The organism is Pseudoalteromonas sp. R3 (assembly GCF_004014715.1).
Taxonomy (GTDB): Bacteria; Pseudomonadota; Gammaproteobacteria; order Enterobacterales; family Alteromonadaceae; genus Pseudoalteromonas.
In genome coordinates this window covers 3,455,484-3,570,826 of record NZ_CP034835.1, presented here as the reverse complement: position 1 = coordinate 3,570,826, position 115,343 = coordinate 3,455,484, and the positions used below count along the sequence as shown (strand labels likewise).

The following is a 115,343-nucleotide window of genomic DNA, read 5'->3' as shown; positions in this document are numbered from 1 at the left end:
CCGCAGCACAATTCTGGTGTGTGGGATGATTATGGTTACCTGGATACTGACAGCAATGTGGGCCTGAGTTACTACAACGATGAGTATATGAACCGCTTTTCTTTTGCCGGTGAGGGATACTTTAGCAAAGAAGTGTTCGTGGTTGGTCGAATCAGTGACCTGGGTGAAGCTGACGATCATTACACCTATGGGATTGGGTATCTGTACAACGATAAGCTAAAGCTGAGTGTTCGCCGTACTGAATCTGACTTAGGCGCCGACAGCACCTGGCTAAAAGCCGAGTACAATCATCAGATCAATGACACTGATTATCTGGGTGTGACAATCGACACAGATGATGAGACGGATAATTACACCGTATCTGGCCGCTACTTTATGCATCTGGATGCAGAGCGTTATATCAGCGTGGATGTATCTCACCATGAGGTCGATTTAGGTTACACAGATGTCTCGTACAATAATGCCCTGGTAAATTACTATTTTAACCGCAACATTGCGGTAGGCGTTGGCTCCTATGACTCTGATTTGGCGTTGCAGGGTAAGTACTTCTTCAACGACAGCTACTATCTGACAGCCGAATACATTGACCGTGATGCCGGAGATGAAACCAGCTTAAAGTTTGTGGCTCAGTTTTAATTGATTCATGAAGCTGGGGCTGCAGTGCATTCTGCAGCCCTAGGTTATTACTTCCCATCTGGTTTAAATGCCAGTAGATCACCAGGCTGACAGTCTAAATAATGACAGATCTGTGCCAGTGTCTCGAAGCGCACACCTTTGACTTTACCGCGTTTGAGTAAGGATAGATTCGCTTCGGTGATCCCTATGGCTTTAGCCAGCTCCTTTGATGACACTTTGCGCATTGCCATCACCACATCTAAGTTGACAACAATTTCCATGGCTTAAACAAACTCCTTGTTTTCGTCTTCTATTTCTTTTGCCGCTTTAAGCAGGTAAGCCACCACGGCAAATAGTCCGAGCGTCATCAGTTCACCAAAAGGGATTTTTAACACCACCTGATTGGAGTGGTAGAGCGAGTGATACCAGTAATCCAGCGAGAAAGTCAGGCCTGATGAATACAGTTCCAGTGCGATTTTTGTCCAGATAAAGCCCAGGTAGCAAGTGTAACAACTGTTGTGAAAGAACAGCCCCTTGCTAAATAGTTTCATCAGCCGAATGATCCAGTACACACTCAATAGCATACCTGCCAGCAGCGGGACAGAAAGAGCAAATAAAACGCCGTTACCTACTTGCTCACTTTGCCACAGTAAGTCGAATGACTCGCTGTCTAAATAACGCACTTGCCCGTTGACGATAAGCTGATAAGCCAAAAATGAAATTACGATGCCACTGATACCCAGCACAGCAGCGCGAAAGGTACCGCACCAGCGCTGAATTTTGTCTGTTGATTTGACCATAAAGATCCCTTCTTTCTACGTTGCTCTTGATAAGAATCATATCACACAGAAACTAATTTCTGAAAAAAGAAAATAAATTATCGTTTTACAATAATAAAAAATCGTGTAATGATGTTTTTCAACAAGCAGAAGGAGTGACATGATGAAGAACAAAAACAAATTAACCAGGCTGACGCTAAGTGTTGCACTGAGCACCATACTAGGTACAACGGCGGTGTTGTCAGGCTGTACGCTGAGCGACAAGCAGCCGCTTACTCAGTCAGAGTCGGTTCAGCATGTGTCGGCATTTGTGGATGTTGAGAGTTTATTCAGTACTAGTGAGAAAAAGTCGATATCGATGTCAAAGGATGGCAAATGGATCGCATTTCTGAAAATGCACAACGGCGCACATAACCTGTTTGTGGTTGCTGCCGATGAGCCTGATATGGCACCTGTGCCAGTCACCAATCTTACAGACTCAGTTGATAGCTTTATCTGGTCTGCCAATCACAACGAAATTATTTTTTCTAAAGATCACCAGGGCAACGAAAATAGTCAGATTTATAAACTGGCGCTGAACGATAAGACGCTGACGGCCAGTACCATGACCCGGCTCACCCACGATGACAAAGTTGATTACAATCTGCTGGGGCAATCGGAGCAGGATGCAAATGTGCTCGTTATTGCAGCGAATCACCTTACACCGGAGCGGATCGATTATTTTCATCTGAGCGTGGATACAGGCAAGCTGATCCAAACGCAGACTAACAGTGTGAGCCTGTTCGAGGCGCAGTTGAGTAAATCTGGCCAGGTAGCTTTAGGATTGGCGCTTAATGCGGACAATTCCAGAAGTATGTACAGGTACACTGATGGACGCTGGCTTAAGGTGATGACAACTGAGCCGGGCGAGATACTGGAGCTCATCAGTTTTGATGAACAAACCAATACCGCTTTTGTGGCGGGTAGTATCGAAGGTCGTGATAAGCAGGAACTCATTAAAGTGGACCTGGCGAGTAAATCTATTGAAACGGTGCACCTTGATCCAGAAAATAGCTCTGACCTGCATCACGTTGTGTTTGATGAGCAAGGGCAACCACTGATTGTATCTTACTATGGCGGTAAACTGCGTAATTACCCACTGACAGACACAGCGGCTGACGCTCTGAAAAAAATACAAAATCGCTTCTCTCAGGAGATTGAAGTAAAAGTAGATAAAATTAATCACAAGGAAGACCAGTGGCTACTGACGGTGTCATTTGCCGACCAGCCAGATCAAAAATATGCTTATTACCCGGCTCAGGATAAGCTGACAGGTATGTTGAATGAAGCGCCCGGATTTGATCCTGCTCTTCTGGGAGACAGAAAGTCGATTACCTACACGGCATCTGATGGGGTTGAAATCCAAGCCTATCTGACCTTACCTAAGAATTTAGATAAGAATCTGCCAACCATAGTCCTGCCGCATGGCGGACCTTGGGCGAGAGATCAGTGGGGCTACAGTAGCGGCTATTTTGTACCCGTAGCCCATTATTTTGCGAATCGCGGCTATGCCGTACTGCAGCCTAATTTTCGCGGTTCACTCGGGTTTGGTAAGCGTTTTGTTCAGCTTGGTGAGAAAAACTGGGGTACCGGCACCATGCAGCATGACCTGACAGATGGCGTGAATTATCTGATAGAGCAGGGCATCGCAGACAAACAGCGCGTTGGTATTATGGGGGCTTCGTATGGTGGGTATGCTGCGCTGGCTGGTGCGACGTTTACGCCAGATGTATATAAAGCCGTGATTTCTTATGTTGGTCCATCCAGCCTGGTGACTTTGATGGAATCTTTCCCTGCGCATTACCGCCCCTATCTGGGGACCTGGTATGTTTCAGTGGGAGACCCGGAGGTAGCTAAGGACAGAGCCGATATGCAATCGCGCTCGCCGATTAACTTTGTCGACCAAATCAAAGCGCCTCTGATGCTGGTGCAAGGTGCAAATGACCCTCGAGTTACCCAGGTTGAGTCGGATAACATCGCCAGAGCACTGGCTGTTAAAAACCACCCTGTTGAGTATATTCTCGCTAAAGATGAGGGCCATGGGTTTATGAAGCAAAGCAATAAACTGGCGTCGATTGTGGCGATGGAGCGATTTTTTGCCAAACACTTAGGTGGTGGTAGTTCGAACAAGGTAGACCCGGCCATTAGCGCACATTTAGACACACTGCGTGTAGACATCACAAAGCTGTAGTGGCAGTTACACCGCATTAATAAAGATCAAACAGGGCGATTTAATCGCCCTGTTTTTTGTGATCTTGCAAGCAATCGAAATTATACCAATTTACTTAATTAAGTATTCTATTTTGAGGCGAGAAAATATCGTCGATAACCAGGCAAAAATTTCGCTATTTAGTTGCTCTAAATGAGAAATTTTTAACGCCGTTAGCGGCATATTTGCTCCTTCAAATTGAATAGGTATTAAGTGAAATTGGTATTACATCGAGATGGGGCCTTCAGACATAACAGAGAGCAGAAAAGGCGTATAGCCCATGATGCCGATTAGCATAAGCAGGGTAAGCACACATAAGGTTATACTGACTGCCAGTTTTACCCGCGGGTTTCGGCTTGACTGAGCATAAAAGAAAAGCTGTGCCGTCAATAGTGGGATCAAAAAGCAGCCAAAAGTCCACATTGTGAAGAAGGGATCGCCAAATGCGGGGTTAAGACCCAATGTGGTGCCTGTGATCAGGTAACTGAATACACCCACTCTCAGAAACCATTGCGCATTTGAAACAAGAAACAAACAGATAGCCCACTTTCTGTGACTTGCAATGTCTTTTTTTATTGCACTGTGTACCGTTAAGTAGGCGAACCCCAGGATCAATGACCCATTAATGCTGGTACCTATGTCGCCTAATTGGATAGGGTTGGTGTCTCTGAACCACACCAGATAATATCCTGAGAGTGCCAGTAAGATGACGGTGAACAGATAAACGTAGCCATTGATTCTATGGAAACTTGGAAAGCGGCTGCGCATTTTGGGAAGAAGTTGAAACACGCCACCAAACGCCACGATGCCAGCGCCGATTGCGTGGGCGGCAAATGCCAGGTTACCCGCAAAGTCTCCGGCATGATAGGGGGTAGCACCCATCACCTCCCAGCGATTCCAGATCTCCATATTGTCATTGATCACCGAAAATCCATAAAACTTGATAATGTAGTAAAAGAAGAACCACTGCCCGAGTAGTACGGATATAAACCAGAATATAACACTGTAACTGAGTGTTTTGCCTGCGGTCTTTATTGGCAGAGGCTGGCGAGGTTTTGCGCTGACTGTTTCTTTTATCGCTTCTGGTCCTGAAGCATTTTCAAGTGTTTTGTCCATTATAATGTCCCCATAATTGTGAATGTGCTCGCCAGTGTGGCGGCAGGGGGAGGTTCTGTCGTTCGAATGGGCCTTTTAGAACCTAATTTATAAGGCAGGGTACAAGACAGCGGGCGCTTAAAATGATGCTCGGTAGGCGCGAAGCCGTTTGGGAAAACAGCTTTAAAAGAAGGCAGAGCGTATCAAAATAAAAATTATAACTATATTAATCAATTGATTATTGTATGGTTTGGCGTGTTTTTTCTGACAGCAGGTAGCACATCATCTACCTGCTTTTACATCGTTTAAATAAATTGCTTAGTGTACGTCGCCCAGGTGTCAGTTAACCGGGTTTATAGTTATGAAACTGGCGTAGCTTGTTGCTGAGAGCGGGCTGTTTTAACCCTTTTTCCGTTGAGCAAAACACCTATCAAAGTGTGTCTGACCAGTAGCTGGTAGCTCAGCAGACCAAGGGCTATGGTCGCAGACACGGCGACGAGCATTTTAAGCAAGGGCGACAAAGTGGTATTACTCAGTGGGAACTGAATATACATTAGCACAGGTACATGGATCAGGTAGATCCAGTAAGAGGCGTCTGACACATACTTGTTTAACTGGCTGAATTGGTTGAGCCATTTATAGCCTGCCAAAAAGGCAACACCAGTCCAGGTCACAATGGCAATCGACTGAGCGATAACAACCTTGATATCTATATGTTCAGGTGTTGTTACTCCAGTGTTGGCCGCGCGAATAACGGCTTCTAATGAGGGGGAAGGTGGCATGAGATAAAAATAAGGCACTAATGACAGACACGCTATTATCAGCAAGGACTAAAGTATCGGGCATACTGCTGTACCCGAATATGATGGTGGTAAAGTCCGCCACCGACCAAGAAGAGCGCGCCGTAAAAACCATAGGACCAAAGCTCTGGGTAGAGTTTATCGGGAGCCGGGAATGGCACCAGCTGATGATATAGAGCAATCGTAAGTAAAATGGGCAACACTACCAGCAAAAAAACCGGACGTACAATGACAGCTAATATTGATTGGTACAAACTGGTGTGCTTTTGCAACAGCCAAAATAGCATACAGAACTGGGTCAGATTCCATAAAAACCATAAATGCATGGTTGAGATAATCGGCTCTTTCACAGACTGAAAAACCGTAAACAGGGCTGGTTTTTCGTGAGCAATTTCAGCTCCCCAGCCAAGCGCGTGGAACAGTACCAGCATGGTCAGAGGAAAAAACACCACAAATGGCAGCAATACGCGTTTAAGGCGATTAATAATAAAGCCATTGCCACCGCGTTTACTGATAAGCAGGGCTGCACAAAACCCGGCGATGACAAAAAACAGTGGCATTCTGAATAAGTGTGACCAGATAGCAAAGTAGTCAAAAGCAACATGGTTTGTCGGATCGGCGGTAAACCAGATATTTGAAAAGTAAGGGCCATAGGCCAGCGCAGCGTGAAACACGACACCCAGTAACAAAGCCAGACTACGCAGGTTGTCTATATAATGAAAACGAGGAGATGATTGCATAACGTTTATCCTTAAAAACTGCAACTTTGCACAGATTATCACCAAATGTCTTGAGAGAACAACTATATAGGAACAGAGTGTGTTTGAGAGTTTTGCTATGGACTGGAGAAGTAGAAGAGGTTTGTTTTATTTGTGTGAGCTGTGTTGTTTTTTTGTATTTACGGTGTTAGTTTTGTCTGTGTTGATTTCTAACAAGAAATTGACAGGCTTATCCATCAGCGAGTAATTCTTCGGATGGTTAGATATAAACACAAAACAACAATGATCAAGTGTAGAAAGGAATGACCATGAAATTAAAAATCAAAAAAAATAGCATCAAAAACCTGTCTAAAACTAAAGACCAGCTAAATCAAGAGCAAACTGCGCAAATCGCGGGCGGCTATTTAAGTCAGGCCTGGTATGGTAGTTGTGGTCCTTTATCTTGTATCCAAAAATAATACTTAGCTCCGTCTAAGTAAATTGGCTCATTTACCTGCATTAGATGAGCCATCTTGCAGAAAAGTTGCTGCATCTTGTGTTTTCTGTGACTTCCCGACATTTTGATTCTATCACCTTTCACCAATGTAAATCCGTTGCTTTACCAGTCTGCCGGGTATGCGGCGCCTGTAAATATGCACTATCGTGATTAGTTCACAACATTCTTTGTAATATTGCTCGGCCTGCGAGCTGGTGCTTTATCACCGCCGCAATATGCACAGTGACCAAAAACAGCAATAGAACATTGCTGATCACATGTAGCCGGGCGAATAAGGCTAACAGGCTCGTGTTGCTGAGCAAAGGCGGCACAGTAAACAGGCCAAACACGCAGAACGAATGCTGCATCATCAATACTCCAGAGCACATCACAATAGTCGTGAGTAAGTAAATGAACTTATGTGCTGCACAGGCAAGCTTTGCCTGGTGTTGATTGAGCTGTTCGAGCTGGGCTGGTAGCGTGCAGGTAATTCTATGCACCAGGCGCCAGAGGAAGAGCGGAAAATAGACGAAGGTCAAAGAGACGTTGAAAGTACTGAGTGTTTTTTTGGTTGTGCTGTCGACTTCAAATAAAGCCATGTAAAAACCAGAAAGCATCGCCCACAGTATCACGCAGGCTGAGATCCAGTGAAGCGCACGTGCTGTGCGGTCGAATTTATCTATTGAAGCTGTATACGTCATTTTAGCAGTCCTTTTTTTACTCACGCTACGCTGTAGAGAGTTAAAACACGGTTAAATACTGCGGCACTGTCCCTGACAGCTTGGTTGTCTAAACCGGTTGTTTGTCTGTGTGGCAATAACATCATCTAGACACTTGCCTGAGTCGGCATACTTACCCATTTCGTACTAAAGTTTAGAAGGTCACTGCGCGAAATTGAGATGCCTGAATATGAAAAAAAATAAAGTGCTAACTGTTATCGGATCAACGCCTTGTATCATACTCTATGCCTACAAGACTGCTGTAAAATTAGCAGGAGGCCACGCATGACTGGTTATTTTATACAGGCCTTTATTTATCTGGCAGCCGCGGTCATTATGGTGCCGCTGGCAAAAAAACTGGGGCTGGGCTCGGTGCTGGGTTATCTCATTGCGGGTGTGATTATTGGCCCTGTGTCTGGCATGGTGGGCGAAGAAACCATAACAATTCAGCATTTCGCTGAGTTTGGAGTGGTTATGATGTTGTTTCTGGTTGGACTGGAACTGCACCCTCAGATGCTCTGGCAAATGCGGCACCGATTGCTGGGCTTAGGCGGGTTGCAGGTAACCGCCAGCGCTGTACTTTTGGCGGCCATTGCCTTTTTACTGGGCCAGCCTGTGAGCGTTGCCGTGGCAATTGGCCTGGTATTCTCTTTGTCATCTACGGCCATTGTATTGCAAACATTTAATGAAAAGGGTCTGACTAAGACCGAAGGCGGGCACAATGCCTTTTCAGTGTTGTTAATGCAAGACATTGCCGTGATCCCCATACTGGCATTCATTCCGGTTCTGGCACTGCCTGAGTTGGTAAGTGCTGCACAGACGATGCAAACCACAGTTCAGCACCATGAGTCGTTGAGTCTGGTGGCTGGATTACCAACCTGGGCCTATGCCGGTGCTATTTTTGCCAGCATAGCAGGAGTTGTGGTGATTGGGCATTACCTGAGTCGTCCCTTGTTTCATTATGTTGCCAACTCAGGGTTACGGGAAATTTTTGTTGCAACTGCCTTGTTGCTTGTCATTGGTATTGCTGCTTTGATGAGCCTGGTGGGGTTATCTCCGGCATTAGGCACCTTTTTGGCAGGTGTGGTACTGGCCAACAGTGAATTTCGTCATGAGCTGGAATCAAATATTGAGCCCTTCAAAGGCTTACTGCTGGGGCTGTTTTTCATTACAGTTGGGGCGGGTATTAACTTTGCTGTATTGTCTGAGCACCTGCTTCTGATCATCACACTCACGCTTACGGTGATGTTGGTCAAAGCCGGTGTCCTGTGGGCGCTGGCAATGCTGTTTAAAATCCATAACAGTGATCGCTGGTTATTTGCACTGAGTTTGTCTCAGGCTGGCGAGTTTGGTTTTGTACTTTTGAGTTATGCATTGCAAAACCATGTTATTCCGGCCGCGACTGTGAGCTTGCTACAACTCGTTGTGGCCTTATCCATGTTCTTGACTCCCGTACTTTTTATTCTCTACGACAAAGTCATATTACCGCGCTATCAGCAGAGAACAAATCAGCAGGCATATGATGATATCCAGGAGCAGGGTCAGGTGATTATCGCGGGGATTGGCCGGTTTGGTCAGATTGTAAACCGATTACTGATCGCCAACGGCGTACATACAGTGGTCATGGATCTCGATGTGAATCAGGTTGAGTCAATGCGTCGGATACAGGTCAAAGCCTATTTTGGAGATGCGACACGGCCTGAGCTATTGCACACCGCCGGCATTGAGCAGGCTGCGTTACTGGTTGTGGCTATAGATGATCGGGAAAGTGCCAGGGCACTGGTGCATGCAGTTAAGCAAAACCACCCGGGAGTAACCATACTGGCCAGGGCGTTTGACAGGGGTCACCATTATGAATTAAAGCACGCCGGTGCCGATGTGATAGTCAGTGAGACGTACCATTCAGCATTGGACCTGGGGGCGAGGGCATTGACTTGTCTTGGTTTTGAGCCCGCGCTTGCCGAGCAGAAAAAGCAGGCCTTCTGGGAAACCGAAAAAGCAGCTTCAGAGCAACTCTATGATACCTGGCAACATGGCAGTGAAGGGCAGCAGTACGACCACGATTATCGTAAGCTTTTTATCCAGACTGAAGAGGCTATTAAACAAGCCATGAAATCAGACATAGCTGATGAACTGGGGCACGCGGGTAAAAAGCAATGAGCAGGAACATCAGTCCCAATACTGGCGCAGACAGTGGCAGAGCTGATATGCTACGCGCTTTTAGCGACAACTGAGTACAAGACATGATTGACGACAAAGAACTGATCAGCACGCTGGATGAATTGGAAGCCTTTTTGAGGTTGGTGGAAAGTGGTGGTCTGGGCCTGACTAATGCCGCAGGTGTGGCACTGGCGACCAACAATAGCAATGGTCGGCCGTTTGTGGCAGTGCTGGATGACAATCATCAGCTGATCCTCGGCCGCTGGGTCACTCAGGACGTGTTTGACAATGGTAAAGACCTGGTACGTCAGGGGCCGAAAAAAAGCCACTAAAATTCTGTAGGTCAGGTGCATCGTGTTGCTGTGACTTGTTTGCATCTGACAAGCCCTTCTGGCCAGGGGATATCGTCTGCAAAGGCCAGCCACGCTAAGCAGACTCGAAAAAAGGAAAGTCAGATGCAGGTTTCTTCGCAAGAGTTAGCCAAAGTCGAGCAACGGCTAGACAAACAAAACGCACTGGTCGCGGCTGTCGCCGGTGGATTATGGGTGTTCCCCATCTTATGTGCCTGGTTTGGTGCGTTTACGCTGAATGCCGATTTTGGCCCACTAATGCTGGTGGTCAGTGGCATACTCATTGGATTAGTCACCCGATTACACGGTCGTGGTTATCAGAAAGTCTTTGGAGTCATCGCCTTTATACTTCATGCCTGGCTGGCTTTTCTGGCTTTGGCATTGGATTTAATCGTCAGTAACGATACCTGGTTGATGGTGCTTGGGATTTTGTATGTTATTGGTGTTTGGTCAAGTGTGTTTCTGGCGCGTAAAAAGGTGCCATTTTCCGAACACAGAGCATTTTTTGAATTGGCCGAAAAGCAGCAGCATGCCAGCCGAAAAAAGCTGAAAAACCGGTGGTTTATTGCCTTACCCGCTTTACTGGTTTCGTCTTTGGCTGCGAGTTGGTTGGCCATTTACGGTATTGCGATGGCTGAGCAGCTATTGCAGGAAAAGGAAATATTTGAGAAGCAGCAGTTACAAGCTCAGCGTTCTGCGAAAAGTGAAATTGATGTCTCACCTGAGGGCATTAAAGCGCTGTCAACCAGGCAAGCATTACACTATGCGTATGCCTATTTCAGTGGCTACCGAATAGATGAGTTTGGTAGAAATAAAGGCCAATTTGTGCACTCCGAATTTAAGGCAAAAACCATACTGCGCCATCTTACGGAGCAAAGAAATGACCCTCGTGCCTTATTTATCCTTGGTGTTATCAACGGTGGCAGCCAGGGGAGTAAGCAAGTTGAGCAGGCCGCAGAGCGCCAGGATGATTATGCCAAGCTGTTTAAAACGATAGAATTTGGCTGTCGATATGATAAGACTCAGGCACTGATGCTGATCAATGGCTTATCTCAACTGACGGATGAATCCCCCATACTGGCAGAGATAGACAGCATTCGTAGCTACGGCTTTGAGCCTGTTTGTGACGAACTCAATACGGGTAAATTTGAGTATAGTTTTATTCGCGAATACCAACCGAGCAGCCGCTAAGATAAGCGGCTCTCATCCAGATGGAAAAATGCGACCTGATCGGTCAGTACTCGTGCCTGGTTCTCCATGGTTTTACCTGACTTGGAGGTAGTCTCCACCAAAGAGACATTTTGCTGGGTAATGCCATCCATTTGCGCAATGGTTGAACATACTGCGGCGATACCGGATGCTTGCTCTTTACTGGCGTCGTCAATGTTGGCGACCATATCGCTGACCTGCGCAATTGACTCGGTCAATTCATCGAAAGTTGTACCAGACTCGTAAACCAGTTTACTGCCTTCACTCACAGCGTCGACACTGTTTTTGATAAGTGTTTTGATCTCTTTGGCTGCGCTGGCACTGCGTTGTGCCAGGTTACGCACTTCACTGGCCACGACAGCAAACCCTCTGCCTGCTTCACCCGCTCTGGCAGCCTCAACGGATGCATTCAGTGCCAGCAGGTTGGTCTGAAAGGCAATTTCATCAATCACGCCGACGATATCGGAGATTTTTCGGCTGTAGTCTTCGATATTGCCAACAGCACTGATGGCATCCTCAATGGTGTGCTTACCACTAACCGCTTTTTCACGGACAACCGTTGCCCGTTCAGAGGCTGTGGTTGCGCTGATCGCATTGTTTTTTACGGTTGCCGTAAGTTGTTCCATGGTAGCTGCGGTTTCCTCCAGGCTGGCAGCCTGACTTTCAACACGGCTATTGAGCTCTTCATTATTGCTGGCTATTTGTCTGGCGATGTCAAACACTTGCGCTGCACCGTTGTTAATTGTCTGCACCAGATCACTGAGTTTATCAAACAGTCCATTCATCGCTTTGGTAAGGACAGAGAAATCTTCTCCCAGATCTGCTGTGATACGGTGGGTTAAATCGCCTTGCTCAAGGGCAAAAATCGCATTTTTGATATACTCTACAGCTTGCTTTTGAGCCGTGATATCCGTGGCATATTTAACGACTTTTACCGGGCGACCATGCTGATCCAGTATCGGATTATAGGTTGCCTGTATCCAGACCTCTGTACCATCTTTGGCAATTCGCATGTACTGTCCTGAGTCAAACTCACCACGATTGAGCTGCGCCCAGAACCGCTGATATTCGTCACTTTGTGCCTGTTCTGCAGTGGCAAACATGCGGTGGTGTTGGCCTTTTACCTCGTCGAGTGTATACCCCATGGTGGTTAAAAACAGGTCATTGGCCCAGACAATAGTACCGTCCATATCAAATTCAATTACCGCCTGAGATTTATGAATAGCTTGTACTTGCCCCTCCAGATCTGCCGCTATCTGTTTCTGACGTGTGATATCCATGGCGTATTTGACAACTTTTAGTGGATTCCCCTCATCGTCACGGATAAGGTTGTACGTTGCGCTGATCCAGATTGGTTTGGCATGTTTACCAAGTCGAAAAAACTCACCAGACTGAAAATGGCCGTTTTTAAGGTCAGCCCAAAATTGCTGATACTCCTCGCTTTGCGCATATCCGGGTTCAACAAACAGTCGGTGGTGTTGCCCGATGATCTCTTCCTTTTGGTAACCCATCGCTTCTAGAAAGTTGTCATTGGCGTCTATAATAGTGCCATCTAACTCGAATTGGATCACCGCCTGGGAGCGATTTATGGCATCTATCTGGCCCTGTGCCTCAAAGGCCCTGAGCTTGTCTGCGGTGATGTCTGAAGCGAACTTCATGATTTTCCAGAGCCGGCCATTTTCATCGTAGAGTGGGGTATAATGTGCCTGGATCCAGACGGGGTCGCCGTGCTTATTTATCCGTTTAAATTCTCCTGACTGTAGCTCGCCCCGTCCCAACGCCTGCCAAAAGGCTGTGTACTCGTCACTGGCAGCATTTGCCGCTGTGACAAACATACGGTGGTGCTGCCCTTGGATCTCTGCCAACTGATAGCCCATTACATCGAGAAAATTCTGGTTTGCGGTTACTATGGTGCCATCCAGGGTAAATTCAATAACGGCCTGTGCTTGGCGTATCCCGTCAATTTGACTGCTCAAATTGTTCAAGGTTTGGCGCTGTTTTGAAACATCGCTGGCACACAACAGAACTTTCGATATACGTTGCTGGCTGTTTGCCACGGGAATGAGCTTAGCATGTAACCAGGCGAACGTTTGCTCACCAATTTGCCATTTAAGATCACATTCAATAGATTCGCCCGCACAAAGTGCTTCCCAGTGGGTTTCATCAAGCTGTTTGTTGACTACAAACTGTTGATAATGCTCATTAACCAAATGCTGTTTTGGGGTCCTTACCAGGTTTGAAAAACGCTCATTGGCATTGAGAATGGTGCCCCTCAGGTCCAGCTCTGCCAGGGCTTGTGCGTCTGACAGTGCCTGAGTGGTTAAAGTGCTGTCTATCAAAGGCTGATACTGTGTCGTCACATCCTGAAGCACGGCAAAGGACTGTGCGTTGTCTGCCAAGCAAAATTGCACTGAGACGTTGTACAGAGACCCTTCGGTATTATGCATGCTACAAATCAGGGCAGTATGTTGATGAGGGCTTCTTAGTGCATCACAAAGTGCCTGATAGTCGCTTTGATGATTACACAGGGCCGCAAGCGTTTTAGGGACCGCGCTGTTTGCAAAGGCCAGCATCGCTCTGAAAGCCTGGCTGGTGGCGAGTATATTGCCCTGCTCGTCGAGCTTTAGCCAAGCTAATGTTTGCGGTAAGGTGATTTGTGGTTTCGAAGTGTTTGCTTTAGTAAAGCCGAAGAGCGCCATGTTACATCCCAGTATGTTGTCATTTACCTATAAAACTATAGACAAGGAATAACAGGGCAACAAAGTTTGACGGTTAGTTTGCGTTTGCATAGGGCTGCATTAGGCATGCTGCCCATTGCATAAGCCTCAGGCGTTGCTTTCGTTAACCAGAATAACTTTACGGTGTGGGAAGGGGATCTCGATGTTGGCTTCATCGAGTGCTTTTTTCACCTGCTCAGGCACGGAATAAAGCACATCAAAGTAATGTGCTCCTTCGCAAAATGGTCTGACCAAAAAGTCGACAGAGCTATTGTTGAGTGACTCCACTTCAACAAAAGGTGCGGGTTCCGATAAAATATGAGGATGAGCCTGTAACACGGATTGGATCACGGCTCTGGCATCATCAATACTCTCACTGTATGCAATGCCAAACCGCATATCGACACCACGGATAGCGTGATGGGAATGATTAACAATTTTGCTGCCCCAAATATGACTGTTCGGGATCACTATCTGCTGATTGTCAAAGGTCTGCAATATTGTAGTAAACATATCAATTTCAGTCACTTTACCAAACTGACCTGCGGTGTCGATAAAGTCATTGACCTTGTAGGGGCGAAAAATGAGCAGCATGACGCCCGCTGCAAGGTTAGATAAAGTGCCCTGCAGCGCCAGTCCTACCGCAAGCCCGGCGGCACCAAGCAAAGCAATGATCGACGCGGTTTGTACGCCAAACCGGTTAAGCACTGCGATGCCGACAAAGGCCAGCACAGTGTATTTGGCAACACTGCCAAAGAATTTAAATAAAGTATCATCCAGTTTGTCGTAGCGATTCGCAACAGACACCACGGCTTTATAAGCTTTGCCCGCCAGCCAGATGCCAATGATCAGAATGAACAATGCCAGTACTAAATTAGTCGCCCAGTCAACGGCCACAGGTAAATATTGATTGATATCGATGTGTCCAAGAAAGCTGTCCATAGACCAACCTCGGTATTAGAATTTAATGAATCGCCTTTGTGCGCTTAAAAGCTAGTTGCTGACCCGAGATTGTTCAACCTGAATGGGATTGGATTGCAAAGAATTAGAGTACTTTCTGTAGTTGGGTGATTTGGATACCACCCAACTACGCAGTACTAGACCAGCCCCATCGTCACACCAGCCAGTATAAAAGCGAGCACCAGCCAGACAATATGCAGCTTCAGTTGCTTTAACAGGTAAAAACCCACAAGAATCAAGGTTATGTCCTGTGCTGACTGTACTGCGCTGGTAAAGACCGGCTGATAGAGGGCAGCCACCAACAGGCCAACCACGGCGGCATTAACGCCACTCAATGCGCCGGCAATGGCAGGGCGTGAGGACAGTAATTGCCAGTTTTTAAGCACGCCCAGCAATAATAAAAAGCCAGGCAGAAATACGGCCAAAGTTGCCAGCAGCGCACCTGTAACTGGGTTTGCTGGCATGAGTGCATAGCCGAGGTAAGTTGCAAATGTGAACATCGGGCCGGGAACCGCCTGAGCGGCGGCATAGCCTGTTAAAAACGCATCCTGACTGAGGCCGTCACCAAGGATATTTTGCAGCAATGGTAACACCACATGACCGCCACCAAACACCAAGCTACCAGCCTGATAAAAGTCATTGAACAGGGCGACAGACGGGGTCAGGTGAGCAATAAAAGGCAGGCCTGTAAATAAGCCAACGAATATCGCTAAAGGCAGCCAATTTGCCTTAAAACGTGAACCGGGGGGCGTCGTTTGGGGGGTCCCTTTCAGGCAGAGCATACCAACCAGAGCCGCCAGGAGCAGCACGCCCATTTGAGTCATAATTCCCGGCAGCAGTAACAGGGCGATTGCCGTGATCAGACACAGGCTGACTGTGAGCGTACTTTTGCAAAAGTTTTTATACATTCCCCAGGCTGCATCGGCAACGACCACAACAGCCAGCAGTTTCAGACCATGCACCAGGTTCTGAAACACATCCGTGTCAGTGACATGGCTGGCCATCAGGGCAAGGAGCACCATGATAATGACCGAAGGTAAAGTGAAACCCACGAAGGCCGCACAGGCGCCTCCCAGACCACCGCGTTTGTAGCCAAGCGCAAAGCCGACCTGACTTGAGCCCGGGCCGGGTAAGAACTGGCTCAATGCGACCAGCTGAGCATAGTCGGCATCATTCAGCCACTTAAGCTTCTCCACAAAGGTTTGGCGAAAATAGCCAATGTGTGCAGCCGGGCCACCAAAGCTTATCCAGCCGAGTAAAAAGAAGGTTTTAAAAATAGCGAACATAGTAATGTGTGCTTTGTTATCAGGACTGCCGATAGAGTAAAAAATGACGTAGAATGATTCAAATTAATAGTTTTGATTCAGACTATGAACTATATAGGATTGGAAGTATGAGCTTCAATGATGTGCCATGGCGCCAGATAGATCTCAATTTACTGGTCGCATTTGCCTATTTATATCGTTGTCGTAGTGTCAGTCAGGCGGCCGAGCAAAATTGTGTGAGCCAGTCGGCAATGAGCCACAGCCTGGCAAGACTGAGACGCTTGTTTGATGACGAGCTGTTTGAGCGCAAAGGACATGTCATGGAGCCCACCGAATATGCCCACCAGATCGCCCCTGCTCTGGAGCAACTGCTGGATACTCTGTCTGAGACGTTGCTCAATAAAGCTCAGTTTGTGCCGCAAAAGTATGAGGGGGTTTGTCGCATCGGCCTGACTGATTATGCTGAACTAAACTTTGCGCCTGTGATTTACGATCGCATTCGTGCAGAGGCACCTGAAGCGCAGATCAGTTTTGTTAACGTCAATCGCAGCAACTACATTACCCTGACCGAGAAAGAGAAACTGGATCTGGTTATTGGCAGCATTACTGAGCCAGACGAGTCTTTTGACAACCTTATCTTGTACACTGAGCGTCATGTCTGTCTGGTGGACCCCGCACAGTTTGCGACACAAATACCTCTGGATCTGGCGGCCTTCGCTGAGACTGAGCATGCCCTGGTCAGTCCGGATGGGCGTTTAACCACTCAGGTGGACCAGTTGCTGGCCAGAGCGGGATTAACCCGCCGGGTAACTGTGGCGAGTCGTAATTTTCTGACGATACAACGCTTGCTCAGACAGCGCCGCCTGATTGCCATCGTGCCATTAAAAATGGCGCAACTGGCATGTGAAGATGCAGGCCTGAGGTACTTTGATCCACCATTGCCAGTACCGGACTTCGATATTGCTATGTTATGGCTTAAGAAACGTCAGCTGGATGACAAAAGCGTCTGGCTCAGGGGATTAATAGGGAATGTACTGGCAGAGCCGACTGTGGGTGATCGCACTGGAAAGTAAGCGGGCTGTGGCTAGTACATAATAACTAAAGTGGCTATGGCGCGAGTCCATAGCCTGGTCGGCTAGCGGCCGTTGCACTCATTGGTAGGGCAATCTTCCGTATAGGAATCATCACATTCACCCGTTCCACTGGTGTTTAGGCACTGATCTACAATGGAGAAATGCCCCCCTGCAATCTGGCGAGTAGCGGCTTTGTTGAGGTGCGTGCTGTCCAGAGTCAGTGACTTCAGAGGTTTTTTTTGCAATGTGAGTATCATCTTAATTTCCTTGTTTAGTCTATTCGTGTGTGAGGCTAGATGCCACCGCAGTGATTGGGGCAAGCTTGTCCTCCGGACATATTGGAGGGGCCAAAACCACCAAATACTTGTGGTGTGAGTTGCAGTTTCAATGCCTGCTCTTGCACAGATAATGTCTTCAACTTTTTCTTAACTAAACATATTTTCATTTTATTGTCCTTATAATTGTCAGTTGTACCTTAAACAGGTTTAACCCTAACATAGTTGGAATAAATCGGGCAACTGCTGCGTATACTCGCCGATATTCTGGTATCAAAGGTCTATGCTGGTGGAATCCGGCGAGGCTCCATCGGCACGGCAAGCTTCCAGTAAATGTTCACTGAATAACCCTGCTGCAACGACTATCTCTGCTGCATTGCTCTGGATCTCCCGCAGGCGCCCGGCAAAGTGTTGCATACGCTGTACTGAGATTGATGGCTTCACTGTACAACTGCGAACGATCGCCAGGCTTAGTTCATTGATGGAACTGGCTTGCGCCAGGGTTGTCTGGAGTCCATGCAACGTCGGGGTTTTGGCAAGCAGAGGCGCTAATAAGCGGTAATCAGTATGCCAGGCTTTAAGCGTGGCGGTAATGTGCTGCAATGCGTTGCCATCTCCTTGTCTGAACTGTGCCAGTTTTTGATAGAGCATCAGCATGGTTTGATTCTCTACTGGCAGGAAGTCTACCAGCTGATCCAAGGGCGCGTTCTGATGATACAGCCCCTGCTGATACTTTAGGTGATGGCGGGTATAGTAGCTGGCAGGTTCCAGCTGTTCGGCAAAACGTACCAGCAATGCCAGTTCTGCATCGCTGGCTTGCGAGCCGAGCAGCGATTGCAGACCCCGGCGATACTGCTTGTCATGGTGCAAGCCAATGGCATCGGCAAAAGTATATAATGCATGGAGGCGCTGATACATGGCCGCTTCATGATTCACTTTTCGCTCGGACCAGAGACGCTCAGCGATTGTAAACAGGCGCGGCCAGCTGCGTATATCGAGGTTTTGTTCCGTCACCAGCTCACTCCACAGCGTGGCCTCGCCGCCTAAAATATTGCCTTTCGCCTGTGCGTTCATGGCACTCAGGAAGGGCATATTTACAAAGTCAGCATGAGAAAAATGCGCGGCCAACTTACCTGTCACCGGATAGACTGCGTTACCAATGAGGATCCGCCCTGAAATACCCGTTTTCGCATCAAGTGTCAGCTCGGCGCGGGTTGGTCCCATCCAACTGTCAACAGTGGCATTGAGTCGTGTCAGACCTGCATCGGGTGATATCAAGTGGCTATCGAGTCGGGCTTGTTTAAACGGTCTGTCATTAAGTTGTACGTAAACATGGCGGACAGATTGCCGTTGCGTCACCATTACTAGTTTGCCTTTGACGGCACGCCCTTTTCGTCTTGGCATGGTAAAGTCCCATGCCTGGAATGCGTCCTGAGCGCTCAGCGGGTGTGGCTGGTGCAGATCGGTATCGAATGGTTCATTACGATAATGGTAGCTGGCGGGCTGTGGCTGGTCGATATAGAAGCCGGCTGACAACAACACCGGGTATCCTTGAGCCGCAATTTGGCTCAGGCTGGCTTTACCCCGCCAGGATTGAATCATCACATCTTTATCCAGCGCTGGATGAAATATCTCGTCCCAGCCCATCATTTTTTTGTTGTGACGACGCAAGATGGCTTGTACTTTGTGGTTGAAATGAGCCTGAAGATCGGCACTTGTATTGAGTTTATGCTGATGCATGTATGTCTGCACACGGTCGCTGTTTTGCCAATGTGTTGGGTCTACTTCGTCGCCACCAATATGTAAGTAGGGGTCAGGAAAGAGGTCGGCCAGTTCAGTGACGATGGCGTTAATAAAGGTATAGACCTCAGGTTTACTGGGGTCCAGCAGTGGCTCAAATACGCCCCAGCCATCTTCCATCTGATAGGGTTTCACTTCTGTCATCAGTTCGGGGTAGGCAACTGCAATTGCAGAGGCATGCCCGGGTACGTCAAATTCAGGAACCACGCGGATCCCAAGGTTGCTGGCGTATTCAACGACCTGCCGGATTTCGGCCTGGGTATAATACTGACCATCTGACGCAAGCTGATGTAGTTTGGGATATGCTTTTGAAGCGAAACGCCAGCCCTGATCATCCGTCAGGTGCCAGTGGAAGACGTTCAGCTTAGCTGCGGCCATACCACGCAACTGGCGCTTAATTGCCGGAATCGAAATAAAATGGCGGACGCTGTCGAGCAGCAGTCCACGCCAGGGAAATCGGGGACTATCTTTTATGTGTAAAAGCGCCAGTTCGCGACTGTCGCGGGCAAAATAGAGTAGCTGACTGAGAGTGGCCAGCGCATGCAAGGCGCCAAATTCATTCGGCGCGCTAATCGTTATACCAGTTTGGGTGATACTGAGTTGATAGTGTTCATTCTGCCCAAGTTGTGGATGCTGATGAGTGGCGTCTTGTGGTGTCTGTACAGTCACAATTATGGGTAATGAGAGGTCAGAGGTGGCAGTCGATACCTGATAACCGAACTCAAAGAATTGATCACGATAGTAAGCCTGAACAAATGTACTACGCTGAGCTGACAGACCATTGAGCGAAAGTGCCAATGGTTTGTCTAACTTTAGCGTTTGTGTCGACTGCACGAGAGAGGTGGGCGTGGGCATCAAAATTGGTGTTTGGCTTTGCGCCTGAACCTGGCAGGCAGCGAGCACCTGTAAGCTTACAAATATACCATAAAGCCAGGAGCGGAGTTGAGCCATCATAGTGATCATTTCCCTGAAACATCGAACAAAGAGGTCTATAAAATCGTGTTTATGGGAACAGTGCAAATGAGAGATTTTCAATCAGGTGGGTTAAGTCACCAGTCTGTGCTGTAATCCTGCGTAATATTATTCAGCGCAAACCCTTATTAATATCAGTAGGACGATTAACAGAGCCTGCTATCACAAGATAGGCATGGCACACAGTGAGGTGTGAGATGTGTACTCGAGTATTTAATAACCGCCAGCGCGACTATCTGGCGACGGCCCGCAACATGGATTGGATGTATCCACTGCCCACCAGCTTTTTTGCCTTTGATAAGGGGCTCAGCAAAACCGGTTTGTCCGAAGCGGATGGTAGTACTGCTGATGCGCTTAAGTGGTGCTCAGCATACAGCAGCGTAGTCGCTATGGTCGGTGACGATAGCAGTGGCTGGGCTGCATCGGATGGTCTGAACTCTATGGGGTTAGCTGCGAATGTGTTGTATGATTCGGGTGCCAGCTATGGCCAGGTTTCAGTCAGTGAGCGTAAAAAGCAACTCAGTGTACTACGCTGGGTGCAGTATGTGTTGGATAATTTTGTCTTTGTTAAAGATGTTGTAAAAGCATTCAACAAACAGGATATCTTGCTGGTGGGTGCGGCGGTGCCCAATAGCGATGGTAAACCTGCCCAGTTGCATTTATCTGTGTCTGATGTCACAGGAAACTCAGCCATCATAGAAGTGACTGACGGGGTGTTTGTTTGCTATGAAAACACCGCCTACCAGGTGATGACCAATGAACCTAGCTTCGACAAGCAGTTAAAAATCAATGACTACTGGGCTTGGCAATGGTCTAGTGAAAACACCAACCCAAGCCACACAATTCCGGGTGGGGCTTTTTCAACGGATCGCTTCGAGCGAGCTACCTTTTATCTTAACCACATGGATGAGCCAACCAGTGTTCATGACGCACTGGCTCAGGCCAGAACGGTAGCCGCGAACGCATCGGTACCACTGGGTTACAACTTTACTGTAAGTGATAGCCCCAATATTTCTAATACACTCTGGTCTACCTATGCCAGTCACAGTGAGCTTGCTTACTACTTTAGCAATGCCCGAACTTTAAATGTTATTTGGTTTGACCTGGCAAATGCAGATTTCAAAGAACCTGTGCAAAAGCTGGATCTGATAAAAGTATTAAGTAGCGGGATGATTGAAAATCATAATTATGACGGAAAAATCAATGCGCTAATGGAAGCGACTATCGACCCATATCTGATCCTTGAACGGGGTAGCGATGTCGCCCTTAGAATCACCTGTTAAGCTGTTTAATATGGTTTGAGCGCTCAGCCGGATTGATCACCGGCTGAGATCCTGTTTAGAGTTCATTAAAGACCTTTGCTCGCAGTGCTTCACGAAACGCGTTGACCATGTTGTGCTTGTCTTGTTCTGTCTGGCGGTTAAAGACGCGGTTGTAGAATATGCTGATGCTGACATCTTCTTTTGGATAGTAATAGCTCCTGGACATATAGCCATTATTGTAACCGCCATGCATATAGGCTACTTTGCCTGACAACGATGCAAAAGTGCTGTCTTCGGTTTTGCGTACTATCCCGGCGCCGTACTCCCGGGTTGCATCCATGATGTTAAGGTTATCGAGCATTTGGGTCTTAATCTCAGCATTAAATGGAGCTTGGGTCTTTCCAAAGGCGCTGAAAAACAAGCTTAGATCTCTTGGCGTACTCACCATCCCTCCATCAGCAGCCCGATATCCCAGCTTGATGTGGCGGTAGCTTATGAGCCCATCCTCTTCCATTTCATAACCATGTACCAGTTCGCCACCCAAAGTTTCCCGCTGATAATAATAGGTTTCGGTCATCCCCAGTGGTTCCAGTATCTGTTGACGAATCGCAATAGCAAGATCGTAGCCCAGTAAGCCGTCCAGGATTATTCCCAGCAACAGGTAGTTTGTGTTGGAGTAGTCGAAACGACTATCGACTTCAAACTGTGCGGGCTCGTCATAAATATAGTTCAACATTTCAGTGACTTGCCAATCGTAGTTGGGCTCTGCTTTGATTTTATGCCAGAACTGCGGAACACTCAGATAGTCCTTCAGCCCACTGGTGTGGCGCAGCAGGTGACGGACCCTGATGGTACTGGTATTAGGCAAACGATTGCTAATCTCTTCGGGCAGGTAAGTGTTGATGGGGTTGTCCAGGTCGATCTGGCCTTGCTGCGCCATGAGGTGTGCCAGCGTCGAGACAAAACTTTTGGTGTTACTGGCAATGCGGAAAAGATGTCCAGGTTTGAGCGGTTCGTTGGTGTCTTTATTAGCCAGACCACTGGTATACGTCGAAGACCATCCAGGGGTGGCTATATGAACCGATACGCCAGTTAACCCAGCCTCAACGACTTGATCAAGCAAGTTTTGATAATCGGTATGGATATCAAACTGAATAGGTTGATTGGCATCACTGAGCGTAACGGGTATATCTGCCGATTTAGGCTTTGAGGAGTGTGTCACGTTATTGTCACTGCCACAGCCAGTGATCATAAGGCTGGCGGTACAGATCATGATTGAAGGTAATTTCATAGCATTGCCCCTTTGTGCTTTGCCTTTATTGTTTTATCCCGGTTATATCAGCCGCTTTACAGGCGAGTGTCCTGATCGATAAGGAAAAACAGCCAAAACGCGAAAATGAGGCGAAGGTTTTGTGTTAAGCTTTTGAAATATAAATTTATTTATGGCGTGGTCGAAATGGGGTGTGGTGGAGCCAGCGCTTGAATTCGCGTTGGCCCGCGGTAAATAAGACAAAGGAGGGCACAATTACAGGCGCTTTAATTCTATCATACCTATATAGTCACCTGACTGGGCGTGCACCCCTTGTGAAAAATCACTGTCACTGGGGTCGCTGGTGAGTAGCATAATCGACTCTGCGGGACTGGTGGCCTGATTTACTGAACTAAAACGCGTACCGCTGTCACTACCTGCATCATACACCTTAAGCTGAATGATCTGACTGTCAATCCACTGATTGTCTGTAAACAACGGGAAGCTTTCAAGGCCTATAAACCAGTCTGGGCTCGGTGCTACCATGGAAACTACGCTCAACAGAGGGTATTGCTGGCTGGCTTCAAAGGTAAATGTGACGCTTTTGGCACTGCCAGAGACGCCCGATTCATCAATGAGATAATTTGAATTCCCTGCGTTCTGAATAGTACTTATTTCGTTTTTTAGTGAGGACTTAGAGCCTGTTTCAGCCATGCTGACTATGCCGGCAGAGGCTGTGGTATCGGGTTTGAAGATAAACCCATCTTGATTATGTGTGAGTCCCACCAAAGGAGAAAAATGCGAATTCTCTGGGAAGTTGGTCGGGAAGTTGCTGACCTCCCAGCTTCGAGTAAAAGTGAGCTGATAAGTCACGGTTTCTGCAACCTGATCACTTTCATTGGCATCTGTGTTGTTATTGTCGCTGGTGTCTGAATTTGAGTTTGTATCCGTACTGTTTTGTGTGTTTGCGCCGGTGGTCGTATTACTGGCTTCTGTGTTTACCGTGCTACTGGTGCTGGTTGGTTCACCACCACCCCCTCCACCGCAGGCACTCAAAGCAAATAATACAAGAGCGCATAATAGCATACTCGTTATGTTCATATTGACCTCGTGTTGGTGAGTCAGAATGTCAATCAGAAGACCCGACAATGGGCCGGGTTATTTCATGATTTGTACAATAAATGCACTTTATTCTGTTGTGGGTTAGTGAGTACAGTTGTAGTAATTGCATTTAGCATCATTAGTTTGTACCTGCATGAGAGATCCTCAACTGTTTTTCTACAGTGGGTATGTAACACTCCCAAGGACATTTCGTTTTTCAAGGAGCTAGTATGAAATCTCTTTTCTTAACTGCATTACTAAGTGGCACAGCGATGGCTAACCCCTTGCTGGGAAGCTGGGAGTTTGTTGAAGGGCAGTATGCAACGGATTCGGGTATTGTCTCTGCCAAGGCGCCCGAGTTAACTTCAGTTAAACTGATCACACCGACTCACCATAGTTACATCACCCAGAGCCAGGGGAAATTTAAATATGCGGGCGGGGGCACCTACGTGCTTAAAGGTAACCAGTTTATTGAGACCTATGAATATGGCAATGTCAGCTCCCTGTTAGGCAGGAAGATGGCCTTTACCTATAAGGTTGAAGGGGAGTTGTGGCACCATGAACTGTATGAAAACGGCAAGTTTATAGAGCGAGAGATCTGGAAGAAAGTGAAATAGCTTGGCTATTTCGTCAGTATGCGCAGACATTTCACATGGCACATCTAATTCTGTTGGGTTATTTGCAATTATAGGTGTCCCCCTAGACTAACACTAAGGTCAGTGTGGTACCGGGGGCGTAGTGAAACTTTTTGCATGTATTGGGGTAGTGATCTGGCTGTCCCTAATATCACCAGTCAAAGCGGCAACGGTACAGGTCGTCACCGAATATTTATACCCTTACCAAATCAAAAATGAAGATGGCAGTTTAGGTGGGTTTATGACCGAAGTTGTTCACGCGCTGTGTCAGCAAGCCGGTGATATACCCGAAATTAGGGTGATGCCCTGGGCTCGTGCCTACCAAACGGCTGTGACGACAAAAAATATACTTATCTATTCGATAGTACATACCGAAGCGAGAAGCTCATATTTTCATTGGATTGGTGAAGTCAAAACGGATCCAATCTATTTATGGGGCTTGGCTCGGCGCTTTCCCGCTCAATCTGACTCGCTGATGTTACTGAAAAATCATCGGGTGGCGGTTCTGAGAGGTTCTAATGTTGCTCAGTATCTGGCAAAACACCAGTTTGAAAACCTCAAACCACTCAGTTATGAGGAGCAGCTGCTATCGATGTTGGAAAAGGATCGCCTTGATCTGGTAGTAGGGACTGAGCAAACCATCTGGCAACGGGCGAACAAGGCAGGTATGGATTTCAATACTCTTGCCAAAGTTGCTGAGCTGACAGAGCTTAATACAAACCTCAGCATTGCCTTCAATATTACCTCTGACCCTAAGTTGGTTGCCCGCTACCGCGATGCGTTTTCGACTATCAGTAGTAACGGTAAGTTAGCAGGGATCCAGCAAAAGTGGTTTAACTATATCCGAGTTGCAAAACACTAAGCCAGACCCAGTATAGCCCCGGGTCTGGCTGCATTGTTTATTGTAGAATTTCACCTAAAGACACAGGTGCAGAAGTTTGTGCTTTAATGGCATCTAGCACACCGACCAGCGTTGCATGTTGGCTATCCGGGTGCGCTCGAAGACTGATGCTGGTGAGCTCCCCTTGTGCACCAAGACGAGCAATATTAATACTGACAGCATCGATATCGATTTTTCTGTTGTTTAGATAGATCTGGTTTTTTGCGTCAATTGTAAAAACGGGTGTCAGGCTGGGTACAATCGAGGTTACGGCCTGATCGGTTCGATTGATTGGCAGGGCAGTTTCCCGCATAAAACTTGCGGTAACAATAAAAAAGATCAGCAGAATAAAGACAATGTCCAACATAGGGTTCATGTCTACGGTTACGTCAGAAGCGCCTGAATGATGTGCAGATTTAGTCATAATGTTAGGTCCTTTTTTGTTATTTCCTTTTCAGCGTAGACCCTATATGTTAGTTTTGGTTTAATGTACCGTTAATGTTTACAAACTTTTACGTTGGCTTGGGTTTGACGCTATGTACGGGCATATATCAATTAAATGCCACTGACCTGGGAACTGTGGACTCAATTGGATTTATATCATCATTTAGTACTAAAGTTTAACGGTTATAGGTCGATTACGATTATAATGTAAGCCATTGTTGTTAGTTTAAGCGTTTGGCTTAAGCGGCAAATTAAGACATCTATAAGGAAAATAGCATGAAAGTGAACACGCACAGTGGTGGGCCCGCTGCTCAACTTGATCTGCAAAGCAAGTTAGCCTCCTCAGGTAACCTTAAAGACGCAAAACAGCCCGTTTCCAGCTCACCCGACTCAGTACAAAGTACACTTGCCAAAGATGTATATCACGGCGCACAAGCGCCATCACCGGCACTCGTTTATGATCGGCCTCTGGCTATCACCTCATCGGAAAACCAAGAAACACCAGAGCAATACAGTGAGCGAATGGATGCAGCAACTGGACTATTGTTTGCCGTTTCGATCCCTAAAATTGCAGAAGATATGAGTGCTGAATTTGCCAAAGTGAGCAAGGAAATTGAGCAATTATCTCCGGGGCTGAGTGACAAAGACTGGGGCTTTTCCGTTAATGAAGACGGGGCACTGGTGGTTAGTGGTGATGACCTGACAGACAGTGAAAAGCAACTACTCGAAGAGAAGCTGAATGAAAACGAGGAGCTCGTGGCTTTGGCAAAAACCTTTCAGGACACAATGATGGAAGGGATTGATTTGCTTAAAGGCCCCAATGAAAGTGGGGACTACTGGGCCAAATACGATATTAACCGTAGCAACTTTGCCGACATTATCGACTTTAAAGCGCTGATGGAAGAAAGCAGCCAAAGTGATGCGCAAGTTAAGCTGGGTGATGCGCGACTTAATCAGTTTACACTCGTAGATAGTATTGGCGGGCAGTTGCAGCGTAATGCCAGACAGTTATAGCCGCTTTTGCTTTGTAACAGGCCAGCAGGCTGGCCTGTTTTGATGTCGGATTAATTCCGAGTGCTCGATACTAAATCCTGATCACACAAGTGACCAATATAGACATATGGGTGCTGAGTACCACCGATGCCTATGACTTTCTCTTCATAAGAGTCGATTTCAATGCGCCATGCACCGACCAGGAAGTCTGTGCGCCAGGTATTTCTGTAGCCCATGCTGTATGACGTGTGTTCTACGGTGTAATCACTAAAGCAACGGCCTAAGTTAACACCACCAGATGCTTTACCATTTGCATCAGATGTTACGACAAAATCTTCATAGGGGTTTCTGACGTCGTCGATTGAGTCGAAATCTCGGATCAGCTTAAATGTAGCTTCAGCGCCTTCGACGGGGTGGCCTTTAGAGTCATTCAGCGTGACCGTCCAGTTCAGGTCCCGGTACGCCTGAGTCGTCAGGTAGGGGGCTTTAAATGCTGAATATGGGATCCGCTCTACACCGTGTTCGCCACTAACTGAGTCATGGGCAAATGACGCAACCACTGAGCCCAATACGAGAGTATATTGATTGGCCGGGTTATTTTGCAGATTTGGATTGCCACTCACCCGCACTACAACACTTTGGTTTTCCTGCAGCTGAGAAATAGTCTCGGCTTTGTTTACTGCGACGGGCTGCCAGTTACCACCATTGTATATTTCCAGTACAAACTCATCCGTTTTCGCTTCGTCTTCGAGTTTTACAATGAGGTCCTGGCCCCGCACGGCGGTGAAGGCAAAATAGTCGTAGTCGAATACGTTGTCTATGTTTCCTTTTACACGGTTTTGTTTGTCGGGCAACATGGTGACAGTTGCGATTGAGTCATTCGCTTCAAAGTCGTCAAGCTGAGCCTGAGTAGATGATATGGCACCAAATTTGATATCGGAGCTATCCGTTGCTATCACATCCATCAGCCAATAGTAATGACCAGGTTCCGTCAGAGCGGCGGCCAACTCATCGGCATTCGCGGCATTGGCAGAATTGGCCATCAGGGTAAAGGTATTATCCGGGTTGTGGCGCACTATGCTGAGGTTAATATTGGTGTCGGCTGACTGACCGAATAAAAACGCTGTCGTTTTACCTGGCTCTGTGACTTCAAAGTGAAAACAAGGCTTCTGCCCTACCGTCATACCGCCAAAAGGGTAAACGGTGTTGAGTGACAAAGTCTGACACATGGGGGTGATGGTACTGGCTGCAGGGGTATCTGCCTGGGCCGCACGTATAACCGAGTTAAACAAATGTGTTTTGGGTGTCATGTCCAGTGAGGACGACTGAGCTGTGACTTTGTCTCCTGTGCTAAGGTGATACAGTGCATCTGTGGGTAATTGTGATGCAAGAGCTAGGGTAGGCATACATGCTAAAACACTCAATGTTTGCATTAATTTCATAATCAAATATTTCCTTTTTGTTTTTTATGTCGTTCATCGACGGTTCCAAAAGTGGAACCTTTTGCATTATGCATATCCCTATTTCAAATACAATATAATGAGTTTAATTGTTTGATTTAAGACAAAAATAGTAATTGAACAGTCGGTGAAGTGGTCGATAACATGCTCAGAGGATTACAAAGGAGGCAGCCAGTGCAAAGCGCACCGGCTGCATAAAGAGGATAGACTTAGCGTTTTTTCTTTTTGCCCTGCACAGCTTTGAAACGTGGATTGTCTTTGCAGATCACATACACACGGCCGCGGCGTTTGACGACCTGGCAACCTGGGCGGGATTTGGCACTTTTTAATGAGCTGAGTACTTTCATGGTGATTATCCCTTTTTGCCAGCCAGATTTTTAAAGCGGCGATTGAACTGTGCAACCCGACCATCGCTGGCTACCAGCTTCTGCTTACCGGTATAGAAAGGGTGAGATTCGCTGGAAACGTCAATAGGTACATACGGATAAGTCACCCCGTCTACTTCTACTGTGCGATCGGTTTTAATCGTGGAACCAACGATAAAATACTTGTCTACCGAGGTATCGTGAAAGGCAACTAAGTGGTAATCAGGATGGATATCTGGCTTCATTTTCTTCTCCAATAATTTAGTGCGTGTGTTATATCATAACAAAACATAAATGGGAATGGTAAATGAAAGTAATTCGCAATTGTATCTCTAGGTGGGGAAGAATTGGTTTAGGTGTGGCTACTCGAGACTGCATTTGAATATGTCATCTCAAGTAGCTTAGTGTAGATAAGGACCAGACGTTAACGGGTAAGTTTACGGGCTCTGAAATTACGTCCTTTCATTTTTCCGTCGCTGATGACCTTAACAGCCTGATTGGCGTATTTACGCTCCACGGCAACATATGAGGACATAGCTGTGACCTTTATCTTACCTATTTGATCGCCACGCAATGCCTGGTTAGCGGTCAGTGCGCCCAGAATATCACCCGGACGCAGTTTGGCTTTTTTGCCGCCATCAATTTGTATGGTGATCATAGGTGCACGTTTGACTTGATTTGCAAGCACCTGCTCGCCAGGCACAGGAGTTGGTTCAATCTCCAGGCTGAGGTAATCTTCCAGCATATTCACTTTATGGGACTCTTTGTAGCTCATCAGTGAACAGGCGACGCCAGTTTTGCCCGCCCGGCCGGTGCGTCCAATACGGTGGACGTGTACTTCAGGGTCATGGGCAATATGATAATTGATAACCATATCAACATGGTCAACATCTATACCCCGTGCCGCAACATCGGTTGCAACCAGAATGGTTAAACTGCGATTCGCAAAGCGTACCAGCGTTTTATCGCGGTCTTTCTGATCCAGGTCGCCATGCAGAGCCGCGCTGTCAAAGCCATAGCTCTGCAGCATATCACTGACGTCCTGACACTGCGCTTTGGTATTACAAAACACCACCGCAGCCTCGGGCTGAAACTGACACAGTAGCTTATGGAGTGCAGCATCCCTAGCTTCGTTGTCGGCCACTTCATAGAAGTGCTGTTCTATCGTGCTGTGATCATGCTGTGCAACAACTTCCACTTTAACCGGGTCGCGCATAATATGACCCACTAGTTGCTCAATTTTAGCCGGGTAGGTGGCGCTGAATAACAGGTTTTGACGCTGAGTTGGGCAGTGTGACACGATACAGTCCAGCGCTTCTTCAAAGCCCATCTCCAGCATACGATCAGCTTCGTCCAGGACAAAGGTATTGACTTCATCTAGTGACAGACGGCCCTTACGCAGGTGTTCCTCGATGCGACCTGGTGTACCAACCACGATATGGGCACCATGCTCCAGCGAGCCAATTTGTGGTCCCATGGGAGCGCCTCCGCACAAGGTCAGTACTTTGATATTGTGGATAGCACGCGCCAGCTTTCTAATTTCGACGGCAACCTGATCCGCCAGCTCACGGGTAGGGCAAACCACCAGGGCTTGCACCCTAAAACGTTTTACTCTCAGGTTATTGAGTAAGCCTAGAGCAAATGCCGCGGTTTTACCGGAGCCGGTTTTTCCCTGACCAATGACATCTTTGCCGGCCAGGATCTGTGGCAAGGTCTGAGCCTGAATTTCTGTCATGGTGTGATAGCCAAGCGACGTCAGGTTGTCTAACAAAGAAGGTGATAGATTGATATTGGAAAAGGGCGTAGCGGTGCTCATAGCGGGCTTCTTTTTAATTGAAAGAGTGAGTATAACATGACACACAGGCAGAGCGTGCAATACCGTAACTGCCTGGTGACATAGGGTGTCGAGATTTAAAGCGCTCCGAGAGGCTCTTTAGTTTGGCTTTTTCTGTGCCGCAGGTTTATTACCGCCGGGTTTGCCCTGACTATTGGCAGGACGTCTTCTGCGGCGTTTTGGCGCAGCGGTTTTATCATTCCCGGATTGCGGCTCTTGGCCGTTTTTGGGCTTGTCCGCCGGCTTGCGCTGAGCGGATTGCTCCGCTGTGGCTGTTTTTGGTTTCTTAGGTTTTTTCGGTTTCTTTGGCTTAATTGGCCGAGTGTCCAGTTTTGACTCAGGAACCGGGTTTTGAGGCTCGAACCCAGGCTCTACAACGCGCGGGATCAACTGCTGGATTAAGCGCTCAATGCCGAACAGATCGCTGGCAACATCTTCACTGACAAACGAGACTGCCTCACCGGTGGCACCGGCTCGACCCGTGCGACCAATACGGTGCACGTAGTCTTCGTACACATTGGGCAAGTCAAAGTTGACGACGTGTGGTAATTCCTGAATATCCAGGCCTCGCGCCACAATGTCGGTGGCCACTAATACGCGTAACTCACCACTCTTAAAGCCTGCAAGCGCCTTCATTCGCGCACTCTGACTCTTATTGCCGTGGATCGCTGCGGCATTAATTTTACTCTTTTCGAGGTCACGTACCAGGCGATTAGCACCATGTTTGGTGCGGGTAAAGACCAGTACCTGTTGCCAGTCATGCGTGTTTATCAGGTGCTTGAGTAAGGCGGTACGTCGGCTTTTATCTACCGGGTAAGCCCATTGAGTGACGCTTTTGGCGGTGCTGTTGGCTGGTGCCACGGAAATCTCAACAGGATCCTGAATAAGCCCCTTGGCGAGTGAGCGGATCTCATCAGAAAAAGTGGCTGAAAATAATAAGTTCTGACGCTTTGGTGGCAGCAACTTAATGAGGCGTTTAATGTCGTGGATAAACCCCATATCCAGCATTCTGTCTGCTTCGTCGAGCACAAAAATGTCTAACTGATCGAACTTCACCGCATTTTGTTGGTACAAGTCGAGCAACCGGCCCGGTGTCGCAACCAGTACATCAGCTCCTTTGCGCAGCTTCATCATTTGTGGGTTGATTTTCACGCCACCGTAGACAACCTGGCAGGACAAAGTAAGGTGTTTACTATACAGTTCAACACTTTGCCAGACTTGATCCGCCAGTTCACGGGTCGGTGTCAGGATCAGAGCCCTGACCTGATTGGCTTTCACTTTTGGTTTGCTGCTCAATAGCTCCAGCATGGGCAGGGTAAAGCCTGCTGTTTTGCCTGTGCCTGTCTGGGCTGCGGCCATAATGTCCCGGCCTTTTAAGATGGCGGGAATGGCTTGCTCCTGAATAGGGGTTGGCGTTGAGTAACCCTGATCGGCTACGGCTTGATTAATTTCGGGAGATAAGCCAAGACTGCTGAAGCTCATGTTTGTGTACTCTGAAGAATGCGGGCCGGAAGAGTACAAGATTTACCCCAACATAGCAATTTTTGTCATCAGTTTGATGTGCCATATATGAGTGCGATATACGCAGACTATGGGCGATTGAAACGCTGCTAGTCTGCTTTTGTGCCGCTCTTTTATTGATGGTGCTTTACTGCTCAGTCAATAGCTCGGCAACGGGGATCTGGTAAAAGCGTGCCAGATCGCCTGCCGTACGGTAATACACCCGATTGCCACATTCGGCGCGTTTCAGCGTGGCAATTGACACACATAAAGCCTGGTCCTGGCAAGCACATGCCAGTTTTTCCTGACTCAGGCCAAGACTTTTTCTTAGCTCTTTGAGCCGACGAAAATTGAGTTTGACTCTACCGTCCATTGAAGTGCTCCTGACTTGTTTGGATGCTAAGGCTAGCAGTCCTGAGCGCTTTTTGCCAAATTGTTAAAGCCACTTAGAGTGTCCACTTTTTGCTACACACTGTCAGTATTTTTTCACCCTAATGTCTTAGTTTTGGGGGCGGGGAAACTGATACCAAACTGATACCAAACTGATACTAACAAGTGAGTCATTCGCATCTACACTGAGTGCCAGTTGAATAAGCCCCGCATGGTGCGGGATTACTGGAAATAATAAGGAAACAATTATGTCTCAGACAGTTCATAACCTGGGTGCCTATGGTTCAGTTGTACTGGCGAAAGATTTCAGCAAAGACTTTATCAATGCGTTTGAGCACATTAATCAGCGCGATGGTGTAAAAATCACTCCACTGGCAGGCCAGTCTCAAGTAGTTAATGGTATTAACTATGCGTTCTACTGTTTGGTTGAGCCAGTTGTTGCACCGGACGTGGCAAAAGTGAACAAACTTGAGCTTATCGTGATCCATGCGCTGGATAACAAGTACACTGAAACAGCAGAGCGTATATTAAGTCGTCCTGTTCTTGTTCCACCTATCGGCTCGTTCGATGGTGTAGCACTGCGTGATGAGTTCACCGATGCTGAAAAAGCAGCGGCTGAGCAGATTGAATCACTGGTTGGTGTACGTTATGACATTCTGGCGGCTCAGCAACAGGTTGTTGCAGGTCTGAACTTTGTATTCTATACAGTGGCTACACCAGCCACACGTAATGGCCAGGCTTTCTTCGCTGAAATTGAAGCGCATCGCAACCTGGACGGCAGACTTGAAAACTTCAATCTGATCCCGGTTCAGCCATAACCTTTACTTTTGGCAACGTTGATGTTTTGCCGCCCGGTTGACCCCAGGCGGCTTTTTCGTTTCTGTCAGACAGCTGATAGAGGAATGGACTCATAGAGTAGTTGATTGAAAAAGTTAAATTGTGAGCTGTCCGCCAGCAAAGCAAGTTTGAAGGTACTCATGCACGAGCACGCTTGTACCCGGATGTGTTAGTCATTGCTTGCTATACTGAGTGGAAACACTCTGAAGGAACCAACGATGAGAGTCATTCTGCTCGCTATCTTGCTGTTTACTGCACTGGCTGCAGCCGATGAAAAACAAGCCCCGCCACTGAATCCTGCTTACAAAGGGGAGCACGGTATGGCGCTGATGAATCGGGGATCTCGGATTTACGCAACAAATTTTCCGTCTTACGGATTACCTAATGATATCCATGTGGTCTACCGTGTGGAAAATCCCGATGTGGCTTTTTTGAGCCTGGTTCGTGATGCCAAGCTGATCACCATTAAACCGGAGCCATTTAATTTGCAACGGTTGGAACGGGGGGAGGAAGTCATGATCACCGCAGATGTATATGAGGGACATTATGCGCGCGGTGGCAGGCTGGTGTACCCACAAAGACAATTGGTGCTCAGTGACAAACTTTTTGCCCGAAAGCTCAGCAAACTGGAACCTGCATCGCAGTGGCATGAGTATGATGTGATTGAAATCAACAAAACGGAACGTATTTATGTCCACAAAATACAGCAAAGACCCAGCTTTAATCATCTGATTTTTGTCGACTTAACGGGGGCCTGCCTGCAAAAATTTAGGGCCTCTAAACGGGTGCCGAGCGAAGGCGAACTGGCCTATAAGTTTATCAACTGCGGCACGCTGAAACAGCTTTTCTATGATGCTGAGAGTTATATGTAGGCACTATCGGATTGAGAAAGCGTGTGAATAAAAGGGCTGCATAGACAGCCCTTTTTGGTTGGGTCGAGTTAAAGCGGATTGCCGTTTTTGTCTAAGGCATCAAACTGGTGGCCATCAGGCCCACCATCTCGGGGTGGGATGAGCACATCTATAGCGTTGCTGCCAGCCACCGCATTGGGGTCGGTGAGCGAGCGCAAGAAGGTGGCCAGGTAATGTATTTCATCACTGGTGAAGTGTTTGATGATGGCATCATCGCCTCTATCTGAATTTGCTCTGTTCTCGGCGTTAAGTGCCAGAACATACTCTTCGCCTCCACCAACAATCTCGCGGCACTGCTCTGTTGTCAGGTGCTGAAATTGTGGCAACTGGCAGGTTTCAACATTGTGATAAAAGCTTTCCAGGGAACCTGTTACGTCATTGTAGTGTTCGATAACACGCTCTAGTGTCGGGAAAACACCTTTATCGCCGTAAGGTGCAGTGATCCCAACATTGAGCAGGCTCGGCATGCGGAACTGGTTTTTGGCATTACCATCGGCGACGGCGTTAGGCCCAATCTGCGGGTAAAGCGGGCCACGGGTTTTTTCCGGGGTAAACATCACGCCATCGTGGCAGTTAGCGCATCCTGCTGAGGTGTAAAACAGTAATGCTCCGCGTTTTTCTGTGTTGTTCAGGCGGGCCATGTCACCTTCGATGTAGTTGAAAAAAGGATTGTCGATAAACAAGAATGAGGCCTGATACGCCGCAAGTGCTCTGGCGATACGCAAGAAATCAATCTGTTCGTCGCCGTAGGCTGCTGCGAAATGGCTTTTCCATTCATCGGCCAGCCGGCTGGCAATAAATTCACGATAGGCTTGTGGGGATTCAAAGCTGGTTGGATCGCCCATTTCAGCGGCTGCGGTGACAGGGAAATGAGCCTGAGCCATTAACAGACGCAAGGGATCTGTATTGGCAACCTGGCTGTTCATCAGTCGGGTTACGTCATCTTCTGGGGTCATAATCGGGGCCGTGGACACCAGGCCCACTTCACTTTCACGGTTGCTCTGACGCAGTTTTACCCTTTGATCCCAGAACATACTGTTAACCCATAGGGCCGTGTTGCAGATCTGTGGTGAGCTGCGTCCAACAGAAGGGATAGTACTGCCGTCTGTGCGGCCCAGTCCGATGACATCTGGGTTCTCAGCATTGACGCCAATGGATAAAGACAGGCCATCGCCTCCACAACCTTGTGCAGGGTGGTGGCAAGAAGCGCAGGAGGTATCATAGTTTTGACTCAGCGCCTTACTAAAGAACAGTCGTTTACCCAGATCAATCAGTTTCGGGTCTTCCTGTCGACGATAGCGGGCAACATAGGCCTGCATATCTTCCAGCCCCTGCTGCAACTCATAATGTTCAATGACTTTGCCCATGCAGGTATCGAGCTGCTCATCCGTCACGGCATTGAGGTCGTTGGTACCGCACAAATCGACCAAACGCGCAATGCCAATATTTATTACTGAGCCATTGCGCATGCCATCATTGCTATCACTTGCCAGCGTAGTCACCGTTTCGGTGTTTGACGGTTCACTGGTGAGCTTGTTTTTATCTTTACCCTTGGCAAAAGCTTGCACAAAGTAGCTGTATTCAGTACCCGCCATCGCACTGTCATCCTGGTAAAAGGTGAGTGTGGTACGGGCAATGCGTTTGCCATCCCGATAGATGCGATAGCCTTTGATATTGCTGGTATCTTGCGGTGCCTGCCAGCTTAGCGCAACTTGATTGCTGCTGTGCACTTTTGCCGTGAATTGCTGTGGGGTGGGGAGCGTGTCGGTGTTTGCCTGAACTAACCCTGAGTATATGCTCAGAGGCAGTAACCATAGCCCGAATAATCTTGCTTTCATAGGTATGATCCTTAACAACAGTGTGTGGTTGGGTAGCGCTTGCACACTGCTGTCTATAACGTAACTGAGAGTGTGTGTTGCCCCCGCGGCATGTCGCCGGGAAGGTCATTATTGTGTGGAATATAAAATTGCGATTCCAACACTAGTGTAGGAATGAAATAAGGAAGAAATGTGTATATTTTGGCTTTTTAGTCATCCTTTATTCTGTTTTTGTCGCTTTGTATCTAGAGCATTTATTCAAAAGTGGCGTTTTGTCCTTGAGATATAAAACTTATCTAGATCAGCGTGTTACCTTGTTCCTGTACTTGGTATACATAAGCAAAGTGAGTCAGCCCGCACTAGGTGTGGGCTCATCATTTAGAATGAAGCTGAAAAGGGGGGCTAAAGGTTCTAAAGTGGTATCTTTTGTATCACCAAATTGAACAGGTAATGATTTTCACGTTCAGTTCGTTTGACCGTCATAAGTGCCTGCTCCTGTGTACTTTTTCGTTTAAACAGGCCATCTTTGTGATTAAGCGGGTGATCCGGAAAGTACAGTTGAGTCAGTAGCGTGTCATAACCCAGCTTAGACGCTTTAAGGTGAATATGCGGTGTGCGTTGACTACTGGCATTGAGCGGGTAGGCACCCGGGAACACGGTTTTGAAACGAAACCGCCCTTGTTTGCCACTTTGTATAATGGCCCAGGCCTGAAAGTGTTCATCGATAGGTGCCTCGCTGGTGTCGTGAGGGTGATGATACTTACCAAAAGCATTCGCCTGCCACAAGTCTAACGTGACATCTTCAACGGTATGTCCCTCGTGATCAAATACTTGCCCGGCTATTTCTATATGCGTTCCCTGAGCGACACCTGATTTGCCGGCCACCTGGGTCAGATCAGCATCCTGGTCTTTTTGTGGGATAATGGGGTAATAGGGTCCTTCCATTTCTCTGGGAGTCAGCATTGTTTGAGCCTGTGCGGTGGAGGCAAAAGCACCTGCCAGCGTGCCTGCTGCGAGATTTTTAATAAAGTGACGTCTGGAATTGTGCGACATAAAACACCTGAATTTACGTTGTTATCTGCTATTCAGCTTAGGATGCGGTGTATTCAGGTGTCTTATTAAAAAGCTATTTTTTACTCAAATAGATTTATGTTTGGTGCAAAGAAGTCTATAACAAATTGTAATATATGGTTTTATTTTCGAACTGCGTCACTTTTACCAATGAATGAGCCTTTGGGTCAGTTTGGGCTTAGCCTGGGCTAAATGTGCCTCTATATGCTTTTGGGTTCTTGAGTTGATGTACCGTTCACGGTTTTTCTACAATCAGATAAGTGCAAATATCACCTTGCACAAAAGTAATATCTGGGTGCTTACGTTTCGCCAGAGCAAGCATTTTTTCTGAAATATCTATACCAGATGGTTTAAAACCTTCATTGACCAGCAACTCTATAAAACGCCCTGTGCAACCGCAGCTAATATCCAGCGCGTTGCCGCGTTGTTTAACAAAACGAATCGCCTTCTGATGCTGTGCAATGCCATTGGTCATATCAAATTCCTCACGCTCCCAGAGGTGGGTAATTTGATTGTAAGCTTTAGTATCAGCCTTGTAAGTTTTTTAGGGTGTGAAGAAATAGAGCGATTGGGGATGGTACTTTGTTAAGTACCATCTGCCGGTTCTGGCATCAACTTCCCTCCGGGCGTCATTTTGGAAAGATCATTGAGTTGTGTTGTTAGGTACTCGCCTTGAACACTGTGGCTTAATCAGTCACCGCCGCCGCCATCAGAGCTTCCACTGCCGCTAGAGTCGTCGTTACCCAACTCTATACTAAACCCGGTTTTACCCTTTGATGTACTGAAGGAGCTCAGAATGAAAACAACACCCACAGCAACAAGTAACCAGCCTATTTGTTCCGGTGACGCTGAAGTCAGTTTTTCATATCCGATATAAGTAAGCGCACAGCCAGCAATAAATGGTATTAATTTCATCAGATTACTCTTCCAGTTGAAGCCCAGTATTTTTGATAAAACACCCACTCCAAAAATTGAGCGTTATACCAAAGCAGGTGATATTGACATAAGTACTTTCGGGCAACTCCCTCAAGCTGAGTGTCTTTTATTTCAGAATTAACGCCCTGATTTTGGGTTTTGTCGATATAGAGTTGTCATTTTTCCATTGCTACTCTTAAAAGTAAAAACTTTGTCATTTAGCTTAATGATTTCATCGCACCAATGCGTACCAGTAGGTATAAATTCAGGGTGAGATGTTTTGCTGATGGTTAAACAGCTACTAAGTTTAAACTTATGTTTTACTTGATAGGTTCCCTCGAGCTTGTACTTTACTGGTGTCTCGGGAATTTGCCCCCAAGATTTAAGGCTGCCATCAGCGAAGTACTGATCATATCCCCAAAATGTCTTCCCTCCATCTTCTGAGTTTCCCCAAATTCCAATCAAGTCTTTTGGACTTATTTCACTCGCATTCGATGATGATATACCAATAAATAAAGCTGTTAAAAAGATAAGTTTTTTCACCGTTCCTTCCTAAAAATTAGAGTTGTGCACTCACCACAATTAATCTGTTTGTACACCGTCTGACTATATTGAAAGTCAGCCATTTAAGGCTATACGCGATTTTAACTTATCAACAATCATAGGGCTTCTCAAGCGGCTTTACTTTGTGCAAAGCAAGCTCATCGGTAAAGGATGCAAACTAGATCCAGCATGTCAATCGCTACTTTCATGTTTTAGTTAGTGCTTAAAAAAAGAGCTCGCAGCAGTTTGGCCTTATCTTCCATATAGGCCAGGTTGGTGTGTCCATTGTTATCTAGCCACGTTCGGCTATTCCTTGCTCCAGGCACTCAGAATTCAGTTTACCCTGCGGGCTAATCACACTACGCACGGCGATAAACAAGCATACGGTAATAGACACGCTCATCATGACCCAGACGGCAATCATGATCATCACCTGATATTTAATGGCGACCATGGGGCTGGCACCGCCGAGGATCTGGCCGGTCATCATGCCGGGCAGCGACACCAGGCCTGTGGTGGCCATAGTCGCCAGAATAGGTGCCAGTGCCTTTTGCAGCGCGTTTTGTACAAAGGGCAAAGTGGCTTCGCGCACCTGTGCACCCAGTGACAGTGCGGCTTCATATTCCGGCCAGCGGGTTTTAAAAGCATCGAAAAAGTGTTGCAGGCAAACGATGTTGGCATTGAGGCTGTTGCCCAGCAACATGCCGGCCAGCGGGATCAGGTATTGTGCATGGTAATAGGGCGTTGGCTGGATAATCACCAGAGTGACAAAGCTTAACAGGGGTATGAGCCCGACGCACAGTCCGGTAAACACGGCTACAAATAACGCTCGCCTGGGAAGCCGGGCTTTACTGAGAATAGCACTGCTGCCGATGAGCAGCATCACCAATAACCAGGCCAGATTCACCCAGAGATGATTGAGGGTGAACAGATATTCCAGATACAGGCCGACCAGCAATAACTGAACAACCATGCGGATCAGCCCAATCACGGCTTCTTTGCCAATATTGAGCTGATACAGCGCGTTGATAGTAAAGGGCAGCAGCAGGGTCAGGCTGAACAAGCCCAGCTGCCACCACTGGATGTCGATTACCTGTTGCATCTGGGTGTCTGGCTAATATAAGTGTTTTAATTACAGTCGATTATTACACACAATTATTATACAGAAAGCCATTTAAAATCACCCGGTGGCCTTACTTGCGAAATAAGCTGCTATTGCAAATCACTCTGCCAGCAGCTTGTTTACCCGGGCATGTTCGGTTTTTGCTTCAGTTATGATTCGTTCGATCAATACCTCAACAGGCTCGATATCTCGGATCATTCCCTGTGACTGGCCAATAAACTGGACGCCGTGCTCCAGGTCGCCCCTGATGGTGGCGGCTTCCAGCTTTTCGGTGGCGGCGCCAAAGAGGGTAAGCATACGAATTTTGTCGAACTGAGCCAGTAAGCCCAGTAGTAATTTCCACAGTGGCATATCGACCATTTTTGAGGCTTTGAAAGACTTGAAGACAGCAACTATGGGATTCATCGGGCGGCGGGTGGCTTTTTCAGCCATCGGGGTTTTCATCACCCGGGCATAAAGGCCATCGAAGTTCTTAGAGTAAATGGTGTCGGCGACCTTTTTATCGACCACTGCCTGTTTTACATTCTGGTGGACCGGGCTTTGTGTGCTGGTTGCCAGCCGAGAGCCCATGGCAACGGCATCGGCCCCCAAAGCCAGTGCCGCCAGTAAGCCTTTGCCATCGGAAAAACCACCTGCGGCGATAACGGGAATGTCGACCAGCTCAACAATGTTGGGCACCAGGCACAGGGATGTGACCTCACCACCGTGTGCGGCGGCTTCATGGCCGGTTACCAGCAGGGCATCAGCGCCACTTTTTTGCGCGGCCAGGGCATGCTTTTCGGTGACTACGGTGGCAATGGTTTTACCGCCATAACGTTTAACGCCTTCGACTATCCAGTCGCCTTTACCCAGCGAAAAGTTAATCACCGGCACCTGCTCAGCCAGCGCGACTTTGGCGTTTTCTTTTGCGCCGGGCATCAGCAAGGTGATACCAACGCCAAAAGGCTTATCGGTGAGGGTGCGAATTTTAGCAATAGCCTGGCGGGTTTGCTCTTGCGTTAACGGTCCGGTGGCTAAAATCCCCAGGCCGCCGGCATTGGATACCGCTGCAACCAGCTCAGGAACTGAGATCCAGCTCATGCCTGGTAAGATGATGGGCTTTTCTATGCCCAGTAAGTCAGTAATACGTGTTTTCATGTTGATGATTTTAACTGGTCTGATGTGTTGCTAAGCATACCGATAAAATTACTTAGAAGAAAAGTGAATATTGCGCCAAAGCGCATATTTAATGGTTAGGGCGTTTTTTCTTGCACTGATAATTTTATTTCTTTTCGTGTTTCCGACTTTTTCTTTTGCTTCTTTTTTAGCCGCTTTAGTTCGGCTTTTTTAACGTGTTTGGCAATCCACTTTGCCATTTTCCCCATCAGTATGGGCGGAAAGTCATGTCCGAGGCCTTCTACCACTTTGAGCCGTGCCTTACGGATCTCAGCGGCGGTTTGCTGGCCCGCAGTAAGCGGAAAAATCGGGTCGTGAGTGCCATGGATCACTAAGGTGGGGGCTTTGATCCGGGTTAATAAATGACGCCGGTCGCCGCTTGCAGTGATGGCCGCGAGCTGGCGTTTAAAGCCTGCTGGGTTATGGGCCCGGCTGATATGCATAGTGGCCTGCTCACGGAGGGTTTGCTCATCTCTTGGGTAGGCTGGACTGCCAATCAGTTGATTGAGTCTGACATTATACGAAATGGCTGCCTGGGGGCTATTGTTTCGGGGGGTGAGCCGTGCGAGCTTTATAAGCACTCCCAGACTTTTTCCTGAGATCAACTGGTTGTTTGAGTTAGACATGATTGAGGTCAGGCTGAGCACTTTTTTACGCTGCTTGGCCGCCAGAATTTGCGCTATCATGCCTCCCATTGAGGCGCCGACCAGATGGGCTTTTTTAATTTTTAGCGCTTTCATCAGCGCCAGCACATCGTCTGCCATATCCTCTAGCGAGTAGGGGGCCTGTTTGCCAAATGGCACTTTGCGACGCAACCAGGTTTTGAACAGGTTGGGCGTGCCGTGTTCGTCAAGGTGACTCGATAGCCCGGTATCCCGGTTATCAAAGCGGATGACTCTAAACCCCCTGTCGACCAGGCCGAAATACAGCTCGTCAGGCCACACCGTCATTTGTGCGCCCAGCCCCATGATCAGAATAATCGCCGGTGCATGTCGGTTACCACAATCCTGATAGCTCAGGGTAATGCCGTTTGAGGTTTTAATGCTGCGCATAGGGTTTTTTAGTACGACTCTACGGTTAAGAAAAAAGTATAGCGCATAGAGAGTTACAATCTTGAGCTGAAGGCGAAATGAACAAAAAAATTTTACTAAAAAAGTAAAAAATTGACTTGCGTGCGAAGGGGAATACATCAATAATCAGCGCGCCACAGTTGGTGGTTATTTAAACTAAATTCAGGAGCAAAAAGAGAATGGCAAGTAAGCGCAGCCAGTCCCACGAACATTTACGGGGCGACATTAAAGACAACGCTTTAAAAGCATTGGTAACCAGTCCGCTGTTTAGAAGCAAAGTAGAGAAGAGCAAAAAAGGCAAAGGCAGCTACCGCCGTAAGGATAAACATCAGGGCCGAGAGCCTTACCTTATGGCAGCTTAGGCGAGCAATAAGATAAGGCTTTCGACAAACGGGCGTTATATTACTAAGCTTGTGGCTGATTAGTTAAAAGGAGCAACCAGATGGGATTATTAAGTGGATTATTAGGCAATGCCAGCGAAGTAGACAGCGATGAGTTGGATAAGCTACTCAACGACACTCTGATTGAAGGAGAAAGTGTAGCACAGGCGTACAAAGTGATCCGGGATATGTTTGTGTTTACTAACAAACGTTTGATCCTGATAGACAAGCAAGGCGTTACTGGCTCAAAAGTGGAGATGCTGAGCATTCCATACGGTAAAATCACCAAGTTCAGTAAAGAATCGGCGGGTCATTTTGATCTCGACGCGGAGCTGAAAATTTGGATTGGTTCAGAGCCCGAACCGCTGACCAAAGAGTTTAAAGCGGGCGATAATATCAATCAGGTGTATAAAATCATTTCTCAGTATTGCCTGTAAACGCAATACCATAGGTTTTTGCAAAGAGCTCACCACGGGCCTTATCCAGGATAAGTGCCCGGGAGTCCGGTACTCTTTGCAGCCACCCCCGCTCAAGTGCATCACTTAAAATCCAGTGCCCCAGGCTACCCGCCAGGTGGTTGCGACGCTCACTCCAGTCCAGACACGATTTACAGATTGGACGCTTTTTTTTCTTAAGTGTGTGAATGCAGACACCCAGCTGCTCAAAAAAGGCAACTCCCTGCGGAGTCAGCAGGGTTTCAGCTTGTTTGTCTTCTATGTAGTTAGCTTCAGCCAGTGCGTCATATAGCTGTATACCCAACTCACCTGCAATATGGTCATAACAGACTCGTGCGTGTCTTAAATAGGGGTCTGCTGGTCCTGTGTGTGTTTTCAGTGTTATTTCGCTACTGAGTGTCAGTAGTTGCTCAATTAACCCTGCAACTTTTTGACTCTTCAACTGGAAGTATTTATGCCTGCCTTGTTTTCTGACCGACAGTAACGAGCCTTCAACTAATTTCGCCAAATGGCTGCTGGCAGTCTGGGCTGTTATGTCCGCTTCTAATGATAGCTCCGTTGCTGTCAGGGCTTTACCCGACATGAGAGCGATGAGCATACGGGCTCTGGCGGGCTCGCCAATTAAGCTGGCAATCAGGGTGATGTCTGGTTCGTGCATAGGAATAGTTCGATACTGACCGAAGCATAGGTAGTGGGTGGTCTGTATAGTGCCTAAAAACACTAACGGAGACAATGCACTATGATCACTTGTTTTATCGAATATCAGTTAGACCCGAGCAAACTGGCGCTGTTTGAGCAATATGCCCGAAACTGGGGGGAGATCATCCCAAGGTGTGGAGGAGAGCTGATTGGCTACTTTTTGCCACACGAAGGCACCAATTTTGTGGCTTATGGCTTGATCAATTTTGCCAGCCTGGCCGAATACGAGGCGTATCGGGTTCGGCTCAAAGCAGACCAGCAAGGCGGGGATAATTTTAACTTTGCCCTTAAAGAGCGCTTTATTTTGCAGGAAAAGCGCAGCTTTTTATCTTGTGCCCCCACACTTTTTTGCAGGGAGTGAATGTACAGTGATAGCCGTTATTTTTGAAGTGACCCCGCACAGAGAAAAGCGGCAGGTTTATCTGGATGTTGCGGCGGACCTTAAAACCAAACTGCAAGAAATTGACGGGTTTATATCCATAGAAAGGTATCAAAGCCTGGGCGACCCCGAGCGGTTACTGTCACTTTCATTCTGGCGTGACGAGACGGCGGTACAACAATGGCGAACACCGAGCAGCCCAGCAACAGGGACGGGAGCACATCTTTGAGCATTATCGCATTCGCGTAGCATCGGTGCTGCGTGATTATGGCAGCCATGACCGGAAGCAGGTGCCTTAGTTTACCGCCAGAGGTAGTTTTATCACCATTTTCAACCCGCCCAGCTCACTGTGCTGGGCATAAATGGTGCCCTGATGTGCTTCAATCAGGCTTTTACAGATAGCCAGGCCCAAACCTGAGCCGCCTGTACGTCGGCTGCGAGACTTTTCTACCCTGAAAAGCCGTTCGAATATTTCGCTCAGGTGCTCATCTGCAACACCCGGTGCGGTATCTTCCAGAGTAATGTGGATGTGCTTTTGCTGCTGCCAGACTGTCAGCCGCTGTTTACCTGGTTTATCCGTATATAGCGTACTGTTGGCAATCAAATTAGTGAGCACTTGCTTGATGCGATCAACATCCCAGCTGACTGTGACTGCACCGGTGAGCTGAATGCGGGCTTCCCAGTCAAAGCCTTTGCCGTGCGTAAACTGAGCAAACTCCTGCTCCCACAGTACCATCACTTCGGTCAGGTTACATTGCACCAGATTCAGGTGCAAACTTTGTGAGTCGGCCATCGCCAGCTGGTGTATGTCTGAAATAAGACGGTTGATATCCGACAACTTACGGTTGATGGTGTTGTAAGAGGCGTCTACATCCTGAGCGATGTTGAATTGCAACGCCTCAACCTGCAACTGTAAGGCGGTCAGTGGTGTGCGGATCTCATGGGACACATCCGCCAGCATTGCATTCTTTTTATCCACCACTTCTTGTAGTAGGGTTGCCCGCTCCGCGGCCAGTTTGCGCTTTTTAACCTGCCGATAGGCAAGTGCCGAGATCAGAATAAACAAGGCAGCTGACGCCAACCACCAGGCGCGCAGTTGCCACTCTCTCTGGCTGAGTTCAGCCTGATGAAGCGCTCTGTCCAGGTTCAGGCTTTCAATTTCCTGCTGCTTGCGCATAAACTCAACTTTGCTTTGCAGGGCTGCCAGAGTGAGATTATGCTGGTTCTGCCCCAGGGCATCGCTCAATGTGTGGTAAGCCTGAGTTTCAGCCAGTGCCTGTTGATGTAACTTAAGCGCCTCAAAAGAGATTGCGCGCAACGCATGGAGTTCAAGCCGATGTTTTTTGTCCTGCATTGAAGTGGCGGCAGCCAGTGCCGTGTCGCTCAGTGCGATGGCATCTTCATGGCGTTGTTGTGCCTGCGCCAACTTGATAGTACTGATCTGCAACAGGACCACGATTGATTCAAACTGGTGCTGGCTGGCCAGTGCCAGCCCTTGCGCTAGATGTGCTTGTGCTTCACTGAGGTTATTTTGCTTCAGTGCAATTAGGCCTTGCAGGTTGAGCACTCTGGCCTGGCCAGTTTTTGAGTCAACCTCCAGGTAGAGTCTGTATGCTTTGCGTGCATATTGCAGCGCAGTCTCATATTCCTGACGTTCCAGTTCGATATAGCCTATCTTCATGGCACTGTTGCCAATGTGTAATTTATTGCCGCCTTGTTCATCAAGTGTATGAGCCTGTTGAAAGTGCGGCAGGGCTTGCTCGAAGTTATCCATTTTCCGATACACTTCGCCCGTTTCGTATAAGGCATCGGCAATACTCGCTCTATCATCCAGTTTAGTGGCCAGCTCAAATACCTGAGTCAAAGTCGCCAGAGCGGTGGTGTAATCACCTAAAATAGCCTGGATAATCCCCAAATTTTGTAAAGCACTGAGATAGAGTAAGTCTTCACCGAGATCCCGTAACACATTGGTTGAGCGTTGAGCGATTTGCAGTGCCTCGATATATTTATCCTGACGTCTAAGAACAGAAGATATTCGTTCATATGACCTGGCCATTAACTCGTTATGGCCAATAGCCAGGGCATCCTCAAGTGCATCTCGGTAGTGCTGCTCAGCCTGAGGAAAATGGTTTTGCTGGTCTTCTATGTAACCTAGCAAAAGCTTCGAAAATACAGGGTAGTATGCATCTTCAAGTTGTATTGAGCGAGTGGAGAGCTGATTTGCTGTAGCTTTAGCCGCCTCATAATCCCCTTGACGTATGTACAAAAAAAACAAGGATTCAAGGGCCTGAAAGTGTATATCGGGTGCATCGTGTACAGGCATGTCAAGCAATGAGAGATAGGCGTCTATGGCTTCTTGCTGGTTAAGCGTTTGCGCATGTGCCAATTGCTGGCGTGCTGTTTGAACAGCTTCTGATGGTGGGGCTGCTGTGCTGTTTTCAGCGTAAACTATCGGCACGACAGACATGATGAGTAGTATTATCAGCGTGCCTTTTTGAAGCCATGCAAGCGGGTGGGAAAAGCCTAATACGCGGCGGGTAATACAGATATTCAGCATTGTTTCCTCAAAGCAAACGCGCACACAGGGCGGGCAAATTATGCTGATATACTAACCCGATTTATCCCGTGCTCTCAATAGCTATAACTTTTCCAGTCGGGCGACGAGCTCTTTGGCCGGTACGTAGCCAGGTAAAGCTTCCCCATTTGGTAGCAAAATGGTTGGCGTGGACTGAAAGCCAAATTGCCTGGCCAGTGCGACCTGGGTATCCAGTGAGTGTTTGCACGCTGCGTTTTGAGTTGGGGTTGGCGTGCTGCGCATGGCTGCGTCCATTGCCTCGTTAGGCCTTTTAGCACAAAGCGTTGCTGCTGTTTTCTCGTAGGCTGGACTGCCTGCGCGACCTCTGGGGATCATAACGTAATGGACGGTGACGCCCAGCTGATTCAATGCAGGCAACTCTTTATGGAACTTACGACAATAAGGACAGTCGATATCGGTAAACACAGTAATACTGTATTGCTCGTTGTTTGCCGGGTAAGTAAGTAGTTGCTCATAAGGGATGTTAGCCATGTTCTGCTGGTTGGCGATTTGCTGTATTTTGGCAATATGATCCACCCGGTTACGCACATCAATGACACGACCACTGAACAGGTAATTACCATCTTTTGATAGCAGCAAGTGTTCATTGCCCAGGGTGAGGCGATAGAAATCGTCCGAGTAGGGGTGCAGTTTAAAGTCAATGTCTGCCCCCGTCAGCGCCCGCAATTTATTTTTTGCTTTTTCCATTTGGGTCACTGATGCCGCAGAGACTGGGCTTTGGGACTGAGCAGCCAGAGGCGGGGCGCTTAGCAGGGCAGTCCCAAGCAGTAAAGTAGAAAACTTACAAGACAAATTCATAGTGATGATTTCCGGTTGTGATTAGATTACACCGGTTATAACGTGTGCTGCCACACAGGGTTTATAAATTCGTCTTAAGCTACCTAAAATATTCTATCAAACTAATAAAATCAGTGATTTAAGCAAGAAGTTCTCGGCCAGCCTGAACGTCGTAACTTGCTGGACATAACCGCATAGAGGTCGGTCCCGGCTGGGTAAGCTGCTTGCACAGGGTCGCCTGTTGCGAGTGTGTGTCTGGCGTTGTGACCAGCTGTACCGTAGCATTTTGTAATTTTGGGGAGTGCAATGGTGCCGGTTGCGCTAAGATCAAGTCAGCGATCCGTTGTTGCATGACCACGGCACTGCAAATTGCCTGTTCATCTATGGCCTGTTGTCCCTGAATGGCAAAATCCAGTGCTTCAGTAAATCGGGCCTGGCTGGCCGATAGGCGGCTCAGCACGTCGGATGCCTGAGAAAAATAGTAGCTATTGGCCAACGTATGTTTAACAACATTGTTGGCATAATGTTGTGCCTGTGCAGTGTCTTTGAGTTGCAGCAGGGTTTCAGCCATCAGCAACTGAGCTTCAATTGAGTCCGGGTTTTCCTGAAGACTGAATGTCAGCCATTGCTGTGCGTGTGCGTAGTCCTGTTGCTCAAAGGCAATGATGGCCTTGTGATAGGCCGTCAGCGCGGGCAGAAAGGTTGGTGTTGTGGTTGGACTATGCTGATTGTTTAGGTAGGCGGTACTGACGGTACCCAAAGACAATACCACTGAGGCCGCCAGAGCCGCTAGCTGGCGCATTGGACGAGCCGACACTCGTTTGGTCTTTACCTGCCAGCAGTAACCCTGATTTGGGTAGGTGCGGATCAATTCCTGCTCAGGTGCCAGTTTTCTGAGCTCGCTGATCAGCTGAAATAAACGGTGGTCTTGTACATAGGTATGGCCCCAGACCGCTTCAATGATTTGCTGTTTGGTGACAAGAATATTGGCATGTTGTAACAGGTAGCCTAACACCTGGGCGGCTTTTGGGCGCAGTTCTAGCGTCTGTTTTCCTTGCTTAAGCGTATGGGTCTGGCTGTCGAAACGGTATGATAAAAAGCGGTACTCGGCCATGTCAGTCCTTCGGAAATGTCCACAATATAGGCCTAACCTTATCATAAAGATGAGAAAAAACGAGTACAGTGGCAGGATTTGTTTTCGCCAGTGAATAAGGTATAACAAAGGCACTTTTGCTTTCAAACCGAGCGCTTACTATGCTGCGTCTTGTCATTCAACTGTTCCCCGTATGGGCCATTGCACTAAGTGTGTGTGCGTTTTATTCACCGGCGCCATTTGTCTCCTTAAAAGCCGCCATTATTCCTCTGCTGGCGTTCATTATGCTGACCATGGGATTAACCCTGACACCTGGAGACTTTCGCCATGTTCTCAGCCAGCCTAAAGCTGTCCTGACGGGACTTGTATTGCAGTTTAGCGTGATGCCGGTGGTGGCCTTGTTGATTGCTATATTGTTTCAGTTTGATGCCGATCTGACTCTGGGCATGGTGCTGGTTGGGTGCGTCGCCGGAGGCACGGCCAGCAATGTGATGTGTTTTCTGGCCAAAGGCGATGTCGCTTTATCTATTTCCATGACAGCCATGAGCACCTTGGCTGGCGTGATCCTGACTCCCTTGCTGGTTGAGTTACTGGCCGGTCAGGTGGTGGATATTCCGCTGGCCGGAATGATGCTGAACTTACTCAAAATCGTGTTGTTCCCGGTACTGGCAGGCGTGTTGATCAATCATTTTTTCAGCAATGTAGTGAAAAGATTCACTCCTTTATTACCCCTGTTTTCCGTGGCTGCTATCGTGCTGATCATCGCGATTGTGGTGGCGTTAAATGCTGCTACCTTACCAACCATAGGACCAATTGTGGCGTTGGCTGTGGTGCTGCACAATACGACAGGGTTGTTACTTGGGTACCTGGTTGCCAGACAGCTGGGTTTACCTGAAAAAAGCTGCCGAACGATAGCACTGGAAGTGGGGTTACAAAACTCGGGTCTGGCGGTTGCGCTGGCGATGAAGTTTTTTGCCCCGGCCAGCGCGCTGGCCGGGACTTTGTTTTCGATTTGGCACAATGTCAGTGGCTCAGTGCTGGCTGCCTGGTGGCGAAAGCGCAGCCGTGATGCTCAACCTCTGCCAGCCCAGCCGCCACAAGAAGTGCCGGATGCTTAGATAGAAATCATGATCAGGCCCAGAGCACAGAGAATGGTCAGACCGATAAAAAGATTAGCAATGTTACTGGTGTCACCCACCGGCTCAATACGAATTTCTGGTTCTGGCATCTCTTTATGGGTCATGTTGTAAAAATCGGGATGACCCACCTGCTCCTCCAGCTCCTGATCTTCCGCCCAGTCAAAGTGCAGGTTCAAAAATACCAGGACTTCTATATCCAGTGGAGTGACCTCTGCTCGCTCCGACTTTTGATAGTTCAGTATGGCGTAAAATATCCGGTGCGAGGCCGCTCGACGGTTTTGCACATCCACGCAGGCTGGGTGTTCAATCAGTAACTGCCAGGCACCTTGCTGATTGCGGCGATAGGAGTTATCCAGCAGCTCCGCCAGCTCTTTTTTAAACTCCTGCATTTCCTGATTGTTAGCAGGTATGCTCGGTTCAACATGGCTTACGTGTTGTTCCTGGGCGGAAAAATCGGGTTGCTCCGGTGCCTCGGGTAAAGTAGCTGGGGGCGCAGCTTCTGGTTCAGCCTGTGTGTCAGGCTGGCTGTGCAGCGCATCTGTTGAGCCCAGTTTCACGCGTTGCTGTGGTTGCTCTTCCAGATAAGCTAAAGCCGCGTCGTAGGCTGCACGCAGTTGTTGAAACCCCTCAGGGTCTTCATCGGGTTTACATAACTTAAGCTTACTTGTGTAGGCACGTTTTATGGTCTTTTTATCGGCACCGGGGTCAATGCCCAGTACTTCCCAGGGATTGTCTGTCACTTTTACTCACCTAATTCTTCTAAAAACCGGGTAATTTCCTGATATGCCTGATCGATACGCTGGCTGTCCTGACTGCTTAGTGCAGCTTCCCAGTACGTGATTAATTCTGCGATTTGCTCACGGTATTGGGCACGGCTTTGTTCGTAGATGCGCTCCAGTTTCGCCATCAGCAGTCGGTTACGTTGCTGCGCTCTTGGGTGCACTTTGAGCTTTTGCATTTTCTCTTTTAGCTGGCTTTTTTCCTTATCTGTCAGCGTAGACGACGATTGCTCAAAGGTCTGGCTGAAAGTTTGCTGTGTGCGCTCAACGATGATGTCCACGTCCAGCAGGCCACTGATATCGTAAGTAAAACGCATGCGGATCATTTTGTCATCAATGTTGTCTGACTTGGGCAACGGCACATCAATTTCACCCAGTTTGATATTGTTTTTTACGTAGCGGCTCTCACCTTGATACACAGTCATCAACAGGCGCTTCTGGTCTTTATGAACAGGGTAAAATATCTGCTCTTTACTGCTCGGCAAGACCGTATTGCGCTCGATAATAGGGGTAAAATAGTTACCGACCTTGCCATCGGTATCGTGTTCATTGTGAGTGCCTGTGCCCAGGCTGAATGCAGAAACGTCGGTCAGTACCACATCATCCAGGGCTTCATTTTTATCCACCAGGCCTGCCTGTATACCCGCGCCAAGAGCAACCACCAGATCAGGATCAAGCTGGGAAGTTGGAAAGCACTTGAGTGCTTTGATAAGGCATTGCTTATAGATATTCATGCGCGATGCGCCGCCGACCATGACAATGTGGTCTATGTCTGAAGGGCTCAGGCCCGCGTCATTAAATGCCCGCTCAATTGGTGAGAGTAAGCGGTTTAGCAGTGGCTGACAGATGTCGCGCATTTTCTCTTCAGTGAGCTCGTAGCTTAAGGTTTGTCCGTTTAGTTCAATATCAAAGCTTGATTGCTTTTCGCCACTCAAACGACATTTACACTCGTCAATCAGGCGGGTCAGATTTTGTTGCTGATGTTCGTTAAGTTGCTGGGGCTCCAGTTGGTGCTGGCGCAAAAAATCTGAAATCAACAAGCCGGTAAAGTCTTCACCACCCAGGTGATTGTCGCCTGCAGATGCTTTGACTTCCATCACTCGGTCGAAGTATTCCAAAATGGTCACATCAAAGGTGCCGCCGCCCAGATCCAGGATCAGATAATGAGTATCATCCTCTTCAGATTGCAGGCCATAGGCCAGCGCCGCCGCCGTGGGTTCATTGATCAACCGTAACACTTCCAGTCCGGCGAGTTCGGCTGCCAGTTTGGTGGCCTTGCGCTGATAATCGTTAAAGTAGGCTGGTACACTGATCACGGCTTGCGTTACAGGTTGTGACAACTGGGCTTCGGCGTCTGCTTTAAGAGATTTGAGCACCAGGGATGATAACTCAGCGGCACTATAATGTTGCTTGCCAAGAGTTACGGTGCGCTGCGTACCCATATAGCGTTTAAACAGGGCTGTGGTTTGCAATGGGTGTGAGATCAGTCGTTCTTTTGCTGCTTTGCCAACCAACACCTCACCGCTATTGTCGATACCAACTACTGAAGGTGTCAAATAATCGCCCAAAGAGTTGGGAATTAACACACTTTGTTCGCCATCCCAATAACTGACTGCACTATTGGTTGTGCCTAAGTCGATACCTACCGTGATCATCACTACTTTCCTGAGTCTGTAAAACCAGCGCTTAGTGTATTGACTTTGGGTATGGGAGTAAATCACTGCTACCGTTTTTGCATTTATTTTCTTATAGTCGTAAATCGATGAAAAAATATTCCAGGTAGTTGTACGTCTATTCTGTACACCTTGTCAGTGCAATGCGCAGGTTCTTGGAGCTTGTACGCGTGCTTTGCAGCATAAAAGGTAACGAATTTTTTCAGTTTCAGTTAAAAGAGGTATCTCAGTTATGTTTCCACAAGCGCCCAGTGCCGTTGTGATGATCCGGTCACACCATTTTTTGCCCAATGAAGAAACCCGGGCCGACAACAGCTTTCAGTCTCAGGACCAGCAATTTGACGGCGGCATCAGTCAACAGGCTTATGAACAAGTATCGCGTGTGGCAGAGCTGCTGGAAGAGGCGGGTGTAAGGGTGCACTTGTTTGAAGATCTGGGCACGGATACGCCCGACTCAGTATTTCCTAACAACTGGTTTTCGACGCATGCCGGGGGACAAATTGCCATTTACCCTATGTATGCGAAAAATCGTCGCAGGGAGCGTCGCACAGACATTATAGAGCTGCTTAAACGAGAGTATCGGGTACAAGATGTAATCGACTATTCTGGTCTGGAATATGACGATCTGTTCCTGGAAGGCACGGGGGCTATGGTGCTTGACCATATCGAACGCGTTGCTTATACGGCGCGATCCAAACGCACCGATTCACATGTGCTTGAGCGTTTTTGTAGTCACTTTAATTTCGAACCTATGGTATTTGATGCCATCAGTGAGCAGGGCGTGCCTGTCTATCACACCAATGTCCTTTTGTGTGTTGGCAGTGATTACGCATTGGGTGGGTTTGACATGATTGTGGACCCAAAACGGCGCGCAGAAATTAAACAAAGATTGCAGCTCGCGGGTAAAAAGCTGATAGAGTTGAGTGAGGCACAAATCAATGCGTTTTGTGGCAACGCCCTGGAACTTAGCTCAGACAAGGGTCGTATTCTGGCGCTGTCACAAACGGCATATGATGCACTGGCGGCAGAACAAATAGCGGTACTGGAGTCATGTGTCAGCTTATTGCCGCTGGACGTCTCAGCAATAGAGCTCGCAGGCGGCTCGGTACGCTGTATGCTGGCAGGTGTGCATTTATCCCGGCGTTAGACGACGGGAAATATAACAACAATTAAAACAGGCAGGTGAGTATGATGGCATTGATTGTAGACCCGATTAATAAGCTTCTTTGGGGACAGGGCCAGATACTTATTTACCTGCTGCTGATAGCCGGAGTGTGGTTTACCTGGCGACTGAAATGTGTCCAGTTTCGCCATTTTGGCCACATGTTCAGCGTGATGAAAGGCAGCATGAGCGGAGACAGTTCTGGGATCAGTTCTTTTGCTGCGTTGTGTACCGGCCTGTCTGCGCGTGTGGGCACTGGTAATCTCGCCGGTGTGGCAATGGCCATTTCGTTGGGTGGTAGCGGTGCGGTATTCTGGATGTGGGTCATTGCGCTGCTTGGCATGGCGACCGGGTTTGCGGAGAGTGTCTTAGGTCAGTTGTATAAGGTCCGCGATGAGCATCGTGAGTTTCGCGGCGGCCCTGCCTATTACATTCGTGCTGGTTTGGGTAAGCCGAAACTGGCGGTGGTGTTTGCGCTGTGTTTATTCCTGGGATATGGCTTTAGTTTCAGCGCCATGCAGGCTAATACAATTGCTGAGGCACTCAATAATACCTTTGCCATTAATCCGCTTTATACAGGCCTGGTGATTGCCGCGCTGGCTGGCGTGATAGTGTATGGCGGTTTGCGCAGTATCGCCCGTTTTGCCGAGCTGATCGTGCCCTTTATGGGCCTGGCGTTTGTCGCAACGGCCCTGGTGATCTTAATCATCAATATTACTCAAGTACCTGCCATGTTGCTGGATATTATTCAGTCGGCCTTTGGCCTGAGCGAAGCCGGTGCGGGGGCATTGGGCGCAGCCATTAAAAATGGTATTCAGCGAGGTTTGTATTCTAACGAAGCCGGGGCAGGCAGTGTCCCCCATGCTGCTGCGGGCGCGACACCCGTGCCCAATCATCCGGTTGCACAGGGGTATGTGCAAATGCTCGGTGTTTTTATAGATACTCTGGTGTTATGTAGCTGTACCGCCGTGGTGGTGCTATTGTCAGGGCTGCCTGTCAGCGGCGAAATGGCGGGGATCAGCCTTACTCAAAATGCTATGCAGTCGCACTTTGGAGAAGCGGGCGAGTATCTGATAGCGGCGGCAATTACCTTATTTGCTTTTACCTCCGTGGTGGCCAATTACGCTTATGCAGAGAGTAACCTGCACTTATTTAAATTGGATAACAAAGCTGGGCGGCTTGGTTACACCGCGGTTTACCTGGCGATGGTATTGTGGGGCGCAAGCGCTACCTTACAACAAGTCTGGAGCCTGGCAGACATGGCACTGGGTTTAATGACCTTAGTAAATATTTACGCCATCATTCAACTCACCCCGACCATTGTGAATCTGACCAAAGACTATCAGACCCAGAAAAAGTCAGCCCAGACAATCCACTTCGACCCCACCAAAGTAAACTACCAAGGCTCCCTACACGAGGATGTTTGGGTTCAGCAAGACCGAAGCAAAGCTTCGCAGCTTGCTGAACGCTCAGCCATGGATGGGTGAGCCGGAAGCCCTCCACAAGGAGGTGTTTCCACTCGTACCTAAGATTAAGTATCTCTTTTTTTGCGAACGCGAGACATGGATGTTGATGACACGCGTTACGCGCCGGAAGCCCTCCACACGGAGGTGTTTCCACTCGTACTTAAGATTAAGTATCTCTTTTTTTGCGAACGCGAGACATGGATGTTGATGACACGCGTTACGCGCCAGAAGCCCTCCACAAGGATGTGCCCACTCGTACTCGAGGTTAAGTATCTCTTTTTTGCGAACTTTAGTGCAAAGTCAAGCTTCAGCTTGGTCTTTGCGCAAGGTGAAATGAGCCATTTGAAACCAGGTTGCGCTAACCCCAGGTTCTCATCAAAACCCCGGAGGTTAGCGCAAATATCGGTTTCTGGCCTTGTATATCAAAGGCTCATAAGGAGGCTGCTGTGCTCCCCGCGTGAGAGGGTGAACGCCGCCCGGAAAAAGCACCGCTTTTTCAGGCGTGAACGCGAGGCAATGGACGCCGAGCCGGTTAGCGCTTCATGGATGAATCCAAAGCACATTGTTGAATTAAGTTGCTGTGCTCCCCGCGTGAGAGGGTGAACGCCGCCCGGAAAAAGCACCGCTTTTTCAGGCGTGAACGCGAGGCAATGGACGCCGAGCCGGTTAGCGCTTCATGGATGAATCCAAAGCACATTGTTGAACTAAGTTGCTGTGCTCCCCGCGTGAGAGGGTGAACGCCGCCCGGAAAAAGCACCGCTTTTTCAGGCGTGAACGCGAGGCAATGGACGCCGAGCTGGTTAGCGCTTCATGGATGAATCCAAAGCACATTGTTGAATTAAGTTGCTGTGCTCCCCGCGTGAGAGGGTGAACGCCGCCCGGAAAAAGCACCGCTTTTTCAGGCGTGAACGCGAGGCAATGGACGCCGAGCCGGTTAGCGCTTCATGGATGAATCCAAAGCACATTGTTGAATTAAGTTGCTGTACTCACCGTCGTTGCCGCTTCCAAAGAAAAAGCCCGAAACTCCCAGGTTCATCACCAAATACACAGCAACCCACTAAACCGCCCAGCTTTTTGTCTCGTACTGTTACAGGGTAGAAACGCAAGATAGGAGTACATAATGCAGTTAACGAGTGATGAGCAATCAAGAGTCATCGAGATGGCGTGGGAAGACAGAACGCCCTTTGAAGCCATCGAGCAGCAATTCGGGTTAAATGAATCTGCGTTGATCAGGCTGATGCGTCATCACCTTAAACCAGCCAGTTTTCGGTTGTGGCGCAGGCGGGTTAGTGGTCGGACAACCAAGCACAGCAAGTTACGTCCAGCTGAGGTTTCCAGGGGCTATTGCCCGACACAGTACAAGCATCGTTAATCAGCCGCTTTTATCTAAGCAGGGTGATTTGCGTGTGAGGCTGCAGGTTGTTTACGCATCAAGAGTCCACCCAATATAATTAACAGCACCACAGTAGCTAAGCTAAATGCCCAGATCTGATTTCCTGAGGCTGGCTTATCTTGTACCTGATAGCTGGCGTCGAAACTCAAGGCCAGAGGGGCCTTAGGCGTGTACACATATTTTTCGCCTTTGCGGGTGCCAAATTCAGCATTCTGAATTGAGATCTCAGTGTTGATGGCGTTGTCTGGTGCAGTGAAATAAAGCCGAGCGAGGCGTCCACTACCAACCGCGCTTTTAGCCGGAGCGACCTGGCTGACAATATACTGGATCTGACCTTTTTGTGAATCTGCCTGGTTACGCAGGGTATACAGGTGGTCTTCATCGAGAAAGTGGCCCTGTTCAAGCGCAGCGCCTTTAGCTTTAGTGTCCTGATCAATCAAGGTTATGGACTTGGCGTCGTAATTTAGAGTTAACTGTACGCCATACACTTCTGGCAGGTCCTCAACCATCACATCGACATAAAACTCACTGCCGGTTTTAATGTGTGGATCAGAGGTATTAAGGTAAATACGTCCTTGCTCTGCAAATGCGCTCAGACTCACCAGTAACGCGGCAATACACACTATATATTTCATCTTGCTACTCCTTAAAATTGATATAAAGGGGTTAGTGTTAAACCCTAACCCCGTTTATTAGTTACCAGCTTTGTGGTCCTTGTTTACCAAAGTTGGCACCCAGCAGGGTTAAATCCCGCAGGTTGATAGCGCCGTCGCGATTAAAGTCGGCGGCCATCACATAGCCGTTTTGTTCGCCTTCAACAGAGCGATAAGCACCCAGCAGCAGGGTCAGATCGGCAATGTCGATGTGGTTGTCGCCATTGCTGTCACCGCCAACTAAGTTAATCTGACCAAAGTCGATATCAGCCTGACCTGTAGCCAGGTTGACCTGCTTTTCGGCCGTGAGATATCCAGGTGCACTTAACGCCATGGTGACGTCACCCAGGCCAACGCGCACAGAGAAGCTGCCATCCGGGTTAATGGTGACGGGCTGGCCGTTGATTAAGAGCGTCACAAAGGCGTAGTCGCCAGCGGTGCTCAGGCTGGAAATATTACCCGTTAAGGTGACGGACTCTGCGATGGTGAAGGCGTAGTCGGTACTGTTTTGCAGCAGGTAATTGCCTTGCTGGTCGGTCATTTGCGCTTGCAAGGTTAGATTAACGGTGCCGGCTTGTTCGGCAACTAAGGTCACGGATGCAAAGTCACCGTCACCGGATTTAGCCGTGGCCGGGGCCATCAGTGCAAGGGCACCATCCCACTGGTTGTCGTTGACACCCATAGGGACAGACAGGCGTTCATCTGAAGGCAGAAACTCACCATATTCACCACCAGAAATACGGGCTTTGGTGGTATCACTCAGGCTGACGACGGCATCCAGACCATAAATGTCATTACCTGATACGTGTAGAGGCAGTGTGATAACATCGCCTTGCAGCACTGTGGATTGAGGCATGGAGAGTGTCATGGTATCGGCTTGAATGGTTTCAAGCTGGAACCTCTGTGCGTAAATGTTGTAATCACCTGATGCCAGTCTACCGCTCCAGCTGACAACAAAATTATTGTTACTGATTGCACTTATGGCGGGGACAATCTGACGGTTTTCGGTCGTTGAATTGACTAAAAACTCACTACCATTGCGACTGTCATCGCTGTTAAAAGCCTGCGCATAAATGCCTTCCTGGCTACCATCTTGCTCTGAGCTCTGCCAGCTAACAACATAACCACCATTGTCCAGAGGAGTGCTTGTAGGATTAAACTGTCCGTTCTGAGTAACTGTATTTACTCTGAATTCAGCACCTTGGGTTGTCGCATCCGCATTGAATCGTCTTGCATAGACTCCAAAACTGCTGCCATCTTGGTTCAAACTTTCCCAGGCAATGAGCAAATCATTGTTACTCAAGCGGCTGATTGTGGCGCCTGACTGTGAATAGCCACTGTTCTCACTGATGAAAAACTCAGTACCATTGGTTTCTCCACTTACCAGGTAGCGTTGACCAAACAAGCGATTGGATTCATGCGCAATTAGCATAAAACCACCTTGGGTAGCGACAACTTGGGCGTCACGGGAGTCCGATTTGCCTGTGATTTTCGAGCCTGCGGTGGAGCCATCAGCATTATAAACCTGTGCGTAGGTGCGATAGCCAAACTGCATTTGTCCCCAGCCAACAACAAAGCCGCCATTGTCTAGCGGGGCGATTGACACGTTTTCAATATACTCTGCGGGGCTAGATTGCACACGTATTTCACTGCCTAATTTGCTCCCGTTTTCGTCAAAACGTTGTGCAGAAATAGTTTCGCCTCCTGGGCCGCCATCTGAACTGTTTCTCCATACAACCACGAAGCTACCATCATTGAGTGTGGCCAGGCTAGGTGATGTCTGAGAATCGAAGGTGGTTGTATTAACACGGAACTCTGTACCAATAGGGGCCCCTGCTACGTCATAAAGCTGTGCGTAAATTCCAGTGCCACTGCCGTCCTGTCCTGCGCTTTGCCACACTGCAACGAATTTGCCATCAGTGAGCCGGCTTAGTACAGATGAACTTTGGCTTCCTTGTGTATAGGTGTTGACCAAAAACTCATTGTCGGTTTTGAGAGGCGTTTGTGCCTGGCTGAGAAAGGGCAAGCTACATAAAAAAACAGGCAAGGTTGCACGAACAATACGCGCGCCCAGAGAGAGGGGGTGGGCTGAGGTAGCCCGCTTTTCTGTTGCTTTTTTAGATACCATTTTCATTGTCAGTTCCTTGAATACATTGGGTATAAAATATTGAAATTACACTTCATCGAAATGCCTGCACAAATTACAAGTACAGCTTGTAGAGATAAATAGGGTATTTCCCCTATTTTGTTGTGTGCCAGACGTTTATGAATATCGGGGAGATCTAATTCAATCACCCCGTTTATTAGTTACCAGCTTTGTGGTACTTGTTTACCAAAGTTGGCACCCAGCAGGGTTAAATCCCGCAGGTTGATAGCGCCGTCGCGATTAAAGTCGGCGGCCATCACATAGCCGTTTTGTTCGCCTTCAACAGAGCGATAAGCGCCCAGCAGCAGGGTCAGGTCGGCAATGTCGATTTGGTTGTCGCCATTGCTGTCACCGCCAACTAAGTTAATCTGACCAAAGTCGATATCAGCCTGACCTGTAGCCAGGTTGACCTGCTTTTCGGCCGTGAGATATCCAGGTGCACTTAACGCCATGGTGACGTCACCCAGGCCAACGCGCACAGAGAAGCTGCCATCCGGGTTAATGGTGACGGGCTGGCCGTTGATTAAGAGCGTCACAAAGGCGTAGTCGCCAGCGGTGCTCAGGCTGGAAATGTTGCCAGTTAAGGTGACGGACTCTGCGATGGTGAAGGTGTAGTCGGTACTGTTTTGCAGCAGGTAATTGCCTTGCTGGTCGGTCATTTGCGCTTGCAGTGTCAGGTTGACATTACCCGCTTGCTCGGCAATCAGAGTGACAGCGGCAAAGTCGCCTTCGCCCGACTTGGCGGTGGCTGGGGCAATCAGTGCCAGTGCGCCATCCCATTGGTTGTCGCTGATACCCATGGGCACAGAGAGGCGCTCATCTGAAGGCAGAAACTCACCATATTCCCCTCCAGAAATACGGGCTTTGGTGGTATCACTCAGGCTGACGACGGCATCCAGACCATAAATGTCATTACCTGATACGTGTAGAGGCAGTGTGATAACATCGCCTTGCAGCACTGTGGATTGAGGCATGGAGAGTGTCATGGTATCGGCTTGAACGGCTTCAAGCTGGAATCTCTGTGCGTAAACATTGTAATCACCTGATGCCAGTTTACCGCTCCAGCTGACAACAAAATCATTGCTACTGATTGCACTTATTGCAGGGGAAAACTGAGTGTCATCAGTCGTTGTATTGACCTGAAACTCTTCTCCATTACGGCTGCCATCGTTGTTAAAGGCTTGCGCAAAAATACCATAATTGCTGCCGTCTTGTTGCCAACTGTACCAGGTGATCAGGTAGCCACCGTTATCAAGCGCTGTGCCGGAGGGGCTTGTCTGGTCATCTTGTGTATGTGTATTGACCACAAAGTCATCCCCTTTCGCAACGACGTTTGAATCAAAATGTCTTGCATATACCCCCACGGCATCGCCATCACGATCTAAGCTGGTCCAGACAACCACGAATTCACCGTTGTATAAGCTGTAAATCGAGGGAGAACTCTCAGAAAATCCACTGACTGTGCTGACGAAAAACTCAGTGCCGTCAACATCTCCATTGGCATCATATTGTTGACCAATAAGGCGAGAGGCGCGAGTAGACTTTGCGATCATTAAGAATCCATTGTCACTGGTTTGTACAATCTCAGGGAAAGATGCACCTGATTTCTTCATCGGTTGGGATGATTGCATTACACCACTGTTATTAAATACGCTCGCGAATGAGTTTGTATCTGAATCAGCCCTTGAATACTCAGACCAGCCGATGATATACCCTCCGGTTGACAATGGAGAAATTGAAACACCATGAACTGATTGAGCAGCACTATTATGTAGTGTGACTTGTTCCCCGGCACGGGTGCCGTCAACATTAAAATGCTGCGCAGCAATCACAGCTCCATCGGTTTTGTTTGTAGCCCAAACTACAACAAAGCTCCCATCATGAAGGGTCGCAACCTCAGGGTCTACCTGAGAACCGTCGGTGATGCTGTTGACGCGAAACTCGGAGCCGACAGGGCTACCCGATGCATCATAGCGTTGTGCATAAATACCATACACGCTGCCGTCCTGCTCCTTACTTTGCCACACTATCACGAACTGCCCGTCATTAAGACGGCCAACTGAAGAGGAGAGCTGGTTCTCTGGCATATGTGTGTTGACTAAGAATTCGCTTCCGACTTTAAGTGGCGTACCTGCATAGCCCAGTGTTGGTAAACTGAACAGAGCGATAGCCATTGCTACTCGTGACAGGCGCTTGCCAGAGCCGAATTTTTTGGTTCGGGAAAGTCGATTTATACCGATCGCTTTGGAGGTTAATTTCATTGTCTAGTCCTTGAATATATGGGTATTGTTGGGTTCGCATTATTAAATGCCCATACAAGTTACAAACACCACCTGTGAATATAAATAGGGTATTTCCCCTATATCGGCTCAAATGCTCGTGCTGTGGCTGTTAAATTACAGCGATATCCCTTCCTCAATCGCAAAACGCACCAGCTGAGCTGTTTTTTTAAATCCCAGTTTTTTCATAACCCGGGTACGGTGCGCATCTACTGTTTTGGCGGAGATAAACAGGGCCTCTCCAATTTCTTTGTTGGTTTGGCCTAAGGAGATATGGTGAATAATTTCTTTTTCCCGAATGGTTAAATCAAAATCAGCTTTGTTGTTGCGATAGCTCTGCAATTCAGATTGATGACTGGCACTGATATATTGCCTGCCAGTGTGTACAGTATGAATGGCTTTGATCAGTGAATGAAATGTGTCGCTTTTGGGTAGATACCCATGTGCGCCAGCTTCAAGCGCATTGTCGACCACTTTTATGTCGCTATGCATGGTGAGCAATATTACTCGGGTTTTAAGGTCTCGCGCTTTGATGCGCTGACACACACTGAGGCCGCTGACTTCACCCATTGTGATATCTAGAATCGCGATATCCGGTTCATGTTTAAGAATGCACTGCCAGGCCTGTTTTCCGGAGCCAACATCAGCAATAACAGTGCCGACCTTGGCTGCTTGGATCAGTGCTAGCAGTCCCTGCCTGACGATATGGTGGTCATCCGCAACGATGATTTTCATTATTGTTTTTATTGATAGGTAATTTCTTATATTTCAGCATATTACCATTCCACTTTGAAACGTTATCGGTAGTGAGCAAATAATTCGTTTCAATTTTTAACTGTTTTTATATACAGTTGTATATGTGCAGTGTGTTTGTTAACAAAGTAGGAAAAGCAATGAAGTATATGGGAAGTTGTCACTGTAGAGCGGTACAGTTTGAATTTGAAAGTGAGAAGCTCACAGAAGCGCTGCAATGCAATTGCTCTGTTTGCATAAGAAAAAACGCCATAATGTCGAAGCAAAGCTTCGCGGGACATGCCTTCACGCTGTTATCGGGTAAAGATAGTTTAAGTATCTATCACTGGGCGATTGTGATGTTAATCACTATTTTTGTAAGGTGTGTGGTATCTACCCTTTTCATGATACCAGCTATGAGCCGGGCTGTTACCGGGTCAATCTGGGTTGTGTCGATGGACTTGATCCAAGGGCGCTTGTAATTACTGAATTTGATGGTAGAAATCAGTTGTAAAACAAATAGCCGCCTTGCGGCGGCTATTAGGCTTTTTTCGCGGGTAAGTTTGCTCAACAGAGCTTAAAATTCCATCTGAAAAGTCAAAGAGACCTGACGAGACTTACCAATGTATTGCTGCCCATAACTGGTGAACGTCTTGCCCTCGTTGTCGGCTTCTTTGAAGTAACTGCGGATATAATCTTTGTCGAATAAGTTTCTGACATCCAGACGTACGCTGTAGTTATCCCACTTATAACCCACTTGCGAGTTTACGATTAAGCGATCATCATTCACCGGCTCATTATTGAGGGCGTACTTGTCCGCTTCCAATGCTACTTTAGGGTTCATGTAAGCTAAGCTTGATCCTGTGTATTTGGCGTTAACATTGACGTACAGGCCATTGTCAAAGGTGTAGTTGGAAGCCACATTGGCTGTCCAGTCTGGGGCATCGGCGAACGGACGACCGGTCTGTGGGCCAAACTCGGTGAACTTGGTTTTTGCCAGGCCAGCCCCTGCGGTTACCGACCAATTTTTGCTTGGGTAATAGAATACTTCAGCTTCCCAGCCTTTTACCTCAGATTCACCAGCGTTCACGGTTTCTGTGTCGTACAGTGCACCAGAAAGGCGCTGTTTTACCTGCTGATCTTTCCATTCCAGCATAAATGCATTGGCATTGACCACCAGCTTGCCATCGAGCCATACCGAGCGGAACGATAACTCATAGTTGTCGGTGTACTCAGGCTCGTAACTAAAGATACGAGAGCGGGCCATGTTAAAGCCAACCCCACCTGAGCGATAACCTTTTTGGTAAATAAAGCTGGTCGATATATCTTGGTTGAAGTGATACGTCGCGCCCAATTTGGGTAACCAGGCACTAAAGTCTTCGCTCGACTCAGGCTCTACGCCAGAGGCTGAGGCCGCAAAGCCATTCAGATAAGCATTGATCCCAGTTACAAGAGGGCTTAGTTGCGCTGGAACCTGAGTTGGATCAGGTAGGTGATTATCTATAGTGTAAGCATTGTCGGCGCTATTAGTTTGCTCTTCTGTGTCGTATCGCAGGCCAGCCAGTAGATCGATTTGCTCTGTGACAGACCAGGTTACATCGCCGTATATCGCTGCCGTCTTAATTTTTTGTGCTAAACCGTAGTTCATATTAAGGACAACAGGGTCGATATTAGGATACAAAGGGGCAGCCATAGCTGCTGTCTGCGCTGCAACTTCGACAGGAAGCCCTTGTTGCATGAGTAATCCGGTAACCGCTGTTGTAAAGTCCGATACACCAACCGCTTGTTGCAGGGTCAGGATACGTTGTCCCTCTGCCCGGTCATCAACATCAACCTGTGATGCATACAAGCCAAATGCGGCCTGAAGATCGTCAGATTCATAAGTTAATCTGAGTTCCTGGCTAAAGGTTTCATCCGTACGGCGATTGGCATTGTCTTTGACAATCTGGGTAGGTTGCATATCACCATCCCAGTTATAGCCATAGTCAGATTCGTTGTACGTGGTAATAGAGTGGAATGACGTTGTCTCATTCACATCCCAGGTGACTTCCAGGTTATAGATATCCGTTTTGGTTTCTTCCCAAATTGGAGAGTTGAAATCTACGGTACGGTCGAACGGAGACTCACCAAAGTCGTACAGGCTCCAGAAAACACCAAAGCGATTTTCATTGTTGGTGTAAGTCAATAGCACATCGATGTCGTCGTTTGGTTCAAACAATACTTTGGTGCGCAGGGTCTGACTCTCTTCGAAATTAGACGTATCTCCACGCGTTGTGTTGTCAATGTCACCGTCGGTTTCTTTGTCTTCGTAGCTGACTCTGAATGCCAGCATATCTTCTATCAGGCCCATACCACCGGCGAACGCAAATTCCTGCTGACCGTGTTGGCCAACGGTGGCTTTAAATTTAGCAGATGGCTCATAGGTTGGATCTTGCGAGCGGATCATAATGGCACCCGCCAGCGCGTTGCGCCCTTGCAGAGTTGACTGAGGACCACGGAACACTTCAACCTGTGCCAGATCCCAAACAGACAATCCGCCACTTTTGACCATGCGAAATGGCAGAGGCGCACCATCAAGGTACATACTGGTTAAGAAGCTATTACCGCCGCCTGATACGGAGAACGAGTCGACGCCACGTATTCTGAAGCCATCGTTAAAGTCTCCAGATACGTTTGGCATCATCGAAAAGGCGTCATTGATATTCTGTAGGTTGTTTTGTTCCATGTCCTTGCTGGTAACGACTGCAACACTGCTTGGTGTGTCTTGCAAAGTCCGGTCTATCTTTTGACCTTGTACAACAATTACATCCAGTTCTTTTGTTTCATCTGCAATAGCGGTTGATGCAGTAGCGACAGAAACAAGTGCTAAACCAACAGATTTAGCCAGAATATTCAATTTCATACGTTAAGCTTCCAGAGAGTTTAGAGAGAGTTAAATTAATTTTTTCGGGAATAATACGTGATTATTCTAAAAATACAAATGATATCCACTATCATTTGCAAGTGCGGACCTAAATAATCTCTTTTGTATACCTCACAGTGCTGTAGTCGATTGATGTGGCACTTCGATGGATCACCCGTGCTGGCATGTTGCAGATACCAGGTGAGGGCTTCTGGTTGTGCAGCAGACTAGGTGTGAGCACAACGTGTTGATGGGGAAATTCATCTGTACTGCGGGAATGGGCAGTGGTTAACAGTTATTCACGAAAAGGCGTGTACCTGATGGATTAGTGCCCGCTGAGGTTTTGTTGAATGTTGCGAAACAAACTCTGAGTCTGGCAGCGAACGGCATCAGAATCAGAACTGCTTAAAAAGAGGCTTTTTCAAATAAATCATGCCTCTAAATGTTTTTGTCTTGTATTTTTGTGGCGTCATAGTCACTTGCTTCGGCTTTTTGTCGCGTTTTATTTGAGCGCCAACGCACACTTATTGCACTGCCTCTGTAAGTAACATACGGTTAATAAGTTTTTTAAAGTGTTATGTTGTAACGCTTTGGGTAATCGACACAATAATAATAGGGAAAATGTATGCAACAACTAAAACTTGGCCGCGCGATGCGCATTGCCTTGCTGGGGGCAGCCGCGACACTGTGCAGCCTGCCTGGCCTGGCCGCCAAAAGTGATGAAGGGGTATTATCAGCTGCCACATTCAAGGGGCTGGAACTGAGAAATATCGGACCGGGCTTTATGTCGGGTCGTATTGCGGATATTGCCATCGACCCCAAAGATACCAGTGTCTGGTATGTGGGCGTGGGCTCCGGCGGAGTATGGAAAACCAAGAATGCCGGTGTGACCTGGCAGCCTGTTTTTGACGACCAGCCGGTATATTCGATTGGTGCCGTGGTGCTGGATCCAAATAACAGCAATACCGTTTGGGTTGGCACGGGAGAGAACGTTGGTGGTCGCCATGTCAGCTTTGGTGACGGCATCTATGTGAGTCATGACGGCGGTGCAAGCTGGACCAATATGGGCCTGAAAACTCTGGCCATATTTCAGAAATTATCGTGCATCCAACGGATTCAAATACCGTCTGGGTTGCCGCTCAGGGGCCGCTATGGAGCAAAGGCGGTCAGCGTGGTTTGTATAAAACCACCGATGGCGGTAAAACCTGGGACAAAGTACTGGGTGACAATGACTGGACCGGTGTAACCGATGTCGCTATCGATCCGCGCGATCCGAATGTACTGTATGCCGCCACCTGGCAGCGCCACCGCACTGTGGCTGCGTATTATGGCGGTGGCCCGGGTTCTGGCCTGCATAAATCAACCGACGGTGGTAAAACCTGGCAAAAACTATCTCAGGGATTGCCTAAAGGGGAAATGGGTAAAATTGGCCTGGAAGTCTCACCCATCAACCCGGATGTGGTGTATGCTGCCATTGAATTAGACCGCCGTACCGGGGCGGTATATCGCTCTGCTGATCGTGGTGCGTCCTGGGTTAAAGGTGCCGACGCCGTAGCAGGCGGTACCGGACCGCACTACTATCAGGAGCTCTACGCCAGCCCCCATTACTTCGACCATATCTATCTTGCTGGTGTGCGTTTACACGAGTCTAAAGATGGTGGTCAATCTTTCAAAAGAATGGAAGAAAAAGACAAGCATGGCGATAACCATGCAATGGAGTTTATCGCAGGTGACAAAAACTACATGATGGTGGGGTCAGATGGTGGTTTATATGAAAGCTTTGACAGCGGCATCCATTGGCGTTACCACGAAAACCTGCCTGTGACTCAGTACTACAAACTGGCACTGGATGACGACAAGCCGTTTTATAATATCTATGGCGGCACACAGGATAACAATACTCAGGGTGGCCCGTCTCGTACACTTAACAGCCATGGTATTTTGAACACTGACTGGAAAGTGGTGTTATTCGGTGATGGCCACCAGCCTGCAACCGAACCGGGTAATCCGGATATTGTGTATGCTCAGTGGCAGCAGGGTAACCTGACCCGCTATGACCGCACTACCGGAGAGATGGTGTATATCAAGCCGCAGCCTGGCAAAGGTGAAAAGCCCGAGCGCTTTAACTGGGATGCCCCTATTCTGGTCAGCCCGCACAAGCCATCGCGCTTGTATTTTGCCTCACACCGGGTGTGGCAATCTGAAGACCGCGGCGACAGCTGGACACCAATCTCCGGCGATCTGACCAAAAATCGTGAGCGTATTCATCAGCCTATTATGGGCGGTAAGCAAGGCTGGGACGGCGCCTGGGACATGTTTGCGATGTCGCAGTACAGCACCATTACCTCTTTGTCGGAGTCGCCATTGGTTGAAGGCCTGTTGTATGCCGGCACCGATGATGGTCATATTCAGATCACCGAAAATGGCGGCAAATCCTGGCGTAAGGTGGATGTAAAACGCCTGCCTAAGGTGCCAGATACGGCATTTATCAACGACATTAAAGCCGATCTGTTCGACCCGGATACGGTCTATATTGCGCTGGATAACCACAAGTTTGGCGACTATAAGCCTTACTTGCTGAAAAGCACCAACCGCGGTAAATCCTGGAAGTCGATTGCCAGCAATCTGCCTGATAAGCACTTAGTGTGGCGTGTGGTACAGGATCACGTTGATCCGAACCTGTTGTTTGCCGGTACTGAATTCGGCCTGTTTTTCACCATTGATGGTGGTAAGCGCTGGGTAGAGCTGACGGGCAACGTACCGACCATTTCGTTCCGCGACCTGGCCATTCAGCGTCGTGAAAACGACTTAGTGGGTGCCAGCTTTGGCCGCGGTTTCTTTGTACTGGATGACTATCGGGCACTGCGTAATCTGTCGGAAGATAAGCTGGCGCAGGAGTCTCTGTTGTTCCCAACCCGAGATGCACTGTGGTATATCCAGCGCAACCCGCTGGGCGGTGGCGAAGTGGGCACTCAGGGCGGTAACAAATACCGTGCACCTAACCCGGACTTTGGTGCCACCTTCACCTACTACCTCAAAGACGACATTAAGAGTCTGAAGGCACAGCGTCAGGCAAAAGAAAAAGCGCTGAAAGAAGATAAAAAGTCATTTGGTGTCCCTTCGTGGGAATCGCTCGAAGCCGAAAAACGTCAGCAGCAGCCAGCTGTGTGGTTTACTATACGTGATGCGCAGGGCAATGTGATCCGCAAGTTGCAGGGCAAGGCCAAAAAAGGTCTGCACCGTATCAGCTGGGATCTGCGCTGGCCGGCGCATCAGGCCATTGGCATGCAGGGCAATTACTTCTCGCCTAACCCTCAGGGCCCACTGGTCACGCCGGGCACCTACAGTGTCAGCATGAGCAAAGAAGTGGACGGTCAGGTAACTCAGTTGCAGGCGCCGCAAACTTTTGAGGTGGTACAGCTGAATCAGCGTAACGCGCTGAAGGAAATTGATGGCGAAAAAGTAGCTGCCTTCTGGAAAGAAGTGGCAGACGTACAGCGTGTGGCCAGTGCCACAGGTCAGGCACTGGGTAAAGCGGTGAAACGTCTGGATATGCTGGAGCAGTCGCTGGATCGCACCTCAGTGGCACCTGGTGAGTTTGACGGTCAGTTTGCAAACATCCGTAACCAGCTGTTGGCACTGGACAGCCGCCTGAATGGTAATCCGGCGAAAAACCAGGTGGGTGCCTGGAATGATACGCCCACTGTCGGTGACCGTCTGTTCCATGTGCTACTGGGAACCGGCCTGTCCACCTACGGACCAACGCCTTCTATTCGCACCAGCTTAGACCTGGCAACGGAAGAACTCAGAGCGATCCGCAACGAGTTGCAGATCATGTTGAGCGACACCATTCCGGCATTTGAGCAACAGTTGCAGGCCAAAGGTGCTCCCTGGGTACCAGGCCAGTCACTGCCGCAGATCTAAGCGGCCACAGATGATAGTGAACTGAAAAAGGGCTCAGCTGAGCCCTTTTTTTGTTGCTGTTGTTTACCCCTGGCGGTGGAGAAAAATGCTCATAGCGATAGCCGTGTCTAAGCTTGGCGCTTGGTTAAAAAACCGTTAAAGTAGCTGACAGATCAGTGAATTAGCATGCCCCTGTAGCAGGAGACTTACCCCGGATGGCCCAGTTTCAACACCCCGGCGCTTTGCGCGAAGCCCAACACCGTATTCAACAGGCACTCGAACACGGTGCCAGCAGCCTGGATTTAAGTGGTTTACGGCTACGCCGCTTACCCGAGGACATTGCCAAACTGGCCCCCCAGCTGACGGCATTGGATTTAAGTAATTGCAGGGAGTTGCGTAGTCTGGATGGTATTGAGACGTTAACCGGGTTGACTGAGTTAAAGCTCCGTTTCTGTCGGAGGCTTGAAACTTTAGAGCCGCTCAGTCCGTTGGTTGAAATAAAATGGTTAAATATAGAGCTTTGTGATCAGCTAACGTCGTTAAAAGGATTGGAGCGGCTAAATCAGCTGGAAGTGTTAGGTGCTGATCATTGCACCTGCCTGAGTAATATTACTGCACTAAAAGGCAAACCCGCTCTTAAAAACATTAGTCTGGAACGTACAAGAGTATCTGATATATCACCTGTATCTGAATCAGTAAATTTATGCTCGTTAAACCTTTCTGGTTGCTTAAAAGTAAAGTCTTTAGAGCCGCTCAATGGTTTAGCAAATTTGTCTAACTTAAATGTTAGGGATATAAAGCAAAGCATTGACGGTATTACTGCTCTGCCTTCTTTAAAGTCATTGCAAGTTTCTGGTTTAGTTGAAAATATTGATGTTATTGTCCAAATGCAACAGCTGGAAACGTTGAGGCTGAGCGGTGCAAACGATGTGTTTATTAGCACTGCTCTGGCAAAATTGCGCCGTTTAAAGTCGCTTACTCTCTTTCAATTTAACACCGCCGATTTGAATTTTTTGCAGGGCTCACCTCAGCTTGAAGAGCTTCGCCTTTTAGGCTGTACCGAACTATCTGACTTATCAGGGTTGCGCAGGGTTGAACAGCTAAAGTCTCTGGTCTTAAGTTTTAGAGAGAATGTTGTGTCTTTGCAGAGTTTGGCCAGTTTACAACAGCTTGAATCACTCTCCGTGCACGCATGGGAGCCGATGAGGGATGTGTCTGTTGTCTCAAAGTTGTCAAAACTAAAAACGCTGAGTTTGAATAATTTTGGTATGGAGTTAACTCTGAACCCTGCTGACCTACCTGCCAGTTTAGAGGCTTTACATGGGTTTAGTTTTGAGACTCAAAAACCCTCCCTTGATAATATTGCGCATTTGACGTCGCTGCAAGAAGTTAGTACTCACTTTAGGCTAACAGAGTGTCAAATGGATGCGTTAAAAAGCCTGCCTCAAATGATGTCCATCCGATCAGATTGCACCTGGACAAAAGATACCGGCGTATGGAAGCTCACTGGGTTGCAGTGCCAGGAGAACTTATCTGTGAGTGAACTGGATGATCTATATGTGTTTGATAGATTAACGGTACAGGCGCTAAGTTTCTCTGAAAACTCAAAGTTGCAGGACTTAACAACGTTAGGAAACTATAAAAACTTAAACTCGCTAAGTATTAGCGGCTGTCATGGGCTAAAGGACTATTCGCCCTTAATGCATGTCAGTACGTTGGAAACACTTCAAATAGGTATACCGCCCTATTCAAATTCCACTTTGCAGATACACCAGATCCCGAAACTGGACTGGGGTACAGCAGAGTATTTGCTTAACGAGTTACCTAAGCTTGATCTAGCAGGGCAGATCTTAATTGAACATATTCCTCCTGAATTGACCTGCCCGATTAAGCAAAGCGCCATTGAAGACTGGTATTGGGATATCCAGCGCCATGGGCACGCCACGCCGACGGCGTTAAAGGTGATGATCTTGGGCAATGGTCAGATAGGTAAGACGCAGCTGGCCCGGCGTCTGCGGGGCGAGGCATTTGATGAAAGTGTGAAGAGTACCCATGGTATTCAGCTGCACCGCTTTGATTATAACGAGATAGAGATCCAGTGCTGGGACTTTGGTGGTCAGGATGTGTATCTGGGGACCCACAGTTTGTTTATCGACAGTCGGGCATTGTATTTGCTGCTGTGGCATCCGCTCACGGAAAATAACGACCTGGTGCCGTGCGAGCAGATTGAGATCCGTAACCGGCCGCTGAGCTACTGGCTGGCCTATTTAAAGTCGCTGGCGGGGTCGGAAGCTCAGGTAATGGTCTGCCAGAGCCAGTGTGACGACCCAGAGCAGGATCTGCGTGCCCCGGTGCCTCACCCGGTGCCGTTTACCAAGCTACGTGAAGTGCCCATCAGTGCCAAAGTGCCCGGCGGGCTGGACGAGTTTACACCCTTTTTTGAGCGGGCAGTTCAGTTACAGCTTAAACGCAATGGCGATATCTGGCTGCCCAAAAACTGGCTGGCGGTGGAGCAGGAGATTGCCTTGTTGCAGACGCAATTATTACCGTACGACGCCTATCAGACACTGTGTGTGCGCTATGATGTGGCAGCGCCCGAAACCTTAGTGCAGTACCTGCATCAGACAGGCCGGGTGTTTTATCGTAAAGGCTGTTTTGACGACCAGCTGATTCTGGATCAGGCCTGGGCGCTGCAGGGCGTTTACCTGCTGCTGGAGCGCGAGCATGTGATGCCGGCACTCAAAGGTGCTAATGGCTGTTTTGCCAAGGCGGATCTGGAGCCGCTACTGTGGCAGGGGAAGGAGTTTACTGCCAGCGAAAAAGCTTTGTTTGTGGAGATGATGTTGCAGTGTGGGGTGTGCTTTAAACTAACGGATGACAGTTATATCGCTCCCGATGCTTTGCCGGAAAAAGCGGAACGGCAGGGGCATTTTACCAGTATCTGGCAGCAGGGCGAATGTGACTATCATATTCGCCTGGAGTATGCGTTTTTACACGATGCCACCATGCGTTATTTGCTTAGTAAAATTGGGCAGCAGGCGGGGCCTCAGGCCTGTTACTGGCGCTATGGCTGCTGTTATTACGATGCCAAAGCCAATGCCCGGGTATGGTTCGAATGTACGCCGCTCTCGGATGAACAAAAAGGTGAGCGGGATGATTTTAGTAACTATGGTCAGCCCGGGGTGATTGATATTCGTGTTGCCGGTAAACAGGGGCTGGAGCTGGCAAAGCATTTGCTCAAATCGATCACTAGAGAGCAGCACCTAGAACAAAGCGCCCGGGTTGAATGGCGGGTGGGAGAACCAACGGAAGAAGCGCGTGAGATTCAAGACGAGGACACCCCGCTTGCGCCATTTGCGGGCATTAATCCTGCGGCCAAGGCATCAACCGGACTGTACTTTTCTTATGCCAGGGGGAAGGCTCCAGATCCACATCAGCAGATATGCGATGAGATATACACTCAGCTGGCAAAGTATGAGCTTGAGGTGATCCGCGACAGAGAAGCCACAGGATATGGCGACAGCATAGCCGAATTTGAGCGCGAAATTGGCCGCGCCGATGCCGTATTACTGGTGATCAGCCGCAAGTCTTTGTATGAGTCAACGCACTGTATGAATGAGCTTAAGCTGATTTATGAGCATTGCCAGGGACAACAGAGCAAGTTTAATGACAAGGTGTTTCCGGTGATCCTGGCTGATGTACACATTGACTCACTGCAATCACGGCTTGAAATCGTTCAGCACTGGAAACATGAGAAAGAAAAAATAAATGCCCTGATTGATGCCGTTGGCAAAGAAGATGCCGGACCTGAAGCGGTTGCGGAGTTAAAAGCCATGAGTGCCTTTATCGGTTGCATCAATAGCGCGTTAAGCTGGGTAAGCGATAGAGTCACCGAGCGTGAGAGCGAATTACAGGCCGATGCAACGGTGCAATTTGTAGTAGACAAATTAAACCTGAGGTTACGTAACAAAGGACAATACGATGGCAAAGATCCGACTGGCGACACAACAGGATTTACCCGACATAGTTCAGTTGTATAGAGAACTGCGCGGGCATGATCCGCAAATGAGTGAACAGGTGCTTGAATCGGCATGGACCGGGCTGCTGAGCAGTCCGGCGGTCAATATCGTGGTGGCAGAGGTAGACGAGCAGCTTGCGTCGACTTGTCAGCTGGGCATTGTACCCACCCTGACCAATGGCTGTCGGCCGTTTGGGATCATTGAACATGTTATTACCTCTGAGCGCTTTCGTCGTCGTGGTTTAAGTCAGCAGGTTATTGAACAGGCACTGTCACTTGCCTGGGAGCAGCATTGCTATAAGGTGATGTTACTCTCTGGCGCAACACGCACCAGTGCTCACAAGCTATATAAAAAAGTTGGATTTAAATCGGATGTTGAAAATGGGTTTGTTATTAAGAATCCGATGGCAGCAAATTGAAAGGGGCGGGTTGGCCCTTTAATGGGTAAATTTATTCTCATAGCTTTCGTCTTTGTGTTGTTATTTGTCATCATTTTTTATCTATGCATATCGTGAACTTATGGTCCTCTGGACTGACACAGGATAAGCCCCGCGAGCGCGGTGCCCTGCTAGGTGAATATTTTCACCCTTATTTTAATAAACGTTTTTCTCTAAAGCTGATTGGTCGCAATGACTTAGCACGTTTTTGTCGTTGGATGAATGACCCCAGAGTTGCGCAGTTCTGGCAACAGGCCTGGAGTGAAGAAAAACAGTGGCAGTATCTGAGTGATAAACTTGCTGATGCCCATACTTTACCCCTGATTGGTTATCTGGACGACCAGCCCTTTGCTTATCTGGAAGTTTACTGGGCAGCCAGAGACAAGCTGGCAGGTTATTATGATGCGGCGCCCTATGATCGGGGGATACATCTGCTGGTGGAGAACAAAGCTGCCGGGGACCGGATAACTTTCGCTGTTGGATGACCTGCCTCAGCCATCTGATCTATCAAAGCCAGCCCAAGACCCGGCGCATTGTGCTTGAACCCAGAGCCGATAATGTTCGCCTGATGAAGCACATGGCGGGGCTGGGCTATCACAAACAATTTGAGTTTGACTTTCCCCATAAACGTGCCGCACTACTGATGGGGCACAGGGCGCATTTTTATCAACATATTTTTGCTAAATATGACGAGTGTGAGTCAGTCGCTTAGGTCATTGGCATACTCTGAATGAAGGTGTATGGTGCTCAGACAATGTCAGCAAAGGAACATCAATATGGACCATACACAAGCCCATGCTTATCTGCTTAATAAACCCTTTTCTTCCGTTGGACAGCCTTTTGGGCCGGGTGTCGATGTGTTTAAAGTGAAAGACAAGATGTTTGCAACACTGGCTCCGGGCAAATATAACGAAGGAGAGGTCCGTCACTGGTGGTTGAATCTGAAGTGTGACCCGGATGAAGCGCATGCTTTGCGGGACATTTTTGATGCGGTTATTCCCGGTTATCATATGAATAAACGGTTGTGGAATACGGTGATCCTGGATGGCTCTGTGCCTCGTGGAGAAATAGAACGCATGATAGATAACTCGTTCTTGCTGGTGGTGCAAAAAATGACCAAGAAGCAGCGCGAGGCCATCATGGTGCATCTTTAGTTTTTATACGTATTTGGGTTATTCTTGTCGGCGAATAGGATAATAACAATTACATGGCACTATGCGTTACCAGTTTGATGACTTTGAGTTCGACAGCACTGATTTGATTTTGCATCGCGCAGGTGAAGCGCTTGCAATTCGTCACAATGAAGCGAAACTGCTGGCTTTGTTGCTGGAAAATACGCATCGCGTGCTCAGCAAAGAAGAGATCCTGAATGAAGTCTGGCAGGGGAAAGTGGTCTCTGATCAGGCGGTATTCCAAAATATCAGCCATTTACGGGCTTTGTTCGGCAACGATGCTATCAAAACCTATGCAAAGCGAGGTTATCAGTGGCAGCGTCCGGTAAATGAACCGGTAACAGGTCCAAAATCAGAGCTTAGTGATATTCAGGGAAAACCGGTCGCTACATCCGTTGCAGCGGCTACTTGGATGCATCGTTCAGAGATCAAGTGGCTAGGTATATCATTGTGCTGTTTATTGGTCTTAGTTGCTGTGGTTTTTATCAGCCAGAGCGACGAGCCAGAGCAAGCGTCCTTTACACTGACTTACCTGCCTTTTGAAGGTGCTGGACCCGAAAAGTGGCAACTACAAGACACAACCGGGTTAGACTTTACCCCTCTTTCCACGCTTTCTGCTGCGCACTTCAGAACATCACAGGAACTGGTTTATCCCGAGGTTGCGGCGCAGCATCCGTTTATCCTCACTGCCAGCGTGCGCTATGTGGATGCTCTTTGGTACCTGACTTTTTGGCTAAAAGGCCCTGCAGGGCAATGGCAGGGTGTATTACATGGTGAAACACCTGAAGCGGTGCGCCAGCAGCTGTATCACCATCTCACCCAGCCTGTGGTCCGGTCTTTACTGCAAAACCCTCATTCGCCAGACCTGAAGCTGGCTATGCTGACTCAGGCTCATCAGTCTGCACCACAAGATCTGATCCTGTTGGGCGCCTTGGTGAATGCTTATCTCGATGTGCGGGAGCTGGAAAAAGCGATGGCAATGGCTGAGAAACTGGCAGTACTGGCCAAAGCGCAAACTAATTCACAGCAGCTGGGCCGTGCACTGGCCTATCAGGGCGAAATTCTGTCGCGTAAAAACCTGGTCGATCTCAGCCTGGTGAGGTTAGATGCCGCACTGGAGGCACTGGCAATAAGCCAGGACCTGAGGGCGCAGGCAGATGTCTGGCACAGTCGTTCCTGGTTACATCATTTACAACGGGATTACGAGCAGGTCAAAGCCAGTTTGCTGCATTCGGCACAGCTGGCGCAGCAGTCGCAGGACATTGCCAGAGAGCTGGATGCCCTGACTTATTTGTCGATTATGGCGAGTAAAAACCAGCAGGATAATGATAAATATCTTTACCTGCGGCAGGCTGAGGAGAAAATGCGGCACTATGCATTGCCGATTTACCACTTTGCTAAAGTGCCCTTCCACTATGCCATTTTTGCAGAAAAGCCGGCTGACAAAGAGCCTCACTATCGGCAAGTACTGGAATATACTGCGTTAACGCCGAACCATTGGGTGGCTCAGTCCAGTCGTAAATCGCTGGTTCGTTATTATCTGAGTGAAGCACGCTATGACGAGGCCAAGTCTCTGATTGACAGTGTGAGCCAGGACAATGCAGAAAATGCTTATCTGGCGGTGATGTACGCTGCGGCTGCGCAAACTCAGGCCGAGCTTCTGCCCCTTGCGCTGCGTGCCTTTGAGCTGGCGCAGTTATCGGGAGATCGCCGCATTGGTCTCGATGTGGCTTTGTTGTTGTGCCAGATGCCGGTTGAATCAGGTGTTAATAGTGATTTCTATGCGCACTATATCAGCGAGCATGCGACACCAGATTGGCGAACTCAGAACGAAGCACAGTTACTGGCACTCAATCTGACCTCTGTCGGTGTTGAATGAAGTGCCAGACTCTGCGGCTATCGGGACCGCAGAGTCTGACTGATTACGGGGTTAGTATACGAAAGGGATCAGTTTCTTTGTTTTTGCCGCGTACTGATCAAACTTCTCGCCATATCGCTCTGATAGGTAGCTATCAAGTGCCGGGATGTGGAAGCTGATAAAAGAGTAAGCCATAAAGAAAGGCAACAGCAGCGTCCAGTAGTTGTAGCTCAGCAAGCACCAGCCCGTGAACAGCACCACATCACCGAAGTAGTTAATGTGCATTGAATGTTTAAACAGTCCTTCGTGTAGCACTGACCTTTGTTGGCCGGGTCCTGCTTCCACCATTTACGCTGGATCTCAGAGCCACTGTTGAGGTAAGAGCCAACCGCCAGCAAAGCCAGCGCAACGATATCCAGCGTACCGAATGGGATAACCTCATTTCTGAATGCGCCGCCGCCCACAAGTAACAGGCCGATTTCAAACAGGGCCATAAAACACAGCAGGCCCAGCGCTTCACCCCAGTCAATTCTGCGTTGCAACAGATACAACACCGTAATGGCATGGCGGATCCAGTAGACAAATACACAGCCAAGCATGATCAGGGCTCTGTCCTGATCAACCAATACCCACTGTTGAGAGAATAGTTGACCAATGTGAGTCCAGCCATCGGCCATTGCCAGCCAGGCACAGAAAAGGACCAGGCCAAAGTGCAGACCGACAAAAGTCCACCTTTGCGCCAGCGTGCGGCCGTGTTCGCGGTTGACCCCCCCTCCGGCGTTTTGGCTGTCCGGGGTCTGATTTACTGTTTCCATGTTTTTTCCTTCAATCATATTAACTTAGAATTAGGTGTTGGTTGTTACTGGGGCTCAGCAGTCAGTTCAACAGGTTGCACTGGACGGGTGCGGTAGAGCATGTAGTTGCACAAAGAGATCAGTGCCAGTGTGGCGGTGCCCAGGGTTATCCAGTCTGCTTGATTGGTATCGATAGCCCAATACAAAATTAACCCGTACAGCAGCTGAGTGACCGCTTCCATATGCAGGCCCAGCTTGGCACCGTCAAAGACCAGACCGTTGAAATGGCATAGCCAGAAAAACAACAGAGACATACTCACCAAAGGTAAGGTTGGCAGATCTCCAAAGTAACTCATCAGGTAGGTAAACAACACCACTATGCTGCTAAAGCGTACAAATGCAGTCCATTTGGTGCGTTTGCAAATATACGGGTCTTTGGGTTTAAAATCTTTAGAGCGTACTTTGGCACTGAGTGAGTAAAAGTCGGCTTTATTGGCTTTTTTAGGTAACCAGGCAGGTGGTGCAAAAATAGAGCAGAGCACCTCAAAGACTGAGCTGGAACATTTGATCTTTTGCCAGATGGTTTTCAAATAATAGGAGTTTATCACCAGTGGACTAAAGCTGGGGTAGGACTCACGTACACCATACACCACAGGATCGTCGTCCAGCTCACGTTGGTAAGTGCCAAATAAGCGGTCCCAGATTATCAGAATACCCCCATAGTTTTTGTCTATGTAAGCGCGATTTCGGGCATGGTGTACGCGGTGCAGCGACGGCGTATTGAAGATTTTATCGGCGCGAGGCGTCTTTTTCAGATACTTGGTATGGATGCAAAATGCCCAGATGATTTGCGTATAGCTGGCTGCCAGGAATACTTCCAGTGAAATACCCATAAACGCCATTGGAATAAAGGTCATCCACATAGTCAGCTCTGTAAAATAGCTGATCCGAATGGACACACCAAAGTTAAAGTTTTCCGCGGTATGATGTACCAGATGATCGGCCCAAAACAGCCCTATCATGTGGTGAAAGCGATGATTCCAGTAGTATAAAAAGTCATAGACAAAAAATGCCAATACGTAGATCAGGGGGTTGCTCTGATCTAGGTTAAACAGGCGATACTCATTATAAACCAGGGTATAAAGTGCCACGACAGCGAGCAGAAAAATAAATGATAAACCCAGATTGCCAAGCGCAATGGTGGCATTGGTGAGTGTATCGTTAAGGCGGTAGTTTTTTTGCTTACGCAAAAAGTTGATGGTTGCCAGAATAAATAGCGGCCCCAGATAGAAGGGCAGGGTATACATTACTTCTTCGGTAAAGTTGAGATCCATGTTAATCCCTTAGTGTGTCGTCTGAATAAGTGTACGGCTTACCATGCAAAGGCAGATAAGTGCGCATATCTCACCCATATCGCCACAATGGATGTGTTGTAAGCATCTAGTTGTGGTAGAGAGGTAAAATATTTATATCAATGTTAACATTAAATTATCTTTTATTTCACGTTTTTTGTGTTACGCCACATTACATTGGCCTGTGTCTTGTCGCTGAACTTTTGTATCCATCCTATTTTAAAATCGGAATGTTTGGTTAATATTGTGTTTTTTGAATGTGAACAAAAAATGGATTTAGAATAAATTTTTTGGTCTGATTGCTACGTAGGAATAAAAGCTGAGTATTTGCTCAACCTTTGTTTAACCGTGCCGATACAGCCTGTGGGATATAAAAAAGGAAATGAAACCAATGAAAAAGCATATATTGCCAGTACTGAGTTTGATGGCATCTGCCACAGGTGTTCAGGCTTCAGAGTCTGTGAGAACACTTGTCAGTCAGAACTTTGATAACGGCTATGTTGGCATGTTTGTAGCTGATGGTTCTCTAAGCCAGTTTGAGGCCTCGTCAATTAAGCCAATCAGTGGAGCAAAGAGTCTGGCCATGACTAGCGAGGGGCACTATCGGGTTGGTACTGAAGCGCTGATCATGCGAACGCTTCCAGAAATCAGCCACTTAAACGCTTCATTTGATATTGCAATGCCACTTTCTGATATGCATAGCCGCAGGCCCTACACTATTGTGCAGTGCGTTTTTGAGATTGAATATGCTGATGGCAACGTTTACGAGTCTTATGTATCACGTAATGATGAAGTGCCAACTTATCAGGAAAGTGTCTATTCACACGATTGTCAGGTAACTTTGCCCGCGGGCAAAGCTATTCACAAAGTGACCTGGTTTCTTGACAGCTATGCCTTGCCTAATGAAACCGTCTATCTGGACAATCTCGACATAACTTTGCATGAGGAGAGTCATCAGAGTAATGCTCAGGTGGATCTGTTCTGGCAAGGAAGGGACTTCTCCGAGCTGACAGAGGCGCAGGTTGATACCTTTTTCAGCGATGCTCCGACCTTAACTCACTCACATGAAGTGACAAGTTTGCGTTTGGCTCAATCCAGCAATGGCAGCTACAAAACACGCTTTGTGTTGCCAGAACCGGAATTTTCTCACACTTACCCTGAGTATGTTATTTACCAGGCGAGTATTACTAACCCAGGCTCCCTGCCAGTGAGTGCGCAGCTTTATGCCAGTGCCAGCTATCAAAAGCAGTTCCGTAGCGGCGACCACAGCGCCGCGTTTGCGCCTGGCTTTTACATCGCGCCCAATAGCACTGCCTTGGTACCCGTTATCGTTGATTTAGGAAAGGACGGTCTGACAACCGATATTACATCTACCGAACTGCGTATTGAGTCTGATGGAGCGGTATTATTAAATAGTCTCACACTGCATTCTGGGACCAGCTTATCAGATGGCCTGGTGACCATTGCGACGTCTGGTTTCGAAGCCGATGCGGGCGGCTTTGAAACCAGTACACCACAAGACGTCACCTTGGTTAATCAGAGTCAACAGGTGATCAGCGGCGAGCAAAGCCTGGGTTTTGAGATGAGCCCCTGGCGTCAGGCGAGTTATACTCATTACTTTGGTTGGGGCAATCCGTATTATGCAGACAAAGTCTATACTCAGCTTGCCGTGCAGCTGCAAGAAGCTGAGAAAGACACCCCTGTCAGAGTCTGTACAGATGTCTATTACATGGGAGGTAGTAAAGACAGCTACTGTGAAGAGCGTATTCTGGGCGTTGGCAGCTTCGCGCTGCATGATGTATTCCCGGTTGACTCCACAAAAGCATTGTACCGGATTCTGGTTAGAGTGCGTGCTTTTGGTAACGTCAGTATTAAAGGTGAAATGGACAACTTTGTATTGGGTTACTGGCCTGCGATACCTACACAGTAACGGGTAAATGCGAAGCGCACAGACTTGTCGGTGCGCTTCGTACAGAGCGATTAATGAGCACAGGTGTTATGATGAGTTGTTAAGCAGAGTTGATAACGCTTATTGGATCTTATGATAAATACCATAAAACAGGGTTTGCCAGGATTTGCCATTATTACTGGAAGACTGCCAGTGCTGGTGAACCGTATCGTTCTTTTTTGGTTGCCAGGTAATGCGGTGTAAAACTGGCTTTCCTTCACTGTCCTGCCCGGGTCCTTGCAACACCATGCCGTTATTGTCTCTGTTGCCATTGAGCTGCAGCAGCAACCCCGCGTTGTCAGTCCAGCTTTGGTGCCACTGCTGTTGTTGCTTGTCGAAGATATTTAAGCTTTTACCCTGATAGCCGGAAACAGCCTGATATTCTTCTAAAATAACACACCCATTAAGTATTTTAGTGATCTTACTGTTGCCTGCAAATTGCCCCTTGGACATAACCCGCCATTCTCCTACCCAGAAATCAAAGGCATGATACTGAGGGCTGTCACATAACGAACGCGCATGGACAGAGCCGGCGCAGCAGGTTAGTAAAAGCGAACATAGGATCTTTTTGAACATGTGGCGATACATTCCGTATTGTGGACTATCTGAGTGACAGTCAAATCCGCAATTCTTAATAAAAATAGTCAGTTTTACGTGAATTAGGCAAGGTGGGGAAAGCGAGTTTCCCCAAATTCATCGTTATTCTTGATGTAGTGCTAACCAATTGAGCTTCCAGTTGGTGTCGTGGGAGTGGAGTTTTAATGTATGTTTACCCGCAGCCAGATAAATACGTTCTCCTTGTTGTGTTTGCCAGTCATGGTATCCGCCTGTACCACGGACCGTGTGCGCAGAGATTGGTTTATCATCGATTTTAACGGTAAACCCTTTGCCGTCGCGGGGCCCGGCGATACGATAACTAAGACGATAGTAACCACTCTTGCTAACGTTGATCTGGTAATCAAGCTGAGCATCCTCTGCAATGCCATCGCCGCCCGTCAGATTTAAGCGTCCGTCCGTGTCTGAAGTACGGGCGGTATTTGCGCCAGTCACGGCATAAGCATACTCGGCTTCGATTCGACCTGGCACCGACAGCGCTTTACCACTGGTTGTGACCAGATTGCTATAATTACTTTGCAGATTGCGGCGCACCGCGACCACCGTATATTCGTATACATTGGGAGAGGCATTGGCATCGGTAAACTGAGTATCAATGACATTATCTGCAATCAGTTCAAACATCGAGCCTGCGCTGTGATTGCGATAGATTCGATAACCTGAGATATCCTTTTGCGTACTGCGGTCCCAGTTTAATGTGGCGTAACCATTGCTCTGCGACAGGGTTAAGTTAGTCACTGGCTGAGGATAGGCAAACTGCTGATCCCGGCGTCGTTGCTCCTGCTTCTGTGCCATGACGAGTTGCTGCTGGAATCGACGGGAGACTTTGCTTTGCTTCGGCGCGGGACCATCCAGTGCGACACGAAACCCTTCGGCGGCACCAGCAAAGTCTTCGGGCATGCTTCCACGACGGGTAACCGGCCAGATATTCCAGTGCCAGCTGCTGCCCCGTACCGAGCGGCGTTCGCATTGTTCTGATTGAAAGGCGCGGCCATTCTCGCTGGCTTGTTGATAATTGTCCTGGTAGCAATCACCCTGTAATTCAGCGACATTGCTGAGCATATCGTGCAAACCATAGGGGTTGGGCTGGTACATGCCGACCACACTGGCAAAGGTCGCGTGATCAACGCAATCGGCAAATCCGTCAACAAAGTTCACATAAGTACTGTTGGTGGTGCGTTGTAGCTCGTTCTCACCACTGAGATCTGCCGTATTCTCATACTGACACACAGAAGGATGCTTAGGGTCATCGCCAAAGTAAAAGCGGCTTGTTGCTCCCCCTCGTGCTGCATACTCCCATTCGGCTTCACTGGGCAGTCGATAGGGCTTCCCGGTCGTTTTTGCCAGCCAGTCTACATAAGCTTTGGCGCCCGCCCAGCTAACGCAGATAGCAGGCTGGAAGTCGTTGTCTGTCAGGCTGTTGTTATCCCAACTGCCCGGTGTGTTGCCAATAAACCAGCTATCAAGCTGGTGATAGCACTCCTGGGGCGCCACAAAACCGGTGGCTTCGACGAAGCGTCGGTACTCTCTGACCGTCACTTCATATTTGCCCAGACTGAATTCGGGCAGTGTGACCGTGTGAACGGGCCGGCTGTTTTCATTGTCAGGGCTGCCCATTGCAAAACTGCCTGCCGGAAGTGTCACCATAATGGGCTCAATGGGGGAGGGGGAGTTACCGGCTAGTGTCGGTGCACAGATTGTCAGCAATATCAGTGTTGAACAGGGGAGTGTGATTTTCATGATTATTTTTCCTGTAAAAAAGACGCTGTCACCATGCCTGACCAGCGAGGGTGAAATCCTAGCGATTTTTTACAAAGTGAGAAAAATAGAAATATTTTAGATTGGTCTAGATAGAAAGTGCTGTCTAACGTATTGATATATCTGTTTATTTTATGGGCGCTGCGAAATTTAAGTCAGCGTGAAAATGCAGGGAAGGAAAATAAAACACTTTGGGGAAATTCTGGCCGCAGGGTACGGCCAGAAAAACAGGCTTACTGTTCAGCAGCCTGCTTTGCCAGGTACTCATCATAAGTCCCCTGGAAGTCAATGATCTGACCGTCTTTGATTTCCCAGATACGGGTAGCCAAAGAAGATACGAATTGGCGGTCGTGGGATACGAAGAACAAGGTGCCTTCGTACTGCTCCAGTGCCATATTCAATGACTCAATGGATTCCATGTCCATGTGGTTGGTCGGTTCATCCATCAATAGAATGTTAGGCTTGTGCATCATCAGCTTGCCAAACAGCATGCGACCTTGCTCACCTCCGGAAATCACCTTAACTGACTTTTTGATGTCGTTTTGTGAGAACAGCATACGACCGAGGAAACCCCGTACGACCTGCTCGTCGTCACCTTCCTGTTGCCATTGCTCCATCCACTGAAATAGATCTAAGTCTTTTTCGAACTCGTCCGCGTGATCCTGGGCATAGTAACCAATGTTGGCATTTTCAGACCACTTAAATGCGCCCGACTTAGGTGCCATACGTCCAGCCAGGGTGTTAAGCAGCGTCGTTTTACCTACGCCGTTTTCACCAATGATGGCGACTTTTTCACCTACTTCAACCAGGCCATTGAGGCCACTAAATAGCACGTCTTCATAGCCTTGCGACAGGGTTTCCAGCTCCAGCGCATTACGGAACAGCTGTTTAGATTGTTCGAAACGAATAAACGGGTTTTGACGGCTTGAAGCTTTAACTTCTTCCAGCTGGATTTTATCAATCTGTTTGGCACGCGAAGTGGCCTGTTTGGCTTTAGAGGCGTTCGCAGAGAAGCGTGAAACAAACTGCTGAAGCTCAGTGATCTGGGCTTTCTTCTTGGCGTTGTCAGCAAGCAGACGCTCCCGTGCCTGAGTGGCTGCCAGCATGTATTCGTCATAGTTGCCCGGATAAATACGCAGCTCACCATAGTCGATATCGGCCATGTGGGTACAAACCGAGTTCAAAAAGTGGCGGTCGTGCGAGATGATGATCATGGTGCAGTCACGCTGATTGAGTACGTCTTCCAGCCACTTGATGGTGTAGATATCCAGGTTGTTGGTTGGTTCGTCGAGCAGCATGATGTCTGGCTCAGCAAACAGTACCTGTGCCAGTAGCACCCTTAATTTCCAGCCCGGTGCCACTTCTGACATAGGCCCGTAGTGTTGCTCGGTAGGAATACCCACACCCAGCAACAGCTCACCGGCTTTGGCTTCGGCGGCATATCCATCCATTTCGGCAAACTGGGTTTCCAGATCGGCGACTTTCATGCCGTCCTCTTCGCTCATTTCTGGCAAAGCATAAATACGGTCACGTTCTTGCTTCACTTCCCATAGCTCTTTATGACCCATGATCACCGTGTCGACCACCGAGAATTCCTCGTAAGCAAACTGATCCTGATTTAGCTTAGCAATTCGCTCATTCGGATCATAAGAGACGTTGCCTGCGCTTGCCTCCAGCTCTTTACTGAGGATCTTCATAAAGGTCGATTTACCACAGCCATTGGCGCCTATCAGACCGTAGCGATTACCGTCGCCAAATTTGACCGAGATATTTTCAAACAGTGGCTTGGCGCCAAACTGCATGGTGATGTTGTTACAAGACAGCATAAGGGGTGCTCATTAGATTCAATTGCCGCGATTTTAGCATTAAATCGCGGCTGGGGGGGAAGGTTATTGCAGTATAACCTGATATGGCTTTACATAGGCTGGCAGTCAGTAATCAGGCTTTTTGCGAAGTGCAAACGCGATTGCGCACAGACCCAGGCCAGCAATAAACAGGAATAATCTCCAGAGATTGTTTTCTAAAACAAACTGTGAATAGCTTTTGAGTGTAACCCCACCTCTGTTTACTTCATACACGGTATATGCCGAAATATCAGCGCGATACTTGACCAGTAATTGCACATTGTCGCCCGGCTTAAGAGGCGCATTGGTTTTTTTGTGTAACACCATTTGGGTACTGCCGGTGTTTATCTTGATGAAATAGCACTTAGCTTTACCGCAGGCGGTACTGGACAAATAGGGTTCTCCCAACTGACCTGACACCTCTCTTAAGGTGGTTTTATCGGGCAGGTCCAACAGAAACAGGCTCAGTATAATCATCAGCAAACCAATTCCCAGTGTGTTGGCTAAACCTTGCTGCCTATCGTCTTCATCTGTGTATTCCGTGATGGGCGAGGTATAAGGTTCTTTGTTCATTCTTATTCTCTAAATTCGTCTGCCAATTGGCTCAGTGTATCAGCCACACTGTCTTCTGTCAGGCGGATGAAATCACAATTTGGCGCTATTTGTTCGCCGACAACATAGGCTTGCCGAGCTGCTTCGAGCATTGCAATGTCATTGACATCGTTACCAAAACACACGGTTTGTTGCATATCCAGGCCAAGCTCTAGCAGCGCCGTGAGCTTGTTGCTGTGCGCGGGCACCAGATCAAAGCAATGATGGCCATTGTGATGATAGATTTCAAAGTTGCTAAGTGTCTGCTCACAAACTTGCTTGACCTGATTATGATGCTCATCCTCTAACACCAGCAACTTCACAATGGGCTCTCGTCTCAGCGTCTCATTGCTGCCCGGTGGGATACCAAGTGCGGCCACATGTTGATGAAAATGATGAGGCTTATCGGAGATGGCATACTGCCAGTGGCCGTCAAACAAGTATGCTATCTCGTGGTTGTCCAGCCAGCAGAGTAGGGTTTGCACCTGAACTGGGTCGAAGCTATGGGCTTTGATCACGGCTTTGTTCTGACTGAACATGGCGCCATTACAGCCAATGATGGGGTGGTGCCAGAAGCATTCAGGCAAGACCGGCAAAGTATCTCTGAGTGGCCGGGCTGTGGCGAAATACAGGTTGCCACCACTGCGCTCCAGCGCTAGCAGGGCATGTTTAATGTCGTCTTGCATGCGCTGGGCATGGAATACGGTGGTGCCATCCAAATCAAAAACAAAATTCATAGTTACTTCCGGGTACAAAATCGAGTGTTTACTTTGCCAAACTGACAACATAGTATTTTAGCTATTGGCTCAAAATATTTAAATATTGGCTTAAATTTGGCGTTGAATACTGGTAAACCTGCCCCTGTGCGTTTTGCACTGAATCAGTCCGTACGGGTGAAACATATTGCAGAGCAGGGGGTTTTGTTTGAGTGGCATCAGCATGACTGCTTCGAATTGATCCTTACACTGGGTGCCCGAGGTCGTGGATTTATTGGCGAGGCGATCCATGAGTTTGCTGACATAGATCTGGCCCTGATCGCACCGGGCGTATCTCATACCTGGGATTGCCAGGTACCCCATGAGACAGCAGAGCTGGTAGTCGTGGTGTTGTGGCCAAAGGCTTTACTGGGAGGCAGGATCCCTGAGCTGGCAGCAATGCAGCACTGGCTGGATGGCATTGAAAGTGGCCTGGTGTTTAATCGAGAGACTGCGGAACGTGTCCGTGAATCTTGTTTGGCGCTTCACGCTGCAAGTCCGTTGCGTCGGCTAACTTTATTGTGTGAGATCCTGGATGAACTGCAGACTAGCCCGGCAACAGGGTTTCAATCTGGCTGTTCGCGTAACAGTGACCGTCTGGCCAGTGTGCAGGCATTTATCGCCAACCGAGTCGCTGAGCAACCAAGTCTGGCTGAATGTGCAAGCCATGTTAATGTCAGCACAGCAACCTTAAAACGCTGGTTTCAAAATGAGCTTGGCTGTTCGTTTTCACAGTATTGTGCGTTACAGCGACGTCAGCGAGCTCAGCATTTGCTGGCGACGAAACATAGTCCTATTAGTGTGATAGCTCAACAATGTGGCTTTAGCAGTACAGTATATTTTAACCAGTTTTTTAAAGCGCAGACGGGCATGACGCCCACCGCATATCGTCGTCAGTTTAGTTGGCGAAAGCGCTAGTGGACTGGGTCAACAATGTCATTCGGAATAAGCCTCAAGTCATCCAACACCACTAGTTGCTCACTCTGTTCGTTCAATGTAAATGATAACTGACAAGGATCGCAGGTAAGTGCTTTATCCTTGATATAGTCTGGAGAGATTTCCAGATGGTACGTCCCTTGTTTGAGCTTATCAAAAAAGAAAAAACCATCCGGCTCAGTGTAAAGCACGGTTTTTTCGCCACTTGTCAGGCGGGTCAGTGCAATCGGGATCCGGCCACTGATATCGGCCTCTTCGCCATTTTTATTCATCAGTATGATCAGGCCCTCGGCCTCAAACTGCAGGTGAAAGGGGATGTCGAGTGTCTGGTTTGCCCCTGGGTGCAGGTTAGCTTCAATCAGGCCAAACTCAGGTTGCAGGTAGAGTGCATCCATTTCGTTGTGTTCTATCTCTAAGGTGGCCGGGCGGTTGCCTGGCAGATATAACAAGGTTTTTTCATCTCCCTGTTCCAGCATGTCGGCTTCACTGCCATTATGCATAATGGTGACATGAGGCAGGTAGGGCTCAGAGGTGTCAAAGCGTTGGTTGCTGTTTCTGTCATAGAATGCACGAATTTTCAGTGCACTGTTGTGCCGGGCGCTCTGGCTGGTCATGGTGTTCAATGGGCTGGGACCATAGAATGAAAATGAACATGACAGACCAAACTGCCAGCCACTGGCTTCGTGATAGGCGGCATTGGCGCTGATAGCGAGACTATCAAAGGTTTTTGACAGGGTCAGTGATGAGACATTACGGCGCTCAGATAATGACCGTCTCAGCTGCAAGGTACCATAGTAGCCGGCAAACTGATGGGCGTAGCTTAAAGCGAGCGTGTTCAGCTCAAACAGCCCTTGGGTTTTATTCCAGTTGAGTCTGGCTCTGCCCCAGTTGCCGCTCAAACTGCCTATCAGTGAATAGCTTTGTTCTCTGGAATTGCCGCCTTCAATGTGGCCGAAGCTGCCGGCGAGGCTGCCGGACTCTGAACGATAGCTGAGATAAGTATCCAAAGATTTGAACTGCACTTTGTTTATCCGGCTGAGACCAAACGAGGAGCTTGCCTGCCAGTCGGAGTGGTTGAGTTCATAGCTTACTGTGTTGATCTTTTCTGAGCCAAAAATGCCAACGCCTTTTTGTGCAGACAGGCTGACGTTGTGTATTTCACTAACTGGCTTGAGCCACTTAAAGTCATAATACCCGTGTTCGTCTTTACCTGCTTTGACATGCCATTTTGCCCTGCCCGGAAGCCCAATACGTTCCCAGCCGAGATAATACAATGACTTTTTTTGTCGCAAGTTTTGCAGCCACTCTTTGCCAAAATTGAGCTCATCCTGATCGGTCAGGACATAGTTAAACTGCGGGTTGATGTACTTCTCTTCGGGATTAAAGCGTGTTTTTCTCAGCACAGAAGCATTTGTTGTATAGGCGGTCAGAGTTGGATACCACTGTCCGGCGCTATAACCCGACTTAGCTTGCGTCATGATCTCTCGACGTTCACGCCGTCCGTCGGGATGCTGGACCATTAGATGATAGCTGTGGTCTGAGTTATAAATTTGCAGCGGGCGAAAGCGATACTGGCCATCGTCATTGACACGTACTAAATCAAATAATGCGTCGTTACGGTACAATTCTACATCACTACCGGGCTCTGCGTGACCTTCAATAATCAGCGGCTTGCCAGCTGCACTGTGCTGTGCCCCGTACTGAACACCCAGGCCGCCGCCACTGCTATCAAGTAACACACCTGAAATCCCCTGCAAGTCACCAACCTGATATTCAATCTTATCGGAAAGTTCTCGTGTGAGCAGTAATTTGCCGTTGAGCTGATCCTGATTGGATTCGGTCAGGACAATGTTCGCCTGGTGATGTGCTAAGTCCTGATTTATTGTCACATAGGCGGTTGAGTTTGTATTGTGCTTACTCTGTGAAGCTGACAGCTGGACATCGACATAGGGGGCCGTGTACCACTGATACTGGTCTTTTAACACCACCTGGTTGGCACGTTTCTTATTCATGGCTGTCAGGATGAGTTTGCGCTCTTCGCGCTTTTTTTCCAGGGACTTAGGGTGTCGTTGTTGTGTGTCAACAATGAGTACCTGAGTTCGGGCATTGAAGGTTGACGCTATATTGAGCTGGCTTAGCTGATCTGTCCTGATATGAGGCTCACCATCCAGAGTGACTAGGCTTTCCTCATCGACGGAGAAGTTTACGGTTTCTCCCCATAACTGACCAGACACTTTTTTACCTGAAAAATCGATGGTTAACTCACTGTCCAGCACGGTGTTCAGGTTGGCCTGTGATATAAAGTAATGGTCATAATCCGGGGTAATGAGCTCAGTGCCCTCAGGAAAGATTTGCTTATCAATATACAGATCAGCGAAGATAAAATCGGCGACATCGCCTACTTCCCGAGAGTAGACCAAGGAGGAAAAGCACAATAAGGAAAAGAGATAAAGATACTGCATGCAAAAGGCCCGGCAGGGCCGGACCTTTAGAAAAAGATGGGGATCTTACTGGTAAGCCGCAACAAAATCATAAGTAAATGTTTTGGTACCAGGTGCGTTGATGGCAATATCTTTGTCTTCAAGCATTACCACAGCTGCCAGTGAGACTGACGCCTCACCACCTGCACTCAGCTGAACTGCTGAAGAGAAAGGTGTCAGAGCAAATCTCAGCCCGTCCTGAATTTGGTCAGGCGCAGAATATGAGTAGCTCACAATTGCACGAGGGGTACCTCGTACGGTGAAGACACCTTGCTTACCACCTACATTAGGATCGTTACATAACGCTGAAGCAGTAGGATTAGAAAAGGGCGTTTCTACCGCATAACAGCCGTCACCATTTTTAGATGCTTCGTTTACCAGTAGCTCCGGGAAACTCATTGGCGTTGTTTGCTCGATTTGGATTGGTGCACGTTCCACGACCAGATTAACATCAACCTGATAAGTTGCTGCCACAGAACCAAAACTCATAGCTAATAGTGCGATTGCGCTGGAGGTTTTTTTTAGCATTGTTTATTTCCTTAATTATTATTGGTATACCGCAGTAACTGTGTAGCTGAAAGCGTACTCCCCGCTGCCTGTTTCATAGGCGTTACTGAGTGTTACAATACCTCCTGCACTAAACGTGCCAACTCCTGATTTTTTTTCTTACGCGCTTATTAAAGCCTCCTGATTTGTTTTGTACTGTAAAGGTTAAACCCTGCTTTGTTTCGTTTCCATATACTTCTATGTCCACGTAACTCCTGGGCTGGCCAGTGATTTCGAATTCAGCTTTATAGCCTCTTAAACCCGGGCAAAGTGACTTTTTAACTGTTTTATTATTTTTTCGCCCATTCGCCTTACAGGTGGCGCCTTCCCAGGTTGCGGGGTCTGTTTAAGTGGTGGGAAGGTTAGAGGTGTCAATAAATTGATGCTGATCCCGGTGGAAAGAGTCTGATTTTGTTGCTGTTGCTTCAGATATGTCAAAGTATCGACTTCCTGAGCGGTCGTCGATAACAGAGCAAAACTGGTCAACAAACTGGCTATCATTATTTCAGCATTTGCTCAGAAATAGTGACGGTTTGCTCCTTCAGGAGTTCTTTAGATTCAACATCTTCCAGACGTAATGTCAGTTTTTTTGTCGATCAGGGACTGATATTCAAGCGGAAGAGACATATCACGCTGGCTTAACTCGGGATATAAGCTGAACTGGTTGATACGAAAAAGCTCCTCTTCGCCTTCCATCACAACCAAATTTGCGCTGGTATGGCCTGGACCCTGTTTATGCAAGCTGACGAGCATATTTTTGGTGTCTTTGCTGAAGGCCACGGCACCGAAAGTCAGTTCTGTACTGGATGACGTATTCTTGATAAAAACAGGAATAATCACTTTGTAATTGGCTCGTACTGTAACGGCACCATTTTGTGGTTGTGATGAACTGGCGCTGAGCGCTTCAACCATCAGGTGGGCACGAAACTCACCGTCAGGGATTTTGCCTTTTTTCATCAGGCGGATTTTTTGAAACTGTTTGGGTAATACGTCTTTGGCAACTCTGGGGCCTACACGCAGATAGGGTTTGGCTGAGAATTGATATTGCTCGGCAATTTTCAGGGAACCCGTTGCATCCATTTTCATATCTATCAGTGAAACCCGGTAACTCTGCAGGCTGTCTGAGGTATTGTATATGCGTAACTCACCACGGCGAGTTTCCTGATCAAGAACTACCCGGTGCCTGTCCAGTTTAAAGGTTGAAGCCCAAGCCTGAGAAGTCAGGATCGAAAACAGCAGTACCAATGTGAAAAATGCTTTGTTCATATAAGATGCTCTTTGAATTATTAGTTTGATGAGCGCAGCTAAAGTGCCGGTATCATATCCTAATCAGATTTGGCTGCAACTATTAGACTGTGAGGGAAGAGTAAGCTTGGGGGAGCCGGCGTTATCTGCCGGCAGGCTCGCAGATTAGTTTTCAGGCATTATTTGAGAGTCAACCTGACTGGTGCTGGGCTGATCTGTGGCATGCTTCATTCCACCTAAGAAGGTTAGGTTTCCAAGGTAATCGGGTAGTATACGTTCACTATTGTAATCGCGAATGTCGTCAATTTGCCTGTCATGAAATGCCTGTAACAAGGGGGGATTGCAAAGCTGGCCCAGCTTTCTAATGCATCGGAACGCACAAACTGCTCATTATAGTGTTCTGCGTCATCAAGTAATTGCCCCCAGAGCTGTTGTTGTATTTGTGGTGGTGTACCCGCTGTATGTTCCAGTGCATCATTGATCCATCCCAGCCCATATTCGTCGTATGCGGTGAGAATATCGGAGTAAAGACGCCCGCGGTCGGATTCGCCGGGGGGCAGATCCTGTTGTACAACCACATCATTTTTTTCCGTCTGGTAGTATTGGCGGTGCGCAGACAGGTCAACTTGTTGACTTAAATAAGCGAAAACGTTGTTCTCGCTTTCTTTGTCTGCTTCGTTCAGCATGGCCAGCATACTGTGTTTCTCAAAGGGTTTTATAACGTTTGCCATATCCAGTATGCCACGACTCTGTGAGAAGGTACTTTCCTGCAAGTGCGTGTTTAGGGTGCTCAGGTCATCTCCTTTAAATTTTCCACTAATGAGTAAGTCTGTATAGCTGTGTAACAATTGCAGATTCTCCGGAGGCTGAGCCAGCTCATACTGCCAGTATTTATCCCGGTCAGATGATGTCATCAGAATGCGTTCACGGCCTTTCTCATCTACACCCACAGGTGAGGTGGGTGCCTGATAGGTGTCACCTTGTTCAGCCAGACTGGCGAATGTCTGCAAGGTGTCGTAAAGAATATCATCGGGCAGGCTCGAAAGGGCCTCAACAAGCTCGTCGGGTACGTGGCTTCGTTTCTCTAGTGCAAATATCGAGGTATTACCTGCGTCTATCAAAATATCTGCAAGCTGGGAGAGTGCATCGTCGTCCAGTCGCTCAGCCAGGGATAAAAGCGATTTACTGGGCTTGATATGTTCGAGCTTATTTCTTTGTTCGGGTGGCAGGCGATCAAGCTGGGCTAAAAAGGCATTGATATCGTCTTTGTCAGTCAGGTCGCCATAGGCATATTGAGTACTCAGCTGGCCATGCTCATTCTTAGTCATTTCCTGACTGGTAATATGAAAGCGTTTGAAACCGATATAGTCTGGCAGTTGTGTATGTGGCCTTGGGTAAGTAAATACAGAGGCAAAGTCATTACCCTGCACGGACTGCAGTATCGTGAATTGAGCGTCGTTAAGTGGAGTGTCATCGGGTGTACTGGCTGAGAGCACCTGGTTCTGTATTTGCTCAGGAATTTCTTGCGAGCTTTGCGGGGGGCGACTTTGACTGGTAATCGCAGCCTTACTTGCATCGCTGTGAAAGTGAAGCTTCATAAATAACCTTGTCCTTGTTACTTAAAGTTAAACGGTTATCGGCCGATTGCATCAGGACTTTAAGATGGAAATGAAAACCCCGGTGGATAGCGATGAAAACCATCAAAGTCCCCTTTGCTCAATGGTAACCCTGCCGTACGGAGGATCGCATAGGCCATCGAACAGTGGAACAAAAAGTTAGGCCAGGCGTAAAACTGAAAATACTTGTCAGGTTCCAGTGTGTGATTAGCAAACCCTGCAACAAAGGTGATGCTGGCGGGCATTGACTCCCAGGGATTGTTGTGTAAATTCGTCAGGTACTCTATGGTGTCATCCAGTTCCTCCAGTAGATTGTTCACACTGACCGTCGGGCGCTTAAAGTTGGTTACTTCTTTATTAAATAAAGGACAGCAGCATCGCAGTGACAATGCGGCTGCCGTGGACACCTGCTGATGTAGTGGGAACATATCAGGGCACAGTCGCTGAGCCAGTAAGTCTTCGGTTATGTCTTCGCGCTGCATAATTGCCTGCAGCTGGTTCAGATAATGTAAAAATGGCTCAATCATGTTGTTCATATTTCCCTCGCTTAGACAAATCAAAATATAGGTTAAATAAATTTTCTAGTTGGCCGATAAAATCTGTTTTTCTGTTAACAAATTAAAGCGCTAAAGTTCTTTCTTAATTATTATTTTCAAGTACCTAGAACAAATGTAGTAGATAAATCAACGTGACTTATTAGTTTAATGGAACGTTAAAAAACGTGACTTTAGATGGTTTTTTGTGTACCTTCTTGAGTTCGTTGGTCAGCTGTATACGGACTTTATTTTAGACATTAGCCCGCAAAGCTGCCAGCACGGTACACGGGGGCAGATATTCCCTGTACGTGTCTGTCGAAGTGAGGTGCATTCTTGCTTCTCACCAATAAGAATAAAGACAAACCATAAGGAAATTTTATGCTTAAAATGTCAAAGCTGGCGAAAGCTTATTACACGGATACGGTAAAAACTCAGGCGCTGCAACCATTTGACCTGGAAGTAAAGCAAGGCGAGTTTGTAGCTGTGATCGGCCCGTCTGGTTCAGGTAAAACAACCTTTCTAAATATTGCGGGGCTACTTGAAGACTATTGTGAAGGTCAGTACACGCTAGACGGTAAAGACGTAACGGGTCTGTCAGATAAGCAAAAATCACGCTTACGAAATGAAAAGATAGGTTTTATTTTTCAAGGGTTTAATCTAATCCCTGAACTCAACTTGTTTGACAACGTGGAAATGCCACTGCGCTATCGCAGCTTTAGCGCCAGTGAGCGTAAGCAGCGGGTGATGGATGCGCTGCAACAGGTCGGTCTGGCGAGTCGCAAAGACCATTACCCACAGCAACTATCTGGTGGACAACAGCAGCGTGTTGCTATTGCGCGTGCACTTGCGGGCAGCCCGGCATTCTTGTTAGCGGATGAACCAACCGGTAACCTGGATTCTAAGATGGCGGATGGCATCATGTCTTTGCTTAAAGACATCAATGCCAAAGGTACCAGTATTTTAATGGTGACGCACGACACTGAACAGGCCAGTCAGGCACAGCGGATCATTGAGATCAAAGATGGTGTATTGAGCGAGCGTCGTGCCCCAGAGCAAGCGATTGCTTAGGACTACATATGCTAACTTACTATTTTAAGCTGGCCTGGCTCAGCTTACGTAAGACACCTTTATTGAGTGTGCTTATGGTGAGCACGATCGCGTTAGGTATTGCCGCTGCGATGGTGACCTACACCGTCAGTTACATGAAAACCAAAGACCCTTTACCTGGTAAAAGCGACCGCGTTTTCACCGTACAGTTAAGTGTCTGGGGTCCTGATCAGCCTTACCGTACGGCCGATGGTCAGGAAGAAATTCCAGAAATGGTCTCTTATCGGGATGCGAAAAATCTCAAAGCCGCCGGTAAGGCGCATCGCGAGTCGGCACTTGGCCTGTTTAAAATGATGAGTCGTGCTGAGGAGCAAACTCACCGCGATGCACAGATGCGGATGATACGTACTACCCACAACGACTTTTTTACGATGTTCGATGTGCCTTTCTTATACGGTGGCGCCTGGACTGAACAGGATGATAGTGCAGGGAATCAGGTTGTTGTTATCACGAAAGCATTGAATGAAGAGCTGTTCGGCGGTGCTAACTCTGTAGGTCGCCACATCGTTTTGGGTGACTCTCTGATGCAAGTTGTCGGGGTGATGGACGACTGGTTCCCCATTCCGAAATTCTACTACTTGTCTTCTCATGCCTACCGCGATCCTGAGTCAATTTTTGCGCCACTTGAATATCAAATAAATCAGGAGATTTTCTCTCGCAATGATGTGACCTGGGCGTGCTGGCAGGATATTGAAGATGTTGCGTTCAGCGACTTTATGGCGTCAGATTGTGTGTGGCTGTTTTATTGGGTTGAGCTGGAGTCGAGCGCAGACAGAGCACAGTATATGGACTTCATTAACGCCTATGTTGAACAGCAAAAACAGGCGGGTCGTTTTGCCAGAGAAAATCTCAGCCGATTATTTACCATAGACGAGTATCTACGCTGGGCAAAAGTCCTCAGTAACGAAAATGATATGGCTGTGTGGCTGGCATTTGCATTCTTACTGGCCTGCTTACTTAATTGTATGAGTCTGATGATGACTAAGTTTTATGGCAAAGGGAGTGAAATAGGGCTCAGGCGAGCGGTTGGTGCCAGTCGTCATGATATTTGCTGGCAATTTTTATGTGAAGCTTTCCTGATAGGTTTGTTTGGAGGTGTGTTGGGTCTGCTGTTTGCGCAGCTGGGACTGCAACTGGTACAGCAAATATTCACTTATCTTAATGCCACCATTATGCAAATGGATTTACGGATTATGCTCATGACACTTGGGTTGTCTGTTGTGAGCTGTATTCTGTTTGGACTGTGGCCGATTTATCGAGCCGCTCAGATCCAGCCCTCTAGCCAACTTAAGAGTTTGTAGGAGCGGATCATGAAAGATTTTACCGTGATTCTTAAAACGATATGGCGCAGCAAGACATCTCCTTTGCTGTTGATATTACAAATAGCTGTGACCTTTACGATATTTGTTAATGCCGTTTATATGGTTTCACAAAAGCACGATAAAGTGACGGCACCCAGCGGCCTCAACGAGTCTCAGGTGTTTTCGTTGTTTATTAATCTGCAGGAAAAGGGCGACGCCAGGGCAGCTGAATTTGAGCAGGTTATAAGAGATATCAAGGGCCTGGGAACGGTAGACAATGCCATTCCTGTGACATCAGTCCCTATGAGCGGGTTTGGACGGTCTGTCGATATTGGTTATGGACCAGCAGATGAGGATAAGCTCACCGCAAGCGGTTATTATGGCAGTAATTTCGATAGTCGCGATACGCTGGATCTGGAACTCATCGCAGGGCAATGGTTTGAACAAAGTGATGTCTCCCACTCCTATTTTGGCGCACACTCTGGTGGAAAAGTGGTGGTTTCCAGAGCACTCGCGCAGACATTGCACCCAGACAACTGGCGAGATGTGTTGGGCAAAACTCTGTATGTTCAGAATGAGCCGCAACAGGTGATTGGAGTGGTGGATAATCTCAAAGCTGTTTGGAGTTTTTGGCGGCTGTTCGATCATGTAGTGTTGTCTCCAACGTTCGAAGTTCATGACAAGGTTGGCATTATGGTCAAAGCACAACCAGACGTGCTAGAGCAGGCAATGTCTGATGTGAAGGCATTGTTGCTGGCGACGCCAGGCAGGCAAATTGACAAGCTCAAACCTTTTAGCCAGACCCGTGAAGAAAGCTATCGCACAGATGTTGCAGAGCTGGAAACTTTGAAGCTGGTATTGATCGGGCTGCTGATGCTGACGATGCTAGCGATATTTGGTCAGGCACGCTTTGCCATTCTTAAGCGGCGCAAACAAATCGGCACTCGCCGTGCGTTAGGCGCGAACCGGGTGCAGGTATTACGTTATTATCTGATGGAAAATCTGATTGTTACGCTTGTCGGGGTTGCCATTGGCGTGATCTGTGCCGTATTAGTTAACACTCAATTGGTGAGCTATTTTGGCTTAGCTCCTGTTCCGGCATACTACCTGCTGGTTGGGGCAGTGATTATGCTATCGGCAGGCCAGCTTGCTGTGATCCAGCCTGCCTGGCAGGCCGCACATGTTTCGCCTGCACTGGCAACACGTAGTGTTTAAATCAGGGGTCACATGGTGTGACCCCTGATCAAAGGAAATACTAAATAATAATAAAGGAATAAGTATGTTACTTCATTATATGCAATGGGAATTGTTTGTACCCTTTACAGCTCCTTACCGGCATGTCAGCAGGAGGTTGGCATGTTAATAGGTTACTATTTCAAGCTTGCCTGGATAAGTCTTAAAAAAACACCTTTGTTAAGCTCTCTCATGATAGGCACAATCGCAATGGGCATTGCGGCTACCATGATCACCTCTACCGTCAGTATTATGATGGCGAAGGATCCGTTACCCGAGAAAAGTGAACGCACTTTCTCAGTTCGTTTAAGTAGTTGGAGTCCGGATAAAGCCTACCAGATAGCCAGGGGGGAGGAAGTGATCCCACCTATGATGACTTACATGGATACGATGAATCTGCTGGCAGAAGCGAAAGGACAACGACAAACCGCTGTGGTTATGTATAAGAATATGGTACGTGGCGAATCTCAGACAGAGAAAGAAGCAAAAATGCTGCGCGTCAATTCAGTCAACAATGACTTTTTTGCAATGTTCAATGTCCCTTTCCAGTATGGTTCGCCTTGGTCTGATACAGAAGACAAAGAAGGGGCGGCACTGGTGGTGTTAGATAAGCAAACAAACGATCGACTATTTTCCGGCGCCAACTCCGTAGGTCAGCATATCTTAATCGGTAAACACCTGGCTCGGATCGTTGGGGTGCTCGACAGCTGGTCGCCGCTTCCTCAGGTTTTTCATGGACGTCAGCACGCTCACAGCCTGCCTTTTCCTATATTCACCCCATTCCAGTTTCAGATAAACAATAACTTATTATCAAAAGGCGAAATGAGTTGGCAATGTTGGGCGCCACTTGATGACAGTTCGCTGGAGACGTTTCTGGCTTCTGAATGTGTCTGGATCCGTTACTGGGTGGAGTTGTCGTCAGCGGCACAACGCAGCGATTACATGGACCACATTAATGCCTATGTGGAGCAACAAAAAGAGTCAGGGCGTTTTGCTCGCGAAAACCTGAGCAAGGTTTTTGACATCAAGGAATCGCTTAAAGAAGACAAGATCGTAGAGGAAGACGACTTTATTGCGGTTTGGCTGGCCTTCGCGTTTTTGGTGGCTTGCTTACTGAACTGTATGGGCCTGATGCTCATCAAGTTTTATGGCAAAGGGGCAGAAGTGGGGCTACGCAGAGCGGTCGGCGCCAGTAAGCAACACATCGCTATGCAATTTGGCTGTGAGACAGTGCTTATCGGTACCTTAGGAGGCTTTTTGGGCCTGGCATTGGCTCAGCTTGGCTTGCGTGTAACCGCCGATATTTTTGCTCATTTACCAGAGGGCTTGATGCAGATGACTTTCCCATTGGTGATCATGACAGTGGTGTTGGCAGTGATTAGCAGCACGGTGTTTGGATTATGGCCTATCTACAGGGCTGCTCAGATCCAGCCTTCGGCTCAATTGAAGAGTCTATAGGAGTCGTCATATGAAAGATTTAAAACCGATTTTGAGTACTCTGTGGCGTTCTAAATCAGCACCATTGTTACTGATTTTACAAATCGCCGTAACCTTTACTATTTTGGTTAATGCCGTGTACCTGATTATTCAGAAGGAAGCGCTGCTGATTGAGCCAAGTGGTCTGGATGAAGAGGTGATTTTTACACTACACACTAACGTACAAAGTAGTGAGGCAGAGGAAATGATCGCACTGGTTAAGCAGGACTTACGTGATGTTCGTGCTCTTCCCAGTGTTGAAAATGTTACTGTGATGAATTCATTTCCACTTAGCGACTGGGGAAGTTATGCACCGACGGGATTAGGGCCCACCGAAGAAGATATGAATATCTATACGGGTTATTTCACCGGAGATGAACATGCCATTGCGACTATGGGGTTAGAGCTGATAGCCGGAGAAGGGCCAAGCGAGGGAGAAGTCCAGGATTCGATAGATTTTAGCGCTGATGCAACACAAGCGGTAGTATCCAAAGGGTTCGCAGAGCTTTACTACCCAGATGATTGGCGCGCGATCCTGGGAACTACCGTTTACCTCAATTATGAGCCTTTTATTGTCAAAGGGGTCGTTAAAGACCTGAAGTCCGTCTGGCCTGGCTGGTATTCCCATGCCAATACGGTATTGATCCCGTTACGACATATCAGTAGCAACTATAAAATGTTGATTCGCTCGAGACCTGGAGAGCTGGAACAGGCAAAACAACAGGTAGTCAAAGAGTTGATGAAAACTCCGGGGCGGCATTTGGATAAAATGATGGATTATCAGCAGATCCGAGCGGATAAGTTCAAATCGGAAACGGCTGCAATTAAGACGCTGTATTGGGTGATTGTCGGGCTGGTACTTTTGACTTTGCTGGGTATATTCGGGCAGGCTAGGTTTACTGTGGTTAAACGTCGTAAGCAGATTGGTACCCGCAGAGCATTGGGGGCCAGCCGGGCAGACATATTGCGTTATTGCATGGCTGAGAACGCCATTGTGACATCTGTGGGTATTGTGGTCGGTGTGATCTGTGCATTGCTTGCGAATGTACAGTTAGTTAACCACTTTGATATGGCGCCGGTGCCGGTTGTCTATCTGCTGCAGGTTGCTGGTGTCATCCTGATTGTAGGGCAGCTGGCTGTCTGTCAACCTGCCTGGATGGCAGCGCGAGTCTCTCCGGCATTGGCAACGCGCAGTGTCTGATAACCCTGGAGAGACCAGGCATCATAATGAGAACCTAAAATCGATAAAATTTCCCCAAAAGAGTTATCAGACACTCTTTTGGGGGTTATTCATGTCAATTTATAGTTATTTTGTAATTTTGTTCTAACATTATATGAAACTAATGTTATCAGGAATGAAGTTATGCATCAGTCTGGCTTACTACCAGCTGCAGATATCTGCTCTGAATCAATAAATAACAATGGCTGTTACGGTGTTGTTAAATACACTCAGGGTGAGCTGAGTGTTTATGTTAAACAGGTGTTTATTAACCGGCTAGGTGGCGGTGTAAAGCCCGACCTCAGTGCTGATGACATTGAGTTTTTCCGGTATCTGGATTCTATTCTGCGGTATTGCTATGTGCTGGTGTATGTCAAAAATGCTTCTACGGGCGATTATGATAGTGCCATTTTTCTTGACGATTACGAAGCTATCCAGGGGATCAGCAAAGAAGAGGCGCAGCAGCGTCTGGTCGATTTAAATACAGTAGTGAACTATCTTAAAACTGCGATGAAGTGACCGGCAAACATCAGGGATGTATTACAATATGCTGCTGGTCACAGTGCTCTGCCAGACATGCAGTGATCACGACATCTCCCTGATAATCTGATAATGACAAAGTTGCATTGCTGTGAGGGACATGATTGATGTACCAACGCACGGCATCTGATGATGCACTCTCTGCGCCCGATACAACTAACCTCAGTTCTGATACTTGTTCCCTGTAATAATGCTGACCATTGCGTGGCTGAGTGATGCGCAGCTGGGTGTCTTTGTTTGGTAAAAGGGGAGCATTATTGGATGCCAGCCAGGTAGCAAGCTCTGCTGGCCACTGAGACTCTGTAACGAAATTTCCTTCACTGGTCATGGTTGGTGGTGTCATGCCGTTGAGTGTGTATGCCTGTAGCTGTTTGTGACATGAATCAGCAGGCGTATTAACGCTGGCACGACCTCCTGGCCAGCAGATCTGCACAGACCTGACCTGATCTGGCTGGGTTAGGTTGCGGGTGTCCTGGGGCAGTAAGTCGAATACATCAAACATCAGCGGTGCGGCGCGCGTAGCGCCCAGATATCCAACCACGGGGCTTGCATCGGGCCGGCCCACCCAAACGGCCACAGTGTAGTCGGGGCTGACACCGACCGACCAGAAATCCCGATAGCCATAACTTGTCCCGGTTTTCCAGGCTATTTTACGCCGGTTACTGGGGACAACCCGATCCGGTGCAGAAAGTTGGCTCAGCATATCAAAGGTGATCCAGCTTGCCGCAGGAGAGAGGAGCGAAAAGTCAGGACGAGGATAACCTGGGCTATGTGAAATAAGCGACAAGTCTTGTACTTTGCCTTGACTTGCCAGCGAACGGTATAAGCGGGCAAGTTGCATTAATTCTATGCCGGTGCCACCAAGCCCGACAGCCAGGTTGGCATCCTGATGATGCAATTGAACCTGCGCATTGCGCAACTGATGTTCAAAGCGCTCGGCACCCATCCGGTGTAATAGCTGAATGGCTGGGACATTGAGGGAGTGTTGCAGCGCCTTGGTAACACTGACGGCACCACTAAAGCGGCCTGTTAAATTTTGTGGTTTATAGCCATCGAAGTTACTTGGTATATCGCTCATCAGGCTCTGGCTGTGGATCAGGCCAAGATCTAAGCCCAGCCCATAGATAAAAGGTTTAAGTGTCGAGCCGGGCGAGCGTATTGCACGGATCATATCGACATGGGCAAAACGACTATCATCGCTAAAATCTACGGAGCCCTGGTAAGCCAGTATTTCGGCGCGCTGGTTATGCACGATTAGTGCAGCTGCCGAGCTCTTGTCGGTTAATCTGTGTTTGGTATTTGCCAGTAATTGACTGAGGCGTTGTTGTAAAGTGTAATCCAGCGTTGTGCGGATCACATGCTGGCCAGGGTGTTGACGCTTAAGTCTGCGGCTTAACAGCGGTGCCAGTGGTGGCTGCATAGTTTGCTCCAATCGCACCGCTTCTTGGCTCAGCAGGGTGAGTTGTTCGGGCGCCAGCAGTTGACTGTCGGCCAGGCGTCTGAGTACTTTGTTTCTCATCGCTTTGGCACGCTCTGGATATCTATCTGGACGATGATATGAAGGTTTTTGTGGCAACACGACCAGCAAGGCAGACTGATTAATCGATAAGGAGTGTGCGGACTTATTAAAATAACGCCGTGATGCAGCTTCGACGCCTTCTATATTGCCGCCAAAGGGTGCCAGATTGAGATACAAAGTCAGGATTTCGGACTTGCTGTAGTGCCATTCCAGTTGCAGTGCTCTGGCGATTTGTTTCAACTTTCCTGTAACGGAACGTTTGTGTGGGTCCAGCAGTCTGGCTACCTGCATGGTCAGTGTGGAGCCGCCGGAGATAACTCGGCCATGTGCCAGCCATTGCCACAATGCTCTGCAAAGGGCGAACGGGTTCACACCGGGGTGATAATAAAACCAGCGGTCTTCGTAATTCAGTAATGCAGCCAGATAAAAAGGGTCGACGTCCGATACCGCAATCTGATAGCGATGCACACCTCGGGCATCACTAAATGACCGCAACTGCTGTCCATCGCGGGATGTTACAACGGTTGCCGGCCCATCCGGATAAGGCGCCGGCAAGGGGTAATGCCAATCCAGCCACTTCAGTACCAGAAGCAGGCATAGCGACCCCGCGCCCAGTGCAAACCGAAACATGCGCGGCCGTTGCGTCGCACTAATGGCCATTATCATTGCTCTTGCGTGGCATCTTAGCGAATGACCTCCATTTGATAGGGGTACTGCCAGTAAATCGCATGCTTATGGGGTCGATACATGGACTCAAGGTAACTCGGCGGTACCTGGTAAACCCCGGGCACTTCAGCGCGCAGTATATAGGCAAACTGATATTTGCTGGTTGTGAGTTTAAGTGCTGCCACAAAGCGATCGTTGCGATATTCTGTGTGATCTGTGGTGGCCAGCTTGACGTGCTCTGGCAATAGCTGAGATACCGGCGGGCCTTGCATCAGGGCTGGATTTTCCAATACAAACCCGGCTGGAATACGTTCAATCAGCAGGGCATCCGGAACCGGCTCTTTGGTTTGTATATCGAGAACCACCATCAGTCGCTCACCCACTTTGAAGCGAGCTGTGTCCAGCGGTTGTCCGTTCAGGTCAAACAGGCGTCTGACCATACGTTTGGTATCCAGCGTATTAAAGGGGCTGATTTCATTGGCAATACTGGAGTCCAGCTTCAGTCGGCCTTTGGCCATTAATTGCAGGTAAAGCGGGTCGTCATTTGGGTTACTGAGTGTCATTGTCTGCGACAGTGTGTGACTCACCACTTCAGGCGCCTGTGTCTGTTCACCATCAATCTCTAGTCGAACGGGGTGATGTGCGTTTACTTCACTGATATGCACGGCGGTGCGCAGTAAAGCCGCGCGCTCCTGTGTGCTGAGCCAGGTTTTCAGAGCTTGATCGGGGAGCTGCTTAAGTAACTGAGTTTGTAATGTGCGAGACCGAGAACGCAGCGCAGTATGTCTTGCCAGCCTGGTCAGTACCAGAGCTGACTGGGCATCGTCACGTAGGGTTGATCCATAATCCGCAAAATAATCAGTCGTGCGATGAAAAGTGTGGGCTTGTCTGAGCAAAACTGCGGCTTGCTGGATTGCTCCCACATCGGCCAATGCAGACGCCATATGCAGTAGACTTAATCTGGAAGGATATTCAGTGATACGCATTGATTCCAGATCGCTGTAACTTAATTGCCCACGCAGGCTGACCAGGTAAGCTGCAAAGCTCTTTGCGGCGGTTGCCTCAAAAGCATCCTGGCTCAGATCATCGACTAGGTTATCGCGAGTATACCTGAGCATGCGATAGTGGGCCCGGTTGAGCATACTTGGCGGGACTGTACCCGGGAAAGTAGCATGTGCCTGCGTCAAGAACTCTGTGATATAGGCACTTAACCAGGGCTGTTCATTGCCCCGGGCATCCCACAGTGCGAACCCTCCGCTGGGTTTTTGCATGGTCTTGAGTCGTTGTACAGATTGGCTGATCAGTGTTCGCGGATCGTCAAGCTGCCCGGCCTTTGTCTGCTCATTGTCCAAAGCTTGCTGCAACAAACCTTCAAGCTGAGTGTGTTTAAGTAAAAAGGGCCAGGCTTTACTGGTGGTTTGTTCCGCGCATCCATAAGGGTAGGCGCGCAGCGCAGATGCATATTCTCTGATGGGTAGTCTGGGCGTATGGCTGGCATATAAGGTGCCAGGGTCTGTCTCATCGAAGTGCAGTCCCTGCCAAAGCGCAGAATCGACCTGATAAGTTTGTCCGGGGGATAACATGAGCGTGGTCGCCTGCACCAGCTGAGGTTCAATCGCTTTGATGGGCACAGACCAGCTGCGTGTTTGTGATACTTCCGCGCCCTGCAACTCAATTTGTACCGTTGCGGTATGCGACCAAGGGGTAGCGCCAACAAGCAAACGCATAGAGCGACTCCAATGAGCCTGGTCGTCCAGGGTTACCGTAAAAGTGTGTTCATCAACAAACTGCACCGAGCCAGATGGCTTGACTGTGACCGACAGGGTCTGTTCGCTGCCACTGACATTGTGCAGGTCCAGCGTGACGGAAGTTTCATCTCTGGGCACAAAAAAGCGTGGTACGCTCAGCTCAGCGATCACCGGCGCACTGACCGGGCGGGATTCGACCTTGTGGCCAACCTGAGTGTGATTGAAAGCGGTTGCGACGATTTGTACTTCACCATTGTAATCAGGCATATCCACTGTAACGCTGGCTTTGCCGTCAATCAGTTGGACCGGCTGGGTCATCAGGATCACGGTTTTACTCTCGACCAGATTATCGTTGCGGTTGTCACTGCGCTCATTACTGTCACTGCCAAAGCGGGACTGGGCAAACGGATCGGGACGGTTATCGTAACGTCGTGAATACAAGTCAATCACATCGCCACCGTAGCGACGTTGATTGAACAGATAGTGATGCGGGTCGACCGGATAATAACGACTCAGATTCAGTATCCCTTTGTCGACAACCGACAGGGTGACCCAGCTTTGCTCAGCTTGTGGAGCAGCGATATCTGAAGTGTGAATTTCCACGGTCAGTGGCTTAAGCGGCTCAATTTTATCCGGTAAAGTCAGGTCCAGCTTCAGCTCCCTGTCTTCGCGTGCCAGCCTGACAGGGACAATGCCAAAGTGGCGTTGCAGCGCACTGGAGTGGCCGCTGAACAAGGTAGCGCTGAGGTAGAGGTCGTGGCGAGCCAGCGATTTATCGAGCGGAACGCGCAGCGTCGTTTTACCTTTGCTAACAGACTGGCTGTGCGTCCAAAGTACACTGTCGGCTTCCAGTGCCAGTTGTAGCTGTCCATCGGCTGGTGCATCCAGTTCCACGAGCAAGATGTCACCTGCCTGATAATGGCGTTTATCCAGCTGCATTGACAGGTGCTGCGGTTTGGCCTTGAGCTGCTGATACCCCCTATGCCAGCCGGCATAAAAGTCATAGACTGTTTTGGCTTTGCTAAGCTTATCGGTAATTATCAGACGGTAGTTCCCCCATTCGACGGGGAATTGTACCGTGTGGGTGTCCTCATTAAGCACCACGGTTTGTTTGGCTTCACTACGCCACTGTGGCTGAGACTGACGGCGCCAGCCTATGCCTTCTTCATAAAACCAGAAATACCGCCCCTGATCGTAACTGAGTTCGACGTCCAGTTCCCCACTTGTTAAGCGTTGGCCATCTGGGCTGAGCAGTGCCAGCTCGAACTGTGCATCTGAAGCATATTTGAATTCAGCCTGAGCGGGCTTAACAGCGGGGATTGGGCTGGATTTCCAGCTTGTATAGCTTAATCGTCGTTGTACGGCAGCGCCGCCAGATTCCAGCAAGCTGAGGTTCACTTGTGTTGCTACCGGGCTTTTGAGCATGTTGGCACTCACTGTGGGCAGGGTTAGGGCCAGCGTGCCCTGTTCAGATAAGCGCTGATCAGGTAGTGTTTGAAAGCGGTTGCTGAGATAAAAATCTTCACCAACGAAGAAGTCGGCAAATGGGCCCGGGTAATGGCGTACGGCGCGATGCACCAGGTTGGCTTTTAAGGTGTTTCCTGCAGCGGGGCTGCCGAACAAGTAGCGTCCCTGCACTGACAGAGGCATGGATGAACCTGCTGTAACAAATGCGTCTTGTCCACTGAAGGTCAGGTCCATGCGCTCTGGCACAAATTCTTCCAGCTGAAATTCAAAGTGACCTATGGCAGAGCGAGCGGTTGGGTCAAGCATCACAGAGACTTTATAACGTCCGGTTGGCCAGCCTGTATCAGTATATAAATGTGTATTGAAAAAACCCGCTTCACCCGGCGTCAGTTGCTCGCGCAGTATTTCCTCCTGCAAGGGGTTTGTTACAGTTACAGTGATGGGCTGCTCTGTGAGCGCTATACCATCGGCATTGCGCAGCAAAATATTTATGGGCAGAGACTCGCCGGGTTTAACCAGATCCCGGTTGCTATAAATATATGCCTCCATATCCTGGTAGGGGCGACCACCAACCTGGTAATCCGATAAATCCAATGGCACTTCTTTGATAGGCAACAGCGCATACTCAGATTCGCCCTCACTGCTGGTATACTCTGCAACTATGATGTCATCCCGATGCAGCTGGATATCAAAGTGCACAGCACCATGCTGATCGGTTTTCGTCTCTCTCAGTAACTCATGCTTGCGAAAGGCCTTAACTTTGACGCCTTTGACTGGGCGTCCTGTAGAAAGACGGTTGATCTGCAAGCTGGCGTGTTGCTTAAACACTTTTGCCTGAATGCCCAGATCGGTCAGCAGCAGATGCTTTGCCTGTAACTCATTAAACATACCCGGCGCTTTTAGCACGATAATGTACCAGCCACTGGCCAGCGATTTTGGTATTGGTAATCGGGCCGACTGAATACCTGCCTGAGTAGTTTGGGGCAGGTTAAATCTATCGGCAAAAACGCTGTCATAGGTATATTGCAGTCGATCCAGTGAGCTCGGATACAGCTTGTCCGTCAGGTAGTAGCGGCTGAGAAAATCATGGGCGCTGGTGAGACGCAGCAATTCCACATCAACTGCATCAATATGCTGGTAGGTGATTGGAATGGACTGTCCGCTTCCTTTGGCGACCAGAGGCCCCGAACCAACAATGGCCAGCTTAGGTTGTTGCATCACTTTGCCCTGCGCCTGAACCGTGCTTTGCAGCAACAAAATAAAAAAGAGAAAGAACACGGCGATGGGATTAAAAGGGGGGTTGCCCGACATGCTAAAGCTCCTTGAGTCTGCATTGAGTGCAGGTGAGTACTGAGAATATCCTTGGTTGCCAGTAACGGCCTGACCAGTAATGGTATTGTAAGATCATATCATATACCGGATTATCAATCTGAGGGTAAGTTACGCGATAAGAGAGTGTAGCCCATTAGAGTGAATACTGGGTGAAGCGCAGAGCATTGCTCCTGTGCAGGGTCAGCAGGTAAAATGGTGTATTAATTTAGTTGAACATTGGCACGCACTTAGGGTGTCTGGGTAGAGTAAAGATGATATTACCGGTTATTTTATGTGGTGGATCTGGAACCCGGCTTTGGCCTTTGTCTCGTGAGTGTTACCCAAAACAGTTTTTGCAGCTTGGTTCCTCACACTCACTGTTGCAAGAAACATTACTGCGACTGGAAACGGACAGCCATCAACCGGCACTGTTGATCTGTAACGAGGAGCACCGGTTTATTTGTGCGGAGCAAGTGAGGGCGATTGGCTATCAGCCGGGTGGGATCATACTGGAACCGCAAGGGCGTAATACTGCTCCGGCCATAGCGTTGGCTGCGTTGAAGGTTCGAAGTCGGGGAGAAGATCCCGTCTTGTTGGTTTTGGCGTCAGATCACTATATTGGGGATGTTTCGGCCTTCAGGCAAAGCGTTAATCAAGGTCTGGCATTGGCACACAGTGGCAAACTGGTGACGTTCGGGATTACACCTGACAGCCCGCACTCCGGCTATGGGTATATTCAATGTGGTTCACCATTAAAGAATGACATTGGTCAGGTGATTGGTGCTGGAGTTACTGCTTTTGTCGAAAAACCAGATGTTCCAACCGCGCAGCGTTACCTTGATAACGGAAATTACCTCTGGAACAGTGGGATGTTTTTGTTTAAAGCTAGTGATTACCTCGATGAGTTGGCACTGTATCGGCCCGATATTCTGCAGGCCTGTGAGCAGGCGATGGCGCAGCTGCACCCCGATCTGGACTTTACCCGAATAAACCGCGACGCTTTTTTAGCATCTCCAGCCGAATCGATAGACTATGCCGTAATGGAGCACACAGAGCGTGCGGCCGTAGTGCCCATGAATGCAAGCTGGAATGACATTGGCAGCTTTGAGGCGCTTTGGCAAACTTTGCCCAAAGATACTGACCGTAATGTTCACCTTGGCGATGTAACGGCGTTGGATTCACAGGATAATTTAGTGATTACGCAAGATCGGCTGGTGGCAACGGTTGGTGTGCAGGACCTGGTGGTGGTTGACACCAAAGATACGCTTCTGGTGGCTCATCGAAGTCAGAGCCAGGCTATCAAATCACTGGTCGATGAGCTGAAAAGCCGCGCTGTAGCACAAGTGACTGAGCACAGAGAAGTTTACCGTCCCTGGGGTAAGTATGACATTGTCGACCGGGGTGAGCGGTTTTTAGTCAAGCGGATCACAGTACGACCGGGGCACAGCTTGTCACGGCAATTACATTATCACCGCGCTGAGCACTGGGTGGTGGTGTCTGGTACGGCAGCGGTAGAAATTGGCGAGGAACGTCGTTTACTGAGCGAAGACCAATCCGTGTTTATCCCAGCAACGGTTGTACATCGGCTTAGTAACCCTGGCAAAGTAGATTTGCAGCTGATTGAGGTGCAGTCAGGCAGCTATCTGGAAGAGGATGATATTGTCCGGTTTGAAGATGATTACACCCGGGGAAATCAGGATGTCAGCTGATTGTGCACACCTCATTGCGCAAAGTGGTATTCAGTTTGGCACCAGTGGTGCCAGGGGCTAAATACCCAGTTTACTGCTCAGGTATGTCAGGCATTTATGGTGGCGATGATTGAGCAACTGCGCACACGTTACCATTTCGATACAGTGGTGTTGGGTATGGATAATCGTCCCTCCAGTCCACTGATTACTCAGTATTGTATCAGTGCCCTGCGTGCCCTTGGCATTAAGGTGCGTTTTGGTGGTGTGTTGCCGACGCCCGCACTGGCTTTGTATGCACAGCAAAATGCAGTGGCAGCGGTGATGGTCACAGGCAGCCATATACCTCATGATCGTAACGGATTAAAATTTTACCATCCCCATGGCGAGATAGATAAGGTCGATGAAGCCGCGATACTGGCTTGTCGCTCGGGCGTTGGTTCTTTGACCATACAACCACTTCCAGCACCTGACAGCCAGATAACTGCTCCATACCTGTCGCGGATGATTGATGTTTTTCCCGCTGATTTATGTGCAGGGCTGAGGATTGGTCTGTATGAACATACCAGTGCCGGGCGCGAGCTATACGCATCTGTATTACGAACTCTGGGGGCGCAGGTTATCTGCCTGGGTCGCAGTGAGGAGTTTGTTCCGGTTGATACAGAAGCCCTTAGCGAACAAGATAGAGCAAAAGCCGAGTACTGGACCAAAGAACACCAGCTGGATTTGTTATTCAGCACCGATGGAGACGGCGACAGGCCAATGATAGCAGATCACACCGGGCAGTGGCACAGAGGTGATATGCTTGGGCTGTTAAGTGCCAAAGCGTTGGGTATTGAGGCACTCAGTGTGCCGCTGAATTGCAATTCTTCACTGGAGCTAAGTGGCGAATTTAAGCAGATTCAGCGCACGCGAATTGGCTCTCCTTATGTTATCGAGCAGTTGACTGCTCTGACGGAGTGTTACGAGGCGGTCGCAGGCTTTGAAGCCAATGGCGGTTTTTTACTGGGGTCAGATATCACCTTAGGGGGTAAGGCCATGGTGCGCTTGCCGACCCGGGATGCCTTACTCCCTCTGCTGGCTATCCTCTATTTGAGCAAGCAATGTGGTGCCAATCTGGCTCAGCTAATGTCTCAGTATGAAAGTCGCTTTACTGCCAGCCATCGCCTGCAGGGTATCGAAAAAGCCAGCTCAGATCGCCTGTTAACTTTACTTCAGGAGCAGCCACTGCGGCTTGCAACTATGCTGGCGTGTCGTGATACACCCAAAGTTCTGAGCACGCTGGATGGGGTTCGCTTTGCACTGGATGCCGAGCGCATCGTTCACTTAAGGCAATCGGGCAACGCGCCTGAGCTGCGATGTTATGCCGAAGCACCTTCGCAGCAACAGGCGAATGAACTGGTCGAAATGCTGTTAAGTGCGGTACTGCGTTACTTTGCTAGGCCTGCACCAGGCAGTTAATCTTAGTGAGTAAGTCCTGGGGCGCGGTGTCCCGGGTGTCATTCAGGTATTCCTCAAACGGAGGGAAATCCATAAGTTCCAGGCCACTTTGCGGTAGCCATTGGCCAAATAACCAGTTATAGGGTTGCTCCAGTTCGCTGTAATCACCCTTGAAGGTCAGCGAGACCAGCTTACCTGCCGGAATGGTCACGGCTTCAAAGGTCTCTTTATCGAACTCAGTGCCAGAGGCCAGAGTGATACATGCCATGGCCCTGAGGTTGTCCTGATCTACCGTTTGCGGGTCGTCATAGTAAATACCAAAGTAACGAGTCTGCTCGTTGATAAGGCCTGTACTACCAGCCATCATACCGAGCTTTTCGAAGGTTTTACCTATCTGCATATAGTCCCCCGGTGCGCCAGGCCAATAAGGGTTAATGCATTTTGTTGCGTTTGTTCTACCTGATACATAGTGTTGTACTCCTGTGGTTGAGCCGGATAAAACGCAGCGCTGTGCAGCGGATCGCCTTGCTGTTGCTGACGAAATTGATTGGGCGTCATGCCATAATGGCGGCTGAATGCCCGGTTAAAGGCTTCAACGCTGCCATAGTTTACCCGTCTGGCTATCTGCTGCTGTGTCAGTGTGCTGCGAACTAAATAGGATGCCGCCTTCAACATGCGCATACGCCTGACAGTGGCGTTTACCGGTTCACCCATAAACTCGCGAAAAATGCGATGGAAGTGGTAACAGGACATACAGGCCACGTCGGCCAGTGTGTTCACGTCCAGATCCTGTTCAACATGGTCGTACATATAGTCAATCACACGCAGCAGCCGTTGCTGATAGTGATTAAGTGTGGTGGCACGTGTTGTCATGTTGCTTTTCTCGCTTGAGTTATTGGTAAATTAGTCTAGCACTCAGTTGATACATATTGCTGTTGTTGGCGACGGAATTTAGCGTATACCAGAGGCGATTGATAATGTTTGCGCACTTGGCATAGTTCACAAATTGAGGCCAACGTCTAATTGCTTTACACTGGCTCACGTGTATCACATGGATAATGCATTGGGAGATCCTATGAAATGTACAAGTTGTGGTGTGGGTCAGCTGCGACCCGGATTTATTGAAGGCTTATTTCGGGCACATAGCTGTGACCACTGCCAGGGTGATTGGATCCTCATAGAAGACTATGTGGCGTGGAAAGAGCGTAATCCGGACTATCAATTTGCTGAGCATATTGAGTTTGGCGAAGATGTGCAGGACAGTAAACGCGCATTACTTTGTCCGGTATCAGGCACTTTGATGAGAAAATTCAGGATCAGTGCAACGAGTGCCCACCGGGTTGATTATAGTGTTGCAACAGGTGGACTCTGGCTTGATAAAGGTGAATGGCAATTACTTAAAGCAGAGGGTCTTGCGGGCGCGCTGAACCAGCTGGTAACCAGCAATGGCAACAGCAAATTCGCGAAGACACCAGCCAGCAAAACTTTGCTGATATCTATAAAGATAAGTTTGGCGACGATACCTATAAGCGATTACGCGAGACTCGGGACTGGCTGATTAACCATCCTCAGAAAGCAGATCTGAGAGCCTACTTGATGGCGGAAGATCCCTATTCAGCAGAGCGTTAAGCGCACTGCATGTATAAAAGTGGCTGCAATTAACACTGTTTAGCCACTTGCGCAGGCTGGACATTGCTTTTACTACGCTTTGTCAGCCAGGGCGGCAGGTTTGATAGCCACAGTAGAGGCGAAAAGAAGAGAGCTATAACCCGGACGGTATACGTGCTGTCAACAAGGCTCTCTTGCTGCTTTTTTAGCGACTGGTTTGCGCCATCAAAGACTGCCACCAGAGTCGATTTAAGTAAGCCTGGTTGATAGTGAGTACTTCGCCAGGAGTCGGGGTGTTGATCACTACTCCCTGATGTTGAGCGGCTTTAAGTACTCGCTCCAGAGGGTCGTACCAGCTGTGGAAGGCCAGATCAAAGGTCCCGTTATGAATGGGGATCATGATTTTGCCACGCAGATCCAGATGTGCCTGCACGCTTTGCTCAGGGTCATATGAATATCTGCCCAGCCGCTATCATAGGCGCCTGTTTCTATCAGGGTATAGTCAAACGGACCATAGCGTTCACCAATAACTTTAAAGCCCGGAAAATAGCCTGAATCACCGCTGAAATACAGGCTCTCATGAGCCGTTTTTATAACCCAGGAACCCCATAGGGTACGATTCGCGTCACTCAGGCCGCGTCCGGAAAAGTGTTGAGTCGGCGTAAAGGCCAGCATGACATGCTGATCATGTTGCTCCTGCCACCAGTCAAATGAGTGAATTTTTTCTGCTTCTATACCCAGCGAACCAAATCACCCTCTACACCCAATGGCACCAGAAACTGACGTGTTTTTGCGTTGAGTTGTTTCACTGCGTCTTTGTCGAGGTGGTCATAATGGTTATGCGAGATCAGCACTTTTTCTATAGGTGGCAGAGCATCAAGCGAAATGGGTGGCTGATGAAAGCGGCTTGGCCCGATAAATGAAAAAGGCGAAGCGCGCTCAGAGAAAACGGGGTCCAGCAACCAATAAGCGCCATTCACTTTTAGCAGCACTGAGGAATGGCCCAGCTTGATGATATGAATTCCTGAGTCTGACAAAGCATCCAGGTTAGCGCGGGTAATCGTTTCTACTGGTAAGGCTTGCTCAGGCTCAGCGGCGATTTTGGTTTCGGTAAAAAAGCGCCAGGTGATCGCCAGCGTTTTGCTCAGGCTGGTTGGCATGGTTGGGTGCAGGTTTTTAAACCGGCCGCCTTGAAAATGCTCAGACTGATAATTCTGAGACGGTACGTGTGCATTGAGATTAGAGATCATGGAACAGCCCCCTGTAATGCTGCCTAAAACAACGGCAAAAATAACAAACCACTTCTTCATTGTGCTACCTAAAAGTAAACTACACTGTATAGTTTACTTTTATTTTGGCGCAAAAGTAAACTATAAAGTGTAATTTTTATGGCTCTGTCATTAAGTGGCTGACTGACGATGCTTAATCTCTATGCCGTGGCGCTGAAAATAGTTGCTTGAGTTTGTTTTTTAGCCCCCTGGCTTTGTTCAGTTTTCCCAGCAACACCCGACATTCATGGAAGTTGATAGACAGGAGAGTCTCTTTTGGTGCACTGCCGACAATCCCATAGCGGATCTTTTCTGCGGGCTGTATATCGATATAGGTGCCAAATAGCTTGTCCCAAATGATCAATACACCAGCAAAGTTTTTGTCCAGATAACACGGGTTGCTGGCATGGTGAATACGATGATGCGTTGGAGTATTAAACACCCATTCAAGCCAGCCTAGCTGGCCGACAAGCTGCGTATGAACGAAAAACTGAAAGGCGAGGTTAATGGCAACGATAGCCAATACCAACTCGGGTGCAAAGCCCACCAAGATCATCGGGGTCCAGAAAAGCCACATTCCAACAACCGGGTACAGTAAACTTTGACGAAAGGCCGTCGAGAAGTTCATCTGTTTCGAGCTGTGGTGGACCACATGCGCCAGCCACAGCCAGTGTACTTTATGGGATGCACGATGAAACCAGTAATATAAAAAATCCTGAAGTAAAAAGGCGCCAATGAGGTTAAGTGGTGTCAGCGGTACGTCAAACAGGGCAAAGTCATGGAGCCAGTAGAACAGTGGCATCAACACGATTAAGGCCAGCATATCACTGCCCTGATGCAGTAAGGCAAGCACCACATTGTGCAGGCTATCCGTGAGGCAATAATGCCGCCGGGCGAGGTGTACTCTAATGCAATAGCAACAATAAAAACCGGGCTAAGTAGCAGTAAAATGAGTTCAACAGGGGGCATACAGGGCCTCCAGTCGGCTCAATGCAAGGTTGATGTCTCGTGTGACAACACGACGAAGCACAAAGCCAGGTAAATATCTGGGCGCCGCGAAGCGTACATGGTAATCAACCTGAGTGGACTGCTTGTCAGTACAGCGAAGCAGACGGATTTCGCCATGATGTTTCTTAACCGGGAAATCGCCAACGATCTGGTAGCGAATCGCATGTTCGTCGGCGTGCAGGATCTGCTCATAAAATCGGATCCCGAGCATGCTGACTTCTCGGATACAGCCACTGCCGCCGCGGATAGCTGGGTGCACAGCACTCTGAACAACTTTAAATCGTGCGTTAAAAAAGCGCCCCAATTGCTGGTGGTCAAGCAGGGTTTCGAGCACTGTATGGGGCTTCGCAGGGATCACTTTTTGACACAGAATATTGACCATAGGTAGTTCCTTACTCATCGTTTTGTGTAGTGTAAGTAAGGTTTATCTGGCAATCTTGCGAATAGGCGACGTAAATTTGTCCAAATACGACATGGAAAATACTTTAGACAAAAATTTCTTTAACGGTGTATTACTGTATCTGGAGCATCAGGGCGTGACTCTGGACAGTACTTTAGTTCAGTCTAAGTCTATCGAGTCTGAATTAGGTACCCGAGTCCCGTTAGCTGATTACGAACAGGCTTTACAGTTGGGGGCTGAGCGAACCGGCGATCCTTTGTTTGGCTTCCACCTTGGCCAGCATATACAGTCGGCTGATTATGGGGTGCTGGGTTACTTAGTTGAAAGCTGTGAAAACTTAAACCAGGCACTGTCGGCGCTGCTGCGCTACGATCAGCTGGTGGCCAGTATAGCGCACGCCATTTTTCACCATCAGGGTGCACTGGCAATGATTGACTGGTTGCCAAATTCACAAACGTCTCGTCACGTTATTCTGCGCAATCTGACCGGTTGGGTTGCCATGGTGCGTACATTAGTCCCTAAGCCTGTTTCGCCTGAATACATCAATTTAACCTGTCCATTAAGTGATGCAGAGCGGTCGGTACTGGCTGATTGGTTCGGCTGTGAGGTATTTGGCAATCAGCCTCGTAACCAGATAGCGTTTCCACATGCTTACCTGATGTTACCGTTCAGGCGTGCTAATCAAGTAATGCGTGAAGAGCTGCTACGGCTTTCAGATAAGGCGCTGATACAATTGCAACAGCACCAGTCGCTTGCGATGCAGATCCGTATCATGCTGGCAGCCAGCGTCGATCTGGGTCAGTGTCAGCTGAGCGTGATTGCAGCGGCTCTGAATAAATCGGGACGTCAGGTACAAAGGCAGCTAAAACAATGTAATACCAGTTATTCTCAGTTGTTGACTGAAGAGCGGCTCAGGCGTACTCAAGACTTGCTGGGTACTATGCCACTGGCTGAATTGGCAAGGGAGTTGGGGTTTAACGAACAGGCTGCTTTTAACAAAGCCTTCAAGCGATGGTTTGGATGCTCACCGGGGGTATTCAGAAAACGCAGTGGGAATAAACCACAGAATTGAAGCCAGCCAGAGGTTACGGGGCAGTTTTAGCCCCGTTATCCTATTACCAGGTAATACACACAGAGCCACCGCCAGTACCAGGTTCTGGCTGCTGGTCCATATGACAGCCCGCACCACCTGAACATGCTCCATTACCACCACCAACCTGTGGCGTCATTTTATTGTTGATTGCATGAGATTGTAGAGACAGGTTTTTGTAGTTTTTCTTAGTCAGAGTTAACTTCATGATTAGTCCTTTTATAATTGAGTTGATTGTATGCCAGCCTCTGCAATTAGTTTGCAGGGGTGTGCAAAATTTATACTGAACTATAAATGGCTAGTTGTATAGGTTGAATGTTAATCAGTGTAAATGAATTGTTTTTAATCTGCCAAACATGGGGTT

97 protein-coding genes and 3 pseudogenes (1 of these 100 only partly in view) are annotated in these 115,343 nt (G+C 48.3%); 40 read left to right on the top strand and 60 right to left on the bottom strand.

Annotated features, from left to right (window positions below):
• Positions 1 to 636, top strand: the 3' portion of a protein-coding gene (locus tag ELR70_RS20805) for a putative porin (protein ID WP_054015895.1). The gene continues 159 nt to the left of window position 1, outside the view; 636 of the gene's 795 nt are visible here — the last part of the coding sequence; its start codon lies beyond the left edge, outside the window; its stop codon occupies positions 634 to 636.
• Between the two features lie 47 nt (positions 637 to 683).
• Here the strand turns inward: ELR70_RS20805 and ELR70_RS20800 are convergent, their stop codons facing one another.
• Both ELR70_RS20800 and ELR70_RS20795 read right to left on the bottom strand, forming a co-directional pair.
• Entirely contained in the window at positions 684 to 896 is a 213-nt protein-coding gene (locus tag ELR70_RS20800) for a helix-turn-helix transcriptional regulator (protein ID WP_054015894.1), read from the bottom strand.
• A 3-nt stretch (positions 897 to 899) separates the two neighbouring features.
• Positions 900 to 1,415, bottom strand: a complete 516-nt coding sequence (locus tag ELR70_RS20795; RefSeq protein ID WP_054015893.1) for a hypothetical protein — start codon at positions 1,413 to 1,415, stop codon at positions 900 to 902.
• Between the two features lie 139 nt (positions 1,416 to 1,554).
• On the opposite strand from ELR70_RS20795, the gene ELR70_RS20790 reads away from it, so the two are divergent.
• Positions 1,555 to 3,624 carry a S9 family peptidase gene (locus ELR70_RS20790; protein WP_235577108.1) on the top strand — a complete coding sequence of 690 codons (2,070 nt, stop codon included), beginning with the start codon at positions 1,555 to 1,557 and terminating at the stop codon, positions 3,622 to 3,624.
• Between the two features lie 243 nt (positions 3,625 to 3,867).
• Here the strand turns inward: ELR70_RS20790 and ELR70_RS20785 are convergent, their stop codons facing one another.
• The 3 genes from ELR70_RS20785 to ELR70_RS25750 all read right to left on the bottom strand — a co-directional run bounded on the left by ELR70_RS20785 (position 3,868) and on the right by ELR70_RS25750 (position 6,277).
• A complete protein-coding gene (locus tag ELR70_RS20785; protein WP_054015891.1) occupies positions 3,868 to 4,758 on the bottom strand; it encodes a DUF2306 domain-containing protein in 891 nt (296 codons plus the stop codon).
• A 338-nt stretch (positions 4,759 to 5,096) separates the two neighbouring features.
• Positions 5,097 to 5,519, bottom strand: coding sequence for an acyltransferase family protein (locus tag ELR70_RS25755; protein WP_277749871.1), 423 nt, complete (start codon positions 5,517 to 5,519; stop codon positions 5,097 to 5,099).
• A 38-nt stretch (positions 5,520 to 5,557) separates the two neighbouring features.
• Positions 5,558 to 6,277 carry an acyltransferase family protein gene (locus ELR70_RS25750; protein ID WP_277749870.1) on the bottom strand — a complete coding sequence of 240 codons (720 nt, stop codon included), beginning with the start codon at positions 6,275 to 6,277 and terminating at the stop codon, positions 5,558 to 5,560.
• Positions 6,278 to 6,564: 287 nt separating this feature from the next.
• Here ELR70_RS25750 and ELR70_RS24965 point away from each other — a divergent pair, with 287 nt between their 5' ends.
• Entirely contained in the window at positions 6,565 to 6,714 is a 150-nt protein-coding gene (locus ELR70_RS24965; RefSeq protein ID WP_160317387.1) for a hypothetical protein, read from the top strand.
• Between the two features lie 193 nt (positions 6,715 to 6,907).
• Here ELR70_RS24965 and ELR70_RS20775 read toward each other — a convergent pair whose 3' ends face one another.
• Complete coding sequence (locus ELR70_RS20775) at positions 6,908 to 7,432, bottom strand: cytochrome b/b6 domain-containing protein (RefSeq protein ID WP_054015889.1); 525 nt, start codon at positions 7,430 to 7,432, stop codon at positions 6,908 to 6,910.
• Between the two features lie 303 nt (positions 7,433 to 7,735).
• Between ELR70_RS20775 and ELR70_RS20770 the strand changes: the two genes are divergently transcribed.
• The 3 genes from ELR70_RS20770 to ELR70_RS20760 all read left to right on the top strand — a co-directional run bounded on the left by ELR70_RS20770 (position 7,736) and on the right by ELR70_RS20760 (position 11,151).
• On the top strand, positions 7,736 to 9,610 hold the full coding sequence (locus ELR70_RS20770; protein WP_054015888.1) for a monovalent cation:proton antiporter-2 (CPA2) family protein: 1,875 nt from the start codon (positions 7,736 to 7,738) through the stop codon (positions 9,608 to 9,610).
• An 83-nt stretch (positions 9,611 to 9,693) separates the two neighbouring features.
• A complete protein-coding gene (locus ELR70_RS20765) occupies positions 9,694 to 9,942 on the top strand; it encodes a hypothetical protein (RefSeq protein ID WP_054015887.1) in 249 nt (82 codons plus the stop codon).
• A gap of 123 nt (positions 9,943 to 10,065) precedes the next feature.
• Positions 10,066 to 11,151 carry a hypothetical protein gene (locus ELR70_RS20760; protein ID WP_054015886.1) on the top strand — a complete coding sequence of 362 codons (1,086 nt, stop codon included), beginning with the start codon at positions 10,066 to 10,068 and terminating at the stop codon, positions 11,149 to 11,151.
• Here the strand turns inward: ELR70_RS20760 and ELR70_RS20755 are convergent.
• The 3 genes from ELR70_RS20755 to chrA all read right to left on the bottom strand — a co-directional run bounded on the left by ELR70_RS20755 (position 11,148) and on the right by chrA (position 16,132).
• Entirely contained in the window at positions 11,148 to 13,868 is a 2,721-nt protein-coding gene (locus ELR70_RS20755) for a methyl-accepting chemotaxis protein (RefSeq protein ID WP_054015885.1), read from the bottom strand. The genes ELR70_RS20760 and ELR70_RS20755 overlap by 4 nt on opposite strands.
• A gap of 126 nt (positions 13,869 to 13,994) precedes the next feature.
• On the bottom strand, positions 13,995 to 14,828 hold the full coding sequence (locus tag ELR70_RS20750) for a mechanosensitive ion channel domain-containing protein (RefSeq protein WP_054015884.1): 834 nt from the start codon (positions 14,826 to 14,828) through the stop codon (positions 13,995 to 13,997).
• Between the two features lie 155 nt (positions 14,829 to 14,983).
• On the bottom strand, positions 14,984 to 16,132 hold the full coding sequence (gene chrA / locus ELR70_RS20745; protein ID WP_054015883.1) for a chromate efflux transporter: 1,149 nt from the start codon (positions 16,130 to 16,132) through the stop codon (positions 14,984 to 14,986).
• 107 nt (positions 16,133 to 16,239) lie between these two features.
• Between chrA and ELR70_RS20740 the strand changes: the two genes are divergently transcribed.
• Positions 16,240 to 17,184, top strand: coding sequence for a LysR family transcriptional regulator (locus ELR70_RS20740; protein ID WP_054015882.1), 945 nt, complete (start codon positions 16,240 to 16,242; stop codon positions 17,182 to 17,184).
• A gap of 62 nt (positions 17,185 to 17,246) precedes the next feature.
• On the opposite strand, the gene ELR70_RS20735 is transcribed toward ELR70_RS20740, so the two are convergent.
• The 3 genes from ELR70_RS20735 to ELR70_RS20730 form a co-directional block, all read right to left on the bottom strand.
• The gene (locus tag ELR70_RS20735) at positions 17,247 to 17,441 is read right to left on the bottom strand and encodes a hypothetical protein (protein WP_054015881.1); all 195 of its coding nucleotides are present in this window, start codon (positions 17,439 to 17,441) and stop codon (positions 17,247 to 17,249) included.
• Positions 17,442 to 17,476: 35 nt separating this feature from the next.
• Positions 17,477 to 17,629, bottom strand: a complete 153-nt coding sequence (locus tag ELR70_RS24960; RefSeq protein ID WP_160317386.1) for a hypothetical protein — start codon at positions 17,627 to 17,629, stop codon at positions 17,477 to 17,479.
• 103 nt (positions 17,630 to 17,732) lie between these two features.
• Positions 17,733 to 20,213 (bottom strand): family 20 glycosylhydrolase, encoded by a 2,481-nt coding sequence (locus tag ELR70_RS20730; RefSeq protein ID WP_054015880.1) that lies wholly within the window; start codon positions 20,211 to 20,213, stop codon positions 17,733 to 17,735.
• A gap of 215 nt (positions 20,214 to 20,428) precedes the next feature.
• Between ELR70_RS20730 and ELR70_RS20725 the strand changes: the two genes are divergently transcribed.
• Positions 20,429 to 21,514 carry a linear amide C-N hydrolase gene (locus ELR70_RS20725; RefSeq protein WP_054015879.1) on the top strand — a complete coding sequence of 362 codons (1,086 nt, stop codon included), beginning with the start codon at positions 20,429 to 20,431 and terminating at the stop codon, positions 21,512 to 21,514.
• 55 nt (positions 21,515 to 21,569) lie between these two features.
• Here the strand turns inward: ELR70_RS20725 and ELR70_RS20720 are convergent, their stop codons facing one another.
• Both ELR70_RS20720 and ELR70_RS20715 read right to left on the bottom strand, forming a co-directional pair.
• Positions 21,570 to 22,784 (bottom strand): serine hydrolase domain-containing protein, encoded by a 1,215-nt coding sequence (locus tag ELR70_RS20720; protein WP_054015878.1) that lies wholly within the window; start codon positions 22,782 to 22,784, stop codon positions 21,570 to 21,572.
• Between the two features lie 234 nt (positions 22,785 to 23,018).
• On the bottom strand, positions 23,019 to 23,843 hold the full coding sequence (locus ELR70_RS20715; RefSeq protein WP_128064702.1) for a spondin domain-containing protein: 825 nt from the start codon (positions 23,841 to 23,843) through the stop codon (positions 23,019 to 23,021).
• Between the two features lie 230 nt (positions 23,844 to 24,073).
• Between ELR70_RS20715 and ELR70_RS20710 the strand changes: the two genes are divergently transcribed.
• Positions 24,074 to 24,460, top strand: a complete 387-nt coding sequence (locus ELR70_RS20710; protein ID WP_054015876.1) for a hypothetical protein — start codon at positions 24,074 to 24,076, stop codon at positions 24,458 to 24,460.
• 121 nt (positions 24,461 to 24,581) lie between these two features.
• Positions 24,582 to 25,340, top strand: coding sequence for a transporter substrate-binding domain-containing protein (locus ELR70_RS20705; protein ID WP_054015875.1), 759 nt, complete (start codon positions 24,582 to 24,584; stop codon positions 25,338 to 25,340).
• A gap of 37 nt (positions 25,341 to 25,377) precedes the next feature.
• Here the strand turns inward: ELR70_RS20705 and ELR70_RS20700 are convergent, their stop codons facing one another.
• Entirely contained in the window at positions 25,378 to 25,782 is a 405-nt protein-coding gene (locus ELR70_RS20700; RefSeq protein WP_054015874.1) for a biopolymer transporter ExbD, read from the bottom strand.
• Positions 25,783 to 26,078: 296 nt separating this feature from the next.
• Here ELR70_RS20700 and ELR70_RS20695 point away from each other — a divergent pair, with 296 nt between their 5' ends.
• The gene (locus ELR70_RS20695; protein WP_054015873.1) at positions 26,079 to 26,816 is read left to right on the top strand and encodes a hypothetical protein; all 738 of its coding nucleotides are present in this window, start codon (positions 26,079 to 26,081) and stop codon (positions 26,814 to 26,816) included.
• Positions 26,817 to 26,866: 50 nt separating this feature from the next.
• Here ELR70_RS20695 and ELR70_RS20690 read toward each other — a convergent pair whose 3' ends face one another.
• The 6 genes from ELR70_RS20690 to ELR70_RS20665 all read right to left on the bottom strand — a co-directional run bounded on the left by ELR70_RS20690 (position 26,867) and on the right by ELR70_RS20665 (position 32,327).
• Positions 26,867 to 28,237 carry a hypothetical protein gene (locus ELR70_RS20690; RefSeq protein WP_054015872.1) on the bottom strand — a complete coding sequence of 457 codons (1,371 nt, stop codon included), beginning with the start codon at positions 28,235 to 28,237 and terminating at the stop codon, positions 26,867 to 26,869.
• A gap of 227 nt (positions 28,238 to 28,464) precedes the next feature.
• Entirely contained in the window at positions 28,465 to 28,602 is a 138-nt protein-coding gene (gene ykgO, locus ELR70_RS20685) for a type B 50S ribosomal protein L36 (RefSeq protein WP_046003577.1), read from the bottom strand.
• A gap of 5 nt (positions 28,603 to 28,607) precedes the next feature.
• Positions 28,608 to 28,865, bottom strand: a complete 258-nt coding sequence (locus tag ELR70_RS20680) for a type B 50S ribosomal protein L31 (RefSeq protein ID WP_010384175.1) — start codon at positions 28,863 to 28,865, stop codon at positions 28,608 to 28,610.
• 179 nt (positions 28,866 to 29,044) lie between these two features.
• Positions 29,045 to 30,436, bottom strand: a complete 1,392-nt coding sequence (gene dbpA / locus ELR70_RS20675) for an ATP-dependent RNA helicase DbpA (protein WP_054015871.1) — start codon at positions 30,434 to 30,436, stop codon at positions 29,045 to 29,047.
• Between the two features lie 117 nt (positions 30,437 to 30,553).
• A complete protein-coding gene (locus ELR70_RS20670; RefSeq protein ID WP_054015870.1) occupies positions 30,554 to 31,936 on the bottom strand; it encodes a DEAD/DEAH box helicase in 1,383 nt (460 codons plus the stop codon).
• 166 nt (positions 31,937 to 32,102) lie between these two features.
• On the bottom strand, positions 32,103 to 32,327 hold the full coding sequence (locus tag ELR70_RS20665) for a helix-turn-helix transcriptional regulator (RefSeq protein ID WP_054015869.1): 225 nt from the start codon (positions 32,325 to 32,327) through the stop codon (positions 32,103 to 32,105).
• Positions 32,328 to 32,592: 265 nt separating this feature from the next.
• Here ELR70_RS20665 and ELR70_RS20660 point away from each other — a divergent pair, with 265 nt between their 5' ends.
• On the top strand, positions 32,593 to 33,162 hold the full coding sequence (locus tag ELR70_RS20660) for a hypothetical protein (RefSeq protein WP_054015868.1): 570 nt from the start codon (positions 32,593 to 32,595) through the stop codon (positions 33,160 to 33,162).
• A gap of 237 nt (positions 33,163 to 33,399) precedes the next feature.
• A complete protein-coding gene (locus ELR70_RS20655; protein ID WP_054015867.1) occupies positions 33,400 to 34,053 on the top strand; it encodes a hypothetical protein in 654 nt (217 codons plus the stop codon).
• A gap of 68 nt (positions 34,054 to 34,121) precedes the next feature.
• On the opposite strand, the gene ELR70_RS20650 is transcribed toward ELR70_RS20655, so the two are convergent.
• The 8 genes from ELR70_RS20650 to ELR70_RS20615 form a co-directional block, all read right to left on the bottom strand.
• Positions 34,122 to 35,930 (bottom strand): cytochrome c peroxidase, encoded by a 1,809-nt coding sequence (locus ELR70_RS20650; RefSeq protein WP_054015866.1) that lies wholly within the window; start codon positions 35,928 to 35,930, stop codon positions 34,122 to 34,124.
• 390 nt (positions 35,931 to 36,320) lie between these two features.
• Positions 36,321 to 36,962, bottom strand: coding sequence for a protocatechuate 3,4-dioxygenase (locus ELR70_RS20645; RefSeq protein ID WP_054015865.1), 642 nt, complete (start codon positions 36,960 to 36,962; stop codon positions 36,321 to 36,323).
• Positions 36,963 to 37,215: 253 nt separating this feature from the next.
• The gene (locus ELR70_RS20640; RefSeq protein ID WP_082353220.1) at positions 37,216 to 37,455 is read right to left on the bottom strand and encodes a class I SAM-dependent methyltransferase; all 240 of its coding nucleotides are present in this window, start codon (positions 37,453 to 37,455) and stop codon (positions 37,216 to 37,218) included.
• A 215-nt stretch (positions 37,456 to 37,670) separates the two neighbouring features.
• Positions 37,671 to 37,895, bottom strand: coding sequence for a hypothetical protein (locus tag ELR70_RS20635; protein ID WP_054015864.1), 225 nt, complete (start codon positions 37,893 to 37,895; stop codon positions 37,671 to 37,673).
• A gap of 138 nt (positions 37,896 to 38,033) precedes the next feature.
• Entirely contained in the window at positions 38,034 to 38,438 is a 405-nt protein-coding gene (locus ELR70_RS20630; RefSeq protein WP_054015863.1) for a hypothetical protein, read from the bottom strand.
• 292 nt (positions 38,439 to 38,730) lie between these two features.
• Positions 38,731 to 39,540, bottom strand: a complete 810-nt coding sequence (locus tag ELR70_RS20625) for an ABC transporter permease (RefSeq protein ID WP_054015862.1) — start codon at positions 39,538 to 39,540, stop codon at positions 38,731 to 38,733.
• Between the two features lie 120 nt (positions 39,541 to 39,660).
• Positions 39,661 to 40,698 carry a nitronate monooxygenase gene (locus ELR70_RS20620; RefSeq protein ID WP_054015861.1) on the bottom strand — a complete coding sequence of 346 codons (1,038 nt, stop codon included), beginning with the start codon at positions 40,696 to 40,698 and terminating at the stop codon, positions 39,661 to 39,663.
• Between the two features lie 95 nt (positions 40,699 to 40,793).
• On the bottom strand, positions 40,794 to 41,768 hold the full coding sequence (locus ELR70_RS20615) for an alpha/beta hydrolase (protein ID WP_054015860.1): 975 nt from the start codon (positions 41,766 to 41,768) through the stop codon (positions 40,794 to 40,796).
• 197 nt (positions 41,769 to 41,965) lie between these two features.
• On the opposite strand from ELR70_RS20615, the gene ELR70_RS20610 reads away from it, so the two are divergent.
• Together ELR70_RS20610 and ELR70_RS20605 are read left to right on the top strand one after the other, a co-directional pair.
• A complete protein-coding gene (locus ELR70_RS20610; protein WP_046003563.1) occupies positions 41,966 to 42,148 on the top strand; it encodes a ribosome alternative rescue factor ArfA in 183 nt (60 codons plus the stop codon).
• An 80-nt stretch (positions 42,149 to 42,228) separates the two neighbouring features.
• Positions 42,229 to 42,603 carry a PH domain-containing protein gene (locus tag ELR70_RS20605; RefSeq protein ID WP_046003562.1) on the top strand — a complete coding sequence of 125 codons (375 nt, stop codon included), beginning with the start codon at positions 42,229 to 42,231 and terminating at the stop codon, positions 42,601 to 42,603.
• Here the strand turns inward: ELR70_RS20605 and ELR70_RS20600 are convergent.
• A complete protein-coding gene (locus ELR70_RS20600) occupies positions 42,581 to 43,279 on the bottom strand; it encodes a winged helix-turn-helix domain-containing protein (protein ID WP_054015859.1) in 699 nt (232 codons plus the stop codon). The genes ELR70_RS20605 and ELR70_RS20600 overlap by 23 nt on opposite strands.
• A gap of 81 nt (positions 43,280 to 43,360) precedes the next feature.
• Here ELR70_RS20600 and ELR70_RS20595 point away from each other — a divergent pair, with 81 nt between their 5' ends.
• Positions 43,361 to 43,681 (top strand): NIPSNAP family protein, encoded by a 321-nt coding sequence (locus tag ELR70_RS20595; protein WP_128064701.1) that lies wholly within the window; start codon positions 43,361 to 43,363, stop codon positions 43,679 to 43,681.
• Between the two features lie 7 nt (positions 43,682 to 43,688).
• Positions 43,689 to 43,998: pseudogene (locus ELR70_RS20590) on the top strand (antibiotic biosynthesis monooxygenase).
• On the opposite strand, the gene ELR70_RS20585 reads toward ELR70_RS20590, so the two are convergent.
• The 3 genes from ELR70_RS20585 to ELR70_RS20575 form a co-directional block, all read right to left on the bottom strand.
• Positions 43,995 to 46,256 carry a tetratricopeptide repeat protein gene (locus tag ELR70_RS20585; protein WP_054015857.1) on the bottom strand — a complete coding sequence of 754 codons (2,262 nt, stop codon included), beginning with the start codon at positions 46,254 to 46,256 and terminating at the stop codon, positions 43,995 to 43,997. The pseudogene ELR70_RS20590 and the gene ELR70_RS20585 sit on opposite strands and share 4 nt — an antisense overlap.
• An 81-nt stretch (positions 46,257 to 46,337) precedes the next feature.
• Complete coding sequence (locus ELR70_RS20580; protein ID WP_054015856.1) at positions 46,338 to 47,093, bottom strand: DsbC family protein; 756 nt, start codon at positions 47,091 to 47,093, stop codon at positions 46,338 to 46,340.
• A gap of 118 nt (positions 47,094 to 47,211) precedes the next feature.
• Complete coding sequence (locus tag ELR70_RS20575; protein ID WP_054015855.1) at positions 47,212 to 48,186, bottom strand: winged helix-turn-helix domain-containing protein; 975 nt, start codon at positions 48,184 to 48,186, stop codon at positions 47,212 to 47,214.
• Between the two features lie 140 nt (positions 48,187 to 48,326).
• On the opposite strand from ELR70_RS20575, the gene ELR70_RS20570 reads away from it, so the two are divergent.
• Complete coding sequence (locus ELR70_RS20570) at positions 48,327 to 49,283, top strand: bile acid:sodium symporter family protein (RefSeq protein WP_054015854.1); 957 nt, start codon at positions 48,327 to 48,329, stop codon at positions 49,281 to 49,283.
• Here ELR70_RS20570 and ELR70_RS20565 read toward each other — a convergent pair.
• Positions 49,280 to 50,044 carry a J domain-containing protein gene (locus ELR70_RS20565; protein ID WP_054015853.1) on the bottom strand — a complete coding sequence of 255 codons (765 nt, stop codon included), beginning with the start codon at positions 50,042 to 50,044 and terminating at the stop codon, positions 49,280 to 49,282. The genes ELR70_RS20570 and ELR70_RS20565 overlap by 4 nt on opposite strands.
• A 2-nt stretch (positions 50,045 to 50,046) precedes the next feature.
• Positions 50,047 to 51,738: a molecular chaperone HscC gene (locus ELR70_RS20560; RefSeq protein ID WP_054015852.1), complete on the bottom strand. Its 1,692-nt coding sequence runs from the start codon at positions 51,736 to 51,738 to the stop codon at positions 50,047 to 50,049.
• A gap of 250 nt (positions 51,739 to 51,988) precedes the next feature.
• Here ELR70_RS20560 and ELR70_RS20555 point away from each other — a divergent pair, with 250 nt between their 5' ends.
• From ELR70_RS20555 to ELR70_RS20545, 3 genes are all read left to right on the top strand, one after another.
• Positions 51,989 to 52,903, top strand: coding sequence for an arginine deiminase-related protein (locus tag ELR70_RS20555; RefSeq protein WP_054015851.1), 915 nt, complete (start codon positions 51,989 to 51,991; stop codon positions 52,901 to 52,903).
• A gap of 41 nt (positions 52,904 to 52,944) precedes the next feature.
• A complete protein-coding gene (locus ELR70_RS20550; RefSeq protein ID WP_235577107.1) occupies positions 52,945 to 54,405 on the top strand; it encodes an alanine/glycine:cation symporter family protein in 1,461 nt (486 codons plus the stop codon).
• A gap of 1,099 nt (positions 54,406 to 55,504) precedes the next feature.
• Positions 55,505 to 55,756 (top strand): TIGR03643 family protein, encoded by a 252-nt coding sequence (locus ELR70_RS20545; protein WP_054015848.1) that lies wholly within the window; start codon positions 55,505 to 55,507, stop codon positions 55,754 to 55,756.
• Positions 55,757 to 55,770: 14 nt separating this feature from the next.
• On the opposite strand, the gene ELR70_RS20540 is transcribed toward ELR70_RS20545, so the two are convergent.
• The 5 genes from ELR70_RS20540 to ELR70_RS20515 form a co-directional block, all read right to left on the bottom strand.
• Positions 55,771 to 56,412 carry a cohesin domain-containing protein gene (locus ELR70_RS20540; protein WP_054015847.1) on the bottom strand — a complete coding sequence of 214 codons (642 nt, stop codon included), beginning with the start codon at positions 56,410 to 56,412 and terminating at the stop codon, positions 55,771 to 55,773.
• Positions 56,413 to 56,473: 61 nt separating this feature from the next.
• Complete coding sequence (locus ELR70_RS20535) at positions 56,474 to 58,564, bottom strand: dockerin type I domain-containing protein (protein ID WP_128064699.1); 2,091 nt, start codon at positions 58,562 to 58,564, stop codon at positions 56,474 to 56,476.
• A gap of 173 nt (positions 58,565 to 58,737) precedes the next feature.
• Complete coding sequence (locus ELR70_RS20530) at positions 58,738 to 60,837, bottom strand: dockerin type I domain-containing protein (protein WP_128064698.1); 2,100 nt, start codon at positions 60,835 to 60,837, stop codon at positions 58,738 to 58,740.
• 135 nt (positions 60,838 to 60,972) lie between these two features.
• A complete protein-coding gene (locus ELR70_RS20525) occupies positions 60,973 to 61,590 on the bottom strand; it encodes a response regulator transcription factor (RefSeq protein WP_054015542.1) in 618 nt (205 codons plus the stop codon).
• A 574-nt stretch (positions 61,591 to 62,164) separates the two neighbouring features.
• Entirely contained in the window at positions 62,165 to 64,489 is a 2,325-nt protein-coding gene (locus ELR70_RS20515) for a TonB-dependent receptor (protein ID WP_054015540.1), read from the bottom strand.
• Positions 64,490 to 65,590: 1,101 nt separating this feature from the next.
• Between ELR70_RS20515 and ELR70_RS20510 the strand changes: the two genes are divergently transcribed.
• The 7 genes from ELR70_RS20510 to ELR70_RS20485 all read left to right on the top strand — a co-directional run bounded on the left by ELR70_RS20510 (position 65,591) and on the right by ELR70_RS20485 (position 75,898).
• A complete protein-coding gene (locus ELR70_RS20510; protein WP_241566341.1) occupies positions 65,591 to 68,413 on the top strand; it encodes a glycosyl hydrolase in 2,823 nt (940 codons plus the stop codon).
• A 194-nt stretch (positions 68,414 to 68,607) separates the two neighbouring features.
• Entirely contained in the window at positions 68,608 to 72,432 is a 3,825-nt protein-coding gene (locus tag ELR70_RS20505) for a COR domain-containing protein (RefSeq protein WP_054015538.1), read from the top strand.
• Positions 72,374 to 72,829, top strand: a complete 456-nt coding sequence (locus ELR70_RS20500; RefSeq protein WP_054015537.1) for a GNAT family N-acetyltransferase — start codon at positions 72,374 to 72,376, stop codon at positions 72,827 to 72,829. Before ELR70_RS20505 ends, ELR70_RS20500 begins: the two co-directional genes overlap by 59 nt.
• Positions 72,830 to 72,921: 92 nt before the next feature.
• A complete protein-coding gene (locus ELR70_RS25570) occupies positions 72,922 to 73,332 on the top strand; it encodes a GNAT family N-acetyltransferase (RefSeq protein ID WP_241566340.1) in 411 nt (136 codons plus the stop codon).
• The gene (locus tag ELR70_RS25565; RefSeq protein WP_241566339.1) at positions 73,329 to 73,559 is read left to right on the top strand and encodes a GNAT family N-acetyltransferase; all 231 of its coding nucleotides are present in this window, start codon (positions 73,329 to 73,331) and stop codon (positions 73,557 to 73,559) included. The genes ELR70_RS25570 and ELR70_RS25565 overlap by 4 nt, the downstream gene beginning before the upstream one ends.
• 64 nt (positions 73,560 to 73,623) lie before the next feature.
• Positions 73,624 to 74,001: an MmcQ/YjbR family DNA-binding protein gene (locus tag ELR70_RS20490; RefSeq protein ID WP_054015535.1), complete on the top strand. Its 378-nt coding sequence runs from the start codon at positions 73,624 to 73,626 to the stop codon at positions 73,999 to 74,001.
• 61 nt (positions 74,002 to 74,062) lie between these two features.
• Complete coding sequence (locus tag ELR70_RS20485; protein ID WP_054015534.1) at positions 74,063 to 75,898, top strand: winged helix-turn-helix domain-containing protein; 1,836 nt, start codon at positions 74,063 to 74,065, stop codon at positions 75,896 to 75,898.
• Positions 75,899 to 76,107: 209 nt separating this feature from the next.
• Here ELR70_RS20485 and ELR70_RS20480 read toward each other — a convergent pair whose 3' ends face one another.
• Together ELR70_RS20480 and ELR70_RS20475 are read right to left on the bottom strand one after the other, a co-directional pair.
• Entirely contained in the window at positions 76,108 to 76,692 is a 585-nt protein-coding gene (locus ELR70_RS20480) for a hypothetical protein (protein ID WP_206613309.1), read from the bottom strand.
• A 44-nt stretch (positions 76,693 to 76,736) separates the two neighbouring features.
• The gene (locus ELR70_RS20475) at positions 76,737 to 78,005 is read right to left on the bottom strand and encodes a sterol desaturase family protein (RefSeq protein WP_054015532.1); all 1,269 of its coding nucleotides are present in this window, start codon (positions 78,003 to 78,005) and stop codon (positions 76,737 to 76,739) included.
• A 409-nt stretch (positions 78,006 to 78,414) separates the two neighbouring features.
• On the opposite strand from ELR70_RS20475, the gene ELR70_RS20470 reads away from it, so the two are divergent.
• Complete coding sequence (locus ELR70_RS20470; RefSeq protein WP_054015531.1) at positions 78,415 to 79,953, top strand: hypothetical protein; 1,539 nt, start codon at positions 78,415 to 78,417, stop codon at positions 79,951 to 79,953.
• A gap of 99 nt (positions 79,954 to 80,052) precedes the next feature.
• Here ELR70_RS20470 and ELR70_RS20465 read toward each other — a convergent pair whose 3' ends face one another.
• The 5 genes from ELR70_RS20465 to ELR70_RS20445 all read right to left on the bottom strand — a co-directional run bounded on the left by ELR70_RS20465 (position 80,053) and on the right by ELR70_RS20445 (position 85,516).
• Positions 80,053 to 80,424, bottom strand: a complete 372-nt coding sequence (locus tag ELR70_RS20465) for a DUF1579 family protein (protein ID WP_054015530.1) — start codon at positions 80,422 to 80,424, stop codon at positions 80,053 to 80,055.
• A gap of 246 nt (positions 80,425 to 80,670) precedes the next feature.
• A complete protein-coding gene (locus ELR70_RS20460) occupies positions 80,671 to 82,326 on the bottom strand; it encodes an SUMF1/EgtB/PvdO family nonheme iron enzyme (RefSeq protein ID WP_054015529.1) in 1,656 nt (551 codons plus the stop codon).
• Between the two features lie 251 nt (positions 82,327 to 82,577).
• Entirely contained in the window at positions 82,578 to 84,170 is a 1,593-nt protein-coding gene (locus ELR70_RS20455) for an ABC-F family ATPase (protein WP_054015528.1), read from the bottom strand.
• A 105-nt stretch (positions 84,171 to 84,275) separates the two neighbouring features.
• Positions 84,276 to 84,761, bottom strand: coding sequence for a hypothetical protein (locus tag ELR70_RS20450; protein ID WP_054015527.1), 486 nt, complete (start codon positions 84,759 to 84,761; stop codon positions 84,276 to 84,278).
• A gap of 2 nt (positions 84,762 to 84,763) precedes the next feature.
• Entirely contained in the window at positions 84,764 to 85,516 is a 753-nt protein-coding gene (locus ELR70_RS20445) for an HAD-IIB family hydrolase (RefSeq protein WP_054015526.1), read from the bottom strand.
• A 96-nt stretch (positions 85,517 to 85,612) separates the two neighbouring features.
• Between ELR70_RS20445 and ELR70_RS20440 the strand changes: the two genes are divergently transcribed.
• On the top strand, positions 85,613 to 86,452 hold the full coding sequence (locus ELR70_RS20440; protein WP_054015525.1) for an AraC family transcriptional regulator: 840 nt from the start codon (positions 85,613 to 85,615) through the stop codon (positions 86,450 to 86,452).
• Here the strand turns inward: ELR70_RS20440 and ELR70_RS20435 are convergent.
• The 5 genes from ELR70_RS20435 to ELR70_RS20415 form a co-directional block, all read right to left on the bottom strand.
• Positions 86,449 to 88,932, bottom strand: coding sequence for a hypothetical protein (locus ELR70_RS20435; RefSeq protein WP_054015524.1), 2,484 nt, complete (start codon positions 88,930 to 88,932; stop codon positions 86,449 to 86,451). The genes ELR70_RS20440 and ELR70_RS20435 overlap by 4 nt on opposite strands.
• Positions 88,933 to 88,977: 45 nt before the next feature.
• Positions 88,978 to 89,478, bottom strand: coding sequence for a hypothetical protein (locus ELR70_RS20430; protein WP_054015523.1), 501 nt, complete (start codon positions 89,476 to 89,478; stop codon positions 88,978 to 88,980).
• 576 nt (positions 89,479 to 90,054) lie between these two features.
• Positions 90,055 to 90,762, bottom strand: a complete 708-nt coding sequence (locus ELR70_RS20425; protein ID WP_128064696.1) for a hypothetical protein — start codon at positions 90,760 to 90,762, stop codon at positions 90,055 to 90,057.
• A 224-nt stretch (positions 90,763 to 90,986) separates the two neighbouring features.
• A complete protein-coding gene (locus tag ELR70_RS20420; RefSeq protein ID WP_128064695.1) occupies positions 90,987 to 92,339 on the bottom strand; it encodes a hypothetical protein in 1,353 nt (450 codons plus the stop codon).
• A gap of 59 nt (positions 92,340 to 92,398) precedes the next feature.
• Positions 92,399 to 92,893 carry a DUF1993 family protein gene (locus tag ELR70_RS20415; RefSeq protein ID WP_054015519.1) on the bottom strand — a complete coding sequence of 165 codons (495 nt, stop codon included), beginning with the start codon at positions 92,891 to 92,893 and terminating at the stop codon, positions 92,399 to 92,401.
• Positions 92,894 to 93,271: 378 nt separating this feature from the next.
• Here ELR70_RS20415 and ELR70_RS20410 point away from each other — a divergent pair, with 378 nt between their 5' ends.
• The 6 genes from ELR70_RS20410 (at position 93,272) to ELR70_RS20385 (ending at position 99,748) form a co-directional block, all read left to right on the top strand.
• Positions 93,272 to 93,961 (top strand): ABC transporter ATP-binding protein, encoded by a 690-nt coding sequence (locus ELR70_RS20410; RefSeq protein ID WP_054015518.1) that lies wholly within the window; start codon positions 93,272 to 93,274, stop codon positions 93,959 to 93,961.
• Between the two features lie 8 nt (positions 93,962 to 93,969).
• Complete coding sequence (locus ELR70_RS20405) at positions 93,970 to 95,301, top strand: ABC transporter permease (protein ID WP_054015517.1); 1,332 nt, start codon at positions 93,970 to 93,972, stop codon at positions 95,299 to 95,301.
• Between the two features lie 9 nt (positions 95,302 to 95,310).
• On the top strand, positions 95,311 to 96,516 hold the full coding sequence (locus ELR70_RS20400; protein WP_054015516.1) for an FtsX-like permease family protein: 1,206 nt from the start codon (positions 95,311 to 95,313) through the stop codon (positions 96,514 to 96,516).
• Between the two features lie 141 nt (positions 96,517 to 96,657).
• Positions 96,658 to 97,992 (top strand): ABC transporter permease, encoded by a 1,335-nt coding sequence (locus ELR70_RS20395; RefSeq protein WP_054015515.1) that lies wholly within the window; start codon positions 96,658 to 96,660, stop codon positions 97,990 to 97,992.
• 10 nt (positions 97,993 to 98,002) lie between these two features.
• Positions 98,003 to 99,211: an FtsX-like permease family protein gene (locus tag ELR70_RS20390; RefSeq protein WP_054015514.1), complete on the top strand. Its 1,209-nt coding sequence runs from the start codon at positions 98,003 to 98,005 to the stop codon at positions 99,209 to 99,211.
• Positions 99,212 to 99,373: 162 nt separating this feature from the next.
• Complete coding sequence (locus ELR70_RS20385; RefSeq protein ID WP_054015513.1) at positions 99,374 to 99,748, top strand: hypothetical protein; 375 nt, start codon at positions 99,374 to 99,376, stop codon at positions 99,746 to 99,748.
• A gap of 10 nt (positions 99,749 to 99,758) precedes the next feature.
• Here ELR70_RS20385 and pbpC read toward each other — a convergent pair whose 3' ends face one another.
• Together pbpC and ELR70_RS20375 are read right to left on the bottom strand one after the other, a co-directional pair.
• On the bottom strand, positions 99,759 to 101,948 hold the full coding sequence (pbpC, locus tag ELR70_RS20380) for a penicillin-binding protein 1C (protein WP_235577094.1): 2,190 nt from the start codon (positions 101,946 to 101,948) through the stop codon (positions 99,759 to 99,761).
• 23 nt (positions 101,949 to 101,971) lie between these two features.
• Positions 101,972 to 106,480 carry an MG2 domain-containing protein gene (locus ELR70_RS20375; RefSeq protein WP_054015512.1) on the bottom strand — a complete coding sequence of 1,503 codons (4,509 nt, stop codon included), beginning with the start codon at positions 106,478 to 106,480 and terminating at the stop codon, positions 101,972 to 101,974.
• 272 nt (positions 106,481 to 106,752) lie between these two features.
• Here ELR70_RS20375 and ELR70_RS20370 point away from each other — a divergent pair, with 272 nt between their 5' ends.
• Both ELR70_RS20370 and ELR70_RS20365 read left to right on the top strand, forming a co-directional pair.
• Complete coding sequence (locus ELR70_RS20370; RefSeq protein ID WP_054015511.1) at positions 106,753 to 108,189, top strand: mannose-1-phosphate guanylyltransferase/mannose-6-phosphate isomerase; 1,437 nt, start codon at positions 106,753 to 106,755, stop codon at positions 108,187 to 108,189.
• Positions 108,190 to 109,626 carry a phosphomannomutase gene (locus ELR70_RS20365; protein ID WP_241566338.1) on the top strand — a complete coding sequence of 479 codons (1,437 nt, stop codon included), beginning with the start codon at positions 108,190 to 108,192 and terminating at the stop codon, positions 109,624 to 109,626.
• Here ELR70_RS20365 and ELR70_RS25560 read toward each other — a convergent pair.
• Together ELR70_RS25560 and ELR70_RS25555 are read right to left on the bottom strand one after the other, a co-directional pair.
• Positions 109,604 to 110,005 carry a GyrI-like domain-containing protein gene (locus ELR70_RS25560; RefSeq protein WP_241566337.1) on the bottom strand — a complete coding sequence of 134 codons (402 nt, stop codon included), beginning with the start codon at positions 110,003 to 110,005 and terminating at the stop codon, positions 109,604 to 109,606. The genes ELR70_RS20365 and ELR70_RS25560 overlap by 23 nt on opposite strands.
• Positions 109,996 to 110,478 (bottom strand): AraC family transcriptional regulator, encoded by a 483-nt coding sequence (locus ELR70_RS25555; protein WP_241566336.1) that lies wholly within the window; start codon positions 110,476 to 110,478, stop codon positions 109,996 to 109,998. The genes ELR70_RS25560 and ELR70_RS25555 overlap by 10 nt, the downstream gene beginning before the upstream one ends.
• A gap of 202 nt (positions 110,479 to 110,680) precedes the next feature.
• On the opposite strand from ELR70_RS25555, the gene ELR70_RS20355 reads away from it, so the two are divergent.
• A complete protein-coding gene (locus ELR70_RS20355; RefSeq protein ID WP_241566335.1) occupies positions 110,681 to 111,163 on the top strand; it encodes a zf-TFIIB domain-containing protein in 483 nt (160 codons plus the stop codon).
• Between the two features lie 255 nt (positions 111,164 to 111,418).
• Here ELR70_RS20355 and ELR70_RS20350 read toward each other — a convergent pair.
• From ELR70_RS20350 to ELR70_RS20340, 3 genes and pseudogenes are all read right to left on the bottom strand, one after another.
• A pseudogene (locus tag ELR70_RS20350) lies at positions 111,419 to 112,463 on the bottom strand (MBL fold metallo-hydrolase).
• 172 nt (positions 112,464 to 112,635) lie between these two features.
• Positions 112,636 to 113,450 (bottom strand): annotated as a pseudogene (locus tag ELR70_RS20345) (sterol desaturase family protein).
• Complete coding sequence (locus ELR70_RS20340) at positions 113,437 to 113,871, bottom strand: SRPBCC family protein (protein WP_054015506.1); 435 nt, start codon at positions 113,869 to 113,871, stop codon at positions 113,437 to 113,439. The pseudogene ELR70_RS20345 and the gene ELR70_RS20340 overlap by 14 nt, the downstream one beginning before the upstream one ends.
• Positions 113,872 to 113,947: 76 nt before the next feature.
• Here ELR70_RS20340 and ELR70_RS20335 point away from each other — a divergent pair, with 76 nt between their 5' ends.
• The gene (locus ELR70_RS20335) at positions 113,948 to 114,961 is read left to right on the top strand and encodes an AraC family transcriptional regulator (RefSeq protein ID WP_128064694.1); all 1,014 of its coding nucleotides are present in this window, start codon (positions 113,948 to 113,950) and stop codon (positions 114,959 to 114,961) included.
• A gap of 43 nt (positions 114,962 to 115,004) precedes the next feature.
• Here ELR70_RS20335 and ELR70_RS20330 read toward each other — a convergent pair whose 3' ends face one another.
• On the bottom strand, positions 115,005 to 115,187 hold the full coding sequence (locus ELR70_RS20330) for a hypothetical protein (RefSeq protein ID WP_054015504.1): 183 nt from the start codon (positions 115,185 to 115,187) through the stop codon (positions 115,005 to 115,007).
• Positions 115,188 to 115,343 lie beyond the last annotated feature (156 nt).

Bases quoted from the DNA above. Each gene is read 5' to 3' on its own strand.
- ELR70_RS20800 (WP_054015894.1), bottom strand. From the start codon at position 896: ATGGAAATTGTTGTCAACTTAGATGTGGTGATGGCAATGCGCAAAGTG.
- ELR70_RS20795 (WP_054015893.1), bottom strand. From the start codon at position 1,415: ATGGTCAAATCAACAGACAAAATTCAGCGCTGGTGCGGTACCTTTCGC.
- ELR70_RS20790 (WP_235577108.1), top strand. From the start codon at position 1,555: ATGATGAAGAACAAAAACAAATTAACCAGGCTGACGCTAAGTGTTGCA.
- ELR70_RS20785 (WP_054015891.1), bottom strand. From the start codon at position 4,758: ATGGACAAAACACTTGAAAATGCTTCAGGACCAGAAGCGATAAAAGAA.
- ELR70_RS25755 (WP_277749871.1), bottom strand. From the start codon at position 5,519: ATGCCACCTTCCCCCTCATTAGAAGCCGTTATTCGCGCGGCCAACACT.
- ELR70_RS25750 (WP_277749870.1), bottom strand. From the start codon at position 6,277: ATGCAATCATCTCCTCGTTTTCATTATATAGACAACCTGCGTAGTCTG.
- ELR70_RS24965 (WP_160317387.1), top strand. From the start codon at position 6,565: ATGAAATTAAAAATCAAAAAAAATAGCATCAAAAACCTGTCTAAAACT.
- ELR70_RS20775 (WP_054015889.1), bottom strand. From the start codon at position 7,432: ATGACGTATACAGCTTCAATAGATAAATTCGACCGCACAGCACGTGCG.
- ELR70_RS20770 (WP_054015888.1), top strand. From the start codon at position 7,736: ATGACTGGTTATTTTATACAGGCCTTTATTTATCTGGCAGCCGCGGTC.
- ELR70_RS20765 (WP_054015887.1), top strand. From the start codon at position 9,694: ATGATTGACGACAAAGAACTGATCAGCACGCTGGATGAATTGGAAGCC.
- ELR70_RS20760 (WP_054015886.1), top strand. From the start codon at position 10,066: ATGCAGGTTTCTTCGCAAGAGTTAGCCAAAGTCGAGCAACGGCTAGAC.
- ELR70_RS20755 (WP_054015885.1), bottom strand. From the start codon at position 13,868: ATGGCGCTCTTCGGCTTTACTAAAGCAAACACTTCGAAACCACAAATC.
- ELR70_RS20750 (WP_054015884.1), bottom strand. From the start codon at position 14,828: ATGGACAGCTTTCTTGGACACATCGATATCAATCAATATTTACCTGTG.
- chrA (WP_054015883.1), bottom strand. From the start codon at position 16,132: ATGTTCGCTATTTTTAAAACCTTCTTTTTACTCGGCTGGATAAGCTTT.
- ELR70_RS20740 (WP_054015882.1), top strand. From the start codon at position 16,240: ATGAGCTTCAATGATGTGCCATGGCGCCAGATAGATCTCAATTTACTG.
- ELR70_RS20735 (WP_054015881.1), bottom strand. From the start codon at position 17,441: ATGATACTCACATTGCAAAAAAAACCTCTGAAGTCACTGACTCTGGAC.
- ELR70_RS24960 (WP_160317386.1), bottom strand. From the start codon at position 17,629: ATGAAAATATGTTTAGTTAAGAAAAAGTTGAAGACATTATCTGTGCAA.
- ELR70_RS20730 (WP_054015880.1), bottom strand. From the start codon at position 20,213: ATGATGGCTCAACTCCGCTCCTGGCTTTATGGTATATTTGTAAGCTTA.
- ELR70_RS20725 (WP_054015879.1), top strand. From the start codon at position 20,429: ATGTGTACTCGAGTATTTAATAACCGCCAGCGCGACTATCTGGCGACG.
- ELR70_RS20720 (WP_054015878.1), bottom strand. From the start codon at position 22,784: ATGAAATTACCTTCAATCATGATCTGTACCGCCAGCCTTATGATCACT.
- ELR70_RS20715 (WP_128064702.1), bottom strand. From the start codon at position 23,843: ATGAACATAACGAGTATGCTATTATGCGCTCTTGTATTATTTGCTTTG.
- ELR70_RS20710 (WP_054015876.1), top strand. From the start codon at position 24,074: ATGAAATCTCTTTTCTTAACTGCATTACTAAGTGGCACAGCGATGGCT.
- ELR70_RS20700 (WP_054015874.1), bottom strand. From the start codon at position 25,782: ATGACTAAATCTGCACATCATTCAGGCGCTTCTGACGTAACCGTAGAC.
- ELR70_RS20695 (WP_054015873.1), top strand. From the start codon at position 26,079: ATGAAAGTGAACACGCACAGTGGTGGGCCCGCTGCTCAACTTGATCTG.
- ELR70_RS20690 (WP_054015872.1), bottom strand. From the start codon at position 28,237: ATGAAATTAATGCAAACATTGAGTGTTTTAGCATGTATGCCTACCCTA.
- ykgO (WP_046003577.1), bottom strand. From the start codon at position 28,602: ATGAAAGTACTCAGCTCATTAAAAAGTGCCAAATCCCGCCCAGGTTGC.
- ELR70_RS20680 (WP_010384175.1), bottom strand. From the start codon at position 28,865: ATGAAGCCAGATATCCATCCTGATTACCACTTAGTTGCCTTTCACGAT.
- dbpA (WP_054015871.1), bottom strand. From the start codon at position 30,436: ATGAGCACCGCTACGCCCTTTTCCAATATCAATCTATCACCTTCTTTG.
- ELR70_RS20670 (WP_054015870.1), bottom strand. From the start codon at position 31,936: ATGAGCTTCAGCAGTCTTGGCTTATCTCCCGAAATTAATCAAGCCGTA.
- ELR70_RS20665 (WP_054015869.1), bottom strand. From the start codon at position 32,327: ATGGACGGTAGAGTCAAACTCAATTTTCGTCGGCTCAAAGAGCTAAGA.
- ELR70_RS20660 (WP_054015868.1), top strand. From the start codon at position 32,593: ATGTCTCAGACAGTTCATAACCTGGGTGCCTATGGTTCAGTTGTACTG.
- ELR70_RS20655 (WP_054015867.1), top strand. From the start codon at position 33,400: ATGAGAGTCATTCTGCTCGCTATCTTGCTGTTTACTGCACTGGCTGCA.
- ELR70_RS20650 (WP_054015866.1), bottom strand. From the start codon at position 35,930: ATGAAAGCAAGATTATTCGGGCTATGGTTACTGCCTCTGAGCATATAC.
- ELR70_RS20645 (WP_054015865.1), bottom strand. From the start codon at position 36,962: ATGTCGCACAATTCCAGACGTCACTTTATTAAAAATCTCGCAGCAGGC.
- ELR70_RS20640 (WP_082353220.1), bottom strand. From the start codon at position 37,455: ATGACCAATGGCATTGCACAGCATCAGAAGGCGATTCGTTTTGTTAAA.
- ELR70_RS20635 (WP_054015864.1), bottom strand. From the start codon at position 37,895: ATGAAATTAATACCATTTATTGCTGGCTGTGCGCTTACTTATATCGGA.
- ELR70_RS20625 (WP_054015862.1), bottom strand. From the start codon at position 39,540: ATGCAACAGGTAATCGACATCCAGTGGTGGCAGCTGGGCTTGTTCAGC.
- ELR70_RS20620 (WP_054015861.1), bottom strand. From the start codon at position 40,698: ATGAAAACACGTATTACTGACTTACTGGGCATAGAAAAGCCCATCATC.
- ELR70_RS20615 (WP_054015860.1), bottom strand. From the start codon at position 41,768: ATGCGCAGCATTAAAACCTCAAACGGCATTACCCTGAGCTATCAGGAT.
- ELR70_RS20610 (WP_046003563.1), top strand. From the start codon at position 41,966: ATGGCAAGTAAGCGCAGCCAGTCCCACGAACATTTACGGGGCGACATT.
- ELR70_RS20605 (WP_046003562.1), top strand. From the start codon at position 42,229: ATGGGATTATTAAGTGGATTATTAGGCAATGCCAGCGAAGTAGACAGC.
- ELR70_RS20600 (WP_054015859.1), bottom strand. From the start codon at position 43,279: ATGCACGAACCAGACATCACCCTGATTGCCAGCTTAATTGGCGAGCCC.
- ELR70_RS20595 (WP_128064701.1), top strand. From the start codon at position 43,361: ATGATCACTTGTTTTATCGAATATCAGTTAGACCCGAGCAAACTGGCG.
- ELR70_RS20585 (WP_054015857.1), bottom strand. From the start codon at position 46,256: ATGCTGAATATCTGTATTACCCGCCGCGTATTAGGCTTTTCCCACCCG.
- ELR70_RS20580 (WP_054015856.1), bottom strand. From the start codon at position 47,093: ATGAATTTGTCTTGTAAGTTTTCTACTTTACTGCTTGGGACTGCCCTG.
- ELR70_RS20575 (WP_054015855.1), bottom strand. From the start codon at position 48,186: ATGGCCGAGTACCGCTTTTTATCATACCGTTTCGACAGCCAGACCCAT.
- ELR70_RS20570 (WP_054015854.1), top strand. From the start codon at position 48,327: ATGCTGCGTCTTGTCATTCAACTGTTCCCCGTATGGGCCATTGCACTA.
- ELR70_RS20560 (WP_054015852.1), bottom strand. From the start codon at position 51,738: ATGATCACGGTAGGTATCGACTTAGGCACAACCAATAGTGCAGTCAGT.
- ELR70_RS20555 (WP_054015851.1), top strand. From the start codon at position 51,989: ATGTTTCCACAAGCGCCCAGTGCCGTTGTGATGATCCGGTCACACCAT.
- ELR70_RS20550 (WP_235577107.1), top strand. From the start codon at position 52,945: ATGATGGCATTGATTGTAGACCCGATTAATAAGCTTCTTTGGGGACAG.
- ELR70_RS20545 (WP_054015848.1), top strand. From the start codon at position 55,505: ATGCAGTTAACGAGTGATGAGCAATCAAGAGTCATCGAGATGGCGTGG.
- ELR70_RS20540 (WP_054015847.1), bottom strand. From the start codon at position 56,412: ATGAAATATATAGTGTGTATTGCCGCGTTACTGGTGAGTCTGAGCGCA.
- ELR70_RS20535 (WP_128064699.1), bottom strand. From the start codon at position 58,564: ATGAAAATGGTATCTAAAAAAGCAACAGAAAAGCGGGCTACCTCAGCC.
- ELR70_RS20530 (WP_128064698.1), bottom strand. From the start codon at position 60,837: ATGAAATTAACCTCCAAAGCGATCGGTATAAATCGACTTTCCCGAACC.
- ELR70_RS20525 (WP_054015542.1), bottom strand. From the start codon at position 61,590: ATGAAAATCATCGTTGCGGATGACCACCATATCGTCAGGCAGGGACTG.
- ELR70_RS20515 (WP_054015540.1), bottom strand. From the start codon at position 64,489: ATGAAATTGAATATTCTGGCTAAATCTGTTGGTTTAGCACTTGTTTCT.
- ELR70_RS20505 (WP_054015538.1), top strand. From the start codon at position 68,608: ATGGCCCAGTTTCAACACCCCGGCGCTTTGCGCGAAGCCCAACACCGT.
- ELR70_RS20500 (WP_054015537.1), top strand. From the start codon at position 72,374: ATGGCAAAGATCCGACTGGCGACACAACAGGATTTACCCGACATAGTT.
- ELR70_RS25565 (WP_241566339.1), top strand. From the start codon at position 73,329: ATGACCTGCCTCAGCCATCTGATCTATCAAAGCCAGCCCAAGACCCGG.
- ELR70_RS20490 (WP_054015535.1), top strand. From the start codon at position 73,624: ATGGACCATACACAAGCCCATGCTTATCTGCTTAATAAACCCTTTTCT.
- ELR70_RS20485 (WP_054015534.1), top strand. From the start codon at position 74,063: ATGCGTTACCAGTTTGATGACTTTGAGTTCGACAGCACTGATTTGATT.
- ELR70_RS20480 (WP_206613309.1), bottom strand. From the start codon at position 76,692: ATGGAAACAGTAAATCAGACCCCGGACAGCCAAAACGCCGGAGGGGGG.
- ELR70_RS20475 (WP_054015532.1), bottom strand. From the start codon at position 78,005: ATGGATCTCAACTTTACCGAAGAAGTAATGTATACCCTGCCCTTCTAT.
- ELR70_RS20470 (WP_054015531.1), top strand. From the start codon at position 78,415: ATGAAAAAGCATATATTGCCAGTACTGAGTTTGATGGCATCTGCCACA.
- ELR70_RS20465 (WP_054015530.1), bottom strand. From the start codon at position 80,424: ATGTCCAAGGGGCAATTTGCAGGCAACAGTAAGATCACTAAAATACTT.
- ELR70_RS20460 (WP_054015529.1), bottom strand. From the start codon at position 82,326: ATGAAAATCACACTCCCCTGTTCAACACTGATATTGCTGACAATCTGT.
- ELR70_RS20455 (WP_054015528.1), bottom strand. From the start codon at position 84,170: ATGCTGTCTTGTAACAACATCACCATGCAGTTTGGCGCCAAGCCACTG.
- ELR70_RS20450 (WP_054015527.1), bottom strand. From the start codon at position 84,761: ATGAACAAAGAACCTTATACCTCGCCCATCACGGAATACACAGATGAA.
- ELR70_RS20445 (WP_054015526.1), bottom strand. From the start codon at position 85,516: ATGAATTTTGTTTTTGATTTGGATGGCACCACCGTATTCCATGCCCAG.
- ELR70_RS20435 (WP_054015524.1), bottom strand. From the start codon at position 88,932: ATGCAGTATCTTTATCTCTTTTCCTTATTGTGCTTTTCCTCCTTGGTC.
- ELR70_RS20430 (WP_054015523.1), bottom strand. From the start codon at position 89,478: ATGCTAAAAAAAACCTCCAGCGCAATCGCACTATTAGCTATGAGTTTT.
- ELR70_RS20425 (WP_128064696.1), bottom strand. From the start codon at position 90,762: ATGAACAAAGCATTTTTCACATTGGTACTGCTGTTTTCGATCCTGACT.
- ELR70_RS20420 (WP_128064695.1), bottom strand. From the start codon at position 92,339: ATGAAGCTTCACTTTCACAGCGATGCAAGTAAGGCTGCGATTACCAGT.
- ELR70_RS20415 (WP_054015519.1), bottom strand. From the start codon at position 92,893: ATGAACAACATGATTGAGCCATTTTTACATTATCTGAACCAGCTGCAG.
- ELR70_RS20410 (WP_054015518.1), top strand. From the start codon at position 93,272: ATGCTTAAAATGTCAAAGCTGGCGAAAGCTTATTACACGGATACGGTA.
- ELR70_RS20405 (WP_054015517.1), top strand. From the start codon at position 93,970: ATGCTAACTTACTATTTTAAGCTGGCCTGGCTCAGCTTACGTAAGACA.
- ELR70_RS20400 (WP_054015516.1), top strand. From the start codon at position 95,311: ATGAAAGATTTTACCGTGATTCTTAAAACGATATGGCGCAGCAAGACA.
- ELR70_RS20395 (WP_054015515.1), top strand. From the start codon at position 96,658: ATGTTAATAGGTTACTATTTCAAGCTTGCCTGGATAAGTCTTAAAAAA.
- ELR70_RS20390 (WP_054015514.1), top strand. From the start codon at position 98,003: ATGAAAGATTTAAAACCGATTTTGAGTACTCTGTGGCGTTCTAAATCA.
- ELR70_RS20385 (WP_054015513.1), top strand. From the start codon at position 99,374: ATGCATCAGTCTGGCTTACTACCAGCTGCAGATATCTGCTCTGAATCA.
- pbpC (WP_235577094.1), bottom strand. From the start codon at position 101,948: ATGGCCATTAGTGCGACGCAACGGCCGCGCATGTTTCGGTTTGCACTG.
- ELR70_RS20375 (WP_054015512.1), bottom strand. From the start codon at position 106,480: ATGTCGGGCAACCCCCCTTTTAATCCCATCGCCGTGTTCTTTCTCTTT.
- ELR70_RS20370 (WP_054015511.1), top strand. From the start codon at position 106,753: ATGATATTACCGGTTATTTTATGTGGTGGATCTGGAACCCGGCTTTGG.
- ELR70_RS25560 (WP_241566337.1), bottom strand. From the start codon at position 110,005: ATGCAGATAGGTAAAACCTTCGAAAAGCTCGGTATGATGGCTGGTAGT.
- ELR70_RS25555 (WP_241566336.1), bottom strand. From the start codon at position 110,478: ATGACAACACGTGCCACCACACTTAATCACTATCAGCAACGGCTGCTG.
- ELR70_RS20355 (WP_241566335.1), top strand. From the start codon at position 110,681: ATGAAATGTACAAGTTGTGGTGTGGGTCAGCTGCGACCCGGATTTATT.
- ELR70_RS20340 (WP_054015506.1), bottom strand. From the start codon at position 113,871: ATGGTCAATATTCTGTGTCAAAAAGTGATCCCTGCGAAGCCCCATACA.
- ELR70_RS20330 (WP_054015504.1), bottom strand. From the start codon at position 115,187: ATGAAGTTAACTCTGACTAAGAAAAACTACAAAAACCTGTCTCTACAA.